Source organism: Fictibacillus sp. FJAT-27399 (assembly GCF_001510655.1).
GTDB lineage: Bacteria > Bacillota > Bacilli > Bacillales > Fictibacillaceae > Fictibacillus_C > Fictibacillus_C marinisediminis.
In genome coordinates, this window is the sequence record NZ_LMVC01000003.1 from 1 (window position 1) to 115,343 (window position 115,343).

General features: G+C 42.2%; 110 protein-coding genes and 3 pseudogenes (1 of these 113 running past the window's edge). 73 read left to right on the forward strand and 40 right to left on the reverse strand.

All coding sequences use genetic code 11. The features are described from left to right. Positions 1-272: 272 nt before the first annotated feature. On the forward strand, positions 273-608 hold the full coding sequence (locus AR335_RS14220; RefSeq protein WP_082683539.1) for an SdpI family protein: 336 nt from the start codon (positions 273-275) through the stop codon (positions 606-608). 81 nt (positions 609-689) lie between these two features. Continuing rightward, positions 690-1,721, forward strand: coding sequence for a Gfo/Idh/MocA family protein (locus AR335_RS14225; RefSeq protein ID WP_062237126.1), 1,032 nt, complete (start codon positions 690-692; stop codon positions 1,719-1,721). Between the two features lie 186 nt (positions 1,722-1,907). Here the strand turns inward: AR335_RS14225 and AR335_RS14230 are convergent, their stop codons facing one another. The 4 genes from AR335_RS14230 to AR335_RS24135 all read right to left on the reverse strand — a co-directional run bounded on the left by AR335_RS14230 (position 1,908) and on the right by AR335_RS24135 (position 6,136). Next, the gene (locus tag AR335_RS14230) at positions 1,908-2,513 is read right to left on the reverse strand and encodes a cytochrome c oxidase subunit 3 (RefSeq protein WP_062237127.1); all 606 of its coding nucleotides are present in this window, start codon (positions 2,511-2,513) and stop codon (positions 1,908-1,910) included. Further along, positions 2,514-4,466 (reverse strand): cytochrome c oxidase subunit I, encoded by a 1,953-nt coding sequence (locus AR335_RS14235; protein WP_062237129.1) that lies wholly within the window; start codon positions 4,464-4,466, stop codon positions 2,514-2,516. It lies immediately after the preceding gene. A gap of 27 nt (positions 4,467-4,493) precedes the next feature. Beyond that, positions 4,494-5,489, reverse strand: coding sequence for a cytochrome c oxidase subunit II (gene coxB, locus AR335_RS14240; protein WP_062237131.1), 996 nt, complete (start codon positions 5,487-5,489; stop codon positions 4,494-4,496). A gap of 431 nt (positions 5,490-5,920) precedes the next feature. Beyond that, positions 5,921-6,136 (reverse strand): hypothetical protein, encoded by a 216-nt coding sequence (locus AR335_RS24135; RefSeq protein ID WP_156419003.1) that lies wholly within the window; start codon positions 6,134-6,136, stop codon positions 5,921-5,923. Positions 6,137-6,194: 58 nt separating this feature from the next. Here AR335_RS24135 and fdhF (AR335_RS14245) point away from each other — a divergent pair, with 58 nt between their 5' ends. From fdhF (AR335_RS14245) to AR335_RS14255, 3 genes are all read left to right on the forward strand, one after another. After that, positions 6,195-9,140, forward strand: coding sequence for a formate dehydrogenase subunit alpha (fdhF, locus tag AR335_RS14245; protein ID WP_062237133.1), 2,946 nt, complete (start codon positions 6,195-6,197; stop codon positions 9,138-9,140). After that, complete coding sequence (locus AR335_RS14250; protein ID WP_062237135.1) at positions 9,133-9,630, forward strand: DUF1641 domain-containing protein; 498 nt, start codon at positions 9,133-9,135, stop codon at positions 9,628-9,630. Before fdhF (AR335_RS14245) ends, AR335_RS14250 begins: the two co-directional genes overlap by 8 nt. A 256-nt stretch (positions 9,631-9,886) precedes the next feature. Next, positions 9,887-11,188, forward strand: a complete 1,302-nt coding sequence (locus AR335_RS14255; protein WP_062237978.1) for a S8 family peptidase — start codon at positions 9,887-9,889, stop codon at positions 11,186-11,188. A gap of 589 nt (positions 11,189-11,777) precedes the next feature. Here the strand turns inward: AR335_RS14255 and AR335_RS14260 are convergent. Further along, on the reverse strand, positions 11,778-12,527 hold the full coding sequence (locus AR335_RS14260) for a sulfite exporter TauE/SafE family protein (protein ID WP_062237137.1): 750 nt from the start codon (positions 12,525-12,527) through the stop codon (positions 11,778-11,780). Between the two features lie 342 nt (positions 12,528-12,869). Between AR335_RS14260 and AR335_RS14265 the strand changes: the two genes are divergently transcribed. From AR335_RS14265 to AR335_RS14285, 5 genes are all read left to right on the forward strand, one after another. Then, entirely contained in the window at positions 12,870-15,572 is a 2,703-nt protein-coding gene (locus AR335_RS14265) for a S8 family peptidase (protein WP_062237139.1), read from the forward strand. Positions 15,573-15,803: 231 nt separating this feature from the next. After that, positions 15,804-17,207: an MDR family MFS transporter gene (locus AR335_RS14270; protein WP_062237141.1), complete on the forward strand. Its 1,404-nt coding sequence runs from the start codon at positions 15,804-15,806 to the stop codon at positions 17,205-17,207. A gap of 393 nt (positions 17,208-17,600) precedes the next feature. Continuing rightward, the gene (locus AR335_RS14275; protein ID WP_062237143.1) at positions 17,601-18,302 is read left to right on the forward strand and encodes an alpha/beta hydrolase; all 702 of its coding nucleotides are present in this window, start codon (positions 17,601-17,603) and stop codon (positions 18,300-18,302) included. A gap of 185 nt (positions 18,303-18,487) precedes the next feature. Then, on the forward strand, positions 18,488-20,611 hold the full coding sequence (locus AR335_RS14280) for a M28 family metallopeptidase (RefSeq protein ID WP_062237145.1): 2,124 nt from the start codon (positions 18,488-18,490) through the stop codon (positions 20,609-20,611). A 132-nt stretch (positions 20,612-20,743) separates the two neighbouring features. Continuing rightward, on the forward strand, positions 20,744-21,793 hold the full coding sequence (locus AR335_RS14285) for a lactonase family protein (RefSeq protein WP_062237147.1): 1,050 nt from the start codon (positions 20,744-20,746) through the stop codon (positions 21,791-21,793). A gap of 443 nt (positions 21,794-22,236) precedes the next feature. Here AR335_RS14285 and AR335_RS14290 read toward each other — a convergent pair whose 3' ends face one another. From AR335_RS14290 to AR335_RS14305, 4 genes are all read right to left on the reverse strand, one after another. Next, positions 22,237-23,133 (reverse strand): COX15/CtaA family protein, encoded by an 897-nt coding sequence (locus AR335_RS14290; protein WP_062237149.1) that lies wholly within the window; start codon positions 23,131-23,133, stop codon positions 22,237-22,239. Between the two features lie 140 nt (positions 23,134-23,273). Continuing rightward, on the reverse strand, positions 23,274-23,675 hold the full coding sequence (locus tag AR335_RS14295) for an anti-sigma regulatory factor (protein ID WP_062237151.1): 402 nt from the start codon (positions 23,673-23,675) through the stop codon (positions 23,274-23,276). A 161-nt stretch (positions 23,676-23,836) separates the two neighbouring features. After that, positions 23,837-24,433: a Na-translocating system protein MpsC family protein gene (locus tag AR335_RS14300; protein ID WP_255357593.1), complete on the reverse strand. Its 597-nt coding sequence runs from the start codon at positions 24,431-24,433 to the stop codon at positions 23,837-23,839. Positions 24,434-24,979: 546 nt separating this feature from the next. Continuing rightward, positions 24,980-25,339: a Na-translocating system protein MpsC family protein gene (locus AR335_RS14305; protein WP_062237155.1), complete on the reverse strand. Its 360-nt coding sequence runs from the start codon at positions 25,337-25,339 to the stop codon at positions 24,980-24,982. Between the two features lie 185 nt (positions 25,340-25,524). On the opposite strand from AR335_RS14305, the gene AR335_RS14310 reads away from it, so the two are divergent. After that, positions 25,525-26,313, forward strand: coding sequence for a TrmB family transcriptional regulator (locus tag AR335_RS14310; RefSeq protein WP_062237157.1), 789 nt, complete (start codon positions 25,525-25,527; stop codon positions 26,311-26,313). Between the two features lie 531 nt (positions 26,314-26,844). Here AR335_RS14310 and AR335_RS14315 read toward each other — a convergent pair. After that, positions 26,845-27,684, reverse strand: coding sequence for an STAS domain-containing protein (locus AR335_RS14315; RefSeq protein ID WP_062237159.1), 840 nt, complete (start codon positions 27,682-27,684; stop codon positions 26,845-26,847). A gap of 391 nt (positions 27,685-28,075) precedes the next feature. On the opposite strand from AR335_RS14315, the gene AR335_RS14320 reads away from it, so the two are divergent. The 5 genes from AR335_RS14320 to AR335_RS14340 all read left to right on the forward strand — a co-directional run bounded on the left by AR335_RS14320 (position 28,076) and on the right by AR335_RS14340 (position 33,226). Beyond that, entirely contained in the window at positions 28,076-28,726 is a 651-nt protein-coding gene (locus AR335_RS14320; protein ID WP_062237161.1) for a response regulator, read from the forward strand. Positions 28,727-28,744: 18 nt separating this feature from the next. Continuing rightward, on the forward strand, positions 28,745-30,064 hold the full coding sequence (locus tag AR335_RS14325) for a PAS domain-containing sensor histidine kinase (RefSeq protein WP_156419004.1): 1,320 nt from the start codon (positions 28,745-28,747) through the stop codon (positions 30,062-30,064). 326 nt (positions 30,065-30,390) lie between these two features. Next, entirely contained in the window at positions 30,391-31,857 is a 1,467-nt protein-coding gene (locus tag AR335_RS14330; RefSeq protein WP_062237163.1) for a flavin monoamine oxidase family protein, read from the forward strand. 224 nt (positions 31,858-32,081) lie between these two features. Then, entirely contained in the window at positions 32,082-32,900 is an 819-nt protein-coding gene (locus AR335_RS14335) for a YihY/virulence factor BrkB family protein (RefSeq protein WP_062237165.1), read from the forward strand. A gap of 5 nt (positions 32,901-32,905) precedes the next feature. Then, positions 32,906-33,226: a LapA family protein gene (locus tag AR335_RS14340; RefSeq protein ID WP_062237167.1), complete on the forward strand. Its 321-nt coding sequence runs from the start codon at positions 32,906-32,908 to the stop codon at positions 33,224-33,226. 248 nt (positions 33,227-33,474) lie between these two features. Here AR335_RS14340 and AR335_RS14345 read toward each other — a convergent pair whose 3' ends face one another. Beyond that, entirely contained in the window at positions 33,475-33,813 is a 339-nt protein-coding gene (locus AR335_RS14345) for a hypothetical protein (RefSeq protein WP_062237170.1), read from the reverse strand. A gap of 641 nt (positions 33,814-34,454) precedes the next feature. Between AR335_RS14345 and AR335_RS14350 the strand changes: the two genes are divergently transcribed. Next, positions 34,455-35,111 (forward strand): TerC family protein, encoded by a 657-nt coding sequence (locus tag AR335_RS14350; RefSeq protein WP_062237172.1) that lies wholly within the window; start codon positions 34,455-34,457, stop codon positions 35,109-35,111. Between the two features lie 149 nt (positions 35,112-35,260). On the opposite strand, the gene AR335_RS14355 is transcribed toward AR335_RS14350, so the two are convergent. Both AR335_RS14355 and AR335_RS14360 read right to left on the reverse strand, forming a co-directional pair. Then, positions 35,261-35,992 (reverse strand): ZIP family metal transporter, encoded by a 732-nt coding sequence (locus AR335_RS14355; protein ID WP_062237174.1) that lies wholly within the window; start codon positions 35,990-35,992, stop codon positions 35,261-35,263. A gap of 97 nt (positions 35,993-36,089) precedes the next feature. Beyond that, complete coding sequence (locus AR335_RS14360; protein WP_062237176.1) at positions 36,090-36,656, reverse strand: hypothetical protein; 567 nt, start codon at positions 36,654-36,656, stop codon at positions 36,090-36,092. Positions 36,657-36,817: 161 nt separating this feature from the next. Between AR335_RS14360 and AR335_RS14365 the strand changes: the two genes are divergently transcribed. From AR335_RS14365 to AR335_RS14380, 4 genes are all read left to right on the forward strand, one after another. Further along, positions 36,818-37,279: a hypothetical protein gene (locus AR335_RS14365; protein WP_062237177.1), complete on the forward strand. Its 462-nt coding sequence runs from the start codon at positions 36,818-36,820 to the stop codon at positions 37,277-37,279. A gap of 173 nt (positions 37,280-37,452) precedes the next feature. Further along, on the forward strand, positions 37,453-38,169 hold the full coding sequence (locus tag AR335_RS14370) for an SH3 domain-containing protein (RefSeq protein ID WP_062237178.1): 717 nt from the start codon (positions 37,453-37,455) through the stop codon (positions 38,167-38,169). Between the two features lie 109 nt (positions 38,170-38,278). Further along, positions 38,279-38,824 (forward strand): GNAT family N-acetyltransferase, encoded by a 546-nt coding sequence (locus AR335_RS14375; RefSeq protein WP_062237179.1) that lies wholly within the window; start codon positions 38,279-38,281, stop codon positions 38,822-38,824. A gap of 156 nt (positions 38,825-38,980) precedes the next feature. After that, complete coding sequence (locus AR335_RS14380) at positions 38,981-39,259, forward strand: DUF4176 domain-containing protein (protein ID WP_053356604.1); 279 nt, start codon at positions 38,981-38,983, stop codon at positions 39,257-39,259. 541 nt (positions 39,260-39,800) lie between these two features. On the opposite strand, the gene AR335_RS14385 is transcribed toward AR335_RS14380, so the two are convergent. Both AR335_RS14385 and AR335_RS14390 read right to left on the reverse strand, forming a co-directional pair. Further along, entirely contained in the window at positions 39,801-40,016 is a 216-nt protein-coding gene (locus tag AR335_RS14385) for a hypothetical protein (protein WP_062237181.1), read from the reverse strand. 88 nt (positions 40,017-40,104) lie between these two features. Further along, the gene (locus AR335_RS14390) at positions 40,105-41,046 is read right to left on the reverse strand and encodes a LytR family transcriptional regulator (RefSeq protein ID WP_062237183.1); all 942 of its coding nucleotides are present in this window, start codon (positions 41,044-41,046) and stop codon (positions 40,105-40,107) included. A gap of 284 nt (positions 41,047-41,330) precedes the next feature. Here AR335_RS14390 and AR335_RS14395 point away from each other — a divergent pair, with 284 nt between their 5' ends. Beyond that, entirely contained in the window at positions 41,331-41,666 is a 336-nt protein-coding gene (locus AR335_RS14395) for a YolD-like family protein (RefSeq protein WP_234293305.1), read from the forward strand. Between the two features lie 70 nt (positions 41,667-41,736). On the opposite strand, the gene AR335_RS14400 is transcribed toward AR335_RS14395, so the two are convergent. The 4 genes from AR335_RS14400 to AR335_RS14415 all read right to left on the reverse strand — a co-directional run bounded on the left by AR335_RS14400 (position 41,737) and on the right by AR335_RS14415 (position 46,460). After that, positions 41,737-43,170 (reverse strand): S8 family serine peptidase, encoded by a 1,434-nt coding sequence (locus AR335_RS14400; protein WP_234293306.1) that lies wholly within the window; start codon positions 43,168-43,170, stop codon positions 41,737-41,739. A gap of 189 nt (positions 43,171-43,359) precedes the next feature. Then, positions 43,360-43,977 carry a cell wall hydrolase gene (locus AR335_RS14405; protein WP_062237186.1) on the reverse strand — a complete coding sequence of 206 codons (618 nt, stop codon included), beginning with the start codon at positions 43,975-43,977 and terminating at the stop codon, positions 43,360-43,362. A 182-nt stretch (positions 43,978-44,159) separates the two neighbouring features. Further along, positions 44,160-45,143, reverse strand: a complete 984-nt coding sequence (locus AR335_RS14410) for a 2-hydroxyacid dehydrogenase (RefSeq protein WP_062237187.1) — start codon at positions 45,141-45,143, stop codon at positions 44,160-44,162. Between the two features lie 18 nt (positions 45,144-45,161). Next, complete coding sequence (locus AR335_RS14415; RefSeq protein ID WP_062237190.1) at positions 45,162-46,460, reverse strand: MFS transporter; 1,299 nt, start codon at positions 46,458-46,460, stop codon at positions 45,162-45,164. Positions 46,461-46,960: 500 nt separating this feature from the next. Between AR335_RS14415 and AR335_RS14420 the strand changes: the two genes are divergently transcribed. From AR335_RS14420 to AR335_RS14455, 8 genes are all read left to right on the forward strand, one after another. Further along, positions 46,961-47,944 (forward strand): LacI family DNA-binding transcriptional regulator, encoded by a 984-nt coding sequence (locus AR335_RS14420; RefSeq protein ID WP_062237191.1) that lies wholly within the window; start codon positions 46,961-46,963, stop codon positions 47,942-47,944. A 130-nt stretch (positions 47,945-48,074) separates the two neighbouring features. After that, a complete protein-coding gene (gene rbsK / locus AR335_RS14425) occupies positions 48,075-48,953 on the forward strand; it encodes a ribokinase (protein WP_062237984.1) in 879 nt (292 codons plus the stop codon). Between the two features lie 48 nt (positions 48,954-49,001). Continuing rightward, positions 49,002-49,394 carry a D-ribose pyranase gene (gene rbsD, locus AR335_RS14430; protein WP_062237193.1) on the forward strand — a complete coding sequence of 131 codons (393 nt, stop codon included), beginning with the start codon at positions 49,002-49,004 and terminating at the stop codon, positions 49,392-49,394. Then, on the forward strand, positions 49,394-50,890 hold the full coding sequence (locus AR335_RS14435) for a sugar ABC transporter ATP-binding protein (RefSeq protein WP_062237194.1): 1,497 nt from the start codon (positions 49,394-49,396) through the stop codon (positions 50,888-50,890). Before rbsD ends, AR335_RS14435 begins: the two co-directional genes overlap by 1 nt. 1 nt (position 50,891) lies before the next feature. After that, positions 50,892-51,836, forward strand: coding sequence for a ribose ABC transporter permease (rbsC, locus tag AR335_RS14440; RefSeq protein ID WP_062237196.1), 945 nt, complete (start codon positions 50,892-50,894; stop codon positions 51,834-51,836). A gap of 102 nt (positions 51,837-51,938) precedes the next feature. Next, positions 51,939-52,865 carry a ribose ABC transporter substrate-binding protein RbsB gene (gene rbsB / locus AR335_RS14445; protein WP_062237198.1) on the forward strand — a complete coding sequence of 309 codons (927 nt, stop codon included), beginning with the start codon at positions 51,939-51,941 and terminating at the stop codon, positions 52,863-52,865. Positions 52,866-53,275: 410 nt separating this feature from the next. Further along, the gene (gene hmpA / locus AR335_RS14450; RefSeq protein ID WP_062237200.1) at positions 53,276-54,496 is read left to right on the forward strand and encodes an NO-inducible flavohemoprotein; all 1,221 of its coding nucleotides are present in this window, start codon (positions 53,276-53,278) and stop codon (positions 54,494-54,496) included. A 345-nt stretch (positions 54,497-54,841) separates the two neighbouring features. Further along, the gene (locus AR335_RS14455; RefSeq protein ID WP_062237202.1) at positions 54,842-55,582 is read left to right on the forward strand and encodes an STAS domain-containing protein; all 741 of its coding nucleotides are present in this window, start codon (positions 54,842-54,844) and stop codon (positions 55,580-55,582) included. A gap of 204 nt (positions 55,583-55,786) precedes the next feature. On the opposite strand, the gene AR335_RS14460 is transcribed toward AR335_RS14455, so the two are convergent. Further along, positions 55,787-56,800, reverse strand: coding sequence for a substrate-binding domain-containing protein (locus AR335_RS14460; RefSeq protein WP_062237203.1), 1,014 nt, complete (start codon positions 56,798-56,800; stop codon positions 55,787-55,789). Between the two features lie 170 nt (positions 56,801-56,970). Further along, the gene (locus tag AR335_RS24140) at positions 56,971-57,111 is read right to left on the reverse strand and encodes a hypothetical protein (RefSeq protein WP_156419005.1); all 141 of its coding nucleotides are present in this window, start codon (positions 57,109-57,111) and stop codon (positions 56,971-56,973) included. A gap of 208 nt (positions 57,112-57,319) precedes the next feature. Here AR335_RS24140 and AR335_RS14465 point away from each other — a divergent pair, with 208 nt between their 5' ends. Genes AR335_RS14465 through AR335_RS14485 form a run of 5 tightly spaced genes read left to right on the forward strand, consistent with a single transcriptional unit; the run spans position 57,320 to position 62,367 of the window. Then, complete coding sequence (locus AR335_RS14465; RefSeq protein WP_199805096.1) at positions 57,320-58,642, forward strand: ABC transporter substrate-binding protein; 1,323 nt, start codon at positions 57,320-57,322, stop codon at positions 58,640-58,642. After that, entirely contained in the window at positions 58,642-59,523 is an 882-nt protein-coding gene (locus tag AR335_RS14470; RefSeq protein WP_062237205.1) for a carbohydrate ABC transporter permease, read from the forward strand. The genes AR335_RS14465 and AR335_RS14470 overlap by 1 nt, the downstream gene beginning before the upstream one ends. Further along, positions 59,510-60,340 (forward strand): carbohydrate ABC transporter permease, encoded by an 831-nt coding sequence (locus AR335_RS14475; protein ID WP_053356626.1) that lies wholly within the window; start codon positions 59,510-59,512, stop codon positions 60,338-60,340. The genes AR335_RS14470 and AR335_RS14475 overlap by 14 nt, the downstream gene beginning before the upstream one ends. Before the next feature lie 14 nt (positions 60,341-60,354). Continuing rightward, positions 60,355-61,296 (forward strand): MTP-1 family protein, encoded by a 942-nt coding sequence (locus AR335_RS14480; protein ID WP_062237208.1) that lies wholly within the window; start codon positions 60,355-60,357, stop codon positions 61,294-61,296. 12 nt (positions 61,297-61,308) lie between these two features. Then, a complete protein-coding gene (locus AR335_RS14485) occupies positions 61,309-62,367 on the forward strand; it encodes a BtaManbiosPhlase (RefSeq protein ID WP_062237211.1) in 1,059 nt (352 codons plus the stop codon). A gap of 80 nt (positions 62,368-62,447) precedes the next feature. Here the strand turns inward: AR335_RS14485 and AR335_RS24145 are convergent, their stop codons facing one another. Together AR335_RS24145 and AR335_RS14490 are read right to left on the reverse strand one after the other, a co-directional pair. Further along, the gene (locus tag AR335_RS24145; protein WP_156419006.1) at positions 62,448-62,594 is read right to left on the reverse strand and encodes a hypothetical protein; all 147 of its coding nucleotides are present in this window, start codon (positions 62,592-62,594) and stop codon (positions 62,448-62,450) included. 31 nt (positions 62,595-62,625) lie between these two features. Beyond that, a complete protein-coding gene (locus AR335_RS14490; protein WP_062237213.1) occupies positions 62,626-63,159 on the reverse strand; it encodes a GNAT family N-acetyltransferase in 534 nt (177 codons plus the stop codon). Positions 63,160-63,431: 272 nt separating this feature from the next. On the opposite strand from AR335_RS14490, the gene AR335_RS14495 reads away from it, so the two are divergent. After that, complete coding sequence (locus AR335_RS14495; protein ID WP_062237214.1) at positions 63,432-64,436, forward strand: hypothetical protein; 1,005 nt, start codon at positions 63,432-63,434, stop codon at positions 64,434-64,436. A gap of 99 nt (positions 64,437-64,535) precedes the next feature. On the opposite strand, the gene AR335_RS14500 is transcribed toward AR335_RS14495, so the two are convergent. Then, positions 64,536-65,999 (reverse strand): protein adenylyltransferase SelO, encoded by a 1,464-nt coding sequence (locus tag AR335_RS14500; protein ID WP_062237216.1) that lies wholly within the window; start codon positions 65,997-65,999, stop codon positions 64,536-64,538. 51 nt (positions 66,000-66,050) lie between these two features. After that, complete coding sequence (locus tag AR335_RS14505; protein ID WP_062237218.1) at positions 66,051-66,518, reverse strand: DinB family protein; 468 nt, start codon at positions 66,516-66,518, stop codon at positions 66,051-66,053. A gap of 152 nt (positions 66,519-66,670) precedes the next feature. Here AR335_RS14505 and AR335_RS14510 point away from each other — a divergent pair, with 152 nt between their 5' ends. After that, positions 66,671-67,012, forward strand: a complete 342-nt coding sequence (locus AR335_RS14510; protein WP_062237220.1) for a general stress protein — start codon at positions 66,671-66,673, stop codon at positions 67,010-67,012. An 871-nt stretch (positions 67,013-67,883) separates the two neighbouring features. On the opposite strand, the gene AR335_RS14520 is transcribed toward AR335_RS14510, so the two are convergent. After that, a complete protein-coding gene (locus tag AR335_RS14520) occupies positions 67,884-68,186 on the reverse strand; it encodes a DUF3846 domain-containing protein (protein WP_062237224.1) in 303 nt (100 codons plus the stop codon). 379 nt (positions 68,187-68,565) lie between these two features. Here AR335_RS14520 and AR335_RS14525 point away from each other — a divergent pair, with 379 nt between their 5' ends. From AR335_RS14525 to AR335_RS14610, 18 genes are all read left to right on the forward strand, one after another. Next, positions 68,566-69,282, forward strand: a complete 717-nt coding sequence (locus AR335_RS14525; protein ID WP_062237226.1) for a YveK family protein — start codon at positions 68,566-68,568, stop codon at positions 69,280-69,282. A 21-nt stretch (positions 69,283-69,303) separates the two neighbouring features. Further along, on the forward strand, positions 69,304-70,005 hold the full coding sequence (locus tag AR335_RS14530) for a CpsD/CapB family tyrosine-protein kinase (RefSeq protein ID WP_062237228.1): 702 nt from the start codon (positions 69,304-69,306) through the stop codon (positions 70,003-70,005). Between the two features lie 149 nt (positions 70,006-70,154). Next, positions 70,155-70,922 carry a tyrosine-protein phosphatase gene (locus AR335_RS14535; RefSeq protein WP_062237987.1) on the forward strand — a complete coding sequence of 256 codons (768 nt, stop codon included), beginning with the start codon at positions 70,155-70,157 and terminating at the stop codon, positions 70,920-70,922. 41 nt (positions 70,923-70,963) lie between these two features. Continuing rightward, positions 70,964-71,848 carry a UTP--glucose-1-phosphate uridylyltransferase GalU gene (gene galU, locus AR335_RS14540; protein ID WP_062237230.1) on the forward strand — a complete coding sequence of 295 codons (885 nt, stop codon included), beginning with the start codon at positions 70,964-70,966 and terminating at the stop codon, positions 71,846-71,848. Between the two features lie 27 nt (positions 71,849-71,875). Next, a complete protein-coding gene (locus AR335_RS14545) occupies positions 71,876-72,532 on the forward strand; it encodes a sugar transferase (RefSeq protein WP_062237989.1) in 657 nt (218 codons plus the stop codon). A gap of 159 nt (positions 72,533-72,691) precedes the next feature. Next, positions 72,692-73,801, forward strand: a complete 1,110-nt coding sequence (locus AR335_RS14550) for a glycosyltransferase family 4 protein (RefSeq protein WP_062237231.1) — start codon at positions 72,692-72,694, stop codon at positions 73,799-73,801. Between the two features lie 209 nt (positions 73,802-74,010). Beyond that, a complete protein-coding gene (locus tag AR335_RS14555) occupies positions 74,011-74,571 on the forward strand; it encodes an acyltransferase (protein ID WP_062237233.1) in 561 nt (186 codons plus the stop codon). 4 nt (positions 74,572-74,575) lie between these two features. Further along, positions 74,576-75,688, forward strand: a complete 1,113-nt coding sequence (locus AR335_RS14560) for a glycosyltransferase family 1 protein (RefSeq protein WP_062237235.1) — start codon at positions 74,576-74,578, stop codon at positions 75,686-75,688. 134 nt (positions 75,689-75,822) lie between these two features. Continuing rightward, on the forward strand, positions 75,823-77,247 hold the full coding sequence (locus AR335_RS14565) for an oligosaccharide flippase family protein (protein WP_062237237.1): 1,425 nt from the start codon (positions 75,823-75,825) through the stop codon (positions 77,245-77,247). Then, on the forward strand, positions 77,244-78,173 hold the full coding sequence (locus AR335_RS14570; RefSeq protein ID WP_062237239.1) for a glycosyltransferase family 2 protein: 930 nt from the start codon (positions 77,244-77,246) through the stop codon (positions 78,171-78,173). Before AR335_RS14565 ends, AR335_RS14570 begins: the two co-directional genes overlap by 4 nt. A gap of 4 nt (positions 78,174-78,177) precedes the next feature. Then, complete coding sequence (locus tag AR335_RS14575; protein ID WP_062237241.1) at positions 78,178-79,284, forward strand: glycosyltransferase; 1,107 nt, start codon at positions 78,178-78,180, stop codon at positions 79,282-79,284. Then, positions 79,281-80,645 (forward strand): O-antigen ligase family protein, encoded by a 1,365-nt coding sequence (locus tag AR335_RS14580; RefSeq protein WP_062237242.1) that lies wholly within the window; start codon positions 79,281-79,283, stop codon positions 80,643-80,645. Before AR335_RS14575 ends, AR335_RS14580 begins: the two co-directional genes overlap by 4 nt. 399 nt (positions 80,646-81,044) lie before the next feature. Continuing rightward, on the forward strand, positions 81,045-82,421 hold the full coding sequence (locus tag AR335_RS14585; RefSeq protein WP_062237244.1) for a UDP-glucose dehydrogenase family protein: 1,377 nt from the start codon (positions 81,045-81,047) through the stop codon (positions 82,419-82,421). Next, entirely contained in the window at positions 82,396-83,421 is a 1,026-nt protein-coding gene (locus AR335_RS14590) for a GDP-mannose 4,6-dehydratase (protein WP_062237246.1), read from the forward strand. Before AR335_RS14585 ends, AR335_RS14590 begins: the two co-directional genes overlap by 26 nt. 39 nt (positions 83,422-83,460) lie before the next feature. Then, a complete protein-coding gene (galE, locus tag AR335_RS14595) occupies positions 83,461-84,486 on the forward strand; it encodes a UDP-glucose 4-epimerase GalE (RefSeq protein ID WP_062237248.1) in 1,026 nt (341 codons plus the stop codon). A gap of 24 nt (positions 84,487-84,510) precedes the next feature. Further along, entirely contained in the window at positions 84,511-84,939 is a 429-nt protein-coding gene (locus tag AR335_RS14600; RefSeq protein WP_062237251.1) for a VanZ family protein, read from the forward strand. Between the two features lie 24 nt (positions 84,940-84,963). Further along, entirely contained in the window at positions 84,964-85,440 is a 477-nt protein-coding gene (locus AR335_RS14605) for a YkyB family protein (RefSeq protein ID WP_062237253.1), read from the forward strand. Positions 85,441-85,567: 127 nt separating this feature from the next. Continuing rightward, positions 85,568-85,999 (forward strand): YkyB family protein, encoded by a 432-nt coding sequence (locus AR335_RS14610; RefSeq protein ID WP_062237254.1) that lies wholly within the window; start codon positions 85,568-85,570, stop codon positions 85,997-85,999. Here AR335_RS14610 and AR335_RS14615 read toward each other — a convergent pair whose 3' ends face one another. After that, on the reverse strand, positions 86,000-86,845 hold the full coding sequence (locus tag AR335_RS14615; protein ID WP_062237256.1) for a hypothetical protein: 846 nt from the start codon (positions 86,843-86,845) through the stop codon (positions 86,000-86,002). A gap of 276 nt (positions 86,846-87,121) precedes the next feature. Between AR335_RS14615 and AR335_RS14620 the strand changes: the two genes are divergently transcribed. From AR335_RS14620 to AR335_RS14640, 5 genes and pseudogenes are all read left to right on the forward strand, one after another. Continuing rightward, the gene (locus tag AR335_RS14620) at positions 87,122-87,322 is read left to right on the forward strand and encodes a hypothetical protein (protein ID WP_156419008.1); all 201 of its coding nucleotides are present in this window, start codon (positions 87,122-87,124) and stop codon (positions 87,320-87,322) included. Between the two features lie 248 nt (positions 87,323-87,570). Further along, a pseudogene (gene istB, locus AR335_RS14625) lies at positions 87,571-88,097 on the forward strand (IS21-like element helper ATPase IstB). 734 nt (positions 88,098-88,831) lie between these two features. Then, entirely contained in the window at positions 88,832-89,374 is a 543-nt protein-coding gene (locus tag AR335_RS14630) for a hypothetical protein (protein WP_062237262.1), read from the forward strand. Between the two features lie 255 nt (positions 89,375-89,629). Further along, entirely contained in the window at positions 89,630-90,730 is a 1,101-nt protein-coding gene (locus AR335_RS14635; RefSeq protein ID WP_062237264.1) for a hypothetical protein, read from the forward strand. After that, positions 90,699-91,019, forward strand: a complete 321-nt coding sequence (locus tag AR335_RS14640; RefSeq protein WP_062237266.1) for a hypothetical protein — start codon at positions 90,699-90,701, stop codon at positions 91,017-91,019. Before AR335_RS14635 ends, AR335_RS14640 begins: the two co-directional genes overlap by 32 nt. Before the next feature lie 151 nt (positions 91,020-91,170). On the opposite strand, the gene AR335_RS14645 is transcribed toward AR335_RS14640, so the two are convergent. From AR335_RS14645 to AR335_RS14655, 3 genes are all read right to left on the reverse strand, one after another. After that, positions 91,171-91,674 (reverse strand): NAD(P)-dependent oxidoreductase, encoded by a 504-nt coding sequence (locus AR335_RS14645; RefSeq protein WP_369795846.1) that lies wholly within the window; start codon positions 91,672-91,674, stop codon positions 91,171-91,173. A gap of 51 nt (positions 91,675-91,725) precedes the next feature. Continuing rightward, on the reverse strand, positions 91,726-93,015 hold the full coding sequence (locus AR335_RS14650; protein WP_062237272.1) for an esterase/lipase family protein: 1,290 nt from the start codon (positions 93,013-93,015) through the stop codon (positions 91,726-91,728). 404 nt (positions 93,016-93,419) lie between these two features. Beyond that, positions 93,420-95,195: a GmrSD restriction endonuclease domain-containing protein gene (locus AR335_RS14655; RefSeq protein ID WP_062237280.1), complete on the reverse strand. Its 1,776-nt coding sequence runs from the start codon at positions 95,193-95,195 to the stop codon at positions 93,420-93,422. 213 nt (positions 95,196-95,408) lie between these two features. Here AR335_RS14655 and AR335_RS14660 point away from each other — a divergent pair, with 213 nt between their 5' ends. After that, positions 95,409-95,594 (forward strand): hypothetical protein, encoded by a 186-nt coding sequence (locus tag AR335_RS14660; protein ID WP_234293308.1) that lies wholly within the window; start codon positions 95,409-95,411, stop codon positions 95,592-95,594. 443 nt (positions 95,595-96,037) lie between these two features. On the opposite strand, the gene AR335_RS14665 is transcribed toward AR335_RS14660, so the two are convergent. Together AR335_RS14665 and AR335_RS14670 are read right to left on the reverse strand one after the other, a co-directional pair. Further along, entirely contained in the window at positions 96,038-96,574 is a 537-nt protein-coding gene (locus AR335_RS14665) for a DinB family protein (protein ID WP_062237282.1), read from the reverse strand. A 37-nt stretch (positions 96,575-96,611) separates the two neighbouring features. Next, positions 96,612-97,535 (reverse strand): ArsR/SmtB family transcription factor, encoded by a 924-nt coding sequence (locus AR335_RS14670; RefSeq protein ID WP_062237284.1) that lies wholly within the window; start codon positions 97,533-97,535, stop codon positions 96,612-96,614. Between the two features lie 332 nt (positions 97,536-97,867). Here AR335_RS14670 and AR335_RS14675 point away from each other — a divergent pair, with 332 nt between their 5' ends. From AR335_RS14675 to AR335_RS14700, 6 genes are all read left to right on the forward strand, one after another. Further along, on the forward strand, positions 97,868-99,133 hold the full coding sequence (locus AR335_RS14675) for an extracellular solute-binding protein (RefSeq protein WP_062237286.1): 1,266 nt from the start codon (positions 97,868-97,870) through the stop codon (positions 99,131-99,133). A gap of 176 nt (positions 99,134-99,309) precedes the next feature. Further along, complete coding sequence (locus tag AR335_RS14680) at positions 99,310-100,155, forward strand: carbohydrate ABC transporter permease (protein ID WP_234293333.1); 846 nt, start codon at positions 99,310-99,312, stop codon at positions 100,153-100,155. A 13-nt stretch (positions 100,156-100,168) separates the two neighbouring features. Then, entirely contained in the window at positions 100,169-101,005 is an 837-nt protein-coding gene (locus AR335_RS14685) for a carbohydrate ABC transporter permease (protein WP_062237289.1), read from the forward strand. 12 nt (positions 101,006-101,017) lie between these two features. Continuing rightward, positions 101,018-101,437 carry a hypothetical protein gene (locus AR335_RS14690; RefSeq protein WP_062237291.1) on the forward strand — a complete coding sequence of 140 codons (420 nt, stop codon included), beginning with the start codon at positions 101,018-101,020 and terminating at the stop codon, positions 101,435-101,437. Between the two features lie 21 nt (positions 101,438-101,458). After that, positions 101,459-103,219, forward strand: a complete 1,761-nt coding sequence (locus tag AR335_RS14695; RefSeq protein WP_062237293.1) for a glycoside hydrolase family 2 protein — start codon at positions 101,459-101,461, stop codon at positions 103,217-103,219. Positions 103,220-103,538: 319 nt separating this feature from the next. Further along, complete coding sequence (locus AR335_RS14700; protein ID WP_234293334.1) at positions 103,539-104,357, forward strand: M23 family metallopeptidase; 819 nt, start codon at positions 103,539-103,541, stop codon at positions 104,355-104,357. 688 nt (positions 104,358-105,045) lie between these two features. Here AR335_RS14700 and AR335_RS24150 read toward each other — a convergent pair. The 5 genes and pseudogenes from AR335_RS24150 to AR335_RS14720 all read right to left on the reverse strand — a co-directional run bounded on the left by AR335_RS24150 (position 105,046) and on the right by AR335_RS14720 (position 108,252). After that, complete coding sequence (locus AR335_RS24150; protein ID WP_156419009.1) at positions 105,046-105,201, reverse strand: hypothetical protein; 156 nt, start codon at positions 105,199-105,201, stop codon at positions 105,046-105,048. Positions 105,202-105,260: 59 nt separating this feature from the next. Next, a complete protein-coding gene (locus AR335_RS14705; RefSeq protein ID WP_082683545.1) occupies positions 105,261-106,160 on the reverse strand; it encodes an aldo/keto reductase in 900 nt (299 codons plus the stop codon). Between the two features lie 152 nt (positions 106,161-106,312). Further along, positions 106,313-107,029 (reverse strand): SDR family oxidoreductase, encoded by a 717-nt coding sequence (locus AR335_RS14710; protein WP_062237299.1) that lies wholly within the window; start codon positions 107,027-107,029, stop codon positions 106,313-106,315. A gap of 99 nt (positions 107,030-107,128) precedes the next feature. Then, entirely contained in the window at positions 107,129-107,641 is a 513-nt protein-coding gene (locus AR335_RS14715; protein WP_062237301.1) for a type 1 glutamine amidotransferase domain-containing protein, read from the reverse strand. Positions 107,642-107,752: 111 nt separating this feature from the next. Next, a pseudogene (locus AR335_RS14720) lies at positions 107,753-108,252 on the reverse strand (DJ-1/PfpI family protein). Here AR335_RS14720 and AR335_RS14725 point away from each other — a divergent pair. Then, a pseudogene (locus AR335_RS14725) lies at positions 108,227-108,436 on the forward strand (Gfo/Idh/MocA family protein); the annotation flags it as partial. The pseudogenes AR335_RS14720 and AR335_RS14725 sit on opposite strands and share 26 nt — an antisense overlap. A gap of 121 nt (positions 108,437-108,557) precedes the next feature. Then, positions 108,558-108,674, forward strand: a complete 117-nt coding sequence (locus AR335_RS25550; RefSeq protein ID WP_369795849.1) for a hypothetical protein — start codon at positions 108,558-108,560, stop codon at positions 108,672-108,674. A gap of 68 nt (positions 108,675-108,742) precedes the next feature. On the opposite strand, the gene AR335_RS24155 is transcribed toward AR335_RS25550, so the two are convergent. Together AR335_RS24155 and AR335_RS14730 are read right to left on the reverse strand one after the other, a co-directional pair. After that, positions 108,743-108,901: a hypothetical protein gene (locus tag AR335_RS24155; RefSeq protein ID WP_156419010.1), complete on the reverse strand. Its 159-nt coding sequence runs from the start codon at positions 108,899-108,901 to the stop codon at positions 108,743-108,745. Positions 108,902-108,945: 44 nt separating this feature from the next. Continuing rightward, a complete protein-coding gene (locus tag AR335_RS14730) occupies positions 108,946-109,323 on the reverse strand; it encodes a VOC family protein (RefSeq protein WP_062237305.1) in 378 nt (125 codons plus the stop codon). A 368-nt stretch (positions 109,324-109,691) separates the two neighbouring features. Here AR335_RS14730 and AR335_RS14735 point away from each other — a divergent pair, with 368 nt between their 5' ends. The 3 genes from AR335_RS14735 to AR335_RS14745 all read left to right on the forward strand — a co-directional run bounded on the left by AR335_RS14735 (position 109,692) and on the right by AR335_RS14745 (position 112,185). Beyond that, complete coding sequence (locus tag AR335_RS14735) at positions 109,692-110,159, forward strand: hypothetical protein (protein ID WP_062237306.1); 468 nt, start codon at positions 109,692-109,694, stop codon at positions 110,157-110,159. A gap of 139 nt (positions 110,160-110,298) precedes the next feature. After that, the gene (locus AR335_RS14740; RefSeq protein ID WP_053356717.1) at positions 110,299-110,679 is read left to right on the forward strand and encodes a PaaI family thioesterase; all 381 of its coding nucleotides are present in this window, start codon (positions 110,299-110,301) and stop codon (positions 110,677-110,679) included. Between the two features lie 258 nt (positions 110,680-110,937). Next, on the forward strand, positions 110,938-112,185 hold the full coding sequence (locus AR335_RS14745; protein ID WP_062237308.1) for a CynX/NimT family MFS transporter: 1,248 nt from the start codon (positions 110,938-110,940) through the stop codon (positions 112,183-112,185). A 74-nt stretch (positions 112,186-112,259) separates the two neighbouring features. Here AR335_RS14745 and AR335_RS14750 read toward each other — a convergent pair whose 3' ends face one another. After that, entirely contained in the window at positions 112,260-112,478 is a 219-nt protein-coding gene (locus AR335_RS14750) for a hypothetical protein (protein WP_062237317.1), read from the reverse strand. A 143-nt stretch (positions 112,479-112,621) separates the two neighbouring features. Between AR335_RS14750 and fdhF (AR335_RS14755) the strand changes: the two genes are divergently transcribed. Beyond that, positions 112,622-115,343 carry the 5' portion of a formate dehydrogenase subunit alpha gene (gene fdhF / locus AR335_RS14755; protein ID WP_062237318.1) on the forward strand. The gene runs 254 nt beyond the window's last position, so the window shows 2,722 of its 2,976 coding nt (coding positions 1-2,722); it begins with the start codon at positions 112,622-112,624; the stop codon falls past the right edge of the window.

The window sequence follows — 115,343 nt, forward strand, 5'->3', positions numbered from 1 at the left end:
GAGGGCTAGCCCTCCAACCACTCTCCCCCAAAATTAAATAAAACGGACAAACGAGAGCCTCTACTTATAATTGGCATACACAGACTATTTGACACAACCGATTTACCCGCCGAAATGAGAATTTTACCCGCCAGAATTGCACATTTACCCGCCAAAACTGGATTACGTAAACTAGCGACCCATCACCCCACGCTCAAACAACAAACAAAAAAAAAGAAGCATTATTGATGAACATATGGTATTTTTAGGGAAAAAGAAAAGAGGGGGAATGGATGATGGCCAACCTGCTGTTCAGTCTGCTGATTGGTGTAATCTTCTTTTTAGCTGGACTTTTCATGAAAGTGAAGCCTCCGGCCAAAATCAATCCACTGTACGGCTATCGCACGTTTCGTTCCATGAAGAATGAGAAGCTCTGGAACGAAGCCAATACGTATTGTGCCGGCCTTATGATGAAATATGGTGTGGCGATGGCAGTGTTCGGCGTGGTCTTCAGTCTATTGATAAAAAACGAGCTGGCAGGGGTGTTTGCCACGATGGGAGTGATGCTGCTGTTCATCGTCCTGCTTTTCGTAAAAGTGGAGAAGCGGCTGAAGGAAATCGGCCAGTAAAAATGCCGCCAAGTTTCCAAGACGGCTATAACGGGAAATAAGGGAGTCATACATATTCATACATAAAGGGAGCTGGAATAGATGATCAATGTGGCACTATTAAGCAAATGGCATGTTCATGCGAAGGATTACGCGAAGGAAGCAAGCGAGAACAAGGACATCAACATCAGCGTCGTTTGGGATGAAAACAGCGAACGGGGCGAACAGTGGGCTCAAGAGCTTGGCGTCCCGTTTGAAGCCGATCTTGAAAACGTGTTCTCCGACAGCTCCATCCAGGGGGTCATTGTGACGACGCCAACGACCGCTCATACCGAGATCATCACCGCTGCTACAAGGCATGGCAAGCACATTTTTACGGAAAAAGTGCTGGCTCCAACAGTGAAAGAGTGCGATGAAATCTTTTCAGCGGTGGAGGAGGCAGGCGTTCAGCTGATGGTTTCCTTGCCGAGGCTAACAGAACGATTCTACCTTTACGCGCAAAAAATATTGGACGAGGGCTGTCTTGGGAATCTGACGTCCATCCGATGCCGAGTAGCCCATCATGGTGCTGTCCCGACAGAAGAAAGCCAGCATGGCTGGCTGCCTGGGCAATTTTTTAACAAAGAAGAGGCAGGCGGCGGGGCACTCATCGATCTCGGGGCGCATCCGATCTATCTTTCCAACCGCTTAGGCGGAAAAGTAAAAGCAGTGACGGCACGTCTGCAGCAGACCAACCGCCATGACGTAGATGACAATGCAGTTGTCATCGTTGAGTTTGAATCAGGCGCGCTCGGAACCATTGAGACCGGATTCCTTTCCTACGGATGCCCGGATCAGCTCGAGCTTTACGGAACCGAAGGCACACTGCTGATCGAGAACCGCGAACCGAGAGAGCTGATCAGCGACCGTGTGGAAAAAGAAGGCGTCATCATGTCCGATCAGCTGCCAAAAGCATTGCCTTCAGCGATGGAGCAATGGGTGGCCGCGATTACGAACAATACGGCTCCTGCCATAACCAAAGAGGACATTCGTAATTTGACGCTAGTGAACGAAGCGGCTGCACTCTCTCATAAAGAGGGCAGGAGAGTCGAGCTTACTGAGATTGAAAAAAATTATTCTGCGATAACCAGGTAAAGTGCTGTTTTGGGGGATTGCGAGGATAGAGTGACAAAGGCCGACCGCTAGTTTACCATAATTCCGGTTTGGCCAGTAAATTTCTCATTCTCGCCAGTAAACCTCTCACTTGCTTCCTCAACCCTCAATAAACAACCAAATGAACGAAAGCCCGGCCCGCTTTTTCGCAGTGGGACGGGCTTTTTCTTACAAAAACTCCCCTAATCCATATAGCAGAACGAAAATAAATACCCAAACGGAGTCGACGAAGTGCCAGTAGATCCCAAACGAAGCAAAGCGGCCTCGGTTCGCTTCGGTATCACCTTTTGTCTTCACATGCTTCAGCAGGAGACCCATCCACAAGACTCCAAACAGGACGTGGCAGCCGTGCAGTCCGACCAGCAGATAATAGGAGGACACGAATGGACTTCGAGACAGCGTGTTTCCGTCACTCACATTCTGCAGAAACTCCAACACTTCTAAACTAAGGAACCCGAGAGCGAGCGCGGCAGTAATGGCTGTAAACATCAGCGCTTTGCCGCTTTCTCTCATCCGCAGTGTTACATCGGCAAAGTACCAGGTCAGGCTGCTGGACACAAGCAGGACAGTGGGAAGGATGATTTTTTTAAAATGAAAGAACTCGTTAGGACCTGGCCCGTTACCCTGGTGATGCAGCATGACAAAATAGGTTGCAAACAAACAGCCGAAGATAACGGCTTCCGCACAAATGAAAAGAAACATCGCTGTCTTTCTTTGGGAATGATGTTCAACAACACTTTCGGCCGTATCCTGCACCGTCGTCTCCATACCCATTTAACTTTCCTCCTTTCTGATGGCTTTCTCCAGCTGTTTGCTTGTATACAGCTTGATGTTCCGCTCAAAAGAAATCGACCGCCAGCCCATCAGCAAGAGAATTCCCACCGCTCCAATGACTGCAATCCACAGAACTTTAAAAATAAGCCCGAATGAAAGGGTGAAAAAACCGCCGCTGAGAAGGACAGGCAAGATGGTCGGTTTCTCTACAAAGATTTGGCTCTCTTCTTTCGCAGAAGGAATCAGCGTTCCGTCTCCCCGTTCTTTTTCATGCCAGAAGGCTTCAAGATCCCGGACGAGCGGGGCACGCGGCCAGCGCATGTGGGAGGAAGGCGAGGAGACCGCCCACTCCAGCGTCCGGCCGTTCCATGGATCAGCCACACCACTTTTCTCTTTCTTTCGGTAGCTTAAGAAGAGATTCCAGGCAAACAGCAGCACGCTGATGCCCATTAAGTAGGCGCCCATCGTACTGATGAAATTGAGCTCAAACAAGCCGTCTTCGGGCAGGTAGGTGAAGGTTCTCCGCGGCATGCCCTTCAAGCCCGAAATGTGCATCGGAAAGAAGGTGACATGAAAGCCGATAATAAAGGTCCATGCCTGCCATTTGCCGATCTTTTCGTCCAAAATATAGCCGAACATTTTGGGCCACCAATAATAGAATCCTGAAAATGCCCCGAAAATGGTGCCTGCGATCATGACGTAATGAAGGTGGGCGACGACAAAATAGGAATCATGATATTGGTAATCGGCAGGAACGACGGCCTGCATGACCCCGGTTACACCACCGATTACAAAGGACGGTATGAAGGCGAGAGAAAACAGCATGGCCGTCGAAAAGCGGATCGAGCCTCCCCTTAGGGTGAACAGCCAGTTAAAGATTTTAATCCCCGTTGGAACGGCGATCAGCATGGAGGTGATCCCAAATACGACATTGGCGAGCGGTCCAAGCCCTACCGTAAACATGTGGTGAATCCAGACCATAAAGCTTAAAAAGCCGATGACGAGCATGGATAAGACCATGGAGGAATAGCCGAAGATTCGTTTGGATGAAAAAGTGGCGATCACCTCTGAAAAAATACCGAATGCCGGCAGAATGACAATATAGACCTCCGGGTGGCCGAACGCCCAGAATAAGTGCTGCCAAAGAACAGGACTTCCGTTTCCTCCGTCATAAGCTTGAGTTCCGAACTGATTATCAAAGATAAGGATGATCAGGGCGGCGCTTAATGCCGGAAAAGCCAAAAGAATGAGAATCGAGGTAATCAGAGCGGACCACGTGAACAGAGGAATCTTCATGAAGCCCATGCCGGGTGCCCTGTTCTTCAAGATCGTGACGATGAAATTGATGGCCGTCATGATCGTTCCAATTCCCGAGACCTGCAGGCCCATTGCATAAAAGGCTGTTCCGTTTCCGGCGATATCCTTATCGACGGCAAGGGGGACATACGAAGTCCAGCCGGCGGAAGGGGCACCGCCCAAAACAAAGCTTAAATTAATGAGAACACCGCCTATTACGAACAGCCACATGCTTAGGGAATTAAAGAAAGGGAACGCCATATCCCGTGTTCCGATCTGCAGTGGAACAGCGATGTTCATCAATCCGATCAGGAAAGGCATGGCGACAAAAAAGATCATGAGCGTACCATGGGTCGTCATGACTTGATTGTACTTTTCGCCATGAAAGACCCAGAAATGGAAGTCCGGAAAAGCGAGCTGGGTTCGCATGAGCATGGCATCAAGGCCGGCGCGCAGGAAAAATAGAAAACCAAAAGCGATATACAGAATCCCGATTTTACGATGATTGGTCGTCCGAATCAACATCCAGAGGGCTTTCCATTTTTTCGCGACGGTAAGAAAAACAAGTGCTGCGATCATCATGACGATGATTGAAAGGTCTGCCGCAATAATATCAGAAGCGAGTTTGATGTGTGTGTTGAAAAACGGTATCGACATGTTGGACCCCCTTCGTTACTGGATGACTCATTTTTTGAGTGTCTGCAGGTAGTGGGAAAGCGCTGTGTAGTCGTGTTCGCTGAGCCCTTCAGGTTTCGGCATATGTGAGCCTGGTTTTACTTTTTCAGGATCCTTCAGCCACTGTTTGAGATTTGGCGGAGTATTTTTTAACACTCCTGCCACATGATCCCGGTCACCAAAGTCGGCCAAGTTGGGGCCTTTTTTGTCAGCACGGATTAATCCGCTTGTTGCATGGCAGCTTAAACAGTTCTTACCAAAGAGCTTTCTGCCTTCAGTCTCGTCAGCACTGAGCTTTTGGCCGCTGCTTTGGTCTTTTTTCATGTGATCCAGCCATTTTTCATAATCTTGTTTGCTGTCCACTTTAACGGTAAACCGCATGTAAGAATGGCCGGTCCCGCAAAATTCTGCACACTTCCCTTGATAGGTGCCGATTTTCTCTGGTGTGATGGCGAGTTTGTTTGTCCGTCCGGGAATGAGGTCCTGCTTGCCGCCAAGCTGCGGCACCCAGAACGAATGGATGACATCCTTGGAATGAAGTTCGAGGACCACGCGTTGATCCTTTGGAAGGTGAAGCTCCTGAGAGGTCACGACACCTTTTTCTGGATATTCAAATTTCCACCAGAACTCACTCGCTGTAACCTTTATTTTCATAGCTTTGGAATTGTCCATCTGAGCTTCTCCAAACACACTCTTCACCATTGGAACGGCAAGTATGAAGAGGAGGATGAATGGAAGCACGGTCCACGTGATCTCCAGTTTTTTATTGCGGTTTTCCTGGCGGGGTAAGGGTTGATGGCCTGGCCTTGCTCTGTACTTATAGACAAACCAGATGAAGAGAACGACAACGACAAAAATGACGATCATCATAATATAAATGCTCAGCTTAATTAAGGAGAGTTGTTCGTTTCCCTGGCTACCTTTCGGATTCAGCACATCGATCGAGGAACAGCCGGATATAAAAAGAAGGCAGCAACTGCTGAACAAATACAAGATTTTTTTCATAGGAACTCCTTTCAGCTGAATGGAGGCGGGATCTTAAAGCAGGAAGAGTGGCAGGCAGCTGCCTGTATGTAAACGGACTTTTATGTGTTTAATCCCCTCTTTGCCCAGAATAAAACGTTGAACTCTTACATTGACGTTAATCATCATAATTTTTACGTTTAAATAGTTTATCGCGTTCGTTAATGAGGGAAATGAAACAAGGATAGGAACAGACTAACCAATCCGGGAAGAGTGAGGTGAACCCATGAATGATTTGCAGCAGTTATGTGCAGTTACTTGTTTATTAAGGAGGCTGCACTCCCTATTCGTGGCTTATCATTTCCGTGTATCTTTTTTGCTGGATAATTCATAAAGTTAGCTATTTACTTTTTATAATTTCGTGATAAAAGTTTTACCTTTTTAATAACTAATGGCCATTTTGTAAAGAACCTTCATTGACAAGTTGATTGGAGTGCAAGGTGTGAGACTCCTCGAAAATGAATTTCACATTTTCTTCGTGCGATATAACGCTGCCGAAGCCTTCCTTGTCCTGCGGGAGCAGCGGGACAGGTGAGACCCGCAGGCGCAAGCGCCGAGGGGTTCAGCGCACGCCCCGCGAAAGTAGGCGTATATGCCGGTAAAAGCGAGCATCCTGAAACGGAAATCAACCACTCCAAAGAACAGTAATGGTTACTAAAACAGCCTAACAAAAAAAGGAGGAGCTTCATGAAAAAAGAGGTTTCAGTCATTGTAAACGGAGATCAGTACCAGGCAGATCAAGGACAGACGGTTCTTCAGCTCCTGCTTGATAAGAACATTGAAATTCCTCACGTCTGCTACCATGAAAGCCTGGGAAGCATTGAAACGTGCGATACGTGTGCCGTACTTGTAAACGGCGAGGTAAAAAGAGGCTGCGGGACGTTTTTGGAGGAAGGGATGGACATCAGGACGAGCACTCCTGAGGTGAAAGAAGCACAGTTCAATGCAATGGATAATATTCTGGAGAACCATGAACTGTATTGTACGGTCTGTGACAATAATAATGGAGATTGCACCCTTCATAACACGGTCAAAGATATGGGCCTCGAGCATCAGATTAAGGAGTTTAAGCCGAAGGAATATGACATAGACCACGGACAGTTTTACCGGTATGACCCGGATCAGTGTATCCTGTGCGGTAGATGTGTGGAGGTGTGCCAGACGGTTGAGGTCAATGAAACCCTTTCGATCGACTGGGATCTCATGCAGCCGAGGGTTATTTGGGATGACAATGTACCGATTGAGGAATCCTCCTGTGTCAGCTGCGGACAATGTGTCACGGTCTGTCCGTGCAACGCCTTAATGGAGAACAGCATGCAGGGGCAAGCGGGTTTTCTGACGGATATCCGTCCTGATTATCTGCGTTCCATGATCGAAGTGACAAAGGAGGCGGAGACTGGTTTTGGCCCGCTGTTCGCCGTTTCAGACTCTGAAGCGAAGATGAGGGAAGACCGGATCGAAAAAACGAAGACCGTTTGTACTTACTGCGGAGTAGGCTGCAGCTTTGAGGTGTGGACAAAAGACCGGGAGATTCTGAAAATCGAACCGGTAGAGGAAGCTCCGGCCAACGGCATCTCCTCTTGCATCAAAGGGAAATTCGGCTGGGGCCATATCAACAGTGCGGCCCGCCTGACCCGGCCGCTCGTCCGTGACGGAGAATATTTTAAAGAAGTCGAATGGGACGAAGCGATCAGTCTGATCACGGAGAAGTTTAAAGAGATCAAAGAAAAACACGGACCGGATGCGCTGGCTTTCATTGCTTCTTCCAAAGCGACGAACGAGGAATCCTACCTGATCCAAAAGCTGGCCCGACAGGTCATCGGCACGAATAACATTGACAATTGCTCACGCTACTGCCAGTCTCCTGCTACGATGGGGCTGCAGCGGACCGTCGGCTATGGAGGCGACGCCGGTTCCATGGAAGAACTGGAGAACGCGGAGCTTGTCATCATTGTTGGTTCCAATACAGCAGAAGCCCATCCTGTTCTCGCTTCAAAAATCAAACGTGCCCATAAGCTGTTTGGCCAGAAGCTGATCGTAGCCGATCTTCGCAAGCATGAGATGGCGGAGCGGGCCGATCTTTACATTCATCCGAATCCTGGGACAGACCTCGTATGGCTTTCCGCGGTCACGAAATACATCATCGACCAGGGATGGCATGATAAAGAATTTTTATCTGGAAAGGTGAACGGTTATGCAGAATATTTAGAAAGCCTGCAGCTTTTTACCCTTGGAATGGCGGAAGAAATCACCGGGATCTCTAAGGAGGTTCTGATCCAAACGGCAGAAGCAATCGCCGATTCAGATAAAACATGCATCTGCTGGGCGATGGGCGTGACCCAGCACCAAATCGGTTCTGATACATCGACCGCCATCTCCAATCTTTTGCTCGTGACGGGCAACTATGGCCGTCCGGGAACCGGAGCCTATCCGCTGCGCGGCCACAACAATGTGCAGGGTGCGAGTGATTTTGGAAGCATGCCTGACACACTCCCGGGTTATCAGAAGGTAACGGATGATGAAGTGATTGCGAAGTTTGAAAAAGCATGGGGCGTCGACCTGCCGAGAGAAAAAGGAATGGACAACCATGAGATGGTGCAGGGCATACATGACGGCAAGCTCAAAGCCCTGTACGTGACCGGCGAGGATATGGGTGTCGTTGATTCCAATATCAACTATGTGACCAATGCTTTTGAGAAGCTGGACTTTTTCGTCGTACAGGAAATGTTTTTAACGAATACCGCACAGTACGCGGATGTTGTTCTGCCAGCCTCTCCAAGCCTTGAAAAAGAAGGGACGTTTACGAATACAGAACGAAGGATTCAGCGCTTGTACCCGGCGTTAAGCCCGCTTGGCGAATCCAAGCCGGACTGGGAAATCTATTGTGAGATAGCAAAAGAAATGGGCTTTGACTGGAACTATTCTTCTCCTGCCGACATCATGGCGGAAGCAGCAAGCCTCGTGCCTATGTTTGCAGGTGTAAGCTACGAACGCCTCGAAGGATTCAAGAGCCTGCAATGGCCGGTCAGTGAGGATGGATCGGATACACCGCTTCTTTATACGGAAGGTTTTCATTTTGATGACGGAAAGGCGAGACTGCATCCTTTGGAATTCGTCCACCATTATCGTACGACGGAAGAACATAACTTTCATATTAATAACGGCCGGATCCTCGAGCATTTTCATGAAGGCAACATGACGTACCATACAGAAGGCATCCGCAAGAAAGTGCCGAACTCATGGATCGCTGTATCCGAAGAAGCCGCTGAAAAATACGGAATGGAAGAAGGCTCGACCATTCGGATGGAAAACCCTTCAGGTGAAACGGTAGCCCGGGTGCATGTTTCCCCTGAAGTGTTCGGAAACGAGATGTACCTGCCGCTTAATGACAACGGCAAGAGCGCCATCAACTATTTAACGAACAACGATACGGATAAAGATACGAACACCCCGGCTTACAAAGAGATTCCGGCAAAAGTGGAAGTGCTGGAGAAGAAGGGCGATTCGCCGCTGCCTCTGTTCAATTACAGACGCGGGCACCGCAATCCCCAGCCGGGCGTGAACGTCCAGAAGAAGTGGGATCGAAAAGACTATATTTACCCTGGAAGCAAGGAGGTTAGACAAGATGGCTGAGCGGATCAAGGACATTAAACGCATGGAGATACCCAAGGAAAAAATACGAGAAGACAATCTGAACGAACTGCTGGATGCCTTGTCTGACAATAAGGAGGCGATGCTGGAGACGATCCGATTCTCCTCTTTGCTGCATGAGACCGGCAACATGTCCATGCTGAACGCGATGATCTCCCAACAGCAGCACATCATGGGGAACATTGCGTATGAAGCCAATCAAAAACCGAATTCTACCATCCTGCATAATGCCACCCGATTAATAGAATTGCTCGGCATGCTTGACCTTGAAGGCATCGACCATCTTACGGCTCGGTACACGAGAAAAGAGAAAGAAGAAGGTACAGAGGTGCCGGTTGTCAAAAATGTAGGGTTCTTCGGATTGCTGAAAGCACTGCGTGACCCTGAGATCAACCGCGGGATCTATATCCTTCTTCAGATTCTGCGCGGGCTCGGGCATGGACCGAAGGATAAGGCCCCCTCTAAAAAGTAGATAACAAGCATAATTGAGGCAGCTCTTCCAAGGAGCTGTCCTTTTTATTGAAATTCATACTGTTGCTGAGATGAACCCTCGAGGGCTTGTCATCACCGCTAAGCGGATGGATGGGACAAAGTCCCGTCCGGCGCTCTACTTACATAAGGGCGATTCTATCATTTTTGACAATCTAGTAAAAGCATGGACAAACACCGTTTCCCTTTCTGGCAGTTTTCATAGAATAGTACAACTTCTAAACAAAGGGGGAAAAACGGTGTTTGGTTTTTCTATGATAAAAATGGTTCGCCAGCATGCCAATAAGCTGGACCGGTCAATGCGTTTACAGCTCGTAAATTTATATCGGCCGTTTCAAAAAGTTCCCTGTTTTCTTCATACCATGCTGGAAAATCGATTGAAAAAGAGAAATAAACTGCCGGTGATTATTGAGTTTTATGAAGAGGGTGACGCATGCTCTTTAGGACTGGAACAAGTTCATCAGACGGTTTCAGGCAATCGTAAGTGTGCCGTCCATCATCAGTTCACAAGTATTCCTTTTTGCTCTGCGACATTAACTGCCAATGTGATAGAGGAACTTTTAAATAATTGCACTCATATTAAGAAAATACACCATGACCGCGAAGTTAAAGCTTTGCTGGACAAGGCTTCACCCTCCATTCGGGCGGATGTCCTGAACTCATCCGGAGTCACAGGAAAGGATGTCACGATTGCGGTAGTCGATACTGGGGTCTATCCTCACGCCGATTTGAAAGACCGTATTGCAGCGTTTAAGGATTTAGTAAACCAGAAATCGGAAACCTACGATGATAACGGGCATGGCACACACTGTGCAGGGGATGCAGCAGGAAACGGCTACTTGTCGGATGGAAAATACAAAGGCCCTGCGCCGGAAGCGAACATTGTAGGCGTAAAAGTGCTGAATAAGACGGGCTCTGGTTCTTTGTCCACCGTTATTGCGGGTGTGCAATGGTGCATTGATAATAAAGAGAAGTATGGGATTAAAATTATCTCCATGTCGCTTGGAAGCCAGGCGACTCAGCCGGCTGCTGAAGATCCTGTTGTGAAAATTGTAGAGGAAGCCTGGAAACAAGGGATCGTTGTCTGTATCGCTGCCGGCAACGAAGGACCAGATGAAAAAACGATTTCCAGTCCAGGAATCAGCCCGAAAGTCATTACAGTCGGCGCGATGGACGATCAAAATACGATTGAACGCACGGATGATATTCCTGCCGATTTTTCCAGCAGAGGTCCTACGATTGACGGAATAACAAAGCCAGACCTTCTGACCCCGGGCGTCAATATTGTTTCACTGCGTTCGCCGGGTTCTTACTTGGACAAGGTTTCTAAGAGCAGCCGTGTAGCCGAGAATTACTTCTCACTTTCCGGCACTTCCATGGCAACACCGATCTGTGCGGGTGTGGCAGCGCTCGTTCTTCAGCAAAATCCGGAACTGACGCCTGACGAAGTAAAAGAAAAGCTGCTTCATAGCGCTGAAGACTGGGGATTGCCGGGGAATACGCAAGGAAAAGGCTATCTCGATGTCAGCAAGTTAATATAGAAGAAGAAAGAGGGGGTTCCTTGAGGGCCGCCTTTTTTTGGTGGAGGTGGTAGGTTGCTGCGGAAATGTTTGTGTCAAAACTTGTCGGATGGTGTCGCGTATAAACGGATCGATAATAAATGGAGGTTTTCGATAATAAAATGAGATTATCGATAATAAAATTGCTTTTTCGATAATAAAAAGCTAATTTCGATAATAAATCGTCATGGAGCTTTATTTCAGGGGTGAAAACTGGCGCTAACCTCCAGGAATCACAATCGCGTTAAAAGCATTTCAGAAATATCCCTTCGCGTTGGAGCGATGAAGCACTGCAATCCTTTAAAATAAAAAATAGAGTGCGAGCAGCACTCTATTTTTTAGATTGGCGTGTATTTTGGGAAGATTGGATCGTAAAACCGGAAGATTCGCGCGTATTTTAACCCAATCGGCGCGTATTCCTGAAAAAAACTCACGAAGGCTTTCTAGATCCACTACGTTATCTCCCTGTTTCGCATGCTTTTTACGAATGCTAATCAAAAAAAGAGCGCTTAATTGAAGCAAAACGCTTCAAAAAAGCCCTCTTCGGCACTTCGTTTCCCCAAAAACCACTCTACTCAAACAAAATCAGCAGCGCAGCGACCACCGGCGTGGCAACCATCGCAGTCTTCAGCACGGGTTTCGGAGCAAACTTCGTCAGTTTGGCGCCAAGGTAAGCACCAGCCATCGTACCGGCCAGCACCTGAAACAGCAGCATTAAATCAAGATAGCCTTCCATAATGTACCCAAACCCGCCGCCAGCCGCGATCGGCAGAATAACGAGCATCGTTGTTCCGATCGATTGGCGGATGGACAGCCCGAACAGCAGCATGAGCCCGATCTGAATGAACGGGGCAGAACCGATGCCGAACGCTCCGGATAAAAGCCCGGTTGTCATACCGAGCAGAAGCGCTTTTACCAGCAAGGTAGGGTAGCCGAGTGTTTCATCGATGACTTCCTCCACTTTGCGCTTCATCATAAAGAAACGCAAAATAAACAAGATTGCTGACAGGAACAGCATGCCAGCTGTCAAATAATGCAGATGTTCACTGGGAATGAGAGAGGACAGCCTGGATCCGAAGAACGCAGCGATGGCTCCAAATCCGCCTGTCCAAACGCCGGCCTTGAGCGATATGTTTCCTTCCCTCAAATGGCTGTAGGCTCCTGACAGGGTTGTAAAGGCCATGGCGGCGAGCGAAGTGCCGAGCGCTGTGTGGATCGGAATATGAAAAAGCACCAATATAGCGATGATAAAACCTGCTCCGCCGACTCCGACAAAACCGCAGATCAGTCCGATGACGAGCATGGTTAACGTAATAAACAAGAGGATCGTTTCCTTTCTTTGGCGGATCTTCCGTCATTCTTGTTATGATTCTTTATTTAACTAAAGCAAATTTTCCCATAAAAATCAATGAAAGGGGACTGAGCGGATCCCCAATGACGAGAATTGTAAATTTTTATAAAAAATATGGTTTGCTAGTTTTGGTAACAGAGTAGGAAATAATTACCATTTTACGGTAACTGAGGCCGTTTACGTAGGCCGATAGAATGTTTTTCTGCTAATTTTAGAAGATTTTACCTATTAATCTGCTGAATGTGTTTAAATAGCGTTATGGGCGAAACAGGCCCTTTTCTTTTTTTGACCATAACCCAAGGAGGCATCGGAATGAGAATGAGAAAGACATCGAGTATGACAGCCTTATTGCTCGTATTTGCGCTGATCGCAGGCATGTTTTCACCAGCGGCAGCACGTGTAGCGAAGGCAGAAGGCGGCTCGTCCCTTGAAAAAGCGGCACCGCTCGAAAAGGATCAAACGGTGGATGGAACGTTCGACCAGCCTGAACAAACACAATGGTACAAGATTACACCGAATCAAGAGGATATTCAAAAAGATTCTCATATGCGAATCTCATTAACTAGTGATGCAAATTTAAACATTTCCGTATATCCAAGCATAGAAAAAGCAGGAAATGATGAAACATTTAGCATGTATCGCGGCTTTACAACGACCGAAACACCTGACAAACCGGTAAAACTGGACGTGCCGTATGCATGGCAGGGACCTTATTACATAAAGATGGAATACCTCGGTGAAGATACCGAAACACCTGAGGATCCGCCGGCTTCTGCTGAGCCGAAAAAAGCAAATTACTCACTCGGATATAAAGGAGTTAAACTTCCGCCATCCGTTGAATCAGCCGGGGAAGAAGAATGCCCGGTAGAAATGAGTACCGGCCAGCAGAAATCTGGAAAAGCGCTTTTAACACAGCTTCGCCAGCTGCGTGACGGCTTGCTGTCAAAGACAGAGGAAGGCAGATCTCTTTCCTCCCTCTATTACAATACCGCACCATTCCTCGTAGTAAAGATGGTGTTCAGCAAGGATCTTCGCCAAGATGTGTACAACAATCTAGTAGCTCTAAAACCTTTATTTAATGAACTGGCAGAGAACGGTGCACAAAGCACGTATGTCCTCTCCAGCAAAGACCAGAACTCGATTAAGGAACTTTATGATATTGTGCTGAAAGCCTCTCCTGATGCTTATAAGGACGATATCGAAAAAATCGGCAAGCAGGTAGGCGTTTCTTCGCTTGCAGGGGAGAGACTGTCTGATCTTTTAGGAAAAGCAGAACTCGTTCCGCAAAGCACAAAAGAAATGTCCAGCAAGCTTATTGTTAAAATGAAAGACGGCTATACCAGCAAGTCACTAAACAACAAGCTTCAAACCTATGGCATCGAATCAGCTGCAAAATCGGCATTCAAATCCGAAGATAAAATTCTTGGCAGCATGTATGTGGTGAACGTGGATGGAGCAGATGATTCAGGCAAATACAGCGCCACATCAAAAAGTGGAGCAGCGTCAGTAAAAGCAGCAGCGGCAAAGCTTGCAAAGCTGCCGGGCGTAGAATTTGTTGAACCTGTTCAGCATTATCACTCCATGTCCAATGATGTTCAGTACAACGATCAATGGTCACTGAAGAATACAGGAAAAAATGAAGGTGCTGCAGGAGCAGACATCAATTTTGAACCGATGAAAAAGCTCGCAGATCAATCAAACCTGAACAGCACACTGATCGCGGTTGTTGATACCGGGGTAGATTATACCCTCGCTGATTTGAAAGACAAAGTACGTCCTGACCTCGGGAAAAATTTTGTCACATCTGGTGAGGCTCCATTGGATGATATGGGCCACGGTACTCACGTATCCGGCATCATCGCTGCAGCCGCAGACAATGGCTACTCCATGGCAGGAATCAACCCGAACGCACAAATTCTTCCGGTCAAAGTTCTTGACGCTTCTGGCTCCGGGGATACCGAACAGATCGCAAAGGGAATTAAATACGCGGCAGATAAAGGGGCAAAGGTCATCAACCTTAGCCTTGGCGGCGAATACAGCCGTGTGCTTGAATATGCGATGAAATATGCTTCTGACAAAGGTGCGACCATTGTTGCAGCGACTGGAAATGACGGCGATTCCATGGTCGGCTATCCAGGTTCTTCGAAATACGCGATCGGTGTTGGCGCAACAAATGATATGGATGTCGTGGGCGACTATTCTAACTATGGCAAAGGACTTGATCTCGTAGCACCGGGCTCCAACATTCCAAGTCTTGTGCCTAACGGAAACGTCACGTATATGTCAGGAACGTCCATGGCCACACCGCACGTTGCAGCGGTTGCAGGGCTCTTGCTGTCTGAGAACCCGCGCTTAAAAGCAAAAGATATTGAAAGAGTTCTAACACAGAGTGCGGATGACATTGCCTTTGGCGAAGTCGATAAGCCGGATGACCAATATGAAGAAGGTCCAAAACCGGTTCCAGGCTATGATGAAGCATCAGGATGGGGAAGACTGGATGCGTTCAGTGCACTTAGTGCGGTTAAACTCAACGCAAAAGTGAACCCGGTTCTTGATAATCTGAACACCCTTTCCGGTATCGCAGCGAAAGGCTCTAAAGTTACCGTGAAGAACGGCAAGAAAGTGCTTGGAAAAACAACGGTACCCGTGTTAGGAACATTTGCCGTTAAAATTCCGGTTCAAAAAGCAGGCCAAGTGCTCCACGTTGAAATTGCCAACGCTTCAGGATCTGAAAAAACAGCCCTGAAAGCAGTGGTAGGAAAAGCTCCGGCTCCTGATATGCCAAAAGTGGACAAAGTAACGACGAAATCCACCGCAGTAACGGGCAAAGCAGTAGCCAACGGAACGATCAAAGTGAAAGACAAAGCCAAAAAGGTCATCTCTTCTGCAAAAGTAAGCGCAAAAGGAACCTTCAAAGCCAGCATCAAGAAACAAAAGAAAGGCACTGTCCTTTACGTAACCGTGACGGATGCCGCTAAACGCGAAAGCAAAGCTGCGAAGGTGACAGTGAAGTAAGACAGACGAGGTGAAAACCACCCTGTTCCGCCTGGCGGCAGAGCAGGGTGGTTTTTTGTTCGGACGTTTGAGGGTGCCCGTTTGAGGGTGCCAGGCACCGCTTTTTGACATATGTCAAAAGCCGGTGCCTGACACCACAAAAAAGCAAGTCGGCTCAATAGCTTTACGTAAACGTTTAAGATAAGATGAAGACAATAATAACTATAAAAGGGAATGAGGCTCAAAAAAGGAATGGAAACATCAAGTTATAAACAGTCTACCATCGTAGCGCTCCTGCTCGCAGGATCTTTTATCGCTATACTGAACCAAACGCTCATGATCACAGCGATACCGCCGGTTATGAAAGAGATGCACATTACAGCAAACAGTGCCCAATGGCTCACAACCGTGTTCATGCTTGTGAACGGGATCATGATTCCTGTCAGTGCTTTTTTATTGGAACGCTTTTCAACGAGGCAGCTTTTTATCACCGCCATGAGCGTATTTGCTTTTGGTACATTAGTGGCTGGATTTGCCCCTAATTTTGAGACATTGCTGCTTGGGAGGGTCATCCAGTCGAGCGGTGCAGGGGTCATGCTTCCGCTGATGCAAACTGTATTTTTAATGATTTTCCCTGTGCATAAGCGCGGCGCAGCCATGGGATTAATCGGTCTCGTCATATCCTTTGCACCAGCGATCGGTCCCGCATTATCAGGCTGGGTAACCTCTCATTATTCATGGAGAGTTCTGTTTTTTATCATCTTACCGATCGCACTTATTGATATTTTGATCGCCTATTTTGCTTTGAAAAACGTGACAGAAGTGACGAAACCGAAAGTGGATGTTCTCTCCATCGTTTTGTCTTCGGTTGGTTTCGGAGGTCTGCTGTACGGGTTTACGTGCGCGGGCAATTACGGATGGACGGCGAAGAGTACGGTGATCTCCCTCTTGGCGGGTGCGGCAGCACTCGTGCTGTTTATTACAAGGCAGCTGCGCTTGAAACACCCGATGCTTGAGTTCCGTGTCTTCACGAAAGGAATCTTCCCAATCACTGTTTCCATTGGAATGATCACCTTTATGGGATTGATCGGAGCGGAAACAATCATTCCGTTGTTTATGCAGAACATGAGAGGCTTCACAGCGTTTGAAGCAGGTCTGGCCCTGTTGCCTGGTGCCTTGATCACCGGCCTTATGTCACCGATCACAGGCAGGATCTTTGATCGGATCGGAGCGAAATGGCTGGCGCTAACCGGCTTAACCATCATTACGGTATCATCATTCGCCTTTTCCTTTTTAGGACCGGCGACATCGTTCACACATATCACCGTATTGTATGGAGTCCGAATGTTCGGTTTGTCCATGGTCATGATGCCAGTAGCCACCGCAGGTTTAAATCAGCTGCCAAAACGGCTCATTCCTCATGGAGCGGCCATGGATAATACGATGAGGATGATTGCTGCATCTGTTGGTACAGCGATCCTTGTTACGGTGATGACGACGACCGAAGAAACGGCCAAGCATCTCCCTGACATTGCTCATCCGGATATGTATGGCGCGAACATAGCCTTTATGGTCATTTCTGTTCTTTCTCTCATTGGAATTGTACTTACCTTTTTTATTAAAAAAGAAAAAGCCGTTGAGGGAGCAGGAGAATAGAATGAAAGACAGCCGTGTTTACAGTTAAGCGCGGCTGTTTTTTTATGTTTGAAGAAGGAATGGAGCGAATCGATAATAAAAGAGCCGTTTTCGATAATAAATGGGTAGAAATCAATAATTTATGGGCTCGGAACCCATTTCCAGCCGCTCTCAGCAGCCAATTTTCTAATGAATTAGGGTGTTTTCCCCCCTTTAGCAGCTTCATCCTGTCTGTAAAACAAGAAACAGCGAATTTTTCACCACTTTTTTCAAAAACTCATTGTTGCCTGTCCTGAATTGTTTTTCATAGGGCAATTTAACTGCGAGGCCTTTTCATGCTATGATAATTCTTGGATAAAACAGAGCAGTCAGTCAGGAGGGTTACCCATTAGTCTATTAATCAATGAAAATCGAATGCACAGCAGCCAGTTAAACCGCGAGATTGACGTGAAGTGGCTGTTTTCTGATCAGCTTCAGGAAGGGGATGTGCAGCTTCTCTTCGTGCAGGACGGTTATTATTACATGAAACTCGGAGGACTCCAGGAAACGTTTGAAAAGCTGCTGGAGGAAAAGCCTGAACTCGCCAAGAACCTAGTCATGGTAACGGTCAGCCCGGGATCTCCCTCACAGCGCAGAGAGGTGTATCATCCGAACGGCGAGCACTTTGAGGCGTTTACCGAATTCTTTTATAACGAAGTGCTGCCGGACGTGCAGAAAAAGCTGAAGGCCATCAATATGAACGTGGTCAAAATGGGATCACTCGGTGATTCGCTTGCTGGAGTCATCTCACTTTACCTCGCCATGAAAAAGCCGGAGATATGGTCTCACCTCATGCTGCAGTCAGCCGCATTTGATGACGAGATGGCGGAGGATGCACGGCGTCAGATCCAGCAGCCGAACTGGAAGATCTATCAGGTCGTCGGTGAGCGGGAGAATAACTTTAAGTCGCCGGTTACCGGGGAAATCGCCCATATTTATGACGGCAACAAAAGCATGATGAAGGTGTTTGGGGAGAAAGAGCTTTCCCTTGATTATCATGTGGAAGACGAAGAGCACCGCTGGATCTTCTGGAAGGACGATCTGCCAAGGGCGCTGTGCTTCTTCCTGAAAAACTAGAGATGTTTCAAAATTGTTTTGGTGCCAGGCACCGTCTTTTGACATATGTCAAAAAGCGGTGCCTGGCACCAAACATTTACCCCTCGCAAGACTAATGATTCATTTTTTTCCAAATCGTACGTAATAAATTGACTGAATTTACAGACTTCTACTAATATAATCAAAAAGCGAGGGAGGTTTTAGGATTGGGAAAACGTAAAAATTCCGGATCACTTAGGAAGAAGTACCTGGCAAGCAGCATGGCGCTTGCACTTTTGGCATCCGCAGCTCTGCCTTTCACACATGCATCCGCACAGACAAAGCAAGAGGATCTGACAGGTTTTGCAAAGGACAAGTCCGATTGGCAGACAGAGTTTGAAACGAAATTCCAGAACGGTGTAAAGGAAAACTCGATCAAGAAGTACGGCAGAGCGCTAAGCAAACGACCGGCTTTGGTCGGCACGAAGGGCAATGATGCCGGCGTCCAATATGCGCTCAACGAACTGAAGAAAGCAGGCTTAAAGCCGAAGGTCCACACCTACGATGTCTACCTATCCCACCCCAACAGCATCTCCGTCACCCAGACCGCACCGTTTCAGCGAGAACTCAAAGTCACCGAAGATTTAAAGAAAGGCACGCCTTTTAAAAATGAAGTCGTTGAAGGCTATAACGCCTATTCCCCTTCAGGAGATGCAGAAGGTGAGCTTGTATATGCCAACTACGGTACACCTGAAGACTTCAAGGCTTTGGCCATGCAGGGCGTATCGGTCAAAGACAAGATCGTCATCGTCCGCTACGGCAAAAACTTCCGCGGCGTGAAGCCGGATCTTGCCTCCCAATACGGAGCGAAAGGTGTTTTAATCTATTCCGATCCGAAAGATGACGGATATGTCAAAGGGCCGGTATACCCTGAAGGACCGTGGCGCCCGAAAGATGCCATCCAGCGCGGAAGTATCCTCTATATCTACCGTTACCCGGGCGATCCGCTGACTCCCGGGAAAGCATCGGTCGACGGTGTGAAACGAATCCAGGCCAATAAAGCCAATTCACTGCCAAGAATCCCGACAACGCCGATCTCCTACGGCGAGGCACAAGGACTGCTCCAGGCCATGGGCGGCAAAGAGGCGCCAAAAGCATGGCAGGGAGGCCTTCCTTTTAAATATCACCTCGGAAATGAAGCTTCCAAGGTTCGCCTCAACCTTGATATTGAGTATGAAACAAAACCGATTCATGATATTACCGTGACGTTTAAAGGAGCCAAGTATCCGAATGAAAAAATCATCATAGGCGGCCACAGAGACACGTGGACGTATGGTGCAAGTGATAACATTTCCAGCTGGTCCACGATCATGGAGATGGCCCGTTCCCTCGGCAAGCTGTATGAAAACGGCTGGCGCCCGGATCGTACGATTGTCCTTGCAGGCTGGGATGGAGAAGAATACGGACTGCTTGGTTCCACTGAATACGCGGAACAGCACCAGAAAGAACTGACGAAGGATGCTGTCGCTTACATTAACATGGACGGTATCGCCGGACAGTTTTTCGGTGCCGGTGCTGTGCCTTCTCTAAATCCTTTGATCTATGATGTGGCCAAAAAGGTCACAGAACCGCGATCAGGTCTGTCCGTTTATGATGACATGCTCGTCAGAAACGACGGCAAAGAACAAGAGATCGACTTGTTGGGCAGCGGCTCAGACTATACGGCCTTTCTTCAGCACCTCGGTGTGCCTTCTGCTGATGTCGGCTTTGGTGCAGCGGGCGGCCTTTATCACAGTGCCTATGATAACTCAGATTCTGTGGAACGTTTTTTTGACCCAGGCTACAAACACCAGGCTGCAGCTGGACGTTTTACCGGTCTCATGGCCCTGAGGCTGGCCAACGCACAAGTTCTTCCGTTCCAATACTCCGAGTATGCGGAATCTGTGCAAAAACTGCTTGCTGACGTGGAGAAAGACGGAACACTAGGTGTGGATATCAGCGGTTTAAAAGCAAAGGCGAAAGAGTGGGAAGAAGCCTCGAAACAACTGGAAACTTACAGCCAAGGGCTCCTGAACAGCGGAAAAGGGAAGCCGAAGCAATGGAAACAGCTGAACTCCGCATTGATCCAGCAGGAGCGTGACCTGATCAGCAAACAGGGGCTTGCGAGCCGAAGCTGGTTCAAGCATCAGATTTTTGCACCGGGACTCACTACCGGTTACGCCGCTCAGCCATTGCCGGCATTAGTTGAAGCACAGCAGGCGAAGGATCCTGAAGCCTTCAAAAAAGCAGTGAAACAACTGGAAAAATCGCTCACAAAAGCAGCCTGGACAGCAGAGGAAGCAGTCGAATAAAACCTTCAAGCATGGTATTCGGAATGAATATCATGCTTTTTTTGCGTGAACAATAAGGGTTCGAACGGGTTTCTCGAGGACAGCTTGTGTTAGAATTTAAGAAATCAGAATTTTAGAGAGGAGATCATTACGATGACAAAGTACTCAGGCTATATCGGAACCTATACTAAAGGTGAAAGCAAAGGTATCTACTCTTTTACGCTCGATACAGAAGAAGGCAGAATTACAGATATTAAAGCAGCAGCTCAACTAGGGAATCCTACATACTTAACGATCAGTGAAGACAATCAATATCTTTATGCCGTAAAAAAGGACGGAGATATGGGAGGCGTTGCTGCTTACTCGATCACCAATGAATCAAGAGGGCTGACACTGCTGAACAGCCAGCTGACAGAGGGAGCTTCTCCTTGCCATGTCAGTGTGGACCGTGAAAACCGCAACGTGCTGACGGCGAACTATCACAGAGGAACGGTTGAGCGTTTGGCGGTCGAACAAGGAAAAGGCGTGCACCCTGCAACTTCCGTTATCCAGCATGAAGGTTCTGGCCCCGATGAAAGACAGGAAAAGCCGCACACCCACTATGCAGGTTTTACTCCGGATGAAAAATATGCAGCTGTCGTTGATCTTGGAATCGACAAGCTCATCACATATCAGCTCTATAACGGAGAGCTAAAAGAGGTGAGCAGCCTGTCTGTGAAGCCTGGGAGCGGTCCGAGGCATCTCGAGTTCCATCCGAACGGAAAAATCGCCTACCTCATGACGGAGTTCAGCTCGGAAGTCATCGTATTGGCATACAACGAAGAAAATGGAAGCTTTTCGATCCTTCAGTCCATTTCCACCATTCCTGAAGATTTTACGGAAAACAACCAAGGAAGTGCGATTCATGTTTCTTCCGACGGCCGTTTTGTTTACGCAGGTAACCGCGGACACAACAGCATCGCAATCTTCAGCGTGAAGGATGAATCAGGCGAACTGACCTTTGTCGACCGCACGCCGACAGAAGGCGACTGGCCGCGTGATTTCATGCTCGATCCTTCCGGAAAATTCATCGTGGCTTCCAACCAGGAGTCAGGCAACCTCGTCCTGTTCTCAAGAGACGAAAATACAGGCAAACTGACGCTTTTACAATCGGATGCGTTCGTTCCTTATCCGGTTTGCGTGAAGTTTTTGCATGTGAACTAAAGTTAAGTGCCACAGAAGGTGTGTTCCTTCTGTGGTTTTATTTTGCTCTTCTCATATGCTGCGTTTTTTAGCTTTTTTTGAAAGATTTGAAGTGTTTTTGATGAATAAATAAGTAAATAGTTCTACATACGCTTAAAACCGTGGCATTTCGGCTTTTGTGAGGTGTGGGAAGCCTTTTTACTGCATGTTAAGGAGGATTTTCAGCTTATTTATCTTGTCCATCCACTGTCCAAGGCTTTTATTATCGATAAAACGGATATATTATCGATATTCTATTTTTATTATCGAAAACCGGGATTTATTATCGAAAAGGACATTTTTATTATCGATTGGATTCCTTTCGACATGAATTGACCGGTTTCGACGCAATCATTTTCATCTGGCTAAGTACAAGCAACATAAAAAAGCGGCCCAGGCTACTCGTCCTGGACCGCTTTTCTTCATTATTCGGGTTTTTTCCTCGTCTGCAATGCAATATAGAACAGCACCGCAAACAGCAGAGTGATTAAAGCTGAATGAGACAATGTAGCAAAAATGTTCAAGCGGGTAAGAACGACGAGCACGCCGCTGACACCCTGCAAGAGTGTTAAAATAAACGCGGTAAGTGATGCGTAATAAAGATCCGGCCGGTTGCCGCGCAAATGCCTGTAGGAGTAGATCAACAATCCAAGTACAAGACAGAACAGTACGACAGCTGCCATACGGTGAAGGTAGTGAATACCAGGCAGTCCGGAAAGCGGCAGAAAATTGCCGGGATAGCAGCCAGGAAAATCAGTACACGCCAGACTTGCTTTTACGTGGCGCAAGTACGCACCGGAATAGATATCAAGATATGCATAAGCGACCGTAATCCAGGCAAACCACTTAAAACGCTTCGATACGGCACTTTTAACGAGCAAATGGGACCTGTCCTTTTGTACGACAAACACACTCAAGAGAACTACACCTGTAAAGGCTAACAGCGAAAATCCGAAATGCATCGCAAGAACCTCAGCCGATTGCGGCCATAAAACAGCTGCTGCACCAATAATGGATTCTACGATAATAAAACTGATTCCGAGAATGGCAAGACCCTTCACTTCACGGATGCCGCGGTAACGGCGCCATGCCCAAATCGAGAAAATAATAACAACAATCCCTGCAAAACCGGTGATCAGACGATGCGTATATTCGATCATCGTTGCAACGGTATATTCGGGAATAAATTTACCATTACATAATGGCCAGTCACTGCCGCACCCCATGCCGGAGTCTGTGTCAGTCACAAGAGTACCGGCGATCATTAATAAAAACATGATGACACTTGTAAAGACGGCCATTGCTTTAAAGGCTTTATCCATAGAGAAAAGCTCCTTTAGTAATATATACTCACACTTGACATCATGGGGTATACGGAGCCGGTAGTCAACTGAGTTGAAGCAAATGACAAACATTTGTCAAAATAAGGCGCAGATCCATCACACACCTTGGATTTTCACCGTCATTGCACCCATTTTACGGCAGTGATGGTCGTGCCAGCCCCGTCGTGTGAATCGATGATAAATTCATCCATCAGCCGTTTTACCCCGGGCAGCCCCATTCCAAGGCCCCCTGAGGTAGAGTAGCCGTCTTCCAGCACTTTTCGAACCTCTTTGATCCCAGGCCCTTGATCAGAAGCAATGATTTTAATGCCGGATTTCTGCTGTTTAAAAAGGGACTCAAACGTTATTTTGCCCTTTCCTGCGTATAAATAAATATTTCTGGCAAGTTCTGAGACAGCTGTAGTAATCCGAATCTGGTTGATCGTTGAGAATTTTAGCTTTTTGGAGAGTCGTTTCCCATGCTGTCTTGCATCCACGATATCCTGTTCTGAGTGAATATTGACAATGATGGTATCAAGCATAGCGCGTTACCCTTTGTTTTCCTGTTAAATTTCCTATGTGGTGATTATGTAGCATGCGTACCATCCCCTTTGCTGCACATCATAAAAAAACGCCAAAAAGAGGGCTGTGACATCCTTCCTTTTGGCTTACATCTAGTTCCATGCCTAGCTTGTTGCTGCCCTTATGAAATTGGTTCTAATATTAATATCGCAGCGCTCCGGTCAAGCTCAAAATCCCAGTCAATAAAATAGTCAGCAATCGTGGTGCCAAGAAGCTTCTCCAGCTGTGGCGTATGTTCACCCAGCAGCCTTCTTTCCAGCCTCCGCTTTGCGATTCGGAGCGTTTCATCGGCCCCCTGAGCGATCATTTCTTTTTCAATATTAACCAAAATTTTGTCGCGGAAAATAATCAGCGTTCTGGCATTCAGCAGGTAGGACGAAATTCCTTCGGGGCTCTTTTCCGCCTCAAAGCTCATCCGGTCGATCTCATCATGCACTTGCCTTTGGTTTGTATATATGAGGTCAGATAATCCAGCTTCGGAGTCCTTACTGACAGCAACAAACATGCCTGTCTGGGTCTCCAGGTTCCAATCATAATAAAATTCCTGAACATCGATCCCAAGCTGCAGTTTAAGGTAATCCGAAATTTCCCCAATGACCTGCTCCATCAGCATATCCCGTATCTTTTGGATAAAAGCTGCCTGGTTGGTGTTAAGCAGTGAACGTTCGGTGGGTGAAAGAAATTTTGTAAAGTACATTGTCACATAGGGTTTGGACAGTGTGACAAAACAGAGCCAGGTCCTCTTCCAAAATGATCTCTAAGAATTCTTCCGATATAACTGCTTAAATCCTTTTCTGCTTTCAATTTATCCATCGAGTTCCACCTGAATTTTTTAGTTTTATGATGACATTTCAGATCATTTTTTCAAACAGGGTACCTCTTTTATTCCTAATATAGTATTCGTTGTTTCCTCCCGATTTACTGCTGTTAACCATCCCGTTCTAACAGGTCCGGCTCGCTAGTTTCATCTAATCGGCTAAGCTGCTCTTCATAAACAATGGTGCTGAAAACAGGATGTCCTCACCGATTTTTTCTGAAAAACCCTTTCTTGCATCTGCTGTAATCTTGAAGCACTCGACGGAGCTCTTTCATAAACAACAAAATCTCGTGTTGGTCAGCAATATCGACAAAACCCCTTTGTTATAACTTGCTCGTCCGATTAGCTCTTTCCGGACGCAAAAAGAGCCGAAAAGAAAAGGACTGCCCTTCACTCTTCGTTCGGCTCATGTTTGACACACATTGTCCAATTCATTACTGCCGCACGTTATTCTTTTGGTTTTAAAATGAACGTAATCACACTGTTATCCAGTTCGAAGTCCCAGTCCACAAAAATATCCAGGATATCTACATTCAATATAGAAACATAGTCATCAAATTGCTGCAAGAGGCCTTTTTCCAGCTGTAGCTTGGATACCCTCAGCGTCTCATCAATTCCAAAAGAGATCAATTGCTTTTCGATGGCAACTAAAACTCCTTCTCGGACAACAATGAGCGTACGGGGACTAAGTTTATAGGAAGTAACCTGTGTTGATGCCTTTTCTGCAAGGCTACTCATCTTGATCACGCGCCCGTGTATCTGCTCTTTGCCTTCATAAGGCTCGCCATCACTAAGATCCGATTGCAATTCCTCCAGGCACACACCGAACGTTAAAATTTGTGGCAATCATTCAACAGGAAGATGAAAAATAATGGAATATTCGGCTATCATAAAGTAGAATAAACTTATGTAGTATTATAAAATACTCCTCTTTAGTAGTTTTAAGAAACACTACTGCGGTGCCTGGCACCGAAATAATCGGAGGGAAAATAATGATTGATCTATTGAAAAAACTAGGAATGACGGAACTCGAGGCTAAATGCTATATCACATTGCACGAAGAACCTGAACTGACAGGCTATGAAGTGGCGAAAAGGGTAGCGGTGTCACGGGCAAATGTGTACTCCGCGCTAAGGTCTCTCGCGGAAAAAGGGGCATGCCGAAGCAAGGAAGGAGATTCGGTTCGATACAATGCCGTGCCGATCGAGGATTTGGTGCGTCTTTTTCAAACAGAATTTGAGCAAACGTCCAAAGTGCTTATCCAAGAATTGAAGACTCCTCCGCAGCCTGCACCCGCCTTTTATAATTGGCAGGGAAACAGGGGACTTGATCTTGCACTCCGCAGAGTGATCGCCAATGCGGAAACATCGATTGTAGCTGAAATCTGGGCAGAGGACCTTTCATGGATGGAAGACGTACTGCTCGACGCAGAAAAACGGGGAGTAACGGTTGTGCTCATATCGATTGGAGAAACAAGCATACCCTTGGAAAATGTGATCGTCCGCCAAAGAGATGATCAATGGCATACAGATGAACGTAAATTCTCTCTTCTATGCGATTCAAAAACAGCTTTTATAGGGAGCTTTGGCGGGACACTCAAACCGTCTTCGGCAGAGACAGATCATCCAGCTGTAATTGAGATGCTGAAAAATGGCTTCTACCATGACCTGATCATGCAGCAGATCGAACAGGACTTCAGCAAGGAATTGGACGAGAAGTACGGTGAAAACTATAAAAAACTATTAAACTATTACATTAACGAATTGGGGTGGAAGGTATAAGGGGTATAGAACAGGGACCTCTAAATTACTTTTATTCTTCATTGCTATTTATGTAAAATAATATTTGTTATTTTCCCATAAATAAAATAGCGAAGGTTGTTTGGTTTAATTTGGAAAAAGTTATTTTCATCAATTACGGCCCTTTTATTTGTGGCCAAAGCATAAGTTAAGAAAAAGACAGATGTTCAGGGAAGAATTATATTAAAATAAGAAAAGTGTTTGTAACCCCGAATCTAAGATGCTTTTAAAAAGGCCATGATTCGGTTTTTTGTGTGTTGGCAGAAAAAACCTAGTGATCTCGAAACATTGGGAATTAAAAGTATAGGTATCGTGTTTGCAGGAAAGCTCGGCGATAGGGGATTGAGGCAACGTACTATTCAGAGGTAAAAAAAGTCTATTAACTACCCTAAACCTTGCTTTATTGTAATCTTCCATAGTCCATGAAGAAGCATTTTAAAAGACAGGCTGTGAACTTTGAATGACTAAGATTAAATGAATAGAAGACTCTGCGGCAATTCAAATTCAGTTAACCTAAATCTTCACTTTTTTCTTAGGTTCAAGTAAATGGGCCAAGGCGACTTTAAGACTTCCAAACGTTAAGATATCCGAGAAATTCAAACCAAGCTTGATACTGGTTTGTGCAATCTCCGGACGAATTCCAGATATGATTGCTTTGATGCCGAGCAAGGATAGCTGCTTGATGACCGTAAAGAGCTCATCGGCTACCGTGGTGTCGAGAGTATAGACACCGGACAGATCAATGATCAAATACTGAAGCTTCAGGCTGCTTGCCTTGTTTAGTGTCTGCTCCTGAATGAAAGTGGCCCGAAATGTATCCAATTCACCGACTAGCGGCAAAATTCCAATGTTCTCAGTAATGGGGATAACGGGAACTCCCATCTGGATCATGTTTCGATGCTCGAATGTTACGGCATCGTCGAATTGGTGATAATGGCTGGTGAAAACTTCAATCACACGGTCAAAAGCACGGTTAAACTGTAAACTCCACGCACCGATGTGAGAGGTGCGGACGTCTTCGGCATAGGAATCGGCAAACTGCTGGATATACCGCCAGGAAATCTCTCGGCAGCGGTTGAAATTCTGAAGAATTTTAATAAGCGGAACGCCAGCACTCTTCCTTTGTTGGGCGAGTTCTTTGGCCCACGGATAAGGATCGTGCCCACTCATCATGCAGTCAGCGAGCATATTGGTGAATTTAATATGCTGTTTTCGAAGCGTACTTTCAATCTCTCTTGAAGCGTTAAGCGAATAAATATAATATTCTTCTGTGGCTCTGCTTTGAAGCCAATCTTCTGCCATGTGATGTGAATGGTCTAGCATAAACGTATAGAGCTGTTTTTCGATCACCACTTATTGAACCTCCCCTTTTTTAAAAAATTTTCCGTGCAGAATGGCATGTTTCCGTTCGTAAGCGCAACAATGGCTGTGATGAAACGGGTAAGCATCTACTGTATCGATTAAGTTGAAATCAGGGAAGTAGTGGTGTTCGTTTGGATTCTTATACTGAAATTATTTTTCTATCCTACTAAATTCTTTGCTTAAGAAACAAAATCCTCTTTACCTAACCCAAATATTAATGCGGCTAACAATTGGATTGTTTGGTGGAGGGGTTTGGTGGAGAATTGTTTGGTGCCAGGCACCGCATTTTGACATATGTCAAAAGCCGGTGCCTGGCACCAAACCAAAACCGAAAATGGTAAACTAGAAGAAATGTGATGAAAAGAGGAAGGAGGGACCTACCTTGATTAGGATTTTGCTTGTGGATGATCATGCGGTGGTGCGGCAGGGGCTCATGATGCTGCTGAACGCTCATCCGGATTTCGATGTAGCCGGGGAGGCATCGGAAGGTAACGAAGGGATTCAAAAAGCACTGGAGCTCAAGCCGGATGTTGTCATCATGGATTTGAGCATGCCGCATGGCAAGGATGGGCTGTCGGCGACCTCTGAGTTAAAGAAGCAGCTTCCTGACTGTGCCATCCTGATTTTAACGATGCACAACGATGAGGAATATTTATTTCAGGCGATTCAGGCAGGTGCTTCAGGATGTATTTTGAAAAGTGCACCGCACGAAGAACTCATGGCAGCCATCCAGAGTGTCTATCATGGAAATGCTTATTTGAATCCGGCGGCTATCAAACGCCTTATGGAAGAATATTTAAATCATGTGAAACAGGGAACAACGGATACCTACAGGTTGCTGTCAGACCGTGAAAAGGAAGTATTGACCTTGATCGCCAAAGGCTATTCTAATAAAGAAATCGGTGAACAGCTGGTTATCAGTGTGAAGACGGTGGAGACCCATAAAGGCCATCTAATGGAGAAACTTAAATTGAAAACCAGGCCAGAACTGGTTGAATATGCTCTAAAAAAAGGACTCCTAGGGTATAAATAGCTCTTTTGAAAAGAGGGGATGAAAGTGGACCAAAAGGATAAAGGGAGGAAAGGACAGATAATCATTGATTCCTCCGGTGCGGTTAAGTCAATGAATGAAGCGGCTCGAGATAGATTTGGATGGCCGAGTTTAGATGAGGTTAAGATTGAAGAACTGGTTCCTGTCTTGAACATCGAGAAGCTGGAAGAGGAGAAATTGGTCCCCTGCTTTGGGAAAGAAAAGAGCTGCCGTGAATTTCCTCTTTTTATAAGAAAGAGTTCATTTGAGCTGGATGGTGCGACGTATTCTTTGCTGCTCCTTCAAGATATTGAGATTGAGGCAGAGGATGCTGCTGGCACTTATGCCCGCGAAAAGGAATTGGCCGACTTTAAATTTGCACTGGACGAGTCAGCGATCGTGGCGATTACCAACCGCAGGGGGATCATCACCTACGTGAATGATAAGTTTTGCAGCGTGTCCCAGTATCCGAGGGAGGAGCTGGTGGGCCGGGATCACCGTCTGATCAACTCGGGCTATCATCCTAAGGCGTTCATGCAGAACCTTTGGTCAACCATTTCAAGCGGCAAGGTATGGCGTGGTGAAGTGAAAAACCGGGCAAAGGATGGATCCTATTACTGGGTGGACACGACCATCGTCCCATTTCTTGATGAAAGCGGAAGACCTTATCAGTACTTGGCCATCCGTTCTGAGATTACTGATAAAAAGCGGGTGGAGAAGGAGCTTCAGCATATGATGACCCGCTTGCTGGACGTACAGGAGGAAGAACGGAAGCGTCTGTCGCGGAATTTGCATGACGGCATCGGGCAAAATTTGTACAGTCACTTGATTACGATCAACCGGATGCGTTCGGAAAAGGAGCATCCACTGCTGGAGCAAATGCAGCAGGAGGCATCAGAACTGATTGAAGAAGTGCGCGATATTTCCTGGGAATTGCGCCCGTCCGTTCTGGACGATCTTGGACTTGTTCCTGCCATTCGTTCATTTTTGTCTCGTTTCGGTGAAAACTATGGGATTGACGTGAAGTTTGATTGCTCGCTTTTCGGAAGGCTGGGCATTGAAAAAGAAACGACCATTTACCGGGTTATTCAGGAGGCGCTAACGAATGTGCGGAAATACGCAGGTGTAACTGAAGCGGCGGTATCGATTCAGGGCACGGATACGGATGGGAGTGTCCATGTGAATGTGAGCGATAATGGCCGAGGGTTCGATGCTGAACATGATGAACCTGGTGTCGGTTTGTTCAGCATGGAAGAAAGAGCACGGGCTGTAGGCGGGACGCTGGAAGTTCATTCAGAGGTGGGAAAGGGAACAACGGTGTCGCTGGAACTGTCTGTATAGGAGTTTACATAATGGTGCCACTCTACTTGATGGTGCCAGGCACCGCGTTTTGACATGTGTGTAAAAGGGGTGCCTGGCACCATAATCAAAACAACGAATAACTAAATCCCGCAACTGCGAGTCAATCGCAGATGCGGGATTTTTATTTTTATATAGGAAACAGCCAATTGGTCTATGAACCGTAATCGGGCTTTACTCTAGAATAAGAACAGTCCCTACGCCTGGGATTCTAGTAGAGGGCTTTAAGTTTATTGTTATATTAAAATTAATTTTCTTTTCGCATGAGGAATATATTGGGAAGAAATTCAAGGGTTGGGGGGCTTCGTATGGTAAGAAGGATCCTATCAGAAGATGAAATGCTGAACGTGATCAGGAACGGGCTGGAACCTGCTGCAGCCCCAAAGAAAATAATAGTGGCCGGGGCTGGAATAGCAGGGCTGGTAGCAGGGACGCTGCTCCTGGATGCTGGCCATGATGTACGTATCCTGGAGGCGTCTCAGCGGGTCGGAGGACGAATTTACTCCGTCCGATCACCATTTTCAGAAGGGCACCATTTTGAGGCAGGGGCTATGAGGATACCTGAAAATCACAAGCTGGTGTTTGAGTACCTTCATAAGTTCAAACTGCCGTATAACCGATTTGTTAACGCCCTGCCGGATGATTTATTTTATATTAATGGAAAAAAAGTCCGTTCTGGTATTTATGATAAGAATCCCGATCTGCTTGGCTTCCCGGTTGCTGCGCATGAGAAAGGAAAAACGGCAGAAAACCTTTTAAGATATGCCATTCAGCCGCTCGTGGATTATGTGAACGAGGATTCTGAACGGCATTGGCCCCTCATCATCAAACGCTTCGGAAACTATTCGGTAGATGGTTTCCTGAAACATAACCCCTTCGGCAGGTCTTTATCTTCAGGTGCGGTGGATAAAATCAAGGTGCTTCTGTCACTGGAAGGATTTCCTGAGCTTTCTTTTCTGGAAACGTTCCGTGATATTCTGCTCATCTTTATTAAACCAGAGCTAAAATGGTATGAGGTTACAGGAGGAAATGACCAACTGCCGAGAGCTTTTGTGCCTAGGCTTGGTGAACGGCTGCAGATGGGTAAAAGATTGACCGGGATCATACAGAGCCCCAAAAATGTTATGCTTTATACCGAAAATCCGTCCAGCAGAGAAAGAGAAACTTTTGAAGCAGACCGTGCCATCATCACCCTGCCTTTTTCAGTTCTGAACTTTGTGCGGATCGAACCTGAGCAATCGCTGTCCTATTATAAAAGAAGAGCGATCCGTGAGCTTCATTATGTGCCTTCCACAAAAGTGGGACTGCAATTTAAAAGGCGATTTTGGGAAGATGAGGGTTTGCGGGGAGGAAAAGCAGTATCTGACCAGGCATCACGGTTTACGTATTACCCGAGCCACTATCCAAACGGCAGCCAGGCTGGAGTGGTGCTTGGAAGCTATACGTGGGAGGATGATTCCAACCTTTGGAGCTGTCTGCCGAACAAGACAAGAGTTCAGGAAACCTTGCGGTGCTTCTCCCTTTTTCACGGATCTCAAGTGTTTCGGGAGTTTTTAACCGGTGCATCCTATTCCTGGACGAATAACCAGTATGCCGGCGGGGCGTTTACGATGTTCAAGCCATATCAGGAAAAAGAGTTCGGGGAGGCGATATCCTCACCAGAAGGGAGACTCCATTTTGCAGGAGAGCATGCGACTAAGACCCACGGCTGGATTCAAGGCTCCATTGAATCCGCTATACGTGCGGCTCACGAGGTGCACCAGGAGTTAACATAATGGTGTCAGGCACCGCGTTTTGACATATGTCAAAAGCCGGTGCCTGGCACCACTTTTTTCACGAAAAAACTTCTAAATCGGACGGAACTTTCATATCCTCTGTACCATGTCCATCTTTTTAAAGGTGTAGTGGGACTGCCTTTCATTTGCATTTATTTTTATGATATGTATAATCTTTGTATAATTGCTGAATGACTTGATGGCCGTAAAGAAAGGGGGCTAATATGACAGCTGCTGATATTCTAAAGAAGCTCGCCAACCGCTTTTTTACGCTGAGAGTATATGATTTGTCTGCCCAAATGGCCTATTACTTTTTGATGTCTGTGTTTCCGTTTTTATTGGTGATTTATTCTTTATTGTCCTACATGCCCATACAAGAAGAAAACATCTTGGAACTAGCAAAACCATACGCTCCTGAAAATACGTATCACTTGATCGAGAAGACCCTGACGTACACCGTTACGAACCAGCAGGGAAATCTGTTGTCATTCAGTTTGATTTTCACCTTATGGCTCTCTTCCATGGGCTTTCAATGTATCAAACGTGTATTGAATGATGCCTATGGTGTGGAGGTCAAGGAAAGCTTTTTAAAACAAATTCTAGAAGGAATCATACTTACGATCGGCTTTATGATCGCAATCTTGTTCTCCGTTTTCGTTCCGATCATTGAACAGCTGATGAAGCATTATTTAAACGATGTTTTTTCATTAGATGGCTATCATAAATTATGGATTTTCATGCAATGGGGATTAGGCAGTCTCTTCTTATTTCTATTCTTCATCGGACTCTATTATTTTGCACCGAACGTGAAGCTGAACGTGACGAAAGTGATTCCGGGCGCCTTTTTTTCCATGATCGGCTGGCAGCTCGTTTCCATGGGATTTGCCGCTTATGTCAGGGGAAACAACTATTCGGCGCTCTATGGCCAACTCGGCGGAATTGTCGTTCTGATGCTTTGGTTTTACTTGTCCGCCATGATCATCATCATTGGCGCCTTATTGAATACCATCGTCTATCCCATCAATGGACACAGAAAGGACTAAAGAATATGAAAGCACAAGGTTATTTGCTTTTTGGTTTGCTGTTCGCTGTGTTGATCGCCGTTTTTGCGGTAGTCAACGGCAATAATGTAGAATTTAATTATATTTTTGGAAGTGTCAAATGGCCGCTTGTTCTCATTATTTTAGGCTCTGCTGCCATTGGGGGACTGGCTGTTGGACTTCTTGGATTCATTAAGATCATTCAATTAAAAAATGCCGTAAAACGCCTGGAGAGGGAACGTCCAGTGAAAGTGGAAACTGCAGAGGTGCAGCATCATTCACCTGTAGATACTGACGTAGACACATCCGGATCCCGTTTGCAGGAATAAAAAAGAGAGCTTTTCTGCTGATCCCAGAAAGGCTCTTTTTCCTTTGCAAAAAACTATTGGGTGCGGATTCCTTCAAAATAGCCGCTGTGGACCGTAGCCAGAACAGTAGACTGAAACAAGGCTTGTACAGTCTCTCCTTGCTGAAGAAAGACCTGGGTGGTGCATCCTGAAATTTGAACGCACTGGTTTCCTTGGATTGTAACTGAGCCTAATTCAGCAATAAATCCTTGAGATGACCGGTTTTTAAATTAAAATAACTGACCGTTCCCGCCGCCAGGCTGAGAACCGCGTAATTTGACTTGAGCACAAAACGTATAGAAACCTGTGCGTGTTGCTGTGAATTCAGAAGCAAATACGTTAAATTCGTTGTTTCGGTCAAAAATTACGTCATTAAACGTGACGACATCGATAAAATTCGCCATGAATGGCTGCGGCGTTGTCTTTAAAGCTTGAAAATATGTGAATCCTGGAGGTCCAGGGTTCAATGGGATAATAGGGCCTGGTATGTTGCAGTTGATCCCAGGTTTGTTCTGGCTAGAACTGCTAGAACTAGAGCTTGAGCTGCTGCTCTCATTTTTTTTACTCATAAATTTCTCCTCCATACATTTTGAAACTAAACACATGGTGTGCGTGTTTCTAGCAGTATATGAGGACAGGCATAATCTACTTGGGACAATCCCTAGTGAGAAGATAAACTCTAATGCAAATTTGAAGGGCTAAAAATAAAGCTGGTTAGCAGTTAGATTATGGGTAGAATGTGAATCATTTCCTGCAACCAAGATCGTTGTGCTTTTCCCGGGAAATATGTCGAAATTATAGACATAAGCATCCTGCAGAGACGCCTCATGACACTACAAGCGTGCAGGGTTCGTAAAGTCTAATGAAAAACCTATAAAGAAATTGCAGCTCCCAAAACCGCCGTTTTTGCTGCAGCCTTGCAGTGTGTTCATTTTTAACTCTAGTTTGTAAAGCTGTTTTTTCTTAAACAAAGTGTTAAAGGGGAAGGGAGCAAATTAAATCACTTATTCGTTAGTATTACAAGGTGTTATTAAGTTGTGTTTAATAATGTTGAGGTATGATAAAATTTCATCTGTGCGGTGCCAGGCACCGCGGTCCAAAGCTTCAAAAATAGTTTTTATGAACAAAACAGTTATGATATAGATTAAAAAATGGTAAACTATTATAATGTGGTAATAGAAAAATTAATTGTTATAGATAAGGTGGTTTCATGGATAATTTATTGGTTAATCTCTTGGAAATCCTCCTCATTAATATTGTATTGAGCGGAGATAATGCGGTCGTCATCGCGCTTGCCTGCCGGAACCTGGAGGAGCGGCACAGGAACAAAGCGATTTTCTTAGGAACGTTCGGGGCGGTATTTCTAAGGGTAGTTTTAACATTTGCTGCAGTATACTTACTGAAAATTCCTTTCTTGAATTTTGTTGGCGGACTGCTGCTTTTATGGATCGCCATCAGTCTTTTGAAGGGAGAAGAAGATGAAGACATCGAGGCGAATTCCAGCCTTTCTGGAGCCATTAAAACGATTATTATCGCCGACTTGGTTATGAGTCTGGATAACATTGTAGCCGTGGCGGGAGCAGCGAACGGGAACATTGTACTCATCATTCTTGGTTTGATCATCAGTATTCCGTTAATCATTTGGGGAAGCCAGCTGCTTATGAAGATCATGGCGAAATTCCCAATTATCATCATCATTGGTGCTGCACTTTTAGGCTACACAGCTGGCGAAATGATGTTAAAGGACAAGGCTGTCGGACATTACTTAGAGGGAGTTCATTTTAACCTTCATCTCGTCTTGCCGATTGCACTCGCTATTCTTGTTGTAGCGGTAGGCAAGTTCAGTGGCAGGCGCGCGAATAGCTAAAAATAACACAAATAGTGCCGAGTAAAATAAAGGGCTCTTTCTCATTGAGAAAGGGCCCTTTATTTTATATTGGCTTCCGCTTTTGAACTATATCAAAGAGCGGTGCCTGGCACTGCCATACTACCAAGGACTGACACCACATGACATGATTAAATTTTTGTCAAAATAAGAGAAGCGAGCAATCCGATGGAAGCAATCAAACCGACGAGGGATCCTCCTTCTTCAAAAGCTTCGGGCAGCATGGTTGAGCCGACCATAGTTATGATACCGCCTGCCGCAAAGGAGGCAATGATGGCCATCAGATCTTCAGAAGCATCTTCAAGAAAAATATAGCCAGCCCACGAACAGAAGGCAGAAATCACCAGGACCGTAATCCAGAGGATGAGGATCTTCTGTTTACTTATATTGCTTTTAAGCATACCGGATGTACTCGAGAGCCCCTCAGGTATATTACTGATAAAGATAGCGATGACGAGCAGCCAGCTGACACTGTTATTTTCAATGAGACTGGCCCCGATAATAATGGATTCGGGTATGGCGTCCATCACAGTTCCGATAAAGATCGCAAGGCCGGAGCCGCTGGGTGCTCCATCCTGGCCGGCAGACCGTTTCCTTTTTTGTGCCCCTTTCCGGGAAACAATGAGATCCAGCACGGTAAACACAACCGCACCAGTTACAAATCCCATCGATGTTGGAAACAAACCTCCAGAATGAACGGATTCTCCCAGCAGTTCATATGTGGCTGCGCCGATCAACACACCCGTCCCAAACGCCATGATGAAGCCGATGATTTTCTTTTTGATGGGGAATGCCATAGCTGCTATAGCACCCAGTAAAACAGCAGAGCCGGAAATGCCTCCCCACATGGCTGCACTCCACATACAACAACCTCCCTTAAACGGTGCCTGACACCGCAATTACACAAGTATGTAACGCCGGTGCCTGGCACCGACTATGTGGTACCGGTTAACAACTCATTCAATCTCTTCCCCGCCGCACCCTTGCATAAACCGCCACGATCAGACCGCCCGCCATGCCGAAGATGATATCGAGCATCGTGTCTTTGTTTCCGCCCATCTGCATCGTGTGGGTGAAGAACTGATCGCCCACGAACTCATAGGTCTCCCAAAATACCGTGGCGATAACAGGAAGAGAGAAGACGAAGAGGAAGATCAGCCAGGGGGAAACATCATTCCTTACACGTGCTGGCACAATCATTTTATATAATGAAATAGCGGCGAACCCGACAAAGACTCCCTTATAGAGATGAAGCGTCGAATCCCACCATTTGAAATGCAGATAAAAACTCGCAATAGAGCCCAAATACGTAGTACAAAAAAGAAACAGATAATATCCAATAATAAGGGCGGTATTAAAAGGAACCGGTTTTAACCGCAGCAGCAAAAGCGGCAGCGCACTAACCGCGACACCACCTAAAGCGACCTGCCAGCGAGACGAATCTCCCTTGATGAGGTAAACGATGAACAGGACAAGCATGAAGATCATAAAGAGTATGCTTAACACCCAGATAGTTTTTCGCCTCACAACCTCACCCCCTCATCTCTAGAATCCTTACCATTATGGCCAAAGAGAAGGGCGGCGAACCATTCGATTCTGTCATCCAAAGTCAAAGTATCATCCGCCCAGTCTTTTCATATACTGCCTAAGAAACATTACGCTCACTCATCATTTGGAGGAGGCAGAACATGAAGTTTACCGTGCAATACATCCCTCTGAGCAGCATCAAACCCGGCATCTCCATAAAAATAACGGAGCATTTAAAGAAGCTCCGTACCATCATGTGGGACTGCATGCATGTGCTCGTGGTCCAAAAATGTAAAAAAGACGGCCATTATGTAGTGGTTAGCGGACAGGACCGGCTGGATTATCTGAAAAAACATACGAAAAACAAATACGCTCCGTGCATTGTCGATGAACCATCCAGCCTCAAAACGTGGCTCACACGTTTCAGCGGCCGTCAGCCGATCGATGATTTTCCAATGCATCCGAAAAGCTGGTCCATCGTCCGATCTTTTTTAATGAAGGAACCTCGCTTTAAAAAACTGTCGCGGCCCCAGCAGATCAAAGTTTTGCTGCTTGCTGTCAAGTACAAGAAAACCGTCATCGCATCCATGCAAAACAGAGTCAGCCAAATCCTAAACAAGTAGAGCGGCGAATTGATTAAATTTCGTCGTTTTTTTTTGTGGACTATAATATCAAAAAATAGGGAATGAAAAAGCTAGTTATTGTTTCTATATTTTTACATAATAAAAAGTCATCCAGCATACGATGGAACGATAAGGCATGTCCATACCAAACCTTAAGGGAGGAAAAATCCGGCATGAAAAAGGGCTTTCTAAAAATCGTAGTGATTCTATTGCTGGCCATCGGGCTCGTCACTTCTCTTTTTCCGTCCCAAATTGCGCAAGCCTCACCTGCAAAAATCGCCTATGTGGATGTTACATCAGGCAAGCTAAACGTCAGAAGCGGACCAGGAACACAGTATAAAGTAATCGGGTCCCATAAAGACAACACCAGGCTGACCATCTATTCCCAAACGAAAAGCGGATGGTCCAAGATCAAATACAACAAGAAAAACGGCTATGTTGCGACAAAATACTTGAGGTTCTACCACACGATGTCCCGTACAGAAGCAAAATCGATTACAGACAAAGCCATCAGCCTGCAGAACAAGATAGCAAGCAACAAAGCGTATACGAAAAAGCAGGTTCATCAGATACTGTCACCCACCCACACGTCAGCCTACATCGACAAACTCATAAAATATGACATGGCGTCCTACAAAAAAGATAAAAAAGGCAACAAACTCTATGAGTGGCTCGCGACAGACTTTCCAGCGTACAGAATCTGGGGATTTGACTGGAGCGGGAAAGAGGCGCCTAAAAAGCCTTCCGTTACGTATTATTCGAAGAACGGCAAGTGGTATTTGAAAGTCTATCAATATCACAAAGATGATATGTACACCTACCACCAAACTCTCTATCTCTCAAAATCCAGTTCCAAAGCCGCTTGGAAAATTTACAATTATAAGTGGTAAAAGAAACCGCGAGCATCAGTGCTTGCGGCTTTTTTCATTATTAGTTATTCTTGTTGGAGTGTAATTAATTGGTAAACAAGTTAATTAAGTACAGGGAGGGATACGTATCATGATCGTTAGCAAAAAAGAATTTCATGTTAAGGGGTTAGATTACAAGATCAGGTCTGCAATGGATAAGGATGCAAAAGAACTCTCTGATTTAAGAGTGCAGATTGATGGAGAGACCGAAAATTTAGACAGAGAAAAAGGAGAGGCGTTCATCGATGCCTCAGGTTTTGAACAAATCATTCAAACAGATCGTGAAAATAAAACGAACTTATTTTTAGTTGCGGCAGTTGATGATCGAATCGTCGGGTTTTCAAGGTGCGAGGGAAATCCGTTAACTCGTTTCTCCCATAAAGTCGAATTTGGAATATGCATTTTAAAAGAGTTTTGGGGATATGGTATTGGAAAAAATCTTTTAAAAGAATCGATAGCCTGGGCGGACTCCAATGAAATTAAAAAAATCACATTGAATGTATTAGAAACAAATGAGAACGCTGTTCATCTTTATGAAAGACTTGGCTTTGAAATAGAAGGGGTATTAAAAAATGACAAGATCCTTTCTGATGGTAAATACTATAACACCATTATGATGGGAAGATTTAATGGCTGATTTCGTACAACCAAGCGTTGTACGGTTTCTTTTATCTTATTCCGTTTCCTTTCACCCTTTTTCACAGCGACTTTGTAAAAATCGTAAACATTTTCGTTTTTAGGATTAAACAAAGGATAGAAGAGGAAAGTAGCCCATAAAGAAGGAGGCCGACCCATGACAGAGAATTTCCCATTGCCCATCGGATCAGTGATCACCCTGGAAAACACCGACCGGCCGGTGATGATCTACGGAAGGCTTCAATCCGCCGGAGAAGGTGAAGTGCTTTTTGATTACATCGGTTGTTTTTACCCTGGCGGACATATCGACGGCAACAACACCATCTATTTTCAGCACCATAAAATCAACTCCCTCCTTCATAAAGGCTATGTTTCAGAGGAAGAAGAGGAGCTGCACAGAAAGCTGGCGGAAAAGAAAAGTGAGTTTCCTGAATAAATGAAGCTTGCAGTCCCGAATCAAAAGGGCTGCAGGCTTTTTTTATGTTGCGGGGTGTCGTGTATATACCGTTCGATAATAAAAGTGGACTTTTCGATAATATATCGGCGTTTTCATTAATAAAATCAGAATTTCGATAATAAACTCCTGTTTTCGATAATAAAAAGATCTGGCAGAGCATTCTGCCTAAGTTTTTTGTGGAAATCAACGCAACCGAAAAGCAATAGGGTCTTTTATGAATGATTTTGAGTAAATTTTACCTCAGTGGTTAATCTTGCGGCGAAAGCGAGCACTGAATCGGCTCTTTTTACATGCGAAGTCTTCGCCCTAGATATTTTATTTTCAAATTTATAGGGTTTTTGTTCAAAAATACCGATTTATGTTCAAGGAAGGCTTCGGCAGCGTTATATCGCACGAAGAAAATGTGAAATTCATTTTCGAGGAGTCTCGCACCTTGCACTCCAATCAACTTGTCAATGAAGCCTATTTACAAAAAGATTCCCAAAGCAACATCTTTTAGAAAAGAGCCTTAGGGAAAGACCTATTCCGAAATACCTGGATCACGATACAGTTTCTCAAACAGCTCAACAGGCATGGAAAAGCGAGTCGTTTTTTCGTTTCGCCAGTACGTTGTCAAAACCACTTGATTGCCTTTGCGTTCAGCTTCAAATAAGGCATTTTCTCCTTTATCCCGGACTTCAATGTAGCTGGTTCCGTTTCGTTTTTCTTTTTGTTTGTAGTCATAGTTTAAATGCATGAGAGGCTCCCCATTTGTAAAATATTTCTATATAAATGGTTTAGCATAAAAAAGCAGCGACCCTCGTGCAAGGATCACTGCTGTCATCTTAAAGTTCAAGCTGTTCTTTTAACGTGGTTTGAATTTTGGTTTTCTCGTCTTCCGGCACGATGAGGTAGTAAATGCCGCCGATTCGCTGGCCTTGGCCTTTAATCTCGATGTTTTCTACATTTTTACGTGCGCCTTTATACTTCGATTGAATGTCTTTCATTTCGTCAAACGTCATGTTTGTTTTTACGTTAGTGCCGACTACGTCCAGAATGTCGCCCATTTTTGTAACCGAAGAAATTTGAGCTCCTTCGTTGATGATTGCGCTGATCACCTGGCGCTGGCGTTCGTTACGGCCGAAGTCACCCTGTGGATCCTGTTTTCTCATACGGGTGTAAGCAAGTGCTTCTTTTCCGGACAGCTTCAGCTCGCCTTTAGGGAACGAGTAGCCATCGTAATTAAACGCCAGACGTTCGTTATCTACAGTGACGCCTCCAAGGGCATCCACGATTCCTTTGAAGCTTTCCATGTTTACTTTCAAGAAGTAATCGACTGGTACGTCGAGGAAGTTTTCTACCGTTTTGATCGCCATTTTCGTACCACCGAATGCGTACGCATGGTTAATTTTATCTTCCTTGCCTTTTCCAACGATTTCTGTGCGCGTATCACGCGGGATGCTGGTCATTACCATTTTGTTTGTATTCGGGTTAACGGTGACAAGAATTAGCGTATCGGATCGGCCGCGGTCACCTTGCCGCTCATCAACACCCAAAATCAAAATAGAAAGCGGGTCGCCTTTTGAGGGAGTAAGCTCTTTCTTTCGTTTAGAGGAACCGTCCCACGCAGAACTATCATGCATTTTGTTGGCCGTATTTTTCACCGAGCCATAAACATAGTAGAAACCGCCTGCTCCAATGAGCAAGAGAACTCCAAGTATAATCAGTGTAACTTTTAAGCCCGTGCGCTTTTTCTTGCGCTGCTGTTTTGCTGAACGTCTGTCCATTTCATCAACCTCTTCTTTAAAATTAAAAACGACTGTATATAATTTTTGGAATATAATAGTTTAAAAGTTGCAATATCTTTTATAATATAACAGAAAATGACAGGTTTGTTTAAAAATATTTTAAAATTTACTCATTCCTCATGATTGGTTGGAGCCTAAGGTTGGGCACTTCATTAGGCTGGTTGCCTTCCATTTACAAGATTCCGCAAATGACATGCATTATTTGCCATTTATTTTCAGTATAAACCGAACATACATTCGCATATAATAGGGTGAGGAAGGTGATGAATATGCTTCGGGACCGCGGAAAGATGAAATGGCAAGGGATGTTTATGCCTGAGCATGTGAAGGGTTTAAGGGAGTTTGACTGGGATCATAAAAAGAAGACAAAACCGGAACTGGATGAACAGCAATACGAGCTGATGGAAGAGACGATCTGTGAAGCGATGGCTGAGGATTTGGATCTGTGTATGACCGTTTTTGAAAAAGGGGATTTTCATTTACTGATCGGGAGGGTCCATTATGTAGATTCCTATAAAAAAGAGTTGCGCGTCGTAGATTTCCACCATGAGGTCCATCGGGTGAAGATGTCTGATCTGGTGGATGTGAAAATAAAATAAGGAGGAGTAAATTTGGTGCCAGGCACCGCTCTTTGACATATGTCAAAAGCGGGTGCCTGGCACCAATTTTTTATTTCGTTAATGCATTATAGATGTTGGCTTCTCCAGACCCGAATAGTGGATCTTGTCCCACTTTTCCGAGATCAACAGCTGTCTGGCGCAGCTTGGCCTGAACTTGTGCTGGCGAATATTCAGGATGCTGTGATTTGATGACCGCTGCGATACCGGCTACTTTCGGTGCAGCCATGGAAGTACCGTGAAGAAGGGCATAACCTTTTAAGTTTCCTGTTACATAGGGTGCCAGGTAGGTTGGCCAGGTTGAGAACGCGCGGTACATAAAGTCACGCTTATCAAGATAGTTTCCTTTTGGATCCTGGCGGTATAGGGCATCGTATGTCGGGCCGTTGTCGCCGCCAGGAGCAGCTACATCAATCACGCTTCCGTAGTTGGAATAGAACGCAATTTTATCCTTAGACCACTCATTGGAAGAGGATACCGTAACGACTCCAGGAACCTGTGCAGGTGCTACACGGGAAGGTCCTTTAATATCCAATCCGTACGTTTCCTTCCAGTAAGCTTGCATGTCATGGATGTCGTTCAAGTTGCGGGAGTCATTGCCGGCAGAAACGACTACCGTCACACCTTTTTGCGTAGCGTACTGCATGGCACGGTGATAAGCCACCATGGAAGCGGAATCGCCTTTGTCGCCAAGATTGTTTGCCATCCAGCGCCATCCGCCAAGGCTCATGTTGATGACCTCAACTCCATCGTTCGCTGCAGACACGATCGCATCGGTAATCCAAGATTGCTGTGCACCGCCTGTAGCACCGAAAACCCGGTACGAGCGTACGGTTAAGTTCGGGCCGACGCCGTATACCTTACCGTTACCAGCAATGGAACCGGCTACGTGTGTTCCATGGCCGTTTTCGTCCCGGGCATCTTTCGTGCCAGGCACAAAGGTTTTACTGCCGGCAAGATCGGCATTTGCTTTTAAATCAGGATGATTGAAGTCCATACCAGTGTCAATGATCCCGACGACGGTATTATGGTTTCCTTTGTTGATGTCATAGGATTTAAAATCGTTCGTGATCTTCTTTATATCCCACTGGAGTTCATGGTAGTTTTGGTTCGGATCGTTCCAGTCGGGCTGCGGAATGGATGTAATGGGTTGTCCGTCAGCTGGATTTGGATCGTCTTCCAAATAAACTTCCAATTCTTTGTCCGCGGCTTGAACATTTGAATCTGCATTCACTTTGGCAAGAAAATCAGGGGAGGATGATTTGGCTTCTACAACACCAATTTCCTCAACGACACGTTCCACAGAACCGCCGGCTTGTTCAATTTTTGCAGAAAGGTTGGAAGGGACGTTGTTGCCTTTAAACGTTAGAAGATAATGCACCTGTGAGGCTGATTCCTCAGCGCTGGCAGGCTGGGAAACAAGTCCCGAAAACAGTGAGAATGACAGGGCTGAGCACATTGAAAGTACAGCAAGCTTTTTCTTCAAATTTCTATCCCCTTTTCATCAATATAAGACTGCAGTTAATAATTTATCAAAAAATATCAGAAAATTGTGTCGAAATACTTTGTAATAAAAAATTTTATTTCGACAATACGAAAAGTGGGGTTACAAAATTGGTGCCAGGCACCGCTCTTTGACATATGTCAAAAGCGGGTGCCTGGCACCAAAATAATATTATTTAGCAAATATATGATTGCCGATTCGGGTAACGCTTGGGCGTGAAAAGATCCAGTTGTTCGATGCAAGGTGAGGATTGTAATAGAAAATAGAACCGTGTGTAGGGTCCCAGCCTTTCATGGCATCAATGGCAGCACGATAGGCGGAAGCGTTAGGAGAGATATTATACTGTCCATCATGGACGGCAGTGAAAGCGTTGGTCTGGTAGACGACATTAAACGTATCTTTTGGAAAACGTGAATCTTCAAGGCGGTTTAGGATGACCGCAGCTACGGCGACTTTCCCAAGGTAGGATTCCCCGCGCGCTTCTCCGTTGACTACCCTTGCCATAATTTCGACATCGTTTAACTTACCGAATGTGCGCGGGCCGGCAACTCCGTCAGGAACAATGCCAGTGGCCAGCTGAAAATTAGCGACAGCATACTTTGTGAGAGGTCCATAATAGCCGGTAACAGGACCATGAAAGTAGCCTGCATTCTTCATGCGGCTCTGCAGGGTCTTAACCTCATTGCCTGTACTTCCCTTACCCAGTGTTTGTGCGTACGATAAACTTGGTGTTGCGGCTAGCGTGAATCCCATAACAATCAGAACCAGCATTTTTTTTACCATCTTCATCAAAACACATCACCTCTCGCTATTTTTTGCGCTACCATTTTACAGTAACAAACAAATAGGAAAGTATTATCCATCAATGGGTTTATTTTATAGTAAGCAAGAAGTATGCTTTTTAATAAATTGGTGCCAGGCACCACAAATTACACAAGTGTGTAATTGAGGTGCCTGGCACCGTTTACCGTTTACAGCATGATGCCGCTTTTTAGTTCCTGGACAATGTTTGGCGGCTCGTTTCCGGTAACTGCAGCGACCAGGTTTTTGGCAGCGAGCATGGCCATATCAAACCTCGTCTGGTGAGTCGCTGAACCGATATGAGGCAGGGTCACCACGTTAGGAAGCTTCAACAGCGGATTGCTTGTTGAGACGGGTTCCTGGTCAAATACGTCGAGTCCGGCAGCCAGGATTTCTTTGTTTTGCAGAGCTTGGATCAAGGCGTTTTCATCGACCGTCTGTCCACGTGAAGTGTTGATGAAGATGGCGGAGTTTTTCATGAGTGCAAATTGCTCTTGACCCATAAGGTGCCTCGTCTCCTGAGTAAAAGGAACCATTAACAGTACGAAGTCCGAGGATTGCAGCAATTCCTCCAGCGGAACATAGTCAGCATCCAGAATCTTTTCTGATCCAGGTTTCCTGTGCCGGTTATGATACTGAATGTTCATATTAAAGCCGAATTTGGCGCGCTTTCCAATAGCCTCGCCAATTCTGCCCATGCCGATGATACCCAATGTTTTTCCGTGAACATCGACACCGAAAAGCGGTTCGTCGTCTTGCTCCTCCCACTTGCCGTCCTTCACCAGCTTGTCCAGCTCGGGGATGCGGCGTGCTGTGGAAAGCATTAAGGCCAGAGCCAGATCAGCCACCGTTTCATTGAGAACATCAGGGGTATTCGTACCCATAATGTTCCTTTTTTTCATGGACTCAAGGTCAAAATTGTTATAACCAACGGAAATATTACTGACGACTTTTAGCTTTGGGGCATGATCCAGCAGTTCGTCATTAATTTTTTCCCCGGTAATGAGCAGTCCTTCTGCATCCTCCAACCTTTCTAGCAGTTCACTTCTCGTTATCGGTGCAGAACCTTGCCATTTTTCGTATGTGCAATGCTCTGAAATATACGCTTCTGCCTCAGCAGAGATAGGTCTTGCGAGAAAAACTTTCGGTTTCAATAGTGCTCCTCCTTATCCTTATTCTTGAATCGGATTCTTGACGATAAACCAATAACATAATGCCGCACAGCCTGCGATCAGACCGCCGGAGATAAAAGCAAGAGAGTAGGAACCTGTAGTATCCACGATTATTCCGGCTACAACAGGAGAAAAGGCTCCTCCAAAATAGCCGCCAAAATTCTGGATGGCACCGACTGATGCAACCATGGAAGGCGGTGCGATATCACCCGCGAGCGCCCAGGCGCTTCCCGTCATTGCTGAAATAAAGCATAGAGCAAGCGTCAACAGTGTGAGTGTGATCGCAAGTCCTGTCACGAACGGAACGGCACAAACCACGACGGCCGCAGAGATGGCACAGATACTAATAAGCGCACGCTTTGCTTTGATCGGTGTAGTAACTTCCTTATCCACGAGCTTTTTCGTAAGGTATCCACCAAAAATATTTCCGAAGATCCCGCCAAGCCATGGAATTCCTGCATAAATACCCAGTTCCTTTAAAGAGACATGATGAACATTGGTCAAAAATAGCGGAAGGAAAACAAGGAAGATATTCCAGATCCAAATCGTACAGAAAAAGCCAAGAATCATCCCCCATACACTTCGATACTTAAATAATTCTCCCCATTTAATTTTGGATGTTTGAATGCTATGTTCCGAACCAGCGCCTTCCGATTGTATATATTCCAGCTCCATCTCGGAAAGCTTGCGGCTTTTGTCCGGATTTTTATAAAAGATGAAAAATCCGATGGCAAAAACTATGCCGATGGCCCCCGTGATATAAAAGAGGGCTCTCCAGCCAAAAGTTACCATGAGAAAAACGAGCAATGGCGGTGCTATAGCGGGTCCCCACTTGGAGGATGAGTCCCATATCCCAGTCGCAAGCCCTCTTTCCTTTTTCGGAAACCAATAAGAAGTAATCTTGGCCATGGTCGGAAAACATGGAGCTTCACCGACGCCAAGCAAAACCCGGGCCATGATAAAGGTAGACATTTTATGTACTGCCCCAGTCAGCATGGTAGCGCCGCTCCACCAAATCAATGCGATTGTATAGACCCTTTTCGTTCCGAAACGGTCGATAAGCCAGCCGGAAGGGAGCTGCATCAGCGCATAACTCCAAGAAAAAACGGTTCCCAGCAATCCGATGTCTGTGGCAGTCAGCCCGAGTTCTTTCATCATTTCTGGAGCTGCTATGGAAAGATTCGCCCGGTCTAGATAGTTGATGATACCCCCGATCAACAACCAAACAACAACCGTCCAGCGAAATTTCCGTGCGAAATTCACCGGCTTAGCTTGCTTTGTCTCAAGTCTTGCTTCCATACCCAATCCCTCCTTGTTTTTTATAAAACGCCAAAATGGCAGCGCTTTCAAAAGATAAAAATTAGAGCGTTAAATCTGTCTTTTATGTATAAACAAAGAGGTAAATGATTTATTTGTTTTATAATATAAAACTAAGTTTTGGAATAGGAACAAAAAAATAAACAGATAATTCTATCTATTCTGTCAGTTATCTTATTATGATGATGAGCTCTTGTCAATAGGGATAAAGTTTGGCTGTAAAAGTTTTTCTAACAATGGTGCCAGGCACCGCTTTTTGATAGATGTCAAAAGCCGGTGCCTGGCACCAAAAAAAGCTTTCTACAAATTTCTATATTTTTTTCTTTGACAACTCAAAGGGAGGAGATTATACTGTGTGTAACCGGTTACATAAGCTATAGCCGATTTTTATTTCAACGGTATGTAACCGGTTACACATCATGATGTTATAGTGAATTCTTAACTAACTTTTTAAAATAGCAGTTTATCGGAGTTGTTTGATTATGGCAACCATTAAAGATGTCGCGAAACAGGCAGGTGTTTCAGTTGCGACGGTGTCCAGGGTGATCAACAGCAATGGGTACGTGAATGAAAATACGAAGAAAAAGGTTGATGCAGCGATCCAGCAGCTGAATTACAAGCCAAACGCAGTAGCCCGAAGCCTTTACAAAAAAACATCGAAAACCATCGGGTTAATGGTGCCGGATATAGTTAACCCTTTTTTCCCGGAGCTTGCTAGGGCAGTGGAAGACACGGCACATAAGCTGGGCTATAACGTTGTCTTCTGCAATACCGATGAAAACGCAGAAAAAGAAGAAGACTATCTTGAAATTCTGCTTCAAAAGTATGTTGACGGGCTCATTGTAGCTTCCAATACATTGACGGCCGCGAAAGTGAAGCAGTTGAACATTCCGGTTGTCAGTATTGACCGGAAAATCAATGCAGACATTCCTACTGTCGTTGTAAAAAATAAGAGCGGTGCACAAAAAGCGGCGAGTTTTTTAAAAGAAATAGGCTGTAAACGAATAGCCCACCTTAGCGGCCCAGAGCATATTGATAATGCGATGGAGCGGCGTGCCGGTTATCTCGAAGAAGTGGGAAGTGAACCGTGGTTTGACGCCACCTATATTGAGGATGGCAACTATGAGATGAAGACAGCGATCAAGGCAACACTTGAATTGCTGAACCGCCACCCTGAGATTGACGGCATATTTGCCGGAAACGATGTGATGGCAATTGGCGCGATCAAAGCGGCCCATCAGTTCGGAAAGAAGGTACCGGAGGAGCTGGCGATTATCGGCTTTGACGGCATCGTACTTTCTGAAGCAACAACACCGGAGCTGACCACCGTTGGCCAGCCGATCTACAAAATGGGAACGATTGTTGCAGAAATGCTTGTGAAACTGATCGAGAAAAAACAGGTGGAAAACACCTTCTATGAATTGGATGTTGAACTGATCGAACGAGAATCAACGCGGAAGGTCTAGGATGGTGCCAAATTCCCGTAAAGAGCGGCGGGAACTCGGCACCGCAATTACACACTTGTGTAACGACGGTGCCTGGCACCGAATCAATGACACCGAAACAAACACAATCAAACAAAAAGGAGGGCTGGCGATGGCAGCTAAGATTACGGTAGTGGGAAGCATCAACATGGATCTGGTGACGATTTCGGACAAGGTTCCGAAGATGGGGGAGACGCTCCTCGGGCAGGAGTTTAAAACGATTCCTGGCGGAAAAGGGGCGAACCAGGCGGTGGCTGCCGCAAGACTTGGAGCTGATGTCCGAATGGTGGGCTGTGTAGGTGACGATGTTTTCGGCTCTGAGCTTGTGAATCACCTTAATAAGCAGGGTGTAGACGTAACACATGTAGAGCAGGTCTCCGGATCCACGGGAACAGCCACCATCCTTGTATCAGAAGGTGATAACAGCATCATCGTCGTGCCGGCCGCCAATCATCAAGTGACACCTGAATTTGTCGAGAAGAAGCGTGAGATAATAGCCGGCAGTGATTTTCTCCTTGTGCAGCTTGAAATACCGCTGGAAAGCGTTCAGAAAGCAGTGAGCATCGCCAAGGAAAACGGCGTAAAGGTAGTCCTAAATCCTGCTCCTATTCAGGAGTTGCCTGAAGAACTCCTTCGGGAAGTCGACTACATCACACCGAATGAACACGAGCTCGAATTGCTGCTTCAAGGCCGCAATGAGCAGTTTATCAAGGAAAAGGTCATCGTAACGAAGGGCTCAAATGGTCTTACTTTTTATAAAGATGGAGAAGAAATCAACGTCCGTTCTTACAAGGTGGATGTTAAAGATACGACAGGGGCCGGCGATTCCTTCAACGGCGGGCTTGCCGTTGGATTAAGCCAGGGGCTGTCGCTGAAAGCGGCCTGTAAATTTGGCAACGCGGTTGCGGCCCTCTCGACGACAAAGCTCGGGGCGCAGACAGGAATGCCAACGAAAGAAGAAGTTGAGCAGTTCATCGCGGTTAACGGCTGATCCAACATTTACTTAACCAATAGACAGCATGAGGAAGAGGTGGTGCAGATGAAAAAACAAGGGATATTGAACAGCGAGATTGCTTCGGTTCTCGCACGAATGGGCCACACAGATACGATTGTCATCGCAGACTGCGGCTTACCGATTCCGGACGATGTTAAACGCATTGACATCGCCCTGACGATGGGGACACCAGGCTTTTTGGAAACGCTGCAGGCGGTCGCGGATGACATGCAGGTGGAGGAAGTAACGCTTGCTCAGGAATTGAAGGAGAACGAAGCGTATCTCAGCAAGGTCCTCGAAGCGGTGCCAGGCACCGCGCAAAATATGGTCTCTCATGAAACGTTCAAGGAATTAACGAAGAATGCGAAAGCGGTCATCCGTACGGGTGAAACAACGCCTTATGCCAACATCATTTTACATGCGGGGGTGATTTTCTAATGAGTGACAAGACACTTGTTCATTTAACAGGTATCTATAAATCATTTTCAGATGTTCATGTGCTGAAAAATGTGAGCTTTGACGTGCAGACTGGCGAAGTTCATGCTCTCATGGGAGAAAACGGCGCGGGGAAATCGACACTGATGAAAATCATGGCCGGCATCTATGAACGAGACAAAGGGACAATCACAGTAAAAGGGAAGGACGTACATTTCTCCAATCCGAAAGAGGCAGAGGAGATGGGGATCGGAGTCGTGCACCAGGAGCTGAATATCATTCCTTACCTGACCGTGACGGAAAATCTTTTCCTGGGAAAAGAGCTGACTTACGGCAAGACTGGCATTTTACGGACGTCCGATATGCGAAAACGAACGAAAAAAGCACTGCAGCAGCTCGGGGTGGAAATCAATCCTGATGCGGTTGCCGGCGAGCTTTCGGTCGGACAGCAGCAGATGATCGAGATCGCCAAAGTGCTTGAAACAAATTCGGATTGCATCATCATGGACGAACCGACAGCCGCACTTACCGACCGTGAAATAGAAGCGCTTTTTACCGTGATTGAAAAGCTGAAAAAGCAAGGCGTCGGCATCGTCTACATCTCCCATCGGATGGAGGAAATCTTCCAGATGTGTGACCGGATCTCAGTTCTTCGTGACGGTGATTTTATCGGTACGAAAATCGTTAAAGAAACGAATTTTGATGAGATTGTTTCAATGATGGTCGGCCGACAGCTTGGCGAGCGGTTTCCTGAGCGGAAGGCGAAGATCGGCCCGGAACGGCTGAGAGTGGAAGGACTTTCTAGAAAAGAGCACTTCGAAGACATTCACTTTGATGTCAAGCAGGGCGAGATCCTCGGTGTAGCAGGCTTGATGGGCGCGGGCCGGACCGAGATCATGGAAGCCATCTTCGGCTATAAGAAAAAGGATGGCGGCAGCATTTATCTCGACGGCAAACCGATGAACATCTCGAAGCCATCAGATGCGATTGAGGCCGGATTGGCCTTTGTCACAGAGGACCGCAAAGATAAAGGGCTTGTTGTAGGGATGACCGTTCGTGAAAATTTCACGCTAACCAATTTGAAAGCGGTGTCAAACGGCGGTGTGATCTCCGCAAGTGCCGAACAGAAAGAAACGGAGCGGCTCATTAAAAAACTCCACGTGAAAACGTCCGGCGGGGAACAGATCGTCAAATCACTGAGTGGTGGAAATCAGCAAAAGATCGTCATCGGAAAATGGGTGAACAATCAGCCGAAAGTGTTGATATTGGACGAGCCGACCCGTGGCGTGGACGTTGGTGCGAAAAAAGAAATCTATCAGATTATGAATGAACTGACGGAGCAGGGAGTGTCCATCATTATGGTATCCTCCGAGCTCCCGGAAATTTTAGGAATGAGTGACCGGATCCTCGTCATTCATGAAGGAAAAATCAGCAGGATTCTCAACCGCGAAGAAGCGGATCAGGAAAAAATCATGCATGCTGCAACAGGAGGGATGTAACATGTCAGCCTCAACACGAAAGATTAGTATATTTCAGAAGCTCGGTCCGCTCATCGGACTCGTCATTATCTTAATTGTTCTATCCATCTTAAGTCCGGAGTTCTTCACGTTAACGAATATCCTCAACGTGCTTCGGCAGGTCTCCATTAACGCGCTCATTGCGTTTGGACTGACATTCGTCATCTTAACGGGAGGCATCGACCTTTCCGTTGGTTCGATGCTGGCACTGTCCGGAGCGATCACAGCCGGACTGATGGCTGGCGGAACAGACCCAGTTCTCGCGATGCTGGCAGGTCTGGCTGCGGGTACTGTAATGGGAGCCATCAACGGAATCATTATCAGCAAAGGGAAAGTGGCGCCGTTCATCGCAACACTTGCGACGATGACCATTTTCCGAGGTTTGACGCTCGTTTATACCGAGGGAAAACCGATCACCGGCCTCTCGGATGATATGAGCTTTGTCTTGATGGGACGTGGGTATTTCCTTGGAATTCCTTTCCCGGTCATCTGGATGCTGCTCGCGTTCGCGGTCCTCTGGTTCATCCTGAAAAAGACGACCTTTGGAAGAAGAACGTATGCGATAGGCGGAAACGAGGAAGCATCATTGCTGTCAGGTATTAAAGTCGGCCGAATCAAAGTTATGATCTACTCGCTGACAGGTTTGCTGTCCGCATTTGCCGGCATCATTTTAACGTCACGTTTGAATTCTGCACAGCCAACGGCAGGTACAGCGTATGAACTCGATGCCATCGCAGCTGTCGTGCTTGGCGGGACAAGCCTTTCCGGTGGTAAGGGATGGATTTTCGGTACATTAGTCGGTGCCCTCATCATTGGTGTACTGAACAACGGCTTGAACCTATTAAACGTTTCATCCTTCTACCAGCAGGTGGTTAAAGGCGGAGTAATTCTGCTCGCAGTGCTGATTGATCGGAAGAAGGCGGCTTAGATTATTCGAGGAGGTTCGGTGCCAGGCACCGCAATTACACACTTGTGTAACGCCGGTGCCTGGCACCAAACAAACTGCAAACAAAAAAAGGGAGGATTTACGATGAAAAATATGTTTAAGGGTTTAATTATTCTCGTCATAGGGGCTTTGATGCTTACGGCTTGTTCCACAAAAGCGCCGGGAACAGATGACAACAAGAAAAAGGGCAAGGGTGATCTAAAGATTGGTCTTTCCGTTTCAACTTTAAATAACCCATTCTTTGTTACGTTAAAAGAAGGGGCTGAAAAAGAAGCAAAGAAAGCTGGCGTACAGCTGAAAACAGTAGATGCACAGGATGATTCTGCCAAACAGGTCAATGACATTGAAGACTTGATCCAGCAAGGCGTGGATGTACTGCTAGTGAACCCAACAGATTCAGCAGCGATCTCTTCAGCGATTGAATCGGCGAACAGCGCCAACATTCCGGTCATCACGGTTGACCGCAGTGCAGAAGGCGGAAAAGTCATTTCTCACATTGCATCAGATAACGTCAAAGGCGGTCAAATGGCCGGCGACTATATCGCGAAGCAGCTTAAAGGAAAAGGTAATGTAGTAGAGCTTGAAGGAATCTCTGGATCTTCTGCAGCGCGCGAGCGTGGAGAAGGCTTCCATAAAGCAGTCGATAAAGAAAAAGGCATTAAAATCGTAGCGAAACAAACAGCAAGCTTTGACCGTGCTAAAGGATTGAACGTAATGGAAAACATCCTGCAAGGCAACAAAAAAGTAGATGCGGTGTTTGCTCATAACGATGAGATGGCGCTCGGGGCGCTTCAGGCATTGGAAGCAGCCGGTTTGAAAGACGTCGTTGTTGTCGGATTTGATGCAACGGACGATGCGCAAAAAGCAATCAAAGAAGGCAAGATGGCGGCAACTGTTGCACAGAAGCCTGACATGATCGGTTCCGAGGCGGTTCAAACAGCGGTCAAAGTGAACAAGGACGAAAAGGTAGAGAAGTTCGTTCCAGTAGATTTGGATCTAATTACGAAATAACAAAAAACGGTGCCAGGCACTCCAATTACACAAGTGTGTAATGGAGGTGCCTGGCACCATTTCTATTTCCGGGGAAATTCCACAATTTTTGCATGAAAATAACAAAAAGAATGAGCAGCTCGGAGATGTTTGATACGTTCTACGATTCAAATTCCACCAAAACACAACGCAAAATTAAACCTATGTTTTACTACTGCTAAAATTTTTTCTGGAATTTAATCCCGGCATAAAAGGAAGTCCTATGCATGGCTTTATGACAATCCGGGTGCTGCTAAATCCTATTTTTGAAAGTATTACGAAATTTTTTATAAAGGTAAAACCAAAGAGAAGACAGGAAAGAAGTCTATTGGTAAATTATTGGGGCATATTAGTAAAATTCGGTAAAAATTTTAACATGGAGGATACGTTATATGCTTGATGAAAAAACCATTAATATCGTACAATCAACCGCCCCTGTTTTAAAAGAGCACAGTAAAGAAATAGGAAAAAGATTTTACGAACTATTATTTGAAAAAGCTCCTGACTTACTTAACATCTTCAATCAAACCAATCAAAAAAGAGGTCTCCAGCAGGAAGCATTAGGATATGCCGTTTATGCAGCTGGAGAATACATTACAAATCTGGATACTCTTAAACCAGTTATTGAAAGGATTTCACAAAAACATCGGGCCATTGGAATAAAACCTGAACAATATCCTGTTGTAGGTGAAACATTGCTTCAAGCAGTAAAAGATGTTCTTGGTGATACTGCAACAGATGAAATTATCGAAGCGTGGGGTAAAGCATATGGATATATTTCTGACGCTTTTATTAATCTTGAGAAAAAACTTTACGAAGAAACCGAACAACAGCCAGGAGGCTGGGAAGGATATCGGGCTTTTTACGTAGATAAGAAAGTAAAGGAAAGCGAAGAGGTCACTTCATTTTATTTAAAGCCTAAAGACGGTAAGGCAATTGCTTCGTATAAAGCTGGTCAATATCTTACGATTAAGGCAGAAATTCCTGGCGAGAAATACACGCATATTCGCCATTACAGCTTATCTGAAGCACCTGGTAAAGATTACTACCGCATCAGCGTTAAGCGTGAAGATGAGCATGGAGATTCTCCAGATGGAATTGTTTCAAACTATCTGCATAATCACATTCAATCTAGTGATGCACTTCAATTTTCTGCCCCTGCTGGTGATTTTGTTCTCAACAATGATCATTTACCAATTGTGCTGATTAGTGGAGGAATTGGAATTACTCCTTTATTAAGTATGTTAAATACAATCGTCGAAGAAAGAGCACCAAACCAAGTTACGTTCATTCATGCAACAAGGAACAGCAAAACACATGCATTTAAAGAACATGTGAAGCAATTGGAAAACGATTATGAAAATGTAAAATCATTTATTTGTTATGATTCACCCACTGAAGAGGATAAAAAAGCCAAAAATTATGATAAAGAAGGATATATTGATTTGGACTCCCTGCAATCCATACTCGCTAAGAAAGAAGCTAATTTTTATCTCTGCGGTTCCATTCCGTTTATGGAAGCGATTATTAAAGCCTTGAATGAATGGGAAGTTCCCAAGGAACATATCCATTACGAGGTTTTTCGTCCGGTGGCAATATTGGGAGAAAAGTAGAATTTTATTGAGTGCATTTACATAAAGAATTTAAAAATATGAGCCTGTGGAATGATAGGGAAAATGGGTCAACATAGGAAGTTGGCTTTTCAAGAAATGCACCTAAAATATACTTTGATAAATGGCGGAGCATGAAGACGCTCCGTTTTCTCTTGCGCCTTCCATAAAACTGCGAATTTCTTTGTTGCATTGATATCCTCAGATCCTCATTTGGTTCATGCCAAATTCCGTTCCTCGGAATCTGCTGCTCCTCGAACTTCTTGTTTCTTGAGCCGCGCTGTCTTGGTGTAAAAAAATAGTGTTTTGTTTTATAATAAACCTATGCCAGTTTAAGGAGATGCTTGCATGCATCAAGTACCATTTGATCTATCTAGTACTGATGTTTTGAACAGTATTGGTGAAGTCATCATTCTTGCAGATAAAGAGTATAAAATTATATGGATGAATATAAAGGCGAAGGAGATTTTAGGAACGATTGCTCCGTATTATGGTCTTTCCAGTTCAGATGATTTTATAGGTTTGAATATGGACTATTTTCACAACAAGCCTGATCATCAACGCAGAGTAATGGGACGGCTCGAGGGAGGACATAGGGCAAGGATTAATATTAAGGACAAAGTGATTGCAGATATCGTAATTACACCCATTCGAAAAGAACAAGGTTTTATGGTTATGTTGATGGACGTTACCTCAAAGGTTGAAGAGGACAAGAGAAAAGAAAGATTAATTAAAGATCTTTCTGTGCCGATACTGAATATTTGGGATAGAACGATCGCTCTAACGCTCATAGGAAGCCTGGAAATAGATCGCGGAGAACATATTATAACCACAGTGTTGGAAGAATGTGTAAAAAATGGTGTCAGGTTTGTAATGGTCAGTTTAAGAGGTATAACCACATTTGATGATAGTGTTAGATATAATCTAACCAAACTATATGACTGTCTAAATCTGATTGGGGTAGAGTGTGTTATAGTTGGCATTAATCCTGAATTAGCAATGAGCATACAGGAGTTAAATCAGATCCCAACATTTAAAGATGCTCATGCTGGCTTAAAATATATTATTTCTTTTGAAAATAATAATTAAATCATTGAGGTAAGAGCATCCAGGAGGGTGCTCTTTTGTTGTGGCCAAAAAAGGGAAGGCAACATCATTAGGCTGTTATAGGCCCAAATTCTTTGGGTGCTATGCAGCCTGATTTTTTTGTATTTTAATCAGGGCCGTAAAAACTTGGTGCCAGGCACCGCAATTACACACTTGTGTAACGCCGGTGCCTGGCACCAATAAGAACTACCTTTTTGCCGTCGACTCCCGCACAATCAACTCTGCCGGAAGCAGCAGCTCAATAATCGGTTCATCCTTATAATGCATGCGCCATGTGAGCTGCTCGACGGCTTTCCGGCCATACAGCTCCAAATCAATATTCATCGTGGTGATCTTCGGGGTAGACAAGCGAGAAAGCATTCCGTTGTCAAAACTGCACACAGAAGCCTCACCCGGAACAGCAATGCCGTGCTGCTGCAGGGCAGACCTCACAAAAAAGCCAAACCCATCATTCACGCAAAACCAGGCACTGGGCTGAACATCCAGCCCCTGCACGAGCCCGGTTACATCCTGATCATCCTCAAGAACGTCACTAAACACAAACTCCTCATTAAGCTCGATCCCATGCTCCTGAAGCGCGAGCCTGTAGCCTTCCAAACGCTCCTGATAACTCGGGGACAGCCTGACGTTTCCAACATACGCGATGTTCCGGTGTCCAAGCTCGATCAGATGCTTGACCGCGGTATAGGCGCCGAACCGGTTGTTCGTCAGAATGGCATCCGCCTGAATCAAGGGATGGTGATGGTCAATAATGACCGTCGGAATGCCGGTCGCGATGACTGCGTTACTATACTCCGTGCTGATGTGCGAGAGAATCAAGACACCATCGACCTTGCCCTCTGCTATAAAGGAAGGAAGGACTAGATTGTCACGCGCCACAGTATTGATCGACTGAATGAGCAGGTTCATCCCGCGTTCGGTCACTTCTTTTTCCACACTCAAATAAATTTCCCCGAAAAAGCTTTTCAGCGAGAAGGCATAATCCGAAGCGATCAGCCCGATGCTGCCTGTGCCGCTCCCAACCACACCAGCGGACACAGACGACTTCCTCACACTGTATCCCATCTCTTGAGCTGTTTTTTCAACAAGTTGCCGAGTTGCTTCACTTACACCCGGTTTCCCCGACAGCGCTTGGGAGACGGAGTTTTTCGATATATTCAATGCATCTGCAATGTCCTGCATGGAGACCTTTTTCGCCATTGTTATTCAAACCTTTCAAATAAAATCATCATATGGATTACATAAATTACATTTGTCACGTTACAAATTCACTATAACCTAATCAACAACCCTCGTAAACCACAACAAGAAAATTATCCCTATTAATTTTCTGACAAGACTCTTTTCTATGCTTTGTGCTATTTTTGTAACTAGACTTCATTGATTGTTGATTGGAGTGCAAGGTGCGAGACTCCTGCGGGGGTAGCGTGACAGGTGAGACCCAAAGGCGCTTGCACCGTGGGGCTCAGCGCACGCCCCGCGGAAAGCGAGCATCCTGAAACGGAGATCAACTACTCTCAAGAGCAACAACGTTTGCGAAAGGCAAAAAGAATTGACAGAACTTTTGTAATCATGTAAAACTGTAATTGTAAAGTTATTAATCACATTACAAAGTTACAAATAGAATAAAAAGTAATGTTTTTTCGACCGAGCAAGCGCAAAATTTTTTCATAATAAATGACAGCGCTTACTCAAACTATCGTATTGGGGGATATTGTGATGAAAATGAAGAAGGCCGCATCACTTTTGCTTGGAGCATCATTAACAGTTTCTGCTCTGTCAGCTTGTTCGACCGGAAACCCGGCAAGTGAAGATTCATCAAAGAACGGCACCACCACGATTGAATTCTGGGCCGCACCAAACCCGCCGCAGCAAGCGTACTGGAAAGAAACAGCCAAAGCGTTTGAAAAAGATCACCCGAAAATCAAGATCAAAGTAAGCCCGATCAAGGAAAGTCCGACGTCTGAAGCGAGCATCCAATCCGCGATCGCTGGTAAGGAAGCACCGACGATGTCCGAGAACATCAACCGCGGATTCGCGGCACAGCTGGCGGAAAGCAAAGCGATCGAACCGCTGAACAAGCTTGATGGCTACAATGACATCATCAAATCACGCAATATGAACAACACGATCAAAGGCTGGAAGTTCTCTGACGGCAACCAATACGTACTGCCAATCTACTCCAACGCCATGCTGTTCGGCTGGAGACTCGATATCCTGAAAAAGCTGGGGTACAACGAGCCGCCAAAAACATACAGCGAAGTACTCGATGTAACGAAAAAACTAAAAGCGAAATACCCGGATAAATACTTGTGGGCAAAGCCTGACCTTGCCGATCCGACCGCCTGGAAGCGCTGGTTTGACTTCTTCATGCTTTATGACGCTGCGTCACAAGGCAACAATTTTATAGAAGGAAGCAAGCTTGTGGCTGACGATAAAGCCGGAGTGGATGTGCTGAACTTCATGAACGACATCCGCAAGGAAAAAGGCATCCTTACCAAGCAGTCGAAGGATCCGTTCGAAACAGGACTCGGCATCTTCACTGACATCGGACCGTGGACACTTTCTTACTGGGCAGAGAAGTTCCCGGAGATGAAATACAATGAAACGTTCGCTTTATCAACACCGCCAATGCCGGACGGAGCCAGCACAAAAGATGTATCCACGTTTGCTGATACAAAAGGTCTTGTGATCTATTCCTCCGCTCCTGAAAACGAGAAAAAAGCAGCGATGGAATTCATGAAATGGGTGTATTCAAAACCTGAAAATGATGTGAAATGGATGGAGAAAACGAACCTTCCGCCTGCACGCGACGATTTGGCGTCCAACGATTCGTTCAAAGCGATCTTTGACAAGAATCCTGCGCTCAAGCCCTACGCAGAGGCCATTCCGAACGCCGTGCCGTCCATTGATAACGCAAAATACAACGAACTTCAAACCTATATTGGCCAATATGCCGTCAACCCTGTAGTAAAAGGGGAAGTGCAGCCGAAGAAAGGCTGGGAAAAGATGAAGCAGGCCATTGAGGGGGATCTCAAGTAATGAGAACCAAGCATAATAACAGATTGGGCTGGCTATTCGCCAGTCCTTACCTTTTATATGGGCTGATCTTTTTCCTGATTCCGCTCGGCTGGTCGTTCTATCTGTCGATCACCGACTGGAATTTGATCGCTCCCGTTTTTCATCATGTCGGCTTTGAGAATTTCATTAAAGCACTGCAAAGCCCCGGCGTTCATGCCGCATTCATTGTTACGTTCAAGTTCATGATCGTGTTCGTGCCGATGGTCATCGCGTCCTCACTGATCGTGGCGCTCGTCGTTCACGGTTTGCCGCGGTTCAAAGGCTTGTTCCTGATCGGTTTCTTCCTGCCGTACCTGGCATCCGGCGTTGTATCTTCCTTTATCGTAAAAGGATTTCTTTCGTACAACAGCCCGGTCAGCACATTCTTGCGCAGCTCGTTCGGACTTGACGTAAACTGGCTCGGAACACCGTTTTCAGCCCTGCTGGTCGTTTCCATAATCATGGCCTGGAAGTTTACCGGCTACTACGCGCTCATCTTAACGTCAGGCTTTGAATCGATCTCCAAAGAAATTTACGAAGCGGCAGCCATCGATGGCGTAAACGGCTGGCAGCGCTTTTGGAGAATTACCTTGCCGCTGCTGTACCCGGCTCTTTTCACGACACTCATCCTTTCGATCGGTGTGACCTTCGGGATTTTTACCGAGGTATACCAGCTGACAGGCGGAGGGCCGAACTTCGCGACCAACACGTGGCAGATGGAGATCTACAAGCAGGCGTTCCAGAACCTGTCCGCCGGCTATGCATCCGCCGTTGCGCTCATTGCGTCCGTCGTTACGTTCATCTCGATCTTTATCATTCGAAAATTTTTAGAAATGTGGGGGAAACGAAATGGTTGGACATAAGAAAAATACGCTCATCATCCGTTATATCATCGCGTTTCTGCTCTTGTTCGTCATGGTTTTTCCGTATCTCTATATGGTCCTGAACTCGTTCGCCGACTGGAACCAGGTGGACCGGACACTTATTCCGTCTCACTTCTCGCTCCGGTCATATGAATGGCTGCTGAGCGGCGGCCAGTCCGCTGAACCGCGGCCATGGATCCGTGCCTTTTTCAACAGTTTGATCGTTTCAACCGGGTCCACGGCTCTCATGATGGTGACCGGTATCATCGTGGCGTACTCGCTCGCCAAGCTTCAGTTCCGCGGGCGGAATTTCCTGAACAACGCCATCCTGTTTCAAATGTTTTTCCCGGCGATCATCCTGCTCGTGCCGACGTTCCTCATCATCCAGCGCTTGGGGCTGTACGACTCCTATTGGGCGATGATCCTGCCGAAAGCTCTGAGTCTGTGGGCGGTCTTCATGTACACGAACTTTTTCCGGGCAATACCCGACACGTTTATTGAAGCGGCTAAACTGGACGGCGCGTCCGACTGGCAGATCATCTTCCGGATCATCCTGCCGATGTCGAAGTCGATCACGATCGTTGTCTTTCTCTTCCTGTTCATGGAGCGCTGGACCGAGCTCCTCTGGGACATGCTCGTCGTCAAGAGCGACAACATGCTGACCCTGAACGTGCTTCTGTCGCAGATGTTCGGTCCGTACGGCGGCTATCCTGGACCGATGTATGCGGCATCCGTGATCCTGACCGTGCCGATCATCATCCTGTTCCTGTTCTTTGCCAAAAAGTTTAAAGAAGGCATGCAATTCACACTGAAATAAGGAGGGACAATCCTTTGAAACTAGTTAAATCCAACGTAAAAACTTGCAGCGAACTGCTCGCAGAATACCAGAAAAAAGTTAAGCCCGGAGATCCTGAAAAACTGCTATTTGAAGGCGTCGGTGGAAAAGATGTCTACAACATTACCGCACCGTTTGAAGACGATGGCGAGCTTGTGATCGCCGGCAGGGTGGAGGCGCGTGACAGCGAGCGATCCGAAGTTCATTTTTTCATAAAAGCAGGGGAGACGTGGGTTCCGAGAGAAGGATCACCGGTTTACCAACTGCAGGATCCGTTCTTCACCCGGATTGCCGGAGAGCTCGTCCTTGGCGGCGTGCAGACCTTTCCGCATCCAAGTATCGAAAACGCCCTCGGCTGGCGGACTGTTTTTTATAAAGGAAGCAGCATCAATACTCTTCAAGAGTTCTTCAAAGGGCCGGATGGCATGAAGGACTTGCGGATTGCCGAGCTGTTGAACGGATCCATCGCTGTTTTCACAAGGCCTCAAGGCGAAAAAGGTGGAAGAGGGAAGATCGGCTTCACGGTCGTTCCCGCGCTTAGCGACTTAACACTGGAGTCAATAGAAAATGCACCGCTCTTGGAAAATCAGTTTACAGACGAGGAGTGGGGAGGAGCGAACGAGCTGCATGTCCTCTCCAGTGGATTGATTGGTGTGCTCGGACACATCGCGAGTTTTGATTCGGAAGGCAACCGCCATTATTACCCGATGCGCTTTGTCGTGAATCCGAAAACAGGAGAGCATTCCGATATCGAACTGATTGCGGTAAGAAATGATTTTCTGCCAGGAGCGTCAAAACGCCCTGATCTGGTGGATGTGGTCTTCAGCGGCGGCTTGGTGCGAAAGGAAGACGGCACCGCCGATCTATATGCCGGCATCAGTGACGCAGAGGCCCATAAGCTGACGATTCAAGACCCGTTCCTACCCTATGAGAGATAAGGAGACTGCAGCATGAATGTATATCGATATGAACAGAACCCCTTAGTAACACCTAGTGATGTTAAACCTCACCGTCCGGACTTTGAAGTGATCGGTGCCTTTAACGCCGGCATCGCCCAGCACAATGATGAAGTCATCATGCTGCTGCGTGTAGCCGAACGCCCGGTGAGCGAGGACCCTGAGATCGTGAAAGCTCCCGTTTTTAATGTGGAAAAAAATGAACTCGAGATCCTGGAGCTTCAGCTTTCTGATGAAAGGTATGATTTCGAAGATCCGCGTGTGATTCGGAAAGCCGGCTCGGAGCAATTTGTCTACTTAACTTCATTATCCTATCTAAGGATTGCAAGGAGTAAGGACGGGCGGGAGTTCACGATTGATCCCGAGCCGTTCATCTATCCGTCCAACAACCTCGAAACGTTCGGCATTGAAGATCCGAGGATCACAAAGATCGAGGACACGTACTACATCTATTACAGTGCGGTTTCACCTGTCGGAGTAGGAGAATCGCTCGTCTCTACGAAAGATTTTAAAAACGTGGAGCACCATGGCATGATTTTCGCGCCGGAAAATAAGGATGTCCTCATTTTCCCGGAAAAAGTGAACGGAAAATACTACGCTCTTCACCGCCCGGTACCAAAAAGCACAGGAGCGCCGGAGATCTGGATCGCTGAGTCGCCAGATCTCCTCCACTGGGGCAACCATAAATACTTGCTCGGATTGCGTGATGGCATGTGGGATGATGGACGAATCGGCGGAGGCGCTGTTCCAATCAAGACGGAAAAAGGCTGGCTTGAACTGTATCACGGTGCGACGAAAGACAACCGCTATTGCATGGGTGCCGTCCTGCTTGACCTCAACGAACCGTCCAAAGTCATCGCCCGTTCGGAGACTCCGATCCTTGAGCCAGAAGCAGATTACGAAGTGAACGGCTTCTTCGGCAATGTCGTATTCTCGTGCGGGGCATTAGTGGAAGGGGATACCGTGAAGATGTATTACGGGGTGTCAGATACCTCGATGGCGTGTGCGGAGCTGAGTTTGAGTGAGATTATGGCATCACTAACTGAAGTGTAAAGTAAAAAGGGGCTGTCCAGAAAGTCGAAAATTGACCTTCAGGCAGCCCCTTTTTGGCTTGAAAAATCTTCAATGAAAAGTTAATTGAAGTGGAAGATGCGAGACTCCTGCGGGACTAGCGTGACAGGTGAGACTCCCGCAGGCGCTAGCGCCAAAAAGTAGGCGTTCACGCCGGTAAGGCTCACCGCACGCCCCGCGGAAAGCGAGCAGCCTGGAACGGAAATCAACAGCTTACAGACTTCTTGGACAGCCCCACTTTCATTTAACGAATTTATACATAAGAATATCATCAACATAGTCATTTTCATTCATCTTAAACTCTTTAATTTTACGGCCTTCTTCAATGAACCCCATCTTTTTGTACAGTGAGATTGCCCTATGATTCGTTGAGAAAACCCCTAAACTTGCCTTCTCGATCAAAGGATTTTTCTCTGCCCAGTCTAATAAAGCTTTTAGCAGCATACTTCCAATTCCCATTTCTCTGTAACCTTTGCTGATCATCATCCCTAAAGAACCTGTATGAGACAATCGCTTTCTATTCGGGGCAGCTTGAAATACGATCCAGCCAAGAACTTCACCATCTCTTTCAGCGACAATTAAGGTTTCATTTTCATTCTCCAATAGGCTTTGTACCCATTCTTTTTGTTGAGATGACGTTTTATTAAACTCTTCGGATAACGAAATCAGATACTCGCCTTCGGATACGACGGACCTCTGTATGTCTAAAATGGCCTCGGCATCCTCAATTTTTCCAGTACGAACAACGTAACTAATATCTTTGGAAATGGACAACGATATCTCCCCCAAATAGAATATTTAGTTACTATTCCATCTCTCTTTATAAAATCCTTCCTGCCGAATTAAAATGCAAAGGCAGTAATTCTCGAACCTGAAGCAGAAGTGAACGGCTTCTTCGGCAACTGGGCTTCAGGAAGTAAACGAAAGTAAATAACAAGAAATTTTCTTAATATAAGGTAATTCTTCAAAAATATGATTCGCAAATGATAGTTTAGGTGTAAAATTATTCAGATACAATTTAATAGTCATCAGGGGGAATACAGACGATGTTTACTTTTTTTACAACCATTAGTGTTATGGTTGGAATATTATTCTTATTTTTAGCTATTAAAGCTTATATGGGTGACAATGGGTTTATGAAATGGGTAGGTTATATGATTCTATCCTTTGTTATTGCCTTCATTTTTTCATGTATGAGCATCAGTACAGTGCCGGTAAGTGGAACAGATCATAAACAGGCTTCCAAGAAAGAGGTGAAGCCTGTGAAAAAGAAAACCTTATATATAAAGCAAGAGCAGGTGATCTATGATAAAGCTAAAGATACCGTTGTGTTTTCTGGAAAAACGAATTTAAATGACGGCACAGAGGTCGGTGTTGGTATTGAAGACAAAAATACAGATGAAACGTATGGTGGCGGTGGTAAAGTTAAAGACGGAAAATTCACTGTAAATATGGGGGAAGAATATTACCTTATCGAAAATGGAAACTATGAGGTATCCGCAACTGTTTATGTTGATACAGCAAATAACCTGAAGTTTCCGGAAAAATACGGTCATTACGATACATTCCATCAAAATTATCAAGTATCAAAGGGCGAGATTGTTCCTGATGGCAAGCATTATGATATCGAGTTTTCACATTTGGGTAAAATAAAAATAACAAATGCCCATACGAAAGAAGAAGTAGAAATGTATGATGAAAACCTTAAAAAGCAGGAAGAGCAAGAAAGAAAGCAAAGTGCCAAAACGATACGGTACGGCGAACTGGAGAAGAATCCAGATACTTTTAAAGGGGATTTTGTTAAATTCCAAGGTCAAATTGTTCAAATAATGGAGAAAAATGGCTCCACTGAGTTCCGTTTAGCCGTTACGAAAGCTTCTTATGGTTATGATATTAATGATATAGTCTATGTAACCTACTCGGGCACAACACCTTTTATAGAAGATGATACAGTTACAGTGTATGGGACGATTGAAGGTTCTTTAACCTATAAATCCCAGGCTGGCTTTGAAATTACCGTCCCACATTTAGAAGCGGAAACGGTTGAGTAAATTACTTAACAAATGAAGGAGGCTGATCCTGATGCTCACATAAAATGAGTTTCGGGTGTCAGCCTCCTTTTTAGGATGTCTATTTAGCTTTAAACTAAATCAAGTCCCGCAATACGTCTTATAGCACTGCCCATCCTCCGGCGGCAGGCTGGAGTATTCAGCCTGTTCCGCTGTGTGCGCAAACGGGTTTGTAAGAACATTAAGAAGCTTTTCCATCACGCTGTAATCTTCCTGCTCTACAGCAGCATCCAACGCCTCTTCTACTCGGTGGTTCCGAGGAATGACGGCAGGATTGCTGTCCTTCATCAACTGAAGGGAATCAGCCATTGATTCAGACTGCTTTTCCCGCCTTGCCTGCCATTTTTCCCGCCATTTAGTAAACTCCTGGTCATCGAAAAGAGCATGATCTTCCTTCCGATCGAAGGTTAAAGCGAGGAACGTATTGGTGTAGTCCGCACGGTGCTTTTCCATCAGAAAGAGCAATTCACCGATCAACGCTTCATCCTGCTTCTCTTCACCGAACAATCCGAGCTTGGCCTTCATTCCGTTCTGCCAGTGGTTATGAAACCACTCTTTAAATGTCGAAAGGGCATTCTCTGCCAGCTCGATGGCCTTCTCTTGTTCTTCATGCAGAAGGGGAAGCAGAGTTTCTGCAAACCGTGCAAGGTTCCATACTGCGATACTCGGCTGATTGCCATAGGCATAACGGCCCTGAATGTCGATGGAGCTGAAGACCGTTTTTGAATCAAAGGCATCCATAAAGGCGCAAGGGCCATAATCGATCGTTTCCCCGCAGATGGACATGTTGTCGGTGTTCATCACGCCATGGATGAAGCCAACCAGCTGCCATTGGGCGATCAGCTTGGCCTGGCGCTTGATCACTTCTTCAAGCAGGGTAAGATAAGGGTTTTCCTTTTTCTCGACCTCTGAAAAATGACGCTCCAGGGCATAGTCCGCCAATGCTTTAATGTCCGCAGGCTTACCCCAGTGATACCCATATTCAAAAGTGCCTACGCGCAGATGGCTCGAAGCCACACGGGTCATAATCGCACCGGGCAGTTCGGTCTCGCGATAGATGGGCTCACCGGTTGTTACTACAGCCAGACTGCGGGTGGTAGGGATGCCAAGTCCGTGCATGGCTTCACTGATGATGTATTCCCGCAGCATCGGTCCAAGTGCAGCCCGGCCATCGCCCCCGCGGGAGTACGGTGTTCTGCCGGATCCTTTAAGCTGGATATCAAACCGCTCACCATTCGGAGTCAATTGCTCACCGATGAGTAAAGCCCGGCCATCCCCCAGACGAGTAAAGTTGCCGAACTGATGACCGGCATAAGCCTGGGCGAGCGGCAAAGAGCCTTCCGGTACCCGATTGCCGGCAAGTGCCTCAACTCCATCTTCAGCTCTTAGTGCATCAGCATTCAAGCCTAGCGATTCTGCCAAAGGTTGATTCAAAATGACAAGGTTTGGCGAGCGGACGGGATTTGGCTCGATCAAGGAAAAGAACAGCTCTGGCAGACGGGCATAACTGTTCTCCAGGTTCCATCCTGCTTTTTGATTCATCATAAAAAAAACTCCTTTTTAAAAAGTGGCCATGGACTGTTCATGGCCATTATTTTAGGTTAGCTTCTTGATCACATTAATCCTCTCCAAATGCATGCCTTCATGAAACAGGCAGCAGCTGAGAAACTCTTCAACAGTGGAGAGGTGCAGCCCCATGGATGTAGTATAGGGTTCTGTCTTTTCTTTTAACCGGTCCTTGAATGTGGATTCAATCCGGTCGATCTGATTTTCCATTAAATGCACGATCTCTGAAAGGTCTACCGGCATCTTTTGTCTGTTTTCCGGCTTCGTGCCAGGGCTGAATAGCGACGGAAAAGACTCAGGCATGATCCAATCTTCCTTTTCCTTTACGAATTGAAAGGCATTTCTTTCGTGAATGAAATAAATATGTCCAAGATTCCACTTGATATGGTTGTTTAAAGGATCTGGGATGATCTCAGACCTTTCATCGTCGAGACCGGCAACCAATTTCAGCGTATTTGACCTGACAAAACGCAATTGATCAAAAAGATAAGAACCCATACAAACGCCTCCTCATGGATCGAGTTTTTCTTTTAGTCTAACACCAAAAGCCGGGGGACCATAACGTTAGTACTTAAATAAACGTTGTTTCGATCCAATGGTTTAGTTTTTTTCAAAAGGGGGTACTTTTTGTCCTGAGGAGGCTGATTTAATTGAATCCTAAATTTAAAATATTCCACAATGATGAACATATGAGTGAATCGATTGACAAGCTTAGAAACAATGGAATTCGAGATGATGATATTTACATTCTTGCTCATGACAATGATCATGTCAGACGCGACAGGAAGGAAACAGATGCCAATAAGATTGGGGTAAACGTCACTGGGTTAGGCACTGCGACGAGAAATGTGTTCAAAAGCAAAGGTGATAAATTAAGGTCCAAAATGACGGAAATTGGATTTGACCAATCAAAGGCTGAACAACTAGAAGAAGAATTAGACAAGGGAAAAGCGTTATTAGTTGTAACCAATCAAGATGAAGTTCATTTTTAATGCATGAAATCTACCTCTGTTAGCAAGCAAAAAAGCAGAACTCCTATAGGAATTCTGCTTTTTTGTACTAGAGCTTACGAAATGGTAGATAAAAAGTAATTGGTGTCAGGCACCGGGCACCTTTACATTAACACTAACAAAACCAAATCCCTTATCGGCATGTAACGACAAATCTTTAGCTGTTTTTCTTGGGAAAATTGGATGAGCTCACCTCCATCATTCGACACTGAGATCTATCTATTTTCCCAATACATCTTTCCTAAATTATTAGCAAAAACGTCCGATATATAGATTATCAACCTTGATATAAGTTGATCTAAACGAGGTTACATATATTGAATTTAGGAATGGAGAAATGAGAGATGATAGAAGAAATCGGTTTTTTTAAAGGTTGTATGTGGGGGCTGGGATTATCACTCCCGATATGGGCCTTAGTAATCATTGCTGCGATATACATCAATCGTGCAGCGGTATAAATTTTGGTAAATAATTTACAGTAACGTCCGATAAATAGATTATCAAGGGAGTTTAAGGTGATGATCTAAATGAAGACATGCAAGATAAAAGAGTGTAACAAAAAAGTTGCAGCCAGGGACCTCTGTCACATGCATTATAAAAGGTGGGCAAGACATGGAAATCCGGAGATAACAAAAGTAATTAATGTTTGCCAAATGATAGGCTGTGAAAAACCGCACTTTTGTAAAGGATACTGTGAGAGCCACTACCGGCATATGCGCAGGCAGATCATAAAGCAGGCAACTCCATAAAAGAACATAATAAAAGAAGGTGCGGCCAGGCACCTCCTAAACGTTTTATGTCCAACTTCGTTTCATTCAACGGTTAAATGGTAATACTGGATATAAAGATTCTTTTACTTCCACTTCTTCATTTTAGCCCTTAAGACATCTTTAACTTCGTCCATTTCTGCATCACTTAAACTTTCAAATTGACCCTGATATTTGGCAATAAAAAAGGTGCTGGCAGGCGCCTTTTTATTGTATGTGAGGTCATATCCTTCATCAATATTGCACAAAATTTTATAACGCTGCTGATGAAAACTTAAGATATCGACTGGACCGCCTACGATTTCCTCAAACTTTTTAGTTGTATTGGGGATTGAAGTAATGTGCGGTCTTTTTTTGGGCATGATCATGACTACTTGAATATCCGACATAATGTTTCCTCCCATAGACCTAAAATTTGGTGATAATTGTTTTGTTCATTAAACCATATTTCCTAGTAAAAGGAAATATGTTCCCTAAAATAAGACAAAAAGTTACACAGACTGAACGCATATCCTTTAGTAGTATAAAGCTTTTGCTAAATAATGAAAAGAGGAATACTAGTTTACTGGTTTACCACCCATCACAAGGGATGAAATTATTTCCTATAGAGTATTTATATGTAACTGGTAACAGCAGTCTATAGACCCATAGTTATCTCAAAATAACATTAACTTATAAATTTTTACAAAAAATCTTAATTCATGTCTTTATCTGCCAAATTACTGTGCTATAATACATCGTATGTAAATTTTTACTTTGGAGGGTGCTATGGAAGAAACGATTAGTTTAAAAGATATATATCAAACGATTAGAAAACGGCTGCTGATCATTGTATTCATTACAATCGTGGCTGTAGCCATAAGTGGAGTGGTTTCCTATTTCGTATTAACCCCTGTCTACCAATCTTCCACACAGATTCTTGTCAACCAGGAAAAATCAAATAAAAACGGTCCAGATTACAATCAAGTTCAAACCAATGTTCAGATGGTCAATACGTACAGTGTGATTATAAAAAGTCCAGCCATTCTTTCTAAAGTCATCAATAACCTTAATCTAAATACAACGGTTGAAGGTCTCACCAATAAACTCACGATTAACAGTGAACAGGAATCACAGGTATTTAACGTAACAGTTCAAGACCCCGATCCGGCCATGGCGGTCAAAATTGCCAACAACATTGCTGATACTTTCAAGGATGAAATACCTTCCATCATGAATATAAATAACGTAAGTGTCTTGTCCAAAGCGGAACTGAAAGAGAATCCATCTCCAGTCAAACCAAATCCAATGCTGAACATGGCGATTGCACTGGTTGTCGGATTGATGACAGGTGTAGGACTTGCCTTCTTACTAGAATACCTCGATAACACGCTGAAAACAGAACAGGATATCGAAAATTTCCTCGAACTGCCGGTGCTAGGAACGATACCGAAAATGACCGCAAACGAAGAGAAAGATCCATCATATCGAAGAAAAGCAGTATAAATACTGTAGGAGGAACGACCATTGAGCCGTAAATTGCGTAAAACCATCAGCAATCTCACACAGAGAAGTTTAATCACTCACAATAATCCAATGTCGCCGATTTCTGAGCAATACCGCACAATCCGTACCAATATTCAGTTTTCATCCATTGACAAACAGTATAAAACGTTACTCGTAACATCTGCTGGACAGGGAGAAGGAAAGTCAACGACAGTAGCCAATCTTGCTGTTGTACTCGCCCAGCAAGGAAAAAGGGTTCTCCTAGTCGATGGAGATTTACGAAAGCCGACCGTTCATTATACGTTCAGGGTGAGTAACATTCAGGGAATGACCAGTGTCCTGACGAAGCAGCTCACTTTTGAGGATGCTGTTCAAAAGACAAATGTAGAGCATCTGTATGTATTGCCAAGCGGACCGATCCCGCCAAACCCTTCTGAACTGTTAAATTCCAAAGCGATGGAAGCTCTTGTAGAAGACGCGAACAGTAAGTATGATTATGTACTGTTTGATTCGCCACCAGTACTAGCTGTAACCGACGCTCAAATCTTATCGAATCGCTGTGACGGAGTAGTACTTGTAGCAAGCAGTGGAAGAACGGAGAAAGAAGAAGCGTTAAAAGCGAAGGAATTGTTGGAAAATGCAAATGCAAAGATTTTAGGTGTCGTATTGAACGGAAAAGAAACGAACGACCGAAACTATTCTTACTATTATGGCAGTAAGTAACAAAAAATTAATACATTTCGACAAAATAAGCCCCTTGATGGATTGCATAATTATGCTACCATAGGAAACGTATTAGTTTTATGGTAAAAAGAACCAAAAGTGTGTACGTTGGTTCTTTCACCTTTTTTTATGAAGGGAGTGTAGGTATTTTGATTGATGTCCATAGTCACGTCTTACCAGGTATTGATGACGGAGCACCAGATCTGACTGCGAGTTTCGACATGGCCAAACGAGCAGTCGAAGATGGCATTACAACATTATTTGCAACACCTCATCACCGCAACGGTAAATATGAAAATAGCAAACAGGACATTCTGCTCCAAACGGAACGCCTGAACGAAGCGCTATTACACAATCAAATTCCTCTAACCATACTTCCAGGACAGGAAATACGCATCTATGCAGAATTTCTAGATGATTTGGCAAACGATCAATTGCTGACGTTAAATAACCTGGGTAAGTACATTCTGATCGAACTTCCATCTAACGCTGTACCCAACTACACCCGTCAAATGATTTATGAGTGCAAGCTTCAGGACATTACACCCATCATCGTTCATCCGGAACGCAATAGTGAATTAATAGAAAATCCACACCTTTTATACAACCTCGTCAAAGAGGGGGCTTTAACCCAAGTAACAGCCAATAGTATTATCGGCGGGTTTGGGAAGAATATTAAGTCTTTTTCACTAAAATTAGTAGAAAATTATTTAACACACTTTATAGCATCTGATGCCCATAATATTTCGTCCCGTGGCTTCTATTTAAGGGAGGCGTACAACGAAATAGGCAAAAAACTCGGTAATCATATGGCCTATTACCTGCAAGAAAACGCACACCTAATAATTAATAATGAGAGTATTTATATAGAAGAACCAAAACCGATCAAGAAGAAAAAAATACTTGGTATTTTTTAAAGAAAAATACTAGGAATCTTTAAAGAAAAGGGATGATAGGGATGAAAAAAGTACGGAAAGCCATTATTCCGGCAGCGGGATTAGGGACCCGTTTTCTGCCGGCAACAAAAGCTATGCCGAAAGAAATGCTGCCGATAGTAGATAAGCCGACGATTCAATACATCGTAGAAGAGGCGATTGAATCTGGAATCGAGGACATCATTATCGTAACCGGTAAAGGAAAGCGTGCGATCGAGGACCACTTCGACCATGCCTTCGAACTGGAACAGAATCTTTTTGAAAAAGGCAAAATCGATTTACTTCAAAAAGTACAGCAGTCATCCAAAATGGCAGACATTCATTATATCCGTCAAAAGGAACCTAAGGGACTTGGACACGCTGTATGGTGCGCCCGTAAATTTATCGGTGATGAACCGTTCGCAGTATTGCTAGGTGATGACATTGTTCAGGCAGACAAGCCTTGTTTAAAACAGCTGATTGATCAATATGAAGAGATAGGATCTTCCGTGATTGGTGTTCAGCCAGTTCCAGATAACGAAACGAACCGGTATGGAATAGTCGATTCCTCTTTTCAAGTAGGCCGGCTATATGGTGTGGAAAACTTTGTAGAAAAGCCTGCACTAGGAACAGCTCCATCAAATTTAGCAATTATGGGCCGTTATATATTATCGCCTGAAATTTTTACTTATCTGGATAAACAGGAACAAGGAGCTGGCGGAGAAATACAACTGACGGATGCGATTCAAAAGCTAAATCAGTATCAACGAGTATTTGCATACGATTTTGAAGGAACACGGTATGATGTTGGGGAAAAATTGGGATTCATTACTACAACTCTAGAATTTGCATTAAAAGACGTCGAATTAAGAGATTCTCTTCTCAATTATATGGAGGATCTCATCCTACAGAAAACTGTAAGTAAATAATAAAAACAAAAGGTGATTGAGAGGCGGATTTATGTGGGTGAGAGAAAACTTAGGGAATACTTTCTAGGAGAGATTATTAATTCTGACGTAATTTATTCAAATCATCGTATTTATGTTTCTTTGAAAGGCATCATTGATTTTATATTAGCATTTATTGGACTTTTACTTACTTGCCCAATAATACTTTTGACTTGTTTACTTATAAAAATAGAGTCTAAAGGATCTGCTTTTTACACTCAAGAAAGAGTGGGATTAAATGGAAATGTGTTTAACATTATAAAACTTAGATCCATGGTTATTGATGCTGAAAGAAATGGGGCGCAATGGGCGGCTAAAAATGATTTTAGGGTAACGAAAGTAGGAAGCTTTATTAGAAAAACAAGAATCGATGAACTCCCTCAACTCTTAAATATATTAAAAGGCGATATGAGTTTAATTGGTCCACGTCCAGAAAGACCGGTATTTTCAGATCAATTTAATAATGAAATACCAGGTTTCAATAATCGTTTAGCTGTGAAACCAGGGATTACAGGCTGGGCTCAAGTAAATGGTGGTTATGACATTACACCCAAAGAAAAGTTATTGTTAGATATGTATTATATACAAAATTTGAGTATGTTAATAGATTGTAAGATACTGGTTAAAACAATAAAAGTTGTTTTTACAGGTGATGGAGCACGATAATCATGGAAGATGAAAAAACTTTAGCTTACAGGTAGATGGTACATAAAGTGGTAACAAATTTGAGAATAGTTGATTCCATTTTTATATCGACAAAAGTTTTCTGATCGTTACCAAATTATGGGTGATTTATTATAAAATATTGATGCAGAGGATCTAGTAATGAAAAAAATTATGATATTAGTAAATGATGATATTTGGCTTTATAAATTACGAAAAGAAGTGATTAGAGGACTTCTTGATGAAGGATTTGAGGTGTATCTTTCCTCACCAAAAGGAGAATACATAGAAAGATTGGTTGGTTGGGGATGCAACTTTGTAGAAACAAAGGTTGATCGAAGAGGGAAAAATCCTTTAAATGACATAAAATTATTTTTAAATTATGTTAAAATCTTGAAAAAATATAAGCCGGATGCAGTCCTTGCATACAACATCAAGCCTAACATTTATGGTGGTTTAGCTAGTCGATTATTAAATGTCCACTATATTAATAATATTACAGGACTGGGTAGTGGCTTTTTAAGAGACTCTTTGATGAAAAAGTACCTTTCCTTTATGTATAAAATTAGTTTAAAAAAATCCGATTGTGTCTTTTTTCAAAATCAATCTGATATGAAGTCTTTTTTAGATCTTAATGTAGTGAAGGATAACTATAAATTAATTCCGGGATCTGGTGTAAACTTGAACGACTATCAATACAAAGAAATTCCAAATAAAAATAGCGTGACGTTTAATTTCATTGGAAGAATTATGAAAGACAAAGGAATTGATGAATATCTCGAAGCGGCAAAAGTTATCAGTGGAAAGTATCCTAATACTGAATTTAACTTGATCGGATTTGTCGAGGAAACCCAGTCTTATTATAGAGATAAAATTAATTCTTTTCAAAATAAAGGTTACGTAAATTACCTAGGCTTCCAGTCCAATGTTATTCCTTTAATAGAAAAGGCCGATTGCCTAATTCAACCTTCACATGGCGGTGAAGGTATATCCAACGTATTGCTTGAAACAGCTGCCACAGGAAGAGCTTTGATTGCGTCTGACATTCCAGGTTGCCGGGAGACCATAGATGAGGGTAAGAATGGTTATATCTTCGAGGCTAAAAACAGTATGAGGTTAGTGGAAAAAATCGAGAAATTTATTAACTTGCCATACGACGCTAAAGTGAAGATGGGGAAAAGATCAAGAATTAAAGTTGAAAAAGAGTTTGATCGAAATATAGTTGTAAATGCTTATATAAGCAAGATTAATCAAATGCTAAATGAAAAGTAGGTGTTTTTATCTCTAAAGTTTATGCAGGATTTAAGTATCATGAGCAATCCTGTTTGATATTGAACATTCGGTAACAGTTGTTGAGGTTGATAAATAAAAAAGACTTGTTATGTTGGACTTATTATTGTAATTGAGCATGAATATGATAGAAAAATATATCAATACTTTTTCTTAAAGAATTTTAAGAAAGTGTAAGGGATGAAGAGAAATTGAAAAAATATATGAGAGCAGCAGTATGTATTCTTTACTCATTAGTAAAGTTTTACTTTATAAAATTATTTCACTTTAATAAGTTTAACTTCACAACAATTAACCTTGTTTCGCCTTTTACGGAATTAGAGATTGGAATTAAGGCAAAACTCCATTTCGGAAAGATGATAAAGATAAAAAGCGGATCTAGAATAAGAGTGCGAAAAGGTGCAGAAATGCGCATCGGGAAGAACACGTCCTTAAATCACGGTTGTATTTTTACAGCTCATGAGAGAATTATTGTAGGTGAGAATGTTCAGTTTGGGCCCAATGTTTTAATCTATGATCATGATCATGACTATAAGCAGAAAGATGGACTGAAAAACTTGTTATTTAAAACGACTCCAGTAGAAATTGGTGACAATGTTTGGATTGGGGCAAATGTCGTCATATTAAGAGGAACAAAAATTGGAAATAATTGTGTTGTCGGAGCTGGTTGCGTCGTTAAGGGTGAATTTAATGACGACACGGTGATAGTTCAAAAGAGAGAAACAACAGCTGTTCAAAAAAGTAGGTGTTAAGGTAATGATAAAAGTTTTACAAGTAATAGGTAGCTTGAATAACGGCGGATCTCAAGCTATGATTATGAATCTTTACAGAAATATAGACCACTCAAAGATTCAATTTGACTTTATTATTGATAGAGAGAACGAGCTGTTTTATGCAGAAGAAATAAAAGCATTGGGTGGAAAAATATACTTTTTCCCTACATTCAATATAAGAAATATTTTTAAATATCTTAAATCTTGGAATGATTTTTTTAAGGAACACCCTGAATATAAAGTTATACACGGTCATGTTAGAAGTACTGCTTCTATTTATTTAAGTATTGCGAAGAAGTATGGGGTTACTACAATTGCACATAGTCATAGTACATCTTCAGGAACTGGCCCTTCAGCTATTGTGAAAAATTTACTACAATATCCTGTTAGGTACCTTGCGGATTATCTTTTTACGTGTTCTAAAGCAGCAGGTGAATGGTTGTACGGTAAGAAAGCTTGTGAAAAACGGAACTTTCAAATTCTTAAGAATGCGATAGATACTAGAAACTTCATTTTTAATAATGAGCTTAGGAATAATAAAAGAAAAGAATTAAAAATTGAAGGTAAATTTGTAATTGGTCACGTTGGGAGATTCAATACACCAAAGAATCATGAATTTTTAATTGATATATTTAAAGCTGTGCATGATAAAAATGAAAATTCAGTATTATTGTTAGTTGGAGACGGTAATCTAAAGCAGTCAATTGAGAAAAAGATATATGACTTAGGTATGGAAGATAAAGTAATTTTGACCGGTGTGAGATCTGATATTCCTGATTTGTTACAGTCGATGGATGTATTTCTTTTCCCATCAATATTTGAAGGCTTGCCCGTAACATTAATAGAAGCTCAGGCCGCCGGACTACCATGTGTTATTTCAAAAAATATTACAGATGAAATAAATGTAACTTCTTTAGTAAATAGTGTTTCACTTCTTAAAAGTGCAAATTTCTGGGCTGAAAAAATATTAGAGATTAAGCAGTCTTATGAGCGTGAAAACAATTATAATCATATAGTTAAAGCTGGCTATGATATAACTGAGACAGCAAAGTGGTATCAGGAATTTATTTTTAATAAGAAAACCTTAAAGATGTGATTATTTAGTTAATACAATTCTGATAATAAACTTAAACTTTAAGTTTTAGGAGTTAACTTATATATGAAAAGCCAAATAGTTTTTATTATACCTTATATGAGGATTAGTTCAATTTGTGAACTGGTTAAGAAATAATGAATGACAAATTAATTCTTAAAAATGCATCTTTTCTTTTTTCAAGTGATGTACTTGTCCGATTGATTAGTTCGGTTGCAGCTATTCTTGTTGCTAGACATCTTGGGTCTCATGGATATGGAATTCTTAGTGTAGGAATGGCGTTTACTGCAATTGCTGCTTATTTTACCGACATGGGTCTAACGCACACATTCATCAGAGAAGGAACAAAACCAAACGTTAAATTGGACCATCTAATCAGTAGTTTTTTTAAAACAAGAATAGTGTTTGCTTTAGGGACAGCCCTAGTTTCGATAATTATAATTCGGATTCTTTACACTGATACACTTCTTATAAGGCAAGTGCTCTATGTTATGGTGCTACCTACTATATTAGGATCTGCGTTGCAAGGCGTTGGAGTTGTATATTTTCAAGTCACTTCCCAAATGAAATATACAGCTTTTATACGTGGTCTCTCAGGATTAATTACTGCTGGCTCCCTTTTAGTGGGGATTACTTCAAATTGGTCCTTACTCCTCATCTCTTCTGTATACGGATGTTCTAGCATTTTAGGTGGAGTGACTAGTGTTTTGATGGTTACGAAACGCATTTCTTTATTACATGGTTGGAATCAGTCGATATTGAGAGGTATTATATCATTTACTTTAGGTGGTATCGTTGTATTGATGCTTCCTCAATTAGGTCCCTTAGTACTTGAAAGAGTTACAAGTTTCCAACAAGTTGGATACTATGCAGCTGCTATCCGTATTCCAATTGTTCTATATCAGGTTCCAGGAGTTCTAGCAACAGCTTTTTATCCTCTGCTTTTTGAATATGGTAATAAAAATCAGAAAGAAAATCATTTGAAATTAAATATATTTCAATTAAAGTTAATGAGTACATTAGGTATTATTATGGCAATACCCTTCCTTTTTTACCCAACATGGTGGATCACATTTTTATTTGGAGACGAATGGATTGCATCCTCAAGGGTTCTAGCCATTCTTTCTTGTATGGTAATTTTACAGTCAATTAATTATCCATTAGCAGATGCATTGACAACTAAGGGATTGCAAAAGAGAAGAACATTAACTTTATTGGTAGCTTTGTTTGTAGGATTAGTTTCATACATCAGCCTAGGAAGTAGATTAGGTAGCATTGGCGGTGGTTTTTCAGCAATTATAATTGAAATTATACTAATGATTGGATTTACTATTTCAAATCCTTCCGGCTTCAAATTGATTAGTTGTGGAATACGATATAATTTCATTTCGTTATTTTTTATTATAGTAATTGGATTTTTTGTTTTGGTAAACATAAGCCCTTTTATTGGAATCCCAATATGTATTCTTATTTTTCTGTGTCTATCGGTTTCTTTAGATCGTGAAATTCGCAAATGGATTCTTAGTAAAATCAAAATTAAAAGAAAAGAGGGTCTTCTATGAATCCGAGCGTTTCAGTAATTATTCCTACTTTCAATCTTGAAGCTTATATTAATAGAGCAGTTGAATCCGTTTTAAATCAAACATATCAAGACTTTGAAATAATAATAGTTGATGATTTTTCAACAGATTCAACGGTGAAGGTTGTAGAGAAGATATTTGATGAAAGAATTCATTTGTTAATTAACGATAAGAATAGTGGTCCATCATATTCACGTAATCGTGCACTTGAAAAAGCAAAGGGAGAATGGATAGCATTTTTAGATGGAGATGATTGGTGGGAAGAAAATCGCTTAGAACTACTATTATCAAATACAAAAAAATTTAATTGTGATATGATTTCTGACGATTGGTATTTGATTGTAGATGGAGAAGAAAGACCTTGGAGTACTCAGTTGGTAAATAAATCCTTGAAAATCTCTAAACCTATTAAAATTACACCTGAATTTTTAATAGATAATGAATTAGGCATGCAACCACTCATTAAATCAAATTTTTTAATATCAAACAAAATCAGGTTTGATGAGAGTCTAAGGAATGGTGAGGATACTAAGCTTTATCTTGATTGTTTAGTTTGCAATGCCAATTGTATATTTCTACCTGAGCCCCTTTACTTTTATAGAGCTAGAAAAGGTTCTCTAGTAACTCAAAAAGATAATGCATTAGCCCAAATCAAAAAGACAACAAATGAGTTGTTAACATATCCTGCTTATAGAAAACAGCCTAATTTAATAGTTGCGTTAGAAAAACGAAAAAATAGAATATGTGAAGAGCAAATATATTACCAATTTATTAAAAATATCAAAGAACGAAAGTATAAAAAGATTATAGTAAATGTATTTGAAAAACCTCAAACATTTAAAATTATTTTCAAACGCATTCCAAATGTTCTTAATTACCGTCTAATGAGACATTTTAAAAGGAGATAGTACTATGTCAAAAAAAATAGCTCTTTTTCTTCCCTCTCTTAGAGGGGGTGGAGCGGAGAGAGTAATGCTAAATATAGCAAAAGGGCTTGTAACTGATGGATATGATGTTGATCTTGTTGTAATCAATTCCGAAGGGGCCTATTTATCTCAAGTGCCATCTAATGTTAGAATTGTCGATCTAGAAGCCCCACGTGTATTTCAAAGTTTGTTACCGCTAATAAAGTATTTAAAACAAAGTAAGCCCTATTCAATATTATGTGCAATGAATCATATAAATATTATAGGTGTATTGGCAGTAAAATTAGCAAAAGTAAATACTCGGATAGTAATTAGTGAACATAATAATTTAACTCAATCACTTTTACATTCTAGAAATTATAGAGATAAAATTCTCCCTTTTTTTATGCGATATTTCTACCCTAAGGCAGATGGTATTGTAGCCGTTTCTGAAGGTGTAGCTGAAGATTTAGCTTTATCCCTAAATCTACCTAAGATGGAAATTAAGGTAATCTACAATCCTATAATAGATAGTGAATTAATAAAGAAATCTAAAGAGAGAGTAGATCATCCGTGGTTCCAAGATGATCAACCACCGGTCATTTTATCAGTGGGTCGTTTAACTGAACAAAAAGATTTTCCAACTTTATTACATGCCTTTTATGAAATACGTAAGCGAATGAAAGTTCGTCTGATAATTCTAGGGGAAGGGGAAAAACGCTCCGAGTTAGAAACTCTAATAAAAAAATTAGAGCTCGAAAAAGACGTAGACTTACAGGGATTTGTTGAAAATCCATATGGTTATATGCGAAGTTGCGACTTATTTGTACTATCTTCTAAATGGGAGGGTTTCGGTAACGTATTAGTTGAAGCTTTGGCATCAGGAACATCTGTTGTTTCTACAGATTGCCCAAGTGGTCCGAGGGAAATTTTAAAAGATGGATTATTTGGATCATTAGTACCTGTTGGGGATTATAAAACACTGGCTGATATAATTTATCTTTCGATTACAGATCCCGCTTTAAAATTTGACTATACCGATTTTAATGAGCACTTAAATAAAATGAAAACCACTACAGTTCTAGATAAATATAAAGAGGTCTTAAATGGATGATTAATAATAAATCAAAAAAACCCTATTTTTTCAGACCTTCTTATTTTTCGGAGCGTGCTTTAGTTGTTTTGGTTATTATTTCCTTTTTTATATTTATTCCGGTAACTATTGAAATGAATCCGTTACTACCGTACGGTAATATTATTTTTATTTGTTCAGTTTTAGCATTATTTTTTGTAAGTTTATTTGATGGAAGAAGAGTTATTTTATTGAATAACTCTTTAATCAATGTACTAATGTTATTTTACATTTTATTCTCTTATTGTCTTTTTTCCAGTTTGTGGAGTAATATGCCTCTTCAAGTACTTTGGAGATCTTTTATTGTTTTTGTGCCAAGTGTGATAATAGGGATGCTTTTTTTAAAAGAACAGGATTTATATAAAACAATGATTTTATTCTACAAGGCTCTAATGATATTTGGTCTTTTATTAGGTTCTATAGGGCTATTTATTTACAGTTTTGGAGATATAATTTGGCAAGGAGATTTGGTCTATAATTCGCTTAATATAGGTTTAATTTCCTTAAATCAAACTTTATATTACTCTTCAGGAGTGTATAGAATTTCCTCATTAACAGGAAATCCAAATAATCTAGGATTTATGTTATTTTTTTCAATATCTTCGGCTTTTGGACTTTATTATATGAAAAAGATAAATATTTTTCTATTTATAACAACAGTCACCATCTTGATCACGTCATTAATTTTTACGTTTTCAAGAAACAGTTGGTTTGCAACACTTATAAGTATCTTTTTGATTAATTTATTTATTCATCCACGGGCTTTATCAAAAAGAAATAAGATAATAAAACTCATTTTATTTTTTTTCTTCTTTGTTCTATGTTCGTTAGGGTTATTATTTTTATATTGGTATTTATATAATTCTTTTTCCTCTAACACTCGTTTAAGTCTAGATTTAAATGGACGCATAGTTGCTTGGGATCTTTTAAAAAAAGTTATTAATGAAAATCCTTTATTTGGTACAGGTTTTAATACAAGTGCTGAACTACTAAAAAAAGAAAGTGGAGGACTGGTGAATCACAGCCACAGTTTATATTTAGCAATTTTATCTGAGCTTGGCATTTTTGGTTGTAGCATATTTGTGATTATTATGTTATTTGTCTTTATTCCAATATTCTCGACTTTATTTAATTTTAGAAAAAGGCATTATTTAAAAAAAGAATATATACCATTTTTGGTAAATAGTTGTATTTTAGTTGTAATTCTAATTCATCAAATAGTAGAAATTAGCATACTACGTTTTAATTTTTTTAATGTTATATGGATATTTATTCTATTTGGAACTCTACAACTAAGATACAAGATTTTACATGACGAGAGGTTAGAGAAATCAAGACAATAATAGTAACTTGTCTGTAGCACTGAAGTATAGGTTTATCATATCTTCAAAAACAAACCAAAGGAAACAAGGAAGTACGAACTAATTGTGACTAACGATACCGCACGTACCAATTGATGATAAAGTGATTATTCCAGTTAAAATGGACTCGGGGTATACCAATGATTCAACTATAGGATAAAAGTGATTTCCCCCAATTCATAGTACTAATGTTGGGGAAAAAAGTGAATTACTGCTCCAAGAAACAGACTGGTTAACTGATAAGAATTCTATAGTAAAATTGCAGAAAAATATTTTATTTCTGTCAGTGAAGTTTCTGCTAATCGTACTTAGATGGTACCTAATAAAAAATAGTGCTGATGATTTGTATTTCCAAATACTTTATTAAAGGAAGGTCTATAAATGTACAAAATAGCGGTAGCAGGAACAGGTTATGTTGGCTTAGTAGCTGGTGTTTGTTTTGCTGAAGTTGGTCATCAAGTAACCTGTGTGGATATTGATGAAAAAAAAGTAGATGTAATGAAGTCTGGAGTTTCTCCAATCTTTGAAGCAGGTTTGGAGGAGCTGATGCAAAAAAATTATGTTGCTGGAAGAATTGACTATACCACTGATTATAAATCAGCATATAAAGATGCGGATGCAATTTTTATCGGTGTTGGAACACCGGAACAACCAGACGGATCTGCAAACCTATCATATATTGCAACTGTTGCTAGACAAATAGCAGAAAATATAGAAAAGGATTGTCTTGTAGTTGTAAAATCTACAGTTCCAGTAGGTACTAATGATAAAGTTGAACAATTTATAAATGACTTTTTGGTTAATGACGTAAAAGTAGAAGTAGCTTCAAATCCTGAATTCCTGGCACAAGGTTCAGCTGTACACGATACATTGCATGCAGAGCGAATTATCATCGGAACAGAGAGTAAATGGGCTGAAGGAATTTTAAAGCAAATCTATGAACCATTTGGATTGCCTATTGTTTCTGTTAACCGTCGATCTGCTGAAATGATTAAATATGCGTCTAACGATTTCCTTGCGCTTAAAATTTCTTATATGAATGATATCGCCAACTTATGTGAACTTGTGGGGGCAGATATCCAAGATGTTGCGAAAGGGATGAGTTTTGATCAGCGCATTGGCAGCAAGTTCTTAAATGCCGGTATTGGTTATGGGGGTTCTTGCTTCCCTAAAGATACTAAAGCTCTTGAATATTTAGCCAAGCAGAATGGTTATGAGTTAAAAACCGTAAAGGCTGCCATTGAGGTTAATACAGAACAAAAGACTAAATTATTTTCAAAAGCTCGCAAGCGTCTTATCACGTTTAGTGGGCTTAAAGTTGCCGTCCTTGGTCTAACCTTTAAGCCAGGAACGGACGACCTTCGAGAAGCCGCTTCTCTTGAAAATGTACCATTACTATTGGAGCAAGGAGCAAACATTTATGCATTCGATCCAGTTGGTGCAAAGAACTTTGCCAGAGTGTATCCAGAGGGAACTAATGGGCGTGGCAGCATCACTTATGTAGAAAACATTGAGGAAGCCTTGGATGGGGCTAATGTATGTTTTGTTTTCACAGAGTGGGGTGAGGTTAAAGCTCTGACACCCGAAACCTATAAAAAATTAATGTGGACACCATTGGTTTATGACGGAAGAAACATTTATGATGTAGGAGAGATGGAAGAGGCAGGAGTAGAATACTATTCTATTGGTAGAAAACCCGCGTTAAGAGAAGGTAAAAAGGAGTCAAGAAACATTGGACTGCAAACCGTTAAATCCTAATCAAGTATATCTTATTACCGGAACAGCCGGATTTATAGGCTATTTTTTATCAAAAAAATTACTTAAACAAGGCTGTACAGTGGTAGGCCTTGATAATGTTAATGACTATTATGATGTCAATTTAAAGGAGACACGTTTAAGCCTTCTTCAACCTTTTGAGAAATTTACGTTTGTTAAGAGCGACATTGCGGATAAAAACAGGGTAGAAGAAATTTTTGAAGAGTACAAACCAAGTGTTGTAGTCAATCTGGCTGCACAAGCAGGTGTCCGTTATTCTATCGAAAATCCTGATGCTTATATCCAAAGTAATATTATTGGATTCTATAACATTTTAGAGGCTTGCCGGCATCATCCTGTAGATCATCTGGTATATGCTTCATCCAGCTCTGTTTATGGAGCGAACAAAAAGGTTCCATTCGAAGAAACAGATTTTGTTGACCAACCTGTATCCCTTTATGCTTCGACCAAGAAATCCAATGAACTTATGGCTCATACGTACAGTCATTTGTACAAAATTCCCGCTACAGGACTTCGTTTCTTCACGGTATATGGACCAATGGGACGTCCTGATATGGCATATTTTGGATTTGCAGACAAGTATTTTGCAGGTGAACCTATTAAAATCTTTAATAATGGTGATTTTGATAATGACCTTTACAGGGATTTTACCTTCATTGATGACATTGTAGAGGGAATTGAACGGTTAATAAGCAATCCTCCTGTCGATTCAGTTCCTCATAAGGTCTATAATATCGGAAATAATAATCCTGAGAAACTGATGACATTTATTGGAGCACTAGAGAAAAGTTTAAGCAATGCTACGGGCAGAGAAGTAATTTTTGAAAAAGTGTTTGAGCCGATAAAACCAGGAGATGTGCCTGCTACGTATGCATCGACCGATCTTCTTCAGAAAGCGGTAGGGTTTAAACCTCAAACCTCTATTGAAGTAGGGCTTCAGAAATTTGCGGATTGGTATGTAGACTATTATGGAGTTGAGTGATTTGAAATCTTCTCTTAAACAACAAGCAGGAGGAATAATATGTCCATTCTAGTAACCGGAGGCGCTGGCTACATCGGCAGCCATACATGTGTTGAACTTTTAAATGCCGGATATGAGGTTGTGGTCGTGGACAACCTATCCAATAGTCACATAGAATCTTTAAATAGAGTTAACGAAATTACAAACAAATCGCTTGTTTTTGAACAAGTCGATCTATTGGATAAAATTGAATTAGAGCGCGTGTTTATTGAACATGATATTGAGGCAGTTATTCACTTTGCCGGATTAAAAGCAGTGGGCGAGTCTGTAAATAAACCGCTTTATTATTATCAAAATAACATTGCCGGAACGCTTGTACTTTGCGAGGTAATGCAGCAATTTAATGTGAAGAAGATGGTGTTCAGCTCTTCCGCTACAGTCTATGGATTGACAGATCAAGTTCCAATTTCAGAAGGAGTATCACTCGGGGCTACTAATCCGTATGGCCGTACAAAACTCATGATTGAAGAAATCCTCCGTGACCTGTATGTATCTGATAATGAATGGAGTATCTCCCTTCTTCGCTACTTTAACCCGGTTGGGGCTCATAAGAGCGGACAAATTGGGGAAGATCCAAATGGTATTCCCAACAATTTAACACCTTATATCACTCAAGTAGCTGTAGGCAAACTGCAAGAACTTCAAGTGTTTGGCAACGATTATGACACTGTAGATGGGACAGGCGTTAGAGATTATATCCATGTCGTAGATTTGGCAAAAGGTCACTTAAAAGCACTGGATAAGGAAATGAAGAGTGAAGGTGTAGAGGCTTATAACCTTGGCACAGGTAAGGGCTATAGTGTGTTGGAAGTTTTACGTGCTTTTGAAAAAGCAACAGGAAAAACGATTCCTTACAAAGTAGTCGATCGCCGGCCTGGTGATGTAGCTGTTAGCTATGCTGATCCAACAAAAGCAAAAGAAGAGCTTGGCTGGGAAGCAGAAAAAGGTTTGGATGATATGTGCCGTGATGCGTGGAACTGGCAAAAGAACAATGTTCATGGTTTTAAAGAAGAAGTTATAAAGTAATGTTCCTATGGTTATAACTGAGGTATGAATACATTTAAATTACTTATCGTTATTATATGGGCGCTTTTTTTGGGACTTCATACCTTTACGGACAATTTAGAAGCTTTATTAAGCAATCAATCTATTAAATTTACATGGAATGCATCTCCAGACTTTTTATCTTTCTTTAATCTATCGGATATCACGTTGATCCATCCTTCCTTTTATCTTGTAAAAACCGGACATTTGATTGGGTTTGGAATTTTAGACTTACTGGTATTTGTATGGTTAAGAAATCACAGAAAATCGATGCTGCTTACATTTTGTTTTGCCGTATTTACAGAAATTCTTCAGCTTTACTTTGGCAGGGATGGTCGGTTATATGATGTGGTTATTGATTCGTTAGGCATTGTTATTGTTTATCAGTTGTTAAAGCTAAACAAAAGTGAGAAAGCATCGATTCCCTGGGAATAGATGCTTTTTTACAGAGGGGATACCATGAAAACAACCATTCAAGATGTACATAAAGCGATCTATATTATTAATATCCATGCGAAAAATGCGCCTGCACTCTATCCCATGAAGCATCGAGCGATCCAGAAATTGCTGAAGGAAGGTCGAGCTGTAAAGATAGGTTTAACCTATTCACCCAACCCGGGAAAAGCGTTGCAGCGGTTAAATGTGCTCATAAGAGTCGGAGATTTCTTATTTCATCTTCCCTCCACGAAAGAAGATCGAAGAAACTTGGAAATCCTAGAAGATGATCCCGAATATCGTAACCCCAAAGTATATATGCCTTTGAAACGTGCGAAGCGACTTTTAGAGTTATACTCCCCTTTGCTAGAGTCACCAGTTGATAAGGAGCCCCTACAAAAACAACCTACTACCTATATCGGGTTATCCGGCTATTTAAATGGTAAAGTCAATAATGGTATCGATGCTGCTTACGTGTTGTTTTGCTGTATGATGTGGTGATTGACTCGTAAGGCATTGTTATGGTATATCAATGGTTAAAACTCATAAACAAGAGTGAGAAAGCATCATTTCCCTATAAAATAGATGCTTTCTCCATTTAATCTAAATTCTTTGAAGGTTGGATAGAATGAAAACGACAACCCAAGATCTAGCGATAGCCATCTATATTATTAACAAACACGCGAAAAATGCACCTGCTCTTTATGAGATGAAGCAGCGGGCGATTGAGAAGCTGCTGAAGCAGGGTAAAGCACAGAAAGTAGGGCTAAATTATTCCCCGAATCCGGGTAAAGCCTTGCAGCGACTGGATGTCCTGGTTCAAGTTGAAGATTATTTGTTTCATCTTCCCTCTACAAAAGAAGACCGGAAAACACTAAACATTCTGGAGTACGAAGCACAGATCCGCAATCCTAAAGCATCAATGCCTCTAAAACGGGCCAAGCAAATTTTAGAGGCTTATTCGCCTTTGCCAAAACCCCCAGCTGTTAAGCATTCCCGTCCAAAGCAAAGACCAAAATATATTGGGATCTCCACCTATTTGAATGGTCCAAGGAAATAATCATGATTCTCCAGAGTCTTCGTTCAGCCAATCATACCCCAGCACATTGAAATAGCTCTCTCGCCTTCGTTCCACCGTCAGCATTCCATAAACAACACCATAGAAGTACTGAGCAAAGCTTGTCTTAATCTTTTGCCGCTTATACTGGTAAACAGTGATCTTGAAACCTTGGATCACTTCCGGGATCAGCATCTCCAGCGGCTTTTCAATATTCAATTTCTTGTAGGCAACCCGAGCTTTTTGCCAGAGAGAGCAGATCTCTGCAGCGGTTGTGAAGAACGGTTTGACCGCCTGCATAAAGTCCCTCGGTATGTAATCAGGAAGATAGGAATAATCCAATGTCGGGGAAAATGCGGGTTGCTTACGTATGGTTTTGGTTTTTAATCTTTCGTTTGTTTCTATGTTTTTAGTTTCTGATGCCGGAATGTCGGGATTCTTCATAGAGCTGCAAGGTGTTTGAGGGCTTTGCCGGCCTGTCAATCTTTGTGGCAGCGGTCTGTCAAAATGATGGAACACAAAAATGTTGTGGGCATATCCGCCCTTATTCCGAATCGTGTGGTGTATGGAGATGATTCCAAACTTTCTTGCTTTGCGAAGCATGCGTTCCACCGTGGAACGGGAAATGCCTCCCTTTTCATGGCAGGCGGCAACAAGCGTACCGATTCTTGCATTGCATACGCCGATGACTTTGGCACTATATCGTGTGAGCTGGTGAAAGGCGATCAGCTCCCCCTTCGTAAACTTCTCCTTATGTACCTCCAAGAATTGTTTGTTTGATTCATTGAACTCCTTTATCGTTTGAAACTCACTCAAGTTTTTAAAATTCGTAATCTTTCCAGGCACCATTGGGCTCTTCCTCTCTATAAAAAGGTCTTCACTCTTTAAATAGAGAAAAGGGGGGAAAAGGAGTCATGGCTTTGAATATTTTTTGAGGGAGCTTGAGATGGATAGAAGAAATAGCTAACCAACGCATCCACTCTACTACAGAACGTAAACCGGTCGAACTTTGGTTGAAAGAGTCACTACAGCCTCTTTAATCCATCTATGTATGATTCCAGTTATATTACCTATCGAAAGATTGGTAAAGATGGGGTTATGAACTACCACTCAAGAAAGATTTTAATGGGTTCAAAATTTGCAGGGCAAGAAGTAATGATTAATGAAACACTAAGTGGAAAGATCACGGTTTATTATCATGGGGAGGCCATTTTAACCTATACAAGAGACGACAAGGTTCGCTCCAAGAATGCATGGTATGGTATATTATTTTTAGAAGCTTCTTCAGTAAGGGTTCTCCATCAGATTGAATTGTGGGTAATTTGAGCGATTCGCAATATGTGTCAATAGCTTGATTCATTTTCTATTGCTCTCCTTCTTGAAGGAATTGGTCGTAAACGCTTAAGGGACGAACAGCGACCTCTATATCCTGTGCAGCGTGGAAGGTGCCAGCCTTTAAACGCTGCTTTTTTCTTTGCTCGAAGAGTGGTAGAACTGGAAGTGGAAATTAAGTTTGTATAGAGCGAAGTAGACGGACTCTCTTAAAGCTCTCTAGGTTACCATTTAAGAAGACGTTGGATACGTTTGATTTTGATCATGTTAAAGGCATGTCCCGTAGGGACATTGAAGAATATTTAAGCCTTAGTTTCATTGAACAGAATAAGAATTTAATTTTCCAGGGCCCTCCTGGAGTCGGTAAAACCATTTAGCCGTTTCTATCGCCTTGGAAGCGATACGAAAAGGTTTGAAAACGTACTTTATGACAGCACAAGAGCTCGTTACTACACTTGAAACAGCAGATTCACAGGGTAAATTGGATAAAAAGATGAGAGGGCTTGCCAAGCCTTCTCTTCTGATCATCGACGAAATGGGTTACTTGAACTTATATAATAATGGTGGACATTACTTATTTCAGGTGATCAGCCGAAGGTATGAAAACAGCTCGATCTTCTTAACATCTAATAAGACGTTCAGCCAGTGGGGAGAAGTTTTAGGAGATGGAATTATAGCAACAGCTATTTTAGACCGTCTGCTTTACCACTCTCGTGTGTTTTCAGTGGATGGACAGAGTTATCGATTGAATGAAAAAGGCACCCGTTAAGGTGCCACTTTTGTACAATTTTACCCCGACGATTTTGTATAAAATTAAACGTCCTTGACAACAGAGAATAAATATTCAAGTTTACTTAATATATTATCGACCAGGGATAACATGATAAAGCCCTTTCAAATCAATAAAAAAATACTTTTTAATCTTTAATAATGAGGTTTGCAAATATCAAAATCTTTATAAAATCAAAAGATTGTTAACCAACAATAACTCGAAGGATGGACTAGAAGACATTGAATCTTCATCAATCTCCAATGATAAAATCATTTATTTCAGGGTTTATAATTCTGATAGAGAAGTAGCAAAAATGAACGTTCGCTATGAACCAAGAAGAGACAAAATATATATTGGTATTTTGGAAGTCTTTGAAAAAAGAATAGGAATAGGCAGTGTTTTAATTGTTAAAGGCTCTTGCACTTATATTCGGGGTAAAAATAATTACCAGTATTATTAGGTCGTTGGGGGAATAATCTATAGAAGAATTAAAGGGGTTTTATAGAAAGAATGGCTTTGCAATACTAGAAGATAATGAGATCGAGTTAAGGATTTCATATGAAAATAATATATTATAGAAAGTTGTAATTTACAGAATATCCTATTATAGGAGGAGAAACGTCTCTGTTACCTTAATTAGGATGATTTATATGATCAATTTAATGAGTTATTAAATCCTACGGAAACAGAATTGAACATAATCTCTTAAATAAAGGTTAGAGGAGATCTCAATGGACGAGTTTAATGAATTGAAATGCTTATTTAATTCAGCTAATAAAATATATTTACTGGAGCAGAAGAATTTAATTCAAAGAGGAGTCTCAGAACGAACACTTTGTGGTCAATTGATGCTCTATTTAAATAAGGCTATCGAGAAGACAAAATATGATCAATATTATGTTGATGTTGAATACAACCGGAATTTCAATCGTAAAATCAAGACAATTGTTAATGGACGGGGAGAAATTATAACAATTAATTGTGACTTAATCATTCATAGTAGAGGGGAAAACATTCATCAAGATAACTTGATTGCTATAGAAATGAAAAAGTCTACAGGAAGTAGAGTTAATAAAGAAAGAGATAAAGAACGCTTAAAGGCGTTAACGACACAAGTGCTTTATGTGTTTAGCGACTACAGAAAGCAGTTTCCTGAACACGTATTTGGATATATATTAGGTATTTACTATGAAATTGATATTCGTCACATGAAAGTATTTTTAGAGTTTTATCAAGATGGAAAGCTAATAGATGAAGAGAACATAAATATATAAGACTTAATTTATAATACAACAAACCGATTACAAAAGAATTAGTGAAATTTTTAAGAAATAATTTAATTATTATTTAAATTTGCGTTTTGAAACAGTCACTTACTGATTTTTGTTTATATAATACAATTACAAAAAGTTTAAGGCGGTGCCAATGAACTAACCAAAAGCTTATGGTGTATTTTCTAAACGAAAGAATTATTTTTTTAGAGATTCTGAATACGGGTTTATAAATAAAGTTGGAATAGGAGATTTGTAATGCATTTTCTTCTGAAAGTTTATGCATTGTTGTTATGGGTATACTCTAATGTTATTTTTTATATTTTAAAATGGGTTGATCAAACGATAGATTCGACTTGGGGAACAGTAGTTTTTCAGTATTTAGCACTACAAATAATTGCAATTTTGGTACTCTCTATTATTCAAGAAGTAATAGGGGAAATTAGATACAGATTGAAAGTCTTTTATAATAAATTAAGAAGAAACAAAAAATTAGGCATTATAAGATTTTTAAGTGAATTGTATTATATATATGATAAGGTTCTTTATAAGATTCAACCTAGGATCTACTATAAAAACCAGCCATCTAATAATAATAGAATGGATGCTACTAATGCGTATAGCATTTTAAATGTATATGAAAATTTAATAAGGTTTGCAGTTTTCATATTTAGAATTTCTATTTTCAATCTAATTTCTTGGTACTTTATTATTTCTTATCACCAGCCTACTATGATGGTGGAATTTTTGAAATTTATTTTTTTCCATGTTCACTTATATTTGGCTCATTTTAACTTAAAAACAATTAATGAATTAGTCAGCTTGGCAACACTCATTTCTTCTGTTTTGGTTCTATTCGTACTTAGAAGATCTCAGTTAACTTCAAAAGCAAAAAGAAAACTATATGATGAAAAATATGAAAAAGCTATAAAATTACATGTTGAAAATTTGTCTGCTTTAAGTAAAATGATCTACTTTTCTAGAGAAAATATTGATCACCTTTCATATATTATTGATTACATAGTTGACAATTTTTGCAAAGAAATTGCTTGTAATTATGGATATGAATTGTCTAATAATAAATTAATTAATTCTAAAAATAACTATAACATTTATGAAAGAGCAGTGTCTCTGTTTGAGTACTTTAATTCTTTCAAATTAGAAGCGGATATTATAAAAAAAAACATGAAATTAATAAAAGACGAGAACATATCTGATGCTTATTTTATTATAAATAAATCCTTATCTTATGAAAAAAACATTTTATCCCTCAGTCCATATTCCACTAAATTATGGATTGAAACGCACTTGTTGGATAGAGATGCGCTTGAGAAAACTTATAAAAAATTTTATAGATAGGAACGAGTATTTAAAAGCTCAATTTGAAGCAATTAGTACAAATAATAAATTAACATTAAGAAATAAAACTATAAATGAGATGTCTGCATCATCTGATGAGGTAACAGGGAGTCCCTCCCCTATAGAGATTATTGAAAAAAAGTTAGAGCAAGCAGCTTGCGATTTGAAAGATAATTTAACTTCACTTTTAGCTGATGCAGTTTATTATTATATTGTTGGTGAGCGATATGTTGAAAAATCAACTCAAGCGTCAAAACTTAAGTTTAAGGATTATCTGTTTGGAAAGTAAATATAAATGTAAATGAGGAATTATATCTTAATAGATACCCGTACACTCTTGTGTACGGGTATCACTTCTTTTTTAGACGAAAATTGCTTTATTTTTCACGGTAATAAATTCCTAAGGCATTTGAATACTAGTAAGCTTAGAAAAGATTAATTCAATTACAAAGAGTATCTGCCATCTGCTTGGGACTATTCCTAAAGGCATCAATGGTACTTCCCGCAATATGAGTAGTAATCGTTACATTGTCCAGCTTTAATAGATCGTCATTTGGATCTAGGGGTTCATGATCAAACACATCCAGGGCAGCCCCCATGATTTTCTTTTCCTTAAGACTTTGAACTAGTGCTTTCTCATCAATGAGACCCGAGCGTGCAGTGCTGATAAGCACGGCGGAAGGTTTCATTTTGTCCAGTTCCTTCTTGCCGATAAAGTGCTGGGTGCCCTTGCTTAGACGAAGGTGGAGGGAAACCACATCTGATTCCTTTAATAAAGTATCCAAATCCACCTTTTTATATGGAGCGGGTACTTCCCCGGTGTACTCGTCGTAAACGATGATGTTGCATTCCAATGTGTGTAAGTTTATTGCGTGTCTCTTGATAGGATGGTTGCAAGTTAGATAATGGTTGATATAAAAAAGGCTACTTACTATTGAAAACAATTCTAAAATTATTATCTGGGGTATCGTTCCAACTAATTTATAATATAGTTTTTAAATCGAGTATTGTAGTGCTTGATTTAGTGGTATTTCAAAATTTCCTGAATTAAAGTAATTAATATGAGACCATTGCTTTTCTTTTATATAAAGCATGGATATTTTATTTATTATAACCATATTATTTATTGAAACTAATCCGTCTGAAGAGCTAAAGTATTTGGCTCCAGCTAATGTGAAATATTTTTTGTGATAATTATCTCTAGAATTTAACTTATCAATAAATTTAGTTTTATTGGTTAAATCATGGAGTCCATCTATGTTTCTTGACCGTACCAAATCCTGAAAATCTTTTTCTTTTATTTGAATGATGTTACTAAGTACTAAAATAAATCGTGATATTAAAGGTACACTAGGTAAGCGACTTCCATTGTTAGGCGTCCCAGCCATTATAATGTATTTTATTTTTGAATTGTTAATAATCATAGATGATCGGCTAACCAAGCCCCCCATACTATGAGCAATGACTAAAACATCATCATTATTATATTTTTTAGAAAGGTGCTTTATTTCTATTTCTAGCAATTTACTGCTTACATTTATACTTTGATTAATGGTGAGGTAATCAAATCCATACACTGTGTAATTATTTTCTAAATGATTGATTAGGTGGAAATAGGAACTGCCAATTCTAGATGCTAAACCATGAACTATTATAATTGGGGGCTTATTACCAGGCTCAATTGTTTCTTTTTTTTCGACAATATCTCCATTAATTTGTAATCTTGTTAATCCAAGGTCATCATGAACATCTTTATATAGATTTTTAAATTTGCCAACAACAATTAAAAATTTATTATTATAACCTCCACTTAGTAAATATTTTAGCCTGTTTTGGGAAGATTCCATACTTTTTGAAAGATAATCTAGGTCATCTGAATCAAAGTTCAATAAATAATTAATCTCTTTCTTTTTAATATAAACTTTATATCCTTGGCTTATAGGAATGTGTTCAAACAATTGAGTTCTAGGAGAAACATTAGCTGCTAAGTCTTCGAAGTTTAAATCTTTATCATCTAGCAACTTGAGATAGAAATCTTGAATCGCAAAGACAAATTCATTTTTCGAGCAAATTACTTCATATGTTATGTCGGGTTCCCTGTTGTTTTTATTAGTTAAATCAATCTGATAAACATTATTAATATCACAGTATGGTAACTCATTTAGAAAATTACTTTGTGTTTTCATCTTGGTTATTGAAATATTATTTACTTCCTGGTATTGTTCATCATTTTTACTTTGATTATCTATGACTAATTTGTTTTCATTAGTATTAAATTTAAACATAATTATTTGCCTCCAAGAAAAATATTTTAGAGATGAAACCCTATAACCAATATTTACTCTATCCACTCCTACACCTTATAAATATATACCTTATTTTACCATATGTTAATGTCAAAGATATATAGATTTTGTATCTTCAGATCAATCCTAAGATAATATCCTAGTCCGTAATACAAACTCCTTTAATGTCTTGTTTTATTTAGAGAATTGAGCATGCGTGTCGTGTATTCTTTTTGATCAGCTATCAGACTATTAACTTCACGTGGAATTCAGCAATTTTGTGTTAAAGCATTCCGTTTCACAAGTTACAAACAAAGTAAGCTCCTAGTCTCATGCTAGGAGCTTACTTTGTGTTTTTGAAAAATGTTGATAAGAAGGAAATATATGAAGATGAACCCTCTATTTTAAAAACGCTGATTTAGAGTAGCCCTTGCCATCTGTTTTCCCATAGCTTTCTCAATAATACTTAATAACTTTTCTTCTCTTTTTTCAAAGAAGGCATCAAAGTCATTCAGTCTTAATGATTCAGGGTCGATGACGTGAGAATGAAGGATTTCATCCATTCGATCCTTTGATATTCCGGTGTTCTTTTGGATTCGTTCCAAGTACGAACTAGGAGCGTTTCCTCCAATCATTCGGTTGGTTTTTGCAGATAACGGTGTTTTATTGACAATGCTGTCAAATTTCCCTCGATCAATATTCTTTGATATGCAATAAGCGGTCGGGAAGATATGATGAATGTCAATTTGATCATCAAAGTACATTTGGACAGTGACAGTTTCTCCACTTCGAAAATCTTGCCCGCCTTCACGTAAAAGCAATGTGGAAATTCCTTTATAGGCAGCACTGTTTCTAGTGCGAAGTGTGTATAGCCTGGAAGGAGAGAAGTTGGCCTCCTGAACGGTAGAGGGTGCGTTTCCGCCACTGATCCACTCTAAAACTTCTTGAACGTCTTTAGCGAATCTGGTTTCAATTGTACTCCCATATAATTCTCCTAATACCCCGCACCAGAACCACTGGGCAATTCTTTGTCGAATACGGTCGTTGTATACTTTGTCTCCGAGAATCGCATAGATGGCTGCTAAAGGTACCAGTTGAGTACGATAGGGAAGGTCTCTTTCTGAAAAAATATTTTGGCTGAAAAGAAACTTTGCCCCACTTTCATATCCTGCAGTGGCTAGTTCTGCCCACTTTTTATATTCCTGTAAGCTTAGTTTAAGCACATCTTTTCGTTTGCAGCTGATAGGTACATCAGAGTTTTCCCTTTTACGGTCGTAGGTGGCCAATAAACTGATGGTTTGCAGGAAATCTGTACTTTGATTGGATTTAAGTACTTTTTGTTGAAATAGCCTTTTCTCTCTAGCCTCCCAGTCCTTTCTCAGATTAAAATCCTCTGCCGCAAATGTAGCAGTGAGAAGCTCAAAAGCCGTTAGCGGGACCCCTCCTGTGTTTACTTTTTCAAACACCTGGCAGACCGCTTCTTTTGGTGTTTCTTTTCTTAAGATAATTAAAGGGATCTGGTATTGCTGAAAACGCTGGATGATGTCGGAAAAATGGTTCCAGGTTTGCAGTCTCTCTTGTATGTTCTCAGGGTCAATCTGTAAAAATTTCATTTGCCATTCCGTAATCTTGGCGGTATCAAAAATCCGAGTGAATGGAAACAACCCAGCTTCGCACTCCTTCTCCAAGGTAGAATAATCGCTTTTGACCTGTCCACGAAAATTTTTGATTACTTTATCTTCTGGCAGGCCGATAATCGAGTCTTCCCGATCAAAAAAAGGATCTAATGCTTTATGGATGTCTATGTAGTACCATCTCTTTATTGTCTTTCCTCTAATATCCCTGGTTACTACCGGCTGTTCCAAGTGGAGCGACTGAGTTAAAGAAGTAAGCCGCTGCTGGCCATCCAAAATCAGCCGCTCTGGTTCTTGTGCTTGCAGCAAATTTACTCCTTCAACAGGTTTCGGCTTAAAATTAACCTCACTGTTCCCAGTTTGCAACATCATAACAGCTCCAATAGGATAAGACAAAGATACACTGGCGATCAAGCTTTTAATATGGGTATCATCCCAAACCCAACCCCGCTGAAAATCAGGAAGTTGAGTTTTCCCAGAGCTTATACTCTTTAACAGATCTTGCAGGGATTCCTTTGTACTGTCAAAGTTTGTTACAGAGGTCATGTTTTACACGCTCCTTTTTAAACGGTTTAAAATGGATAGTATCACTATGAAATAATTTTGAATGATCTCTTTACCATTTCCATTCCCCAAGTTGTTTATAGTTGAACACTCTATTTATCGGGAACTTATATTATGGGTATGTGCAAGCGGAAAGAGGTAATAGGTTATAAAAATGAAAGACGGTTCTAAGTTTGAACAGAAGGAGAACGGTAGATGAGTAAAATGGCAATTAAGATACTTCTTAATGGTCCGGTTGGTAAATATATAGTACCTATAAGAAAGCTCACTGGTTTAGGAATTACAGACATAAAAACGAAAATTGAGAATAAAGATTTGTTTGCTGAAACGGATGCAGACGATATTGGTGAAATGGAAAATTTAAAAGGCTTGTCTTATTAAATTAGGTGCAAATGTAAAAATATTTGATAATGATCAATTGGGCAAGGAACTTTTAATTATCAAGAAATTTCTTACGAATATAGCTTCTATTGTTATTCAATCAGAGAAAGATAGAAATTTAAGAATGAGTGAGAATCTGGTCGTTATTGAAGATAGTGTGGAATTGACAAGGGGGGGGCTTGATGACAACATTACAGCAATGAATTTTTATGGGTTTTTATCTCAGAGGTTATTGGATACGAAAGAAGCATCGGGAAGAAGATTTTTAAGTGAGTGAGGAGTAATTATGTACGGACAATATGATTTCATATACGCAACTTAATTAGTGGAACAATTAAAAGAGGCTGTAAATAAAATGAAAGGATAAACATGTAAGCTCCCTATAATGTAATAACGAGCGCAACCCAATGCTTTAGAATTGCGCCCTATCGCGTATATACAAATTATTCTCGCTCCTTTGGCCAAGAGCCTTGTTGTTTACGAATTAATACAATTTGTCCTATATGGTATACGTTGTGTAAAATTTGACGGGCCAGGCCCCCAACAAGTTCCTCATCCAGCTGACTGTCATTGACTTGTGCCAGTGATTGACGCAAGTTTTCACAAATTAGGCGTGTTTCTGCCAAGACCGCCTTCCATTTTTCAGAGTCTGATGGATCCCCGATATCCCCAAAGGTATTCTCTGCCAAGACTGCCTGCCATTTAGAATTTGGTGGTTCCCCAATATCTCCAAATGAAGGCTTGTTAATAGATACCTTTTTTCTGGGCGTTGTGTCATTGATTTGTCTAACAAGTAGGGCGTTGTAATAATTCAGATGGTTCACAGTTTGCCAAATTGTATTCCCTCCTCCAGGAGGTTGCCAGCTTGCATCTGTGGAATTTAAACCCTCAAGAGCAGATTCTAAAGGTAAAAACCAGGTCTCAGTATCCCAACTAAAGTCAAATTCCATGCGAAAAATATCCATCAGTTCTAGGTTCATTTGCTTTCTCCCCTCACCTCAAGTTATTTTCTTTCAATTAAGAATAAATAATCCTCATTAAAATATTCTGTGGATAATCACCTAATTGATTTCCAAACAGGTTGATCCCCCCAATGTTCGGAGCATCGGATTTAATACCGATCCTGAAATTCAGATGTTTTTGTTTATCGACAAGTATATCTTTTAACGTAGTATTAGAAACCTGTATTTCATCTAAATAGCTTCCATCCTCGGTAATTTTCCATGATTTTAAAAGACCATACTGAGTGTGCCCCTCTGTCGGAAACCACACAGGGTTTAAATTCCCTTTCCTTTCACCAAAATCCCCGGGACATGTCCACGTACAAATTTCTTGATCATTGATCCATATCGTAATATCTGAAGGCCAATTATGGTCATAGTGAGGTGCCTCTGAACAGAGCTCCATTGAAAATTGAACAGACTGAATCTTTGCATTGGGCGGAAGCTGCAATGGGAATCGATAGTCGATATACCCCTTGCGGAACCAGATCAGTTGAGCATTCATTCTTTCCGGATGGTAAAATAATGCAGGTTCATCCAAGGGATCGAGTACCCCAGTCTTCGTAATGATTCCGCAGGTTGGCGAAATATTAGCATCAAAGTAATGACCAATCGGCATTTCCAGCTGATACATATTTTCTTTATTGCCATAACCAAGATCCATCCTTAAATCCATATGAATATCTTCAAAAACCCGCGAACAAACCTTCATTGTCCCCCTCGTTGCAGGAAGCAGTTCAGTATAGATGATCCCAGCTGTCTCTAATACTCGTATGTTTAAAGCAATAGTGGAAACTGGCAGATTTAATTGTTCGGCCATTTCATTGATGTTCATTTTTTTCGTATTTAATAATTTTAGAATATCGATTCTTACCTTTGACGAGAGAGCATGAGCTACCTTAATCAAAGCGTCGGATTCATCAATTGTGAGTTCTAGCAAGAAAATGCAACCCCTATCTTATTTTTATGAGGAGAACCTATGGCTCCATAATAAAGGAATATCTGGAAATGTAAAAAGATATTGACTTATCAAAATGAAAGCGTTATCTTAACAATTAATACAATAATACTGTTTCAAACATAATATTTGTATTAAATACTACAGTATTTGTTTCGAAAAAAACAGTATTTTTCTTGGTGCATCGATGATTAGTAACATAAATTTTCAGAATGTTTTAACTTTTGTCAGGAAGGAGGAACTAAGTGATCAAGCAGGTCATAGTTTTCTGTTTTTCCAGCTGCCTTAACTAATTAACGAGGGGGAAATTCAAGATGAATAAGAAAATCAAGGTAATAATTAGCTGTTTGATCATCGTTATTTTTATTCTTTCCTTAGGGGCGTGCAGTCAAAGTTCATCGTCTGATAAGGTAGGGAAAAATGAAATTGTGTTTTGGAATCCGTTTGTAGGTCCAGATGGTAAAAACATGCAGATGATGGTCGATGCCTATAACAAAACGAATCCGAAGTTTAAAGTGAGAAATATCTCACTAAAAGAAGCCGATATGTACGCAAAGATCCCTACCGTTGTCAATTCGGGCAGAAATATCCCTGATTTAAACATTGTTCATGCTGAACGGATCAAACAATTTGTGGACAAAGACATGCTGATTCCAATGGATGATTCCCTTGCAAAATATCCTGAAATTAAAGGTGGAAATTATGTAAAAGCGGGCTGGGATATTGGCAGCCTGGACAATAAGCGATATAGCGTCCCTTTGGATGTGCATAGCTTTGTTATGTACTACAACAAAGATCTGGCAGCCAAATATGCGCCTCATGCCCTTGATGATAATATCGTTACATTTGATGAAATAAAAGAAGCAGGCTTAAAAGCGAAAAAAGATGGTATTATAGCGACCCCTGTTACTTGGATGAAGCCTGCCTTCTTGTCGGTGTACAGCCAAATGGGTGGAAGCATTACGAGTGATGGTACGAAGCCGACTTTAAACACGGAACAAGCCGTAGACACGTTAAAACTCTACAATGGTTTTGTAAAGTCAGGCATCACCAATAAAGATGGCCAGGATGCGGGTCAAGTCTTTAAATCTGGAAAAGCGATCTTCTACCCCGAAGGAATCTGGATGCAAAATGATATTAAGAAGGCAAAGAATTTAAATTGGGGAATGACAAACTTCCCTCAGCTAAGTGATGACAAGAACAAAATGGTGAACTGGAGTTCTTCCCACCAATTTGTACTTCTTAAAAATCCTGAAAGAAACAAGAAGAAAACAGAAGGCGTCATAAAGTTTATTGACTGGGTAAGGGATAACTCCCTTCCATGGGCAGAAGCGGGGCAAAACCCGGCAGCATTAGCTACATTGGATAATCCTAAATATCAAAAGATGCCTCAATCCTTCTTGATTAAAGATGCAACAGAACAAAAATCGTTAAAAATCTTTGACTACAAGTACAACGGCTATATCTCTGAACAACTGGACAAGATCGGCAACGATACGGTATTTGGAAAGCTCGATATTAAGAAGGCTCTAAAGGATTCCCAGAAAACCGTAGAGGATAAGATTGCACAGGATAAGTAAGAGGAACCAGGTCTCCAGCAGAATGGATAGAAGGCAATGGGAGGATTTCTTCTATTGCCTTCTACTAAAAGAGAAGGAGAAAAAATATGGATCTTAAGCTGACTGAAAAAAAGAGAATAGACGTGCTTTCACCAGCCATGGGCAAGCCGCATCGTAAAGGAATCAATTTTTCGCCCATGATTTTTATCGGGCCGCATCTTTTGTTGTTTGCTCTATTTTTTCTTATCCCTATATTTTTTGGTGTGTACATTTCTTTTACGAACTGGGATTTGGTCAATACTCCCGAGTTTGTCGGGTTGGATAACTATAAGGAAATTTTATTCAATAAAGAATCAACGTTCTACACCCAGCTGCATACCGGGCTGGGAAATACCTTTAAATTTGTGGCTTTTACGGTTCCTGCCTGCATCATTATCCCCTTGCTTTTAGCTGCTGCACTCCATGTGAAACCAAAAGGGATGAAGATCTTTCAAGCGATTTTCTACTTGCCCGTATTGTTTTCCATTTCAGCTGTCATGATCATCTGGTCCATGATGTTTAACGTTTCGTTTGGACCGATTAATCATTATTTCACTTCCTCACCCAACTGGCTGGGCACACAGCCTTACGCATGGATCGCACTCGTCGTTGTAACAGTCTGGTGGGGGATCGGCGGGAACATGATCATTTACCAGGCAGCATTAAACGGAGTATCCAAAGAATACTATGAAGCTGCGTCACTGGACGGGGCAGGCAGGCTGCAAAAGTTTTTCCACATCACTCTTCCAAGTATAAAGAATCAGCTTCTGTTCACGATCGTCATTACAACCATCGCCCAGTTTAATATCTATGGACAGGCGCTCATGCTCACAAAGGGAGGTCCATCCAGTTCAACGACCGTGCTTCTTATGTATATCCAGCAGAATGCCTTTGGATCGGGTCAATCCATCGCAGGAATTGCATCCGCAATGGCGGTTATCCTTGGTCTGTGCATCATGGCTGTCTCGGTTATTCAATTTTTCTTATTAAGAGAGAGGAAGTAGGAGGCGGGTACCATTGAAAAAAGTAAACATCTCCACCTTGATTTCATTCATTTTTCTGTTATGCATGACTTTAATTTGGATATTCCCTCTTGCCTGGTCACTTTTCACATCCTTTAAAGATGAGATCGATATCCAAACCTTTGGTTTTACGATGCTGCCCATCCACTGGGTCATCGCCAATTACCAGGACGTTCTTTTTAATAACACAAGTGCTCCTGTAGCCAAGTGGTTTATGAATTCAATGATCATTTCTGTCACACAGACCATTCTTGTATTGGTGGTTGTTTCAATGGCAGCGTATGGATATACCCGGCTGCGATTTAAGGGAAGGGACTGGCTTTTTTCCTTTTTACTCGCAACCATGATGTTCCCTGCCGTTGTGAACCTCATTCCGTTGTATAAAATTGTTGATACCCTCGGTTGGGTCAATAGTTATTGGGCGGCCATTGTTCCAGGAGCTGCAGCGGTGTTTAATGTTTTTTTAGTAAGACAGTTTATGATCGGAATTCCGCTTGAACTGGATGAATCAGCGCGGATTGACGGAGCCAACGATTTTCAAATTTATACGAAGGTTACCCTTCCGCTTATCAAACCTGTATTAACCGTTGTGGCGTTATTTACATTTACGAGTTCATGGAATGACTTTTTGTGGCCTTCGATCGTGTTCAATGATATTGATAAAATGCCGATCACACCAGGGCTGCAGCTTCTGCAAGGAATGTATGTCACAGATATCGGACATGCGATGGCAGCCGCTATTATTGCGATTGTCCCAACCTTTATTTTGTATTTGTTTACTCAGCGTTATTTCTTACAATCGATGTCTTTATCTTCTGGAGTAAAAGGATAAGGGGGGAACGTTTTGAATAGAAAACTGGAAAGAAAACTGATCATCATTGGATCGGTATGGCAGATGCTTTCTGGTCTGCTTACCATCTTTGTCTATGGATCGTATATCAAATCACAAAGTAACGGTATTCATGAAACGCAATTTGCACAAATGAAAGCGATGGAATCTTTGTTTGGCAGTTTATATAGCTTTGCTGTAACATTCGGCCTCTTTTTTGTAGCCATAGGGTTATTGAATCTTTATCTGGCAAGAAACTTTAAAGATGACAAGGTCGAAGTAAAACTATCATTCTGGTTTATTTTATTAGGTGCTGCATCCTACTTTTTCATGGATTTCTTAAGTACTGTTCTTTTTCTTTCGGGCGGAATATTAGCCTTGGCAAAAAATAAAACGATTTCGAAGTTACATAGTCAGGCAGAGCCAACCCACTAATTTATCAAGGAGCTGTTGATCATGGAAGTGAACATTCGCAAGGAATATCCCAGACCGCAATTTGAAAGAAAAGAATGGTTGAATCTTAATGGAGAATGGGATTTTCAGTTCGATCAGACGAATGTCGGTGAAGAAGAGCAGTGGTACAAACAAACAAAATTAAATCAAAAAATAAGGGTCCCCTTTACTTATGAAACCAAGGCCAGCGGAATTCATGAGGAAACCTTTTGCCCCTATATTTGGTATCAAAGGTTAGTTACTGTGCCTGAAGAGTATTCCCATAAAAAAACCATTCTGCACTTTCAAGCAGCCGATTATGTGACCAAACTATGGGTGAATGGTATTTTTGCCGGGCAGCATAAAGGGGGATATACGGCATTTTCCTTTGACATTACCAACTATATCAATGCAGGAAAAGAAAATAACGTAGTAGTCAAAATAGAGGATAGCCACAATGAACATCAACCAAGAGGGAAGCAACGATGGATTGATAAGAACTTTGGCTGCTGGTATGTACAATCCACCGGTATATGGCAGACCGTATGGCTGGAATTCTTAAATCAAACGAGTATTCATTCGGTTAAAATCACTCCAGATCTGGATACGGATTCCGTAGAGTTCGACTATAAATTGACGAATGTTCAACAAGATCAAAAGGAGCTTTCGTTAAGAACATCGATTACATTTGATGGTCAGCCTGTGAAGGAATTTAGCTTGAAGGCTGACCGTGAAAATGCAAGGATGAAAGTAAATCTGGTGAGTGAGATCCACGAATGGAAGGTCATGCATTGGAGTCCGCAGCATCCTCATTTGTATGATGTGGAATTCACCCTTTACCATGGGGAAAAAGAGCTCGATCGCGTTCAGTCCTATTTCGGTATGAGAAAAGTATCGATAAAGAATGGCAATATTTTATTGAATAATGTACCCATTTATCAAAAACTGCTGTTAGATCAAGGATATTGGGAAGATTCCCATCTTACACCGCCTTCAGAAGAAGCGATCATTTTAGATATCGAGAAGACATTCGAAATGGGCTTTAACGGGGTAAGAAAACATATGAAAGTTGAAGATCAGCGTTTTCTATATTGGGCGGATAAGAAAGGCCTTTTAGTTTGGTCCGAAATGGCCGCAGCCTATCAATTTTCGGATGAGGCGATTCAAAATTTCACGGAGGAATGGATGACCGTTGTCCAGCAGCACTATAATCACCCAAGTATTATTACGTGGACACCGTTCAATGAATCCTGGGGAATAAAGAATATTTACACGAACGAACAACAGCAAAAGTTTACGGAAGGAATCTATCATCTGACGAAATCAATGGATCCTATGAGGCCTGTCATCGTAAACGACGGTTGGGAACATACAGTTTCTGATATCATTACCCTTCATGACTATGTGGAATATGGTGACGAATTCCTAAGCCGCTATAAGGAAAAAGAAAAAGTCGTGGATAATAAGATTGCCTTTAATAATTTTAAACATGCCATGGCACAAGGATATGAGTATAAAGGCCAGCCGATTATTATAAGTGAATACGGGGGCATTGCTTTTAATTCCGAAGAGGGCTGGGGATATGGGAACCAGGTAAAAGACGAGCAGGAATTTTTAGATCGTTATGAATCCATTACCAAAGCGATCATGAGCCTGGACTACATTTGCGGCTTTTGTTATACCCAGATTACCGATGTTCAGCAAGAAGTCAACGGACTGCTGACCGAAAGCAGAAAACCTAAAGTGAATCTATCTAAAATTAAACAAATTAATGATAACCAATGATTAAATGACAGTTGGGAATTGTCTTCCTAGCGGGCTCCTCGTTCAGGATCGGAACGGGGTTCGGAATATCACTCATGTTTAGGTTAGTCATTAAGAAATGACGTATGAATGAGCATACGTCATTTTCTTTATTTAGAACCAACTATTTCCCTACCTTATCTAAAGTTTAATAGACACAAAGTTTTAATCCTCTAATTTTAATTTTATTTTTTGGGTCTTTTTTACCTTTTTTGTATAGGGAAAAAGAATTACTATATTAGTATATAATTCTATATTATGTCATTAAGTCTAATATTTGGGGGATTGCAGCTTGAGAAGTATGTGCATAAAGAGAAAGAGTTTTATTCTATCAACGGTTTTTGCTTTTTTATTTTCGGTATTCTTTATAGGTATTGAGGCCGAGGCCGCGGCAGGGGATAACACATTTATTAAGCCGGCAGAAGGAACGTTTACTTCTAATTTCGGACTTAGAAACGGTACGAATCACTATGGTGTAGATATGGCTAAAAGCGGATATGTTAAAGTCGTTGCATCAGCTCCAGGAACGGTCAGCAGATCCTACCTATCTAGTTCCTATGGAAATGTAATTTTTATTAAACATACGATTAACAGCGTGCCATACGAAACGGTTTACGCTCATTTGAATACTAGAAATGTAGGTGTGGGTGCTACTGTCTACCAGGGTCAAGTGATAGGATCAATGGGGAACACGGGGTCTTCGTCCGGACAGCATTTGCATTTTGAAGTTCACCAACCTTACTGGACATCTGCAAAAACATATGCGATGAACCCGATGAACTTTATCCCTACTTGGGAAGGGAAATATAGAACGGGCAGTTTCTTGTATAATGTAGGAACGGATGCCATCTATCCAATCTCATATAATGGCGACAATGATATTATTGTAAAAGTAGATTCCACAAGTACAACGGTCGGGAAATACAAAGTATATCTGCAAAAAACCATAAATGGAGTCTGGACAAGTGTTGGACAAGCTGATGCTCCTAAAACAGGGGCTCAAACAATCACTTTCACACAGGAAAACAGCAGCACGGCATTATCTCCATATACTCAATACCGGCTTCTTTTAAAGAACTCTGATACCACCAGGGTCTACTACAAAGTTTGGTATGAATAAGAATCAATAGCCTATCTCTTTGATGAGACAGGCTTTTTTTGTAAGGAGCTGTTAAAAGTGCAGAATGCCCTCATGAGTGACAACAGCTTTATAGACAAATAGTGCAGCAAAACCCAATGATAAGAAATAGGAGATTCACGATTTTACGCATACATTTTCCCCTTTTTATGCTTTCAACCTCTTCATATAATCTATATACCAGTAAATAAATATTTTCTTTTTCCTTGTTTATTCTCAATCAGGATCACCTTAAGTCATACTAAAGGTTATAAAGCTGGTGGCCTAGGTATGGTCGGTGGATTGACAGTTCTTGTTGGAGGTAGTGGAATTTTAGGTGCAGCAGCAGTGGAGCTGCAGGGAAACTACTTACAAATGGCCTAATGAAGCTATTGCTCTAAATGTTGTAAAAGTCATTAATTTAATAAATTTTTTAAGTCTACAGATAATCCGGACAAGAAAAACTCAAACAAAATACTATTGACAGCCAGATCTCTGTTTTTAGAATTTAAACAAGCTTCCGAAGAGGAGCTAGTCCAAAAAGAACTACATAAGGACAAGAAGGAAATCTGTAAAGTCCTGGATATTATGAATGTTGGACTTAAAAGAATTATTTAATAAAAAAACCTCTCAAAGTGAGGGGTTTTAAATTATTTGTATTTAATTAACTTAATAAACGGGAGCTGCTATTTTAATTGTCTGTACCGATTGAAACTACTTTAAAATCATTTTCCTCGGGTCCTTCTTGAACCATAACATCTACTTCTTCTTTATTATCCTTGTAGTAGCCATGAACAAACAATACACCTACATCATCATTACCGGGGAGTTCAACGTCTTTAACCACAAGCACCCGCTTCTGATTTCTTTCTACAAAATTTTTAGCGACTTGAGCAGCAACTGCTTTTATATAATATCCAAAGGTATTTTTCTTGTTGGTTTTGGAAATACCTCGTCAAGTCTGTTCAGATCTTCTATGGTCAATTGAATAGTAGCAGCTTGAGCATTGGCTAAAACATGTTCTTCCTTAACAGCTTTTGGGATAGCAATTACGTTGTTCGAACGAATGGTCCACGCAAGAGCAATTTGTAATGGTTGCATATTGTATTTTTCCGCAATCTCAATGATGGTTGGATCGCTTAGTAATTGTCTTCTTAAGCTTCCTCCCTGGGCCAGGGGACTATAGGCCATAATTGGCATGTTATGTTCATGATGCCAGGGTAGGAGATCATAATCAATTCCTCTAGAACCTAGATGATATAACACTTGATTTGTCACACATTTTTTTCCGTTAGGGGTATTCCACAACTCAATCATATCTTCCGTATCAAAATTAGAAACTCCCCATCTTGCAATTTTACCATCCTTGCGCAGTTTCTCCATTCCTTCAATCGTTTCTGTCAAAGGAACACGGCCTCTCCAGTGTAAAAGATACAAATCAAGATAATCTGTTCCTAATCGTTTTAGACTATTTTCACATGCGCTTTCAATCAAATCTAACCCGGAATGATGAGGATATACTTTCGATACTAAAAAAACTTTATCTCTACGCCCCTTGATTACCTCACCAACCAAACGCTCGGAATCGCCATTTCCGTACATTTCAGCCGTATCGATTAGCTTCATGCCTAGTTCTATTCCAAGTTGCAAAGCTTTGATTTCTTTGTTTTTCGATTGAGGATTTTCACCCATGTACCATGTTCCTTGACCAATACTTGGAAGAAAGGTTCCATCAGGTAAAGTTACGATACGTTTTTCAAGTGAATGCTTCATTCTTAATATTTTTTCATGGTCATGTACACTCATTTTCATCATCCCCTTCAAAGCTCACCTTGTTTTTCTTGAACTGCAATTCTTCATTTATTACCATTTATTGAAAAATCGGATTATTATTTAAAAAATAAATGTGGCTATAAATTGTTGTAGTATAGCCACAAAAATAACATTTTAATGCTCACTTACACCAAGTGAGCTCCGCCATCAATAAGAAGAACAGTACCAGTTGTAAAACCATTTTTCACTAAGTACACGTAGGCCTCTGCAATGTCTTCAGGCTGTGCCACGCGATTAACAGGTAGCTGCTGTGCAATGTTGCTGTATAAATTTTGTCTTTGCTCGTCAGGCATCCCTCCGTAGAGTGGGGTGTCTACGATACCAGGTGAAACAACATTTACCCGTATAGGAGCCAGGTCTACTGAAAGCCCTCTAACCAATCCATCGATCGCTGAATTGATCGAAGCAAGTGTAGTGGCCCCCTGTGGCGGACGGATTCCATAAACACCAGAGGTCAATGTGATAGAACTGGTATCATTTAAGTACGGAATAGCAGCACGAACGGTTGAGTATTGCCCCCAAAACTTACTATCAAACGCTTCTCTAACATCCGCAACAGGTAAGTCACTAAAATGACCCATTGCACCTTCACCTGCCGTAACGACAAGGTGATCAAAATTCCCTACCATTTTAAAAAAGTCAGCTAGTTTTTCTTCACTGCGAAAATCAATATTGTATGCTTCCACATTACCACCGAGTACATTCTTTGCCTCCGATAGTTTTGCCTCAGAACGACTTGCAATAATGACTTGAGCAGATTCATCAAGAAATGCCTTTGCTGCGGATAATCCGATACCAGAAGTACCTCCTATTACGACTACACGTTTTCCTTTTAATGACATTGTATGAACCCTCCTTGAAAAATTCTTTTTAGGTTGTATCTGAAAACAATATTACATACTACTTTTGGTGAAAATAATATAAACCAACGCTACATTATTTTATTTTGCTAATAGTTTTAGCGCTTCACGATTGAATGCAGGGATATCATCTGGAAAACGGCTAGTCACAATTTTATTGCTTACCACAACTTCTTCATCTTTGTAGTTAGCCCCTGCATTTTTTAAATCATTACGAATAGATTTGAAACCAGTTATGTCGACGCCTTTTAACAGGTCTGTATCGATCAATACTTGTGGTCCATGGCAAATGGCAAAAACAGGTTTGCCTTCTTGGATAAATTCTTTTGCGAATTGACCAAAGCGGTCATCTTCACGAAGTAAATCAGGGGAGAAACCACCTGGAATAAGCAAAGCATCAAAGTCTGCAGGATTAACCTCATCAATGGCTTTATCAATTTTTACGGTTGCGCCTTTTTTACCAGTGACTTCATTTCCTGCATGTTTATCAATTGTAATTACTTGATGACCAGCTTCTTTGAATGCTTCTGCAGGTTCTGTAAATTCAACATCCTCAAATAAATTGGTTATAAGTGTAGCAATTTTTTTGTCCAATCTAAAAACCCTCCTTGTAATCGCAAAAACTTTCTCAAAAAAATGCTTATAATTAATGGAAGAGGTGGGCTCGAAATTTACTTCCGAACCACTCTCTATCCAACTAAAATACTAACGTAATGCTTTAACAAGGGCTTTTCCAAATTCTTTGGCCCCTTGTGGACCATCGCCAGTAATAATATCATCGTATGCAACAACATGTTGTTCAACATAGTTAACGTCAACAGCTATCAATTCGTTCTTTTGAACGTCTACTGGATAGCAAGTTGCTTCTCTTCCAGAAAGCAAACCAGTTTTAGCAACTGTAACAGCCCTGCACAAATTCCTGTTACAAGAACTTTCTCATTGTAAGCTTGCTTCAAAAAGCCTTGTAATTTTTGATTTCCCCATAGATGATCATTTGTACCATATCCTCCAATGACCGAAACAACATCAAATTCTGTGGGCGATACGTCCGAAAAGATAACAGAAGCAGTTGCTTTTCCATCATAGTCACCAGTAATTTCACCTGCCACGGTGCTGGCAATGGTTACTTCGACTCCTGCATTTTCAAGTTCTTCTTTTGGTTTGAATAACTCATCTTCATTAACAAAAAAGAATGGACTTTTGATCGGTGCAGCACCCGATACCTTTTTAGGAGCAATGCAGGGCGCTATTGAGGAAGGAGCGATCGGCCAGCCGGTTGCCGCTACGGCCTTTATGTTAAAGCGCGGACCCGAGAACTGGCATCCAAATCCTCCGTTCTTTTACCAGGTGGGCGGCGGTCCGATGTATGATATGGGACCTTACTATTTAAACCGGCGAAACCGTTAACTACGAACTGGAACGGATCCAGTCCAACGATAAAGGCGGCCAGACGAAGTCGCATGTCATTGACCATTTTACCGACTGTGTTCTGAATGGGAAAACTCCTCTCATTACCGGAGAGGAAGGCATGAAGTCGCTGGATGTCATCCTGGCTGCAATTGAGTCGAACAAGATGAAGCAGATTGTGAAGGTTGGGGTTAGTGTGGGAAAGGTAGGAGTGAATTAAATTCTCCAAAAGTTGAGGGGGCTGTCGAAAATTGACCTTCAGGCATCCCCTTTTCGCGTAAAAAATCTTCAATGAAAAGTTGATTGTAGTGGAAGGTGCGAGACTCCTGCCGGGACTAGCGTGACAGGTGAGACTCCCGCCGGTGCTTGCACCAAAAAGTAGGCGTTCACGCCGGTAAGGCTCACCGCACGCCCCGCGGAAAGCGAGCACCCTGGAACGGAAATCAACAGCTTACAGACTTCTTGGACAGCCCCCTTTTCTCGTGTATCCTTTATTTGTCTTCCCTTAATAAATAATCATTGCCATCTTGATCTTTGAATGAAAACATGTTTCCAAAAGGCAATCTTAGCATTTCATCTACTTCCACTCCACGTTGTTTCATTTCTTCATAAGCGGATTCTATATCAGTCGTACTGAATAAAACGGACGGATGTGCAACTTTAGATGGTTTTTGCTGTTCCATTGCTGCCTTTGAATAAAGAACTAAGGTGGTAAATTCGTCTTCACTTGGTCCCACTTCGATCCAAGATGCGTTTGGCCCCATAGGCTGGTCCGCTTTTAAAACAAAGTTCATTTTATTGAGCCAAAAATCTTTAGCTTCTTCTTGATCTTGGACATACACCGTTATTTTTCCAATTTTATTAATCATATTAATCTCCTCTTTATCAAATCGTTATATAAATTGAGTTTATCAACATTTTTAGAATATTCAAGAGAGTTTATACATCCTGTAGTTCAGCCCGCAGAAGTTTATGAAAATGATGTGTTTTGCAAGTAAACCTTGTCGAACCGCAAGTAAAGTCCGACTTTTCGCAAGTAATGAAGGCAAAATCGCAAGTAATGAGAACATTTCCGCAAGTAAAACTTGTCGAATCGCAAGTAACGCCTCAGAAAGAGGAAAATGAGCCACCCTCTAAACATTTTTTTTGAAAGAATAAAATTAGTAGACTATTTTTCCCCCTAGTAAACATAGGATGTAAAGAGAGAATGGATTATTGGTAGAGTGTGGAGGGATCTATGGGTAAAAGAGAGCCTATAATCATTTTCATGTTGATGGTCGTGACGGGTTTATATATTGGTTTTAAAGTGAATGATGCGCTGTTTGCAAAATACGTGCAGGCGGCACCGGTTTCATCAAATCTCGGACAAGAAAAGCCCTATGATTCAGTCAGCCAGCAAAGAGAAGCCAGAAACCAAACGAAAAAGGAGATAGAGTCAGCGTTTAATACGTATATGTCCTACAACTTCGGCGACTTAAATCGGTATCACGCCGTTCTTGATACGCAAGCCATTATCGCGAAGGAAGAAAAGTTCTTTATCATTCAATCAAAAAAGGCTGCCTATAATCAACAGGTAAAGAGCTTTTTTGATGTATGTGTGGCGCAGCACTTCAGTGGTACAGAAAGTGATCCGGGGAGGCGAGTGAACCAAGTTTGGTTGGTAGACAAGGATTTTACGGTTCTTGAGAAGGATAGAGTGGACTAGTTAGGACGCTTTGCGTTGCTTGATTACCACGTCCGGCAATTCCATTATTGATATAAAGCCGAAGCTGTCATTTTTGACAGCTTTTCCTGTTGAGCCCTATACTTTTAACTAATAAATAGAAGAGGGAGGAGGGGTGTTCATGTTCATAAAACAAGCGTTTGATCAATTTTTGGAGCTTGAGTATGAAAGAGTGGATCAGAAAACGGTTAAAGTGAGCTTACCCGTAAAATCGATGTATCGTAATAGTCTGGGAGTCGTTCATGGGGGCATTATCTCTTCATTGGCGGATGTAGCCATGTGCAATACGATTGAACCCAATGAAAACAATCAGCAAAAGGTGGTAACTGTCGACCTAAATGTTTCCTTTTTAAAAGGAGGAAAAGGTGATTTATTAGTTGCGCATGCACAGGTTGTAAAAGAGGGTAGAACACTGACCCATACCGAATGCCAAGTCTTTAATGATCAAAAGGAAATGGTTGCTAAAGCAAGTGCCGTCCTTTTTAATGTTGAAGGGGCATAACATGTTCATTCAACATCCTTTTACCCTTTATCCCTGTAAAGGACAGGGATTTGTGTTATAATGGAATTATGACGCTTTTTCAGGCAGCTGCTTTCTACACAAATAGGCTGACTACATAGTGCCAGACCCCCCCACACGAGTAGCGTTTGTGGAGGAGTCGGGCATTTTCTTTTTTAGAAAGCACCGCTGTGTTCTGTTGTTTTTCAGGAGTTTCATCATAGAAGAAAGCTGCACCAAGAATTTTGAGGAGGATGCAATGTGATTTCAAAAAAACAGATTTATCATACTCAATCCGTTTCTAAGCCTGGAGTATGGCTGCTCATCCTGGGCATCGTTTTTGCAGGTGCAAATTTAAGGGCACCGTTAACCTGTGTAGGTCCAATCATCGAAATCATTCGTAAAAATACTGGAATGTCCAATACATTAGCAGGAATGCTGACTACGCTGCCACTGCTTGCCTTTGCCCTGATCTCACCGGTCGCCCCAAAAATCGCCCGGAGGTTTGGATTGGAGCATACTCTGTTTGGAGCTTTACTTTTATTGGGAGCAGGTATTCTTTTGCGTTCTGTTCCTTTTACACCAGGTTTGTTCAGCGGGACGATTTTGCTCGGAATTGCCATTGCGGTGTGTAACGTATTGTTGCCAAGCTTAATCAAAAGAGAATTTCCAAACAAAGTCGGGATGATGACTGGCACCTATTCCGTTTCAATGAATATGTGGGCTGCTATTGCCTCTGGCGTCAGTATTCCGATTACAAAAGGGTTGGGGTATGGCTGGCGCTTTTCCCTCGTATGCTGGGCACTCATTTCTCTCGTATCCATCATTGTGTGGATCCCTCAGCTGCTTCAAAAACAGCATATTCCTAAATCTTCTTCTTCAGGGACGCACCTTTGGGGTTCCGGGCTTGCATGGAAGGTTACCTTGTTTATGGGGCTGCAATCCACCGTCTTTTATGCCATCATTACCTGGCTCCCGGCTATTTTGCATCAACAGGGGGTTAACCCGACAAAAGCAGGCTGGCTTTTATCATTAACTCAATTTGCAAGCCTTCCGCCTACTTTTATTGTGCCGATTTTAGCGGGAAGAAGTGCTAACCAGCGCAAGTTAGTAGCTTTCACTGTCATCTTTTTGCTCTTGGGCTATGCGGGTATTCTTAGTGGAATGACATGGCTCGCACCTGTTTATGTCATCCTGATTGGAATTGGAATCGGATCAGGGTTCGGCCTTGCTACCATGTTTTTTGTACTGCGAACGCAGAATGCTCATCAAGCTGCAGAGCTTTCAGGGATGGCACAATCTGTCGGGTATTTGCTGGCTGCCATAGGACCGGCTCTTTTCGGCTTCCTGCATGATCAGACCCATAGCTGGACGGTTCCGCTTATCATTTTAGTCGTTGCGGCCATACTTCTCTATGTAGTAGGGATGGGTGCAGGAAGCAACAGCTTTGTTAGAGAAGAAAATGAAAATGATAATGACAATTCCCAGCTTAAACAGAAAGCCTTATAAGCGATGGGTAAAAAAACAGGCTGTTGACCTCACAAGTTCAACAGCCTGTTTTTATATATAATTTTTTAAAATTCTTATGGCAATAAATACACCTCATAATGTGGATAATCGTTCAATTTCTCCCGTTTTAATCTCCCTTCATCCACCAGTGCATTCAGTCCCTGTTCAATTTCCATTGGCTTTACCCCATACAGATCAGCAACCTTCACTGTGGATACCGCCATACATTTCGGCACTTTCGTAGATGAAACAATCATCGATTTGACATGCGAAAACAATGCGTCATTCTCCATCCATCTAACACTCCTTCTTGAATCCTGTCTATAAAAATAGTAACCAATCCTGCTATCTCATATGCAGTTTCCTTTTAATTACTTTCATTTTTGGAAATGCTATGCAAAGGAAATGAAATAATGAAAAGAGGGAAGCGCATTCAATGGAAGAAAAACAGTTTTCAATCAAGATCAATGGAAAAGACTTTGCTGCCATTGAGGGAAAAACCATTCTTGAAGTTGCCAAATCTCAGGATTACGAGATACCGAGTATTTGTTACCATCCTGATCTTGGCACCATTCAAACATGCGATACCTGCTTTGTTCAAGTAGAAGGAGAGCTTGTACGGGCTTGTTCAACAAAAGCCAAGCCAGGAATGGAAGTAGATACGTTATCGAAGACGGTAAAGGATGCGCAATATGAAGCGATGTCCCGGATCTTGAAAAACCATGAGCTCTATTGCACCGTCTGCGATAACAACAATGGTAATTGTGTGGTTCATAACACCGCGGAATATTTGGAGATTGAACATCAAAAATATAAATTCGAAGCAAAGCCCTATCCGCCGGATAACTCTCATCCCTTCTACCGCTATGAACCAGATCAGTGCATTTTATGCGGGAGATGCGTCGAAGCATGCCAGGATCTGCAGGTAAATGAGACGCTGACGATCGATTGGGAACGTGAAGCTCCGCGTGTGATTTGGGATAACGATGTACCGATCGATGAATCTTCATGTGTTTCTTGCGGTCATTGTGTGACGGTTTGTCCATGCAATGCGCTGATGGAGAAATCCATGCTGGGAGAAGCGGGTTATCTGACAGGGATTCCAGCAAACATGCTGGGGCCGATGATCGATCTTACGAAGGAAGTAGAACCGGGGTATAACGAAATTTTCGCGATTTCTGAAATGGAAGCAGCCATGCGGAAAGCCCGGATTAAAAGGACCAAAACGGTTTGTACGTATTGTGGAGTAGGCTGCAGCTTTGAAGTGTGGACCAAAGGCAGGGATATTCTAAAAATTGAACCAAGTGAGGAAGCTCCTGTCAATGGCATTTCAACTTGTGTAAAAGGGAAATGGGGCTGGGATTTTGTCAACAGTGAAGAACGATTGACAAAACCTTTAATCCGTCAGGGGGAAGAATTTGTTGAAGCGACCTGGGATGAAGCACTGAAATTAATCGCGAGCAAGCTGACAGAGATTAAAGATCAGCATGGTCCAAATTCCATTGGCTATATCGCCTCTTCCAAATGCTCCAATGAAGAGAATTTCCTTTTTCAAAAATTTGTGCGTGCCATCATGGGATCTAATAATGTGGACAACTGCTCAAGATACTGCCAGTCCCCAGCCACAGCTGGTTTAATGCGGACGGTGGGTATTGGCGGTGATGCCGGGACAATTAAAGATATCGCGGCCGCAGAGCTTGTGATCGTTGTCGGGGCCAATCCAGCTGAATCTCATCCTGTGCTGGCTACAAGGATCAAGAGAGCGCATAAACTGCACGGCCAAAAATTGATTGTAGCCGACCTGAGGAAAAATGAACTGGCAGAGCGGGCTGATATACACTTTCATCCAAAACCAGGTACCGATTTGATTTGGCTTTCAGCGATTACGAAATATATCATCGATCAAGGATGGGAAGATCAAGAGTTCTTGAAAAACCGGGTGAATGGGCTGGACGATTATCGATCATCCCTGCAAAAATTCACGCTGGAATATGCCGAAGAAAAAACAGGCATAAAGAAAGATGAATTGATTCGAATCGCGACCACAATTCATGAGGCGAAATCCGTTTGTGCATTATGGGCAATGGGTGTGACCCAGCACATGGGAGCGACGGACACGAGTACAGCGATCTCCAATCTGCTGTTGATCACAGGAAACTACGGAAGAACAGGGACCGGCGCCTATCCATTAAGAGGACATAACAATGTGCAGGGTGCTTGTGATTTCGGAACCATGCCCGCATGGTTTCCTGGGTATGAGCCTGTACAGGACAAGCAGGTGCGTGAACGCTATGAACAAGCATGGGGAGTTACACTGTCCGAAGAGCCTGGATTGGACAATCATCAAATGGTAGAGGCGATTCATAAAGGCAAACTAAAAGCGCTCTATTTGTTTGGAGAGGATATGTCATTGGTGGATTCCAATTCGAACTTCGTGGATGCCGGATTTGAAAAACTGGACTTTTTTGTGGTACAGGATATTTTCTTCAGTAAAACGGCACAATTCGCAGATGTCATCTTGCCTGCCGCGCCAAGTCTTGAAAAGGATGGAACCTTCGTGAATACCGAACGCCGCATCCAGCGGTTTTATAAAGTATTGGAACCGCTTGGACAGTCAAAGGCGGATTGGGAAATCTTTCGGGATCTTGCCAACGTTTTAGGGGCGAATTGGAACTATACTCATCCAGGTGAAATTATGGCAGAGGCAGCGAGCCTTGCGAAAATGTTCGCGGGTGTAAGCTATGAAAGACTGGAAGGGTGGAAAAGCCAGCTTTGGCCTGTGGCGGCAGATGGAACAGATTCTCCTCTGTTATACAAGGAACGGTTTGCATTTCCTGACGGCAAAGCGAGATTGGTCGCTGTTGAGTGGACAGAGCCCTTTAAACCGGGAGAAGAGTATGACCTGCATTTAAACAACGGCCGTTTGCTGGAGCACTTCCACGAAGGAAACATGACGTATAAATCGGATGGCCTGACACACAAAGTTCCTCATCCTTGGGTGGAAATTTCTCCTCAGCTGGCTCTTGAGCGAAAGATCGAGGACGGTGCGTTAGTCAGCCTGACCTCTCCGTATGGAAATGTGGAAGTACGGGCTATGGTTACCGACCGGGTAAAAGGCAATGAGCTTTATTTAACGATGAACACATCAGAAGACATTG

Excerpts from the sequence above, each read along its gene's own strand:
- AR335_RS14220 (WP_082683539.1), top strand. The coding sequence starts at position 273 with ATGATGGCCAACCTGCTGTTCAGTCTGCTGATTGGTGTAATCTTCTTT.
- AR335_RS14225 (WP_062237126.1), top strand. The coding sequence starts at position 690 with ATGATCAATGTGGCACTATTAAGCAAATGGCATGTTCATGCGAAGGAT.
- AR335_RS14230 (WP_062237127.1), bottom strand. The coding sequence starts at position 2,513 with ATGGGTATGGAGACGACGGTGCAGGATACGGCCGAAAGTGTTGTTGAA.
- AR335_RS14235 (WP_062237129.1), bottom strand. The coding sequence starts at position 4,466 with ATGTCGATACCGTTTTTCAACACACACATCAAACTCGCTTCTGATATT.
- coxB (WP_062237131.1), bottom strand. The coding sequence starts at position 5,489 with ATGAAAAAAATCTTGTATTTGTTCAGCAGTTGCTGCCTTCTTTTTATA.
- fdhF (WP_062237133.1), top strand. The coding sequence starts at position 6,195 with ATGAAAAAAGAGGTTTCAGTCATTGTAAACGGAGATCAGTACCAGGCA.
- AR335_RS14250 (WP_062237135.1), top strand. The coding sequence starts at position 9,133 with ATGGCTGAGCGGATCAAGGACATTAAACGCATGGAGATACCCAAGGAA.
- AR335_RS14265 (WP_062237139.1), top strand. The coding sequence starts at position 12,870 with ATGAGAATGAGAAAGACATCGAGTATGACAGCCTTATTGCTCGTATTT.
- AR335_RS14270 (WP_062237141.1), top strand. The coding sequence starts at position 15,804 with ATGGAAACATCAAGTTATAAACAGTCTACCATCGTAGCGCTCCTGCTC.
- AR335_RS14275 (WP_062237143.1), top strand. The coding sequence starts at position 17,601 with ATGCACAGCAGCCAGTTAAACCGCGAGATTGACGTGAAGTGGCTGTTT.
- AR335_RS14285 (WP_062237147.1), top strand. The coding sequence starts at position 20,744 with ATGACAAAGTACTCAGGCTATATCGGAACCTATACTAAAGGTGAAAGC.
- AR335_RS14290 (WP_062237149.1), bottom strand. The coding sequence starts at position 23,133 with ATGGATAAAGCCTTTAAAGCAATGGCCGTCTTTACAAGTGTCATCATG.
- AR335_RS14295 (WP_062237151.1), bottom strand. The coding sequence starts at position 23,675 with ATGCTTGATACCATCATTGTCAATATTCACTCAGAACAGGATATCGTG.
- AR335_RS14310 (WP_062237157.1), top strand. The coding sequence starts at position 25,525 with ATGATTGATCTATTGAAAAAACTAGGAATGACGGAACTCGAGGCTAAA.
- AR335_RS14325 (WP_156419004.1), top strand. The coding sequence starts at position 28,745 with ATGAAAGTGGACCAAAAGGATAAAGGGAGGAAAGGACAGATAATCATT.
- AR335_RS14330 (WP_062237163.1), top strand. The coding sequence starts at position 30,391 with ATGGTAAGAAGGATCCTATCAGAAGATGAAATGCTGAACGTGATCAGG.
- AR335_RS14335 (WP_062237165.1), top strand. The coding sequence starts at position 32,082 with ATGACAGCTGCTGATATTCTAAAGAAGCTCGCCAACCGCTTTTTTACG.
- AR335_RS14340 (WP_062237167.1), top strand. The coding sequence starts at position 32,906 with ATGAAAGCACAAGGTTATTTGCTTTTTGGTTTGCTGTTCGCTGTGTTG.
- AR335_RS14345 (WP_062237170.1), bottom strand. The coding sequence starts at position 33,813 with ATGAGTAAAAAAAATGAGAGCAGCAGCTCAAGCTCTAGTTCTAGCAGT.
- AR335_RS14350 (WP_062237172.1), top strand. The coding sequence starts at position 34,455 with ATGGATAATTTATTGGTTAATCTCTTGGAAATCCTCCTCATTAATATT.
- AR335_RS14355 (WP_062237174.1), bottom strand. The coding sequence starts at position 35,992 with ATGTGGAGTGCAGCCATGTGGGGAGGCATTTCCGGCTCTGCTGTTTTA.
- AR335_RS14365 (WP_062237177.1), top strand. The coding sequence starts at position 36,818 with ATGAAGTTTACCGTGCAATACATCCCTCTGAGCAGCATCAAACCCGGC.
- AR335_RS14370 (WP_062237178.1), top strand. The coding sequence starts at position 37,453 with ATGAAAAAGGGCTTTCTAAAAATCGTAGTGATTCTATTGCTGGCCATC.
- AR335_RS14375 (WP_062237179.1), top strand. The coding sequence starts at position 38,279 with ATGATCGTTAGCAAAAAAGAATTTCATGTTAAGGGGTTAGATTACAAG.
- AR335_RS14380 (WP_053356604.1), top strand. The coding sequence starts at position 38,981 with ATGACAGAGAATTTCCCATTGCCCATCGGATCAGTGATCACCCTGGAA.
- AR335_RS14385 (WP_062237181.1), bottom strand. The coding sequence starts at position 40,016 with ATGCATTTAAACTATGACTACAAACAAAAAGAAAAACGAAACGGAACC.
- AR335_RS14390 (WP_062237183.1), bottom strand. The coding sequence starts at position 41,046 with ATGGACAGACGTTCAGCAAAACAGCAGCGCAAGAAAAAGCGCACGGGC.
- AR335_RS14395 (WP_234293305.1), top strand. The coding sequence starts at position 41,331 with ATGAATATGCTTCGGGACCGCGGAAAGATGAAATGGCAAGGGATGTTT.
- AR335_RS14405 (WP_062237186.1), bottom strand. The coding sequence starts at position 43,977 with ATGAAGATGGTAAAAAAAATGCTGGTTCTGATTGTTATGGGATTCACG.
- AR335_RS14415 (WP_062237190.1), bottom strand. The coding sequence starts at position 46,460 with ATGGAAGCAAGACTTGAGACAAAGCAAGCTAAGCCGGTGAATTTCGCA.
- AR335_RS14420 (WP_062237191.1), top strand. The coding sequence starts at position 46,961 with ATGGCAACCATTAAAGATGTCGCGAAACAGGCAGGTGTTTCAGTTGCG.
- rbsK (WP_062237984.1), top strand. The coding sequence starts at position 48,075 with ATGGCAGCTAAGATTACGGTAGTGGGAAGCATCAACATGGATCTGGTG.
- rbsD (WP_062237193.1), top strand. The coding sequence starts at position 49,002 with ATGAAAAAACAAGGGATATTGAACAGCGAGATTGCTTCGGTTCTCGCA.
- AR335_RS14435 (WP_062237194.1), top strand. The coding sequence starts at position 49,394 with ATGAGTGACAAGACACTTGTTCATTTAACAGGTATCTATAAATCATTT.
- rbsC (WP_062237196.1), top strand. The coding sequence starts at position 50,892 with ATGTCAGCCTCAACACGAAAGATTAGTATATTTCAGAAGCTCGGTCCG.
- rbsB (WP_062237198.1), top strand. The coding sequence starts at position 51,939 with ATGAAAAATATGTTTAAGGGTTTAATTATTCTCGTCATAGGGGCTTTG.
- hmpA (WP_062237200.1), top strand. The coding sequence starts at position 53,276 with ATGCTTGATGAAAAAACCATTAATATCGTACAATCAACCGCCCCTGTT.
- AR335_RS14455 (WP_062237202.1), top strand. The coding sequence starts at position 54,842 with ATGCATCAAGTACCATTTGATCTATCTAGTACTGATGTTTTGAACAGT.
- AR335_RS14460 (WP_062237203.1), bottom strand. The coding sequence starts at position 56,800 with ATGGCGAAAAAGGTCTCCATGCAGGACATTGCAGATGCATTGAATATA.
- AR335_RS14465 (WP_199805096.1), top strand. The coding sequence starts at position 57,320 with ATGAAAATGAAGAAGGCCGCATCACTTTTGCTTGGAGCATCATTAACA.
- AR335_RS14470 (WP_062237205.1), top strand. The coding sequence starts at position 58,642 with ATGAGAACCAAGCATAATAACAGATTGGGCTGGCTATTCGCCAGTCCT.
- AR335_RS14475 (WP_053356626.1), top strand. The coding sequence starts at position 59,510 with ATGGTTGGACATAAGAAAAATACGCTCATCATCCGTTATATCATCGCG.
- AR335_RS14485 (WP_062237211.1), top strand. The coding sequence starts at position 61,309 with ATGAATGTATATCGATATGAACAGAACCCCTTAGTAACACCTAGTGAT.
- AR335_RS14495 (WP_062237214.1), top strand. The coding sequence starts at position 63,432 with ATGTTTACTTTTTTTACAACCATTAGTGTTATGGTTGGAATATTATTC.
- AR335_RS14500 (WP_062237216.1), bottom strand. The coding sequence starts at position 65,999 with ATGATGAATCAAAAAGCAGGATGGAACCTGGAGAACAGTTATGCCCGT.
- AR335_RS14505 (WP_062237218.1), bottom strand. The coding sequence starts at position 66,518 with ATGGGTTCTTATCTTTTTGATCAATTGCGTTTTGTCAGGTCAAATACG.
- AR335_RS14520 (WP_062237224.1), bottom strand. The coding sequence starts at position 68,186 with ATGTCGGATATTCAAGTAGTCATGATCATGCCCAAAAAAAGACCGCAC.
- AR335_RS14525 (WP_062237226.1), top strand. The coding sequence starts at position 68,566 with ATGGAAGAAACGATTAGTTTAAAAGATATATATCAAACGATTAGAAAA.
- galU (WP_062237230.1), top strand. The coding sequence starts at position 70,964 with ATGAAAAAAGTACGGAAAGCCATTATTCCGGCAGCGGGATTAGGGACC.
- AR335_RS14550 (WP_062237231.1), top strand. The coding sequence starts at position 72,692 with ATGAAAAAAATTATGATATTAGTAAATGATGATATTTGGCTTTATAAA.
- AR335_RS14560 (WP_062237235.1), top strand. The coding sequence starts at position 74,576 with ATGATAAAAGTTTTACAAGTAATAGGTAGCTTGAATAACGGCGGATCT.
- AR335_RS14565 (WP_062237237.1), top strand. The coding sequence starts at position 75,823 with ATGAATGACAAATTAATTCTTAAAAATGCATCTTTTCTTTTTTCAAGT.
- AR335_RS14570 (WP_062237239.1), top strand. The coding sequence starts at position 77,244 with ATGAATCCGAGCGTTTCAGTAATTATTCCTACTTTCAATCTTGAAGCT.
- AR335_RS14575 (WP_062237241.1), top strand. The coding sequence starts at position 78,178 with ATGTCAAAAAAAATAGCTCTTTTTCTTCCCTCTCTTAGAGGGGGTGGA.
- AR335_RS14580 (WP_062237242.1), top strand. The coding sequence starts at position 79,281 with ATGATTAATAATAAATCAAAAAAACCCTATTTTTTCAGACCTTCTTAT.
- AR335_RS14585 (WP_062237244.1), top strand. The coding sequence starts at position 81,045 with ATGTACAAAATAGCGGTAGCAGGAACAGGTTATGTTGGCTTAGTAGCT.
- galE (WP_062237248.1), top strand. The coding sequence starts at position 83,461 with ATGTCCATTCTAGTAACCGGAGGCGCTGGCTACATCGGCAGCCATACA.
- AR335_RS14600 (WP_062237251.1), top strand. The coding sequence starts at position 84,511 with ATGAATACATTTAAATTACTTATCGTTATTATATGGGCGCTTTTTTTG.
- AR335_RS14605 (WP_062237253.1), top strand. The coding sequence starts at position 84,964 with ATGAAAACAACCATTCAAGATGTACATAAAGCGATCTATATTATTAAT.
- AR335_RS14610 (WP_062237254.1), top strand. The coding sequence starts at position 85,568 with ATGAAAACGACAACCCAAGATCTAGCGATAGCCATCTATATTATTAAC.
- AR335_RS14615 (WP_062237256.1), bottom strand. The coding sequence starts at position 86,845 with ATGGTGCCTGGAAAGATTACGAATTTTAAAAACTTGAGTGAGTTTCAA.
- AR335_RS14620 (WP_156419008.1), top strand. The coding sequence starts at position 87,122 with ATGGGTTCAAAATTTGCAGGGCAAGAAGTAATGATTAATGAAACACTA.
- AR335_RS14630 (WP_062237262.1), top strand. The coding sequence starts at position 88,832 with ATGGACGAGTTTAATGAATTGAAATGCTTATTTAATTCAGCTAATAAA.
- AR335_RS14635 (WP_062237264.1), top strand. The coding sequence starts at position 89,630 with ATGCATTTTCTTCTGAAAGTTTATGCATTGTTGTTATGGGTATACTCT.
- AR335_RS14650 (WP_062237272.1), bottom strand. The coding sequence starts at position 93,015 with ATGTTTAAATTTAATACTAATGAAAACAAATTAGTCATAGATAATCAA.
- AR335_RS14655 (WP_062237280.1), bottom strand. The coding sequence starts at position 95,195 with ATGACCTCTGTAACAAACTTTGACAGTACAAAGGAATCCCTGCAAGAT.
- AR335_RS14660 (WP_234293308.1), top strand. The coding sequence starts at position 95,409 with ATGAGTAAAATGGCAATTAAGATACTTCTTAATGGTCCGGTTGGTAAA.
- AR335_RS14665 (WP_062237282.1), bottom strand. The coding sequence starts at position 96,574 with ATGAACCTAGAACTGATGGATATTTTTCGCATGGAATTTGACTTTAGT.
- AR335_RS14675 (WP_062237286.1), top strand. The coding sequence starts at position 97,868 with ATGAATAAGAAAATCAAGGTAATAATTAGCTGTTTGATCATCGTTATT.
- AR335_RS14680 (WP_234293333.1), top strand. The coding sequence starts at position 99,310 with ATGATTTTTATCGGGCCGCATCTTTTGTTGTTTGCTCTATTTTTTCTT.
- AR335_RS14695 (WP_062237293.1), top strand. The coding sequence starts at position 101,459 with ATGGAAGTGAACATTCGCAAGGAATATCCCAGACCGCAATTTGAAAGA.
- AR335_RS14700 (WP_234293334.1), top strand. The coding sequence starts at position 103,539 with ATGTGCATAAAGAGAAAGAGTTTTATTCTATCAACGGTTTTTGCTTTT.
- AR335_RS14705 (WP_082683545.1), bottom strand. The coding sequence starts at position 106,160 with ATGAGTGTACATGACCATGAAAAAATATTAAGAATGAAGCATTCACTT.
- AR335_RS14710 (WP_062237299.1), bottom strand. The coding sequence starts at position 107,029 with ATGTCATTAAAAGGAAAACGTGTAGTCGTAATAGGAGGTACTTCTGGT.
- AR335_RS14730 (WP_062237305.1), bottom strand. The coding sequence starts at position 109,323 with ATGATTAATAAAATTGGAAAAATAACGGTGTATGTCCAAGATCAAGAA.
- AR335_RS14735 (WP_062237306.1), top strand. The coding sequence starts at position 109,692 with ATGGGTAAAAGAGAGCCTATAATCATTTTCATGTTGATGGTCGTGACG.
- AR335_RS14740 (WP_053356717.1), top strand. The coding sequence starts at position 110,299 with ATGTTCATAAAACAAGCGTTTGATCAATTTTTGGAGCTTGAGTATGAA.
- AR335_RS14750 (WP_062237317.1), bottom strand. The coding sequence starts at position 112,478 with ATGGAGAATGACGCATTGTTTTCGCATGTCAAATCGATGATTGTTTCA.